General features: G+C 72.1%; 96 protein-coding genes, 4 pseudogenes and 1 riboswitch (2 of these 101 cut by a window edge). Of the genes and pseudogenes, 70 read left to right on the plus strand and 30 right to left on the minus strand.

Features of this window, described 5'->3' with window-relative positions; translation table 11 throughout:
* The 18 genes and pseudogenes from proS to J7F03_RS07540 form a co-directional block, all read left to right on the plus strand.
* A protein-coding gene (gene proS, locus J7F03_RS07455) for a proline--tRNA ligase (protein WP_214947861.1) crosses the window boundary here: on the plus strand, positions 1 to 4 show its end. 1409 nt of this gene lie to the left of the window's left edge; only the last 4 of its 1413 coding nucleotides appear in the window; its start codon lies off the left edge, out of view; the stop codon is at positions 2 to 4.
* 213 nt (positions 5 to 217) lie between these two features.
* The gene (locus tag J7F03_RS07460; RefSeq protein WP_214947862.1) at positions 218 to 817 is read left to right on the plus strand and encodes a hypothetical protein; all 600 of its coding nucleotides are present in this window, start codon (positions 218 to 220) and stop codon (positions 815 to 817) included.
* Positions 818 to 987: 170 nt separating this feature from the next.
* The gene (gene rpsP / locus J7F03_RS07465) at positions 988 to 1431 is read left to right on the plus strand and encodes a 30S ribosomal protein S16 (protein WP_214947863.1); all 444 of its coding nucleotides are present in this window, start codon (positions 988 to 990) and stop codon (positions 1429 to 1431) included.
* 2 nt (positions 1432 to 1433) lie between these two features.
* Complete coding sequence (locus J7F03_RS07470) at positions 1434 to 1673, plus strand: RNA-binding protein (protein WP_030011889.1); 240 nt, start codon at positions 1434 to 1436, stop codon at positions 1671 to 1673.
* Between the two features lie 89 nt (positions 1674 to 1762).
* The gene (gene rimM / locus J7F03_RS07475; protein WP_214947864.1) at positions 1763 to 2332 is read left to right on the plus strand and encodes a ribosome maturation factor RimM; all 570 of its coding nucleotides are present in this window, start codon (positions 1763 to 1765) and stop codon (positions 2330 to 2332) included.
* Positions 2332 to 3153, plus strand: a complete 822-nt coding sequence (trmD, locus tag J7F03_RS07480; RefSeq protein WP_214947865.1) for a tRNA (guanosine(37)-N1)-methyltransferase TrmD — start codon at positions 2332 to 2334, stop codon at positions 3151 to 3153. Before rimM ends, trmD begins: the two co-directional genes overlap by 1 nt.
* Before the next feature lie 133 nt (positions 3154 to 3286).
* Positions 3287 to 3637 (plus strand): 50S ribosomal protein L19, encoded by a 351-nt coding sequence (gene rplS / locus J7F03_RS07485; RefSeq protein WP_214947866.1) that lies wholly within the window; start codon positions 3287 to 3289, stop codon positions 3635 to 3637.
* A 44-nt stretch (positions 3638 to 3681) separates the two neighbouring features.
* Positions 3682 to 4527 (plus strand): signal peptidase I, encoded by an 846-nt coding sequence (lepB, locus tag J7F03_RS07490; RefSeq protein WP_214947867.1) that lies wholly within the window; start codon positions 3682 to 3684, stop codon positions 4525 to 4527.
* Positions 4520 to 5539, plus strand: a pseudogene (lepB, locus tag J7F03_RS07495) (signal peptidase I). The gene lepB (J7F03_RS07490) and the pseudogene lepB (J7F03_RS07495) overlap by 8 nt, the downstream one beginning before the upstream one ends.
* Complete coding sequence (gene lepB, locus J7F03_RS07500; RefSeq protein ID WP_214947869.1) at positions 5508 to 6434, plus strand: signal peptidase I; 927 nt, start codon at positions 5508 to 5510, stop codon at positions 6432 to 6434. The pseudogene lepB (J7F03_RS07495) and the gene lepB (J7F03_RS07500) overlap by 32 nt, the downstream one beginning before the upstream one ends.
* 43 nt (positions 6435 to 6477) lie before the next feature.
* Positions 6478 to 7254 carry a signal peptidase I gene (lepB, locus tag J7F03_RS07505; RefSeq protein WP_214947870.1) on the plus strand — a complete coding sequence of 259 codons (777 nt, stop codon included), beginning with the start codon at positions 6478 to 6480 and terminating at the stop codon, positions 7252 to 7254.
* Positions 7244 to 7765 (plus strand): NUDIX hydrolase, encoded by a 522-nt coding sequence (locus J7F03_RS07510; protein ID WP_214947871.1) that lies wholly within the window; start codon positions 7244 to 7246, stop codon positions 7763 to 7765. The genes lepB (J7F03_RS07505) and J7F03_RS07510 overlap by 11 nt, the downstream gene beginning before the upstream one ends.
* Before the next feature lie 55 nt (positions 7766 to 7820).
* Positions 7821 to 8129 (plus strand): DUF2469 domain-containing protein, encoded by a 309-nt coding sequence (locus J7F03_RS07515; protein WP_214947872.1) that lies wholly within the window; start codon positions 7821 to 7823, stop codon positions 8127 to 8129.
* A gap of 118 nt (positions 8130 to 8247) precedes the next feature.
* Entirely contained in the window at positions 8248 to 8619 is a 372-nt protein-coding gene (locus J7F03_RS07520) for a YraN family protein (RefSeq protein ID WP_214947873.1), read from the plus strand.
* Positions 8619 to 10241, plus strand: coding sequence for a YifB family Mg chelatase-like AAA ATPase (locus J7F03_RS07525; protein WP_214947874.1), 1623 nt, complete (start codon positions 8619 to 8621; stop codon positions 10239 to 10241). Before J7F03_RS07520 ends, J7F03_RS07525 begins: the two co-directional genes overlap by 1 nt.
* Positions 10238 to 11470 (plus strand): DNA-processing protein DprA, encoded by a 1233-nt coding sequence (dprA, locus tag J7F03_RS07530; RefSeq protein ID WP_214947875.1) that lies wholly within the window; start codon positions 10238 to 10240, stop codon positions 11468 to 11470. Before J7F03_RS07525 ends, dprA begins: the two co-directional genes overlap by 4 nt.
* Before the next feature lie 209 nt (positions 11471 to 11679).
* Complete coding sequence (gene whiG / locus J7F03_RS07535; RefSeq protein WP_214947876.1) at positions 11680 to 12516, plus strand: RNA polymerase sigma factor WhiG; 837 nt, start codon at positions 11680 to 11682, stop codon at positions 12514 to 12516.
* Positions 12517 to 12641: 125 nt separating this feature from the next.
* Positions 12642 to 13199 (plus strand): TetR/AcrR family transcriptional regulator, encoded by a 558-nt coding sequence (locus J7F03_RS07540; protein ID WP_214947955.1) that lies wholly within the window; start codon positions 12642 to 12644, stop codon positions 13197 to 13199.
* A 29-nt stretch (positions 13200 to 13228) separates the two neighbouring features.
* On the opposite strand, the gene J7F03_RS07545 is transcribed toward J7F03_RS07540, so the two are convergent.
* Positions 13229 to 13729, minus strand: a complete 501-nt coding sequence (locus tag J7F03_RS07545) for a M23 family metallopeptidase (protein WP_214947877.1) — start codon at positions 13727 to 13729, stop codon at positions 13229 to 13231.
* 254 nt (positions 13730 to 13983) lie between these two features.
* Here J7F03_RS07545 and rpsB point away from each other — a divergent pair, with 254 nt between their 5' ends.
* The 9 genes from rpsB to J7F03_RS07590 all read left to right on the plus strand — a co-directional run bounded on the left by rpsB (position 13984) and on the right by J7F03_RS07590 (position 23919).
* Positions 13984 to 14907 (plus strand): 30S ribosomal protein S2, encoded by a 924-nt coding sequence (rpsB, locus tag J7F03_RS07550; RefSeq protein ID WP_214947878.1) that lies wholly within the window; start codon positions 13984 to 13986, stop codon positions 14905 to 14907.
* Positions 14908 to 15042: 135 nt separating this feature from the next.
* A complete protein-coding gene (gene tsf, locus J7F03_RS07555; RefSeq protein WP_214947879.1) occupies positions 15043 to 15879 on the plus strand; it encodes a translation elongation factor Ts in 837 nt (278 codons plus the stop codon).
* Positions 15880 to 16041: 162 nt separating this feature from the next.
* Positions 16042 to 16821 (plus strand): UMP kinase, encoded by a 780-nt coding sequence (pyrH, locus tag J7F03_RS07560; RefSeq protein WP_214947880.1) that lies wholly within the window; start codon positions 16042 to 16044, stop codon positions 16819 to 16821.
* Between the two features lie 99 nt (positions 16822 to 16920).
* Entirely contained in the window at positions 16921 to 17478 is a 558-nt protein-coding gene (gene frr, locus J7F03_RS07565) for a ribosome recycling factor (protein ID WP_214947881.1), read from the plus strand.
* Positions 17478 to 18557 (plus strand): phosphatidate cytidylyltransferase, encoded by a 1080-nt coding sequence (locus J7F03_RS07570; protein WP_214947882.1) that lies wholly within the window; start codon positions 17478 to 17480, stop codon positions 18555 to 18557. Before frr ends, J7F03_RS07570 begins: the two co-directional genes overlap by 1 nt.
* Positions 18558 to 18743: 186 nt before the next feature.
* Positions 18744 to 19856, plus strand: coding sequence for a 23S rRNA (adenine(2503)-C(2))-methyltransferase RlmN (gene rlmN / locus J7F03_RS07575; protein WP_214947883.1), 1113 nt, complete (start codon positions 18744 to 18746; stop codon positions 19854 to 19856).
* 58 nt (positions 19857 to 19914) lie between these two features.
* A riboswitch (TPP riboswitch) is annotated at positions 19915 to 20023 on the plus strand.
* A gap of 85 nt (positions 20024 to 20108) precedes the next feature.
* Positions 20109 to 21209 (plus strand): thiamine ABC transporter substrate binding subunit, encoded by a 1101-nt coding sequence (locus J7F03_RS07580; RefSeq protein ID WP_214947884.1) that lies wholly within the window; start codon positions 20109 to 20111, stop codon positions 21207 to 21209.
* A gap of 62 nt (positions 21210 to 21271) precedes the next feature.
* Positions 21272 to 22888: an iron ABC transporter permease gene (locus J7F03_RS07585; protein ID WP_214947956.1), complete on the plus strand. Its 1617-nt coding sequence runs from the start codon at positions 21272 to 21274 to the stop codon at positions 22886 to 22888.
* Positions 22888 to 23919, plus strand: coding sequence for an ABC transporter ATP-binding protein (locus J7F03_RS07590; protein WP_214947885.1), 1032 nt, complete (start codon positions 22888 to 22890; stop codon positions 23917 to 23919). Before J7F03_RS07585 ends, J7F03_RS07590 begins: the two co-directional genes overlap by 1 nt.
* Positions 23920 to 23958: 39 nt before the next feature.
* On the opposite strand, the gene J7F03_RS07595 is transcribed toward J7F03_RS07590, so the two are convergent.
* The 6 genes from J7F03_RS07595 to J7F03_RS07620 form a co-directional block, all read right to left on the minus strand.
* Positions 23959 to 24858 carry a hypothetical protein gene (locus J7F03_RS07595; protein ID WP_214947886.1) on the minus strand — a complete coding sequence of 300 codons (900 nt, stop codon included), beginning with the start codon at positions 24856 to 24858 and terminating at the stop codon, positions 23959 to 23961.
* Between the two features lie 87 nt (positions 24859 to 24945).
* The gene (locus J7F03_RS07600) at positions 24946 to 26043 is read right to left on the minus strand and encodes an LOG family protein (RefSeq protein WP_214947887.1); all 1098 of its coding nucleotides are present in this window, start codon (positions 26041 to 26043) and stop codon (positions 24946 to 24948) included.
* Between the two features lie 26 nt (positions 26044 to 26069).
* On the minus strand, positions 26070 to 27143 hold the full coding sequence (locus J7F03_RS07605) for a hypothetical protein (RefSeq protein WP_214947888.1): 1074 nt from the start codon (positions 27141 to 27143) through the stop codon (positions 26070 to 26072).
* Positions 27125 to 27916, minus strand: coding sequence for an ABC transporter ATP-binding protein (locus J7F03_RS07610; RefSeq protein ID WP_374104282.1), 792 nt, complete (start codon positions 27914 to 27916; stop codon positions 27125 to 27127). The genes J7F03_RS07605 and J7F03_RS07610 overlap by 19 nt, the downstream gene beginning before the upstream one ends.
* A 200-nt stretch (positions 27917 to 28116) precedes the next feature.
* Positions 28117 to 29478, minus strand: coding sequence for an aspartate aminotransferase family protein (locus J7F03_RS07615; protein ID WP_214947890.1), 1362 nt, complete (start codon positions 29476 to 29478; stop codon positions 28117 to 28119).
* A 3-nt stretch (positions 29479 to 29481) separates the two neighbouring features.
* The gene (locus J7F03_RS07620) at positions 29482 to 29985 is read right to left on the minus strand and encodes an Lrp/AsnC family transcriptional regulator (RefSeq protein WP_073910973.1); all 504 of its coding nucleotides are present in this window, start codon (positions 29983 to 29985) and stop codon (positions 29482 to 29484) included.
* 169 nt (positions 29986 to 30154) lie between these two features.
* Between J7F03_RS07620 and J7F03_RS07625 the strand changes: the two genes are divergently transcribed.
* Together J7F03_RS07625 and J7F03_RS07630 are read left to right on the plus strand one after the other, a co-directional pair.
* Positions 30155 to 31594: a gamma-aminobutyraldehyde dehydrogenase gene (locus J7F03_RS07625; RefSeq protein ID WP_214947891.1), complete on the plus strand. Its 1440-nt coding sequence runs from the start codon at positions 30155 to 30157 to the stop codon at positions 31592 to 31594.
* A 104-nt stretch (positions 31595 to 31698) separates the two neighbouring features.
* Complete coding sequence (locus J7F03_RS07630; protein WP_214947892.1) at positions 31699 to 32877, plus strand: spermidine/putrescine ABC transporter substrate-binding protein; 1179 nt, start codon at positions 31699 to 31701, stop codon at positions 32875 to 32877.
* Between the two features lie 147 nt (positions 32878 to 33024).
* On the opposite strand, the gene J7F03_RS07635 is transcribed toward J7F03_RS07630, so the two are convergent.
* The 5 genes and pseudogenes from J7F03_RS07635 to J7F03_RS07655 all read right to left on the minus strand — a co-directional run bounded on the left by J7F03_RS07635 (position 33025) and on the right by J7F03_RS07655 (position 38039).
* Positions 33025 to 34245, minus strand: coding sequence for a serine hydrolase (locus J7F03_RS07635; RefSeq protein WP_214947893.1), 1221 nt, complete (start codon positions 34243 to 34245; stop codon positions 33025 to 33027).
* A gap of 144 nt (positions 34246 to 34389) precedes the next feature.
* A complete protein-coding gene (locus tag J7F03_RS07640) occupies positions 34390 to 35133 on the minus strand; it encodes a response regulator transcription factor (RefSeq protein ID WP_214947894.1) in 744 nt (247 codons plus the stop codon).
* A pseudogene (locus J7F03_RS07645) lies at positions 35130 to 36207 on the minus strand (sensor histidine kinase). The gene J7F03_RS07640 and the pseudogene J7F03_RS07645 overlap by 4 nt, the downstream one beginning before the upstream one ends.
* A gap of 95 nt (positions 36208 to 36302) precedes the next feature.
* On the minus strand, positions 36303 to 37001 hold the full coding sequence (locus tag J7F03_RS07650; protein ID WP_214947895.1) for a glycerophosphodiester phosphodiesterase: 699 nt from the start codon (positions 36999 to 37001) through the stop codon (positions 36303 to 36305).
* A 12-nt stretch (positions 37002 to 37013) separates the two neighbouring features.
* Complete coding sequence (locus tag J7F03_RS07655) at positions 37014 to 38039, minus strand: adenosine deaminase (RefSeq protein WP_214947896.1); 1026 nt, start codon at positions 38037 to 38039, stop codon at positions 37014 to 37016.
* 108 nt (positions 38040 to 38147) lie between these two features.
* Here J7F03_RS07655 and J7F03_RS07660 point away from each other — a divergent pair, with 108 nt between their 5' ends.
* Positions 38148 to 38834, plus strand: coding sequence for a DUF4190 domain-containing protein (locus J7F03_RS07660; protein WP_214947897.1), 687 nt, complete (start codon positions 38148 to 38150; stop codon positions 38832 to 38834).
* A 99-nt stretch (positions 38835 to 38933) separates the two neighbouring features.
* On the opposite strand, the gene J7F03_RS07665 is transcribed toward J7F03_RS07660, so the two are convergent.
* Both J7F03_RS07665 and J7F03_RS07670 read right to left on the minus strand, forming a co-directional pair.
* The gene (locus J7F03_RS07665; RefSeq protein WP_214947898.1) at positions 38934 to 40562 is read right to left on the minus strand and encodes a TROVE domain-containing protein; all 1629 of its coding nucleotides are present in this window, start codon (positions 40560 to 40562) and stop codon (positions 38934 to 38936) included.
* Positions 40563 to 41012: 450 nt separating this feature from the next.
* Positions 41013 to 41564, minus strand: coding sequence for an NADAR family protein (locus J7F03_RS07670; RefSeq protein WP_214947899.1), 552 nt, complete (start codon positions 41562 to 41564; stop codon positions 41013 to 41015).
* 194 nt (positions 41565 to 41758) lie between these two features.
* On the opposite strand from J7F03_RS07670, the gene J7F03_RS07675 reads away from it, so the two are divergent.
* From J7F03_RS07675 to J7F03_RS07710, 8 genes are all read left to right on the plus strand, one after another.
* Positions 41759 to 43300 carry a gamma-aminobutyraldehyde dehydrogenase gene (locus J7F03_RS07675; protein ID WP_214947957.1) on the plus strand — a complete coding sequence of 514 codons (1542 nt, stop codon included), beginning with the start codon at positions 41759 to 41761 and terminating at the stop codon, positions 43298 to 43300.
* A gap of 52 nt (positions 43301 to 43352) precedes the next feature.
* A complete protein-coding gene (locus tag J7F03_RS07680) occupies positions 43353 to 44603 on the plus strand; it encodes a spermidine/putrescine ABC transporter substrate-binding protein (RefSeq protein ID WP_214947900.1) in 1251 nt (416 codons plus the stop codon).
* 73 nt (positions 44604 to 44676) lie between these two features.
* A complete protein-coding gene (locus J7F03_RS07685; RefSeq protein ID WP_214947901.1) occupies positions 44677 to 45828 on the plus strand; it encodes an ABC transporter ATP-binding protein in 1152 nt (383 codons plus the stop codon).
* Positions 45825 to 46754: an ABC transporter permease gene (locus tag J7F03_RS07690; protein WP_214947902.1), complete on the plus strand. Its 930-nt coding sequence runs from the start codon at positions 45825 to 45827 to the stop codon at positions 46752 to 46754. The genes J7F03_RS07685 and J7F03_RS07690 overlap by 4 nt, the downstream gene beginning before the upstream one ends.
* Positions 46754 to 47560: an ABC transporter permease gene (locus J7F03_RS07695; RefSeq protein WP_214947903.1), complete on the plus strand. Its 807-nt coding sequence runs from the start codon at positions 46754 to 46756 to the stop codon at positions 47558 to 47560. Before J7F03_RS07690 ends, J7F03_RS07695 begins: the two co-directional genes overlap by 1 nt.
* Before the next feature lie 22 nt (positions 47561 to 47582).
* On the plus strand, positions 47583 to 49001 hold the full coding sequence (locus J7F03_RS07700) for an FAD-binding oxidoreductase (RefSeq protein ID WP_214947904.1): 1419 nt from the start codon (positions 47583 to 47585) through the stop codon (positions 48999 to 49001).
* 200 nt (positions 49002 to 49201) lie between these two features.
* A complete protein-coding gene (locus J7F03_RS07705; protein ID WP_214947905.1) occupies positions 49202 to 49666 on the plus strand; it encodes a hypothetical protein in 465 nt (154 codons plus the stop codon).
* Positions 49667 to 49766: 100 nt separating this feature from the next.
* Positions 49767 to 51611: a chitinase gene (locus J7F03_RS07710; protein ID WP_214947906.1), complete on the plus strand. Its 1845-nt coding sequence runs from the start codon at positions 49767 to 49769 to the stop codon at positions 51609 to 51611.
* 58 nt (positions 51612 to 51669) lie between these two features.
* Here J7F03_RS07710 and J7F03_RS07715 read toward each other — a convergent pair whose 3' ends face one another.
* Positions 51670 to 53715 carry an SUKH-4 family immunity protein gene (locus J7F03_RS07715; protein ID WP_214947907.1) on the minus strand — a complete coding sequence of 682 codons (2046 nt, stop codon included), beginning with the start codon at positions 53713 to 53715 and terminating at the stop codon, positions 51670 to 51672.
* A gap of 154 nt (positions 53716 to 53869) precedes the next feature.
* Between J7F03_RS07715 and J7F03_RS07720 the strand changes: the two genes are divergently transcribed.
* On the plus strand, positions 53870 to 54055 hold the full coding sequence (locus tag J7F03_RS07720) for a hypothetical protein (protein ID WP_214947908.1): 186 nt from the start codon (positions 53870 to 53872) through the stop codon (positions 54053 to 54055).
* Here the strand turns inward: J7F03_RS07720 and J7F03_RS07725 are convergent.
* Entirely contained in the window at positions 54015 to 54527 is a 513-nt protein-coding gene (locus tag J7F03_RS07725; RefSeq protein ID WP_308379201.1) for a phosphatase PAP2 family protein, read from the minus strand. The two genes, J7F03_RS07720 and J7F03_RS07725, sit on opposite strands and share 41 nt — an antisense overlap.
* Positions 54528 to 54959: 432 nt before the next feature.
* Complete coding sequence (gene gabT, locus J7F03_RS07730; protein WP_214947910.1) at positions 54960 to 56294, minus strand: 4-aminobutyrate--2-oxoglutarate transaminase; 1335 nt, start codon at positions 56292 to 56294, stop codon at positions 54960 to 54962.
* 241 nt (positions 56295 to 56535) lie between these two features.
* On the opposite strand from gabT, the gene J7F03_RS07735 reads away from it, so the two are divergent.
* From J7F03_RS07735 to J7F03_RS41950, 4 genes and pseudogenes are all read left to right on the plus strand, one after another.
* Positions 56536 to 58941 (plus strand): ATP/GTP-binding protein, encoded by a 2406-nt coding sequence (locus J7F03_RS07735; RefSeq protein WP_214947911.1) that lies wholly within the window; start codon positions 56536 to 56538, stop codon positions 58939 to 58941.
* Between the two features lie 139 nt (positions 58942 to 59080).
* Complete coding sequence (locus J7F03_RS07740) at positions 59081 to 60661, plus strand: PucR family transcriptional regulator (RefSeq protein WP_214947912.1); 1581 nt, start codon at positions 59081 to 59083, stop codon at positions 60659 to 60661.
* 180 nt (positions 60662 to 60841) lie between these two features.
* A complete protein-coding gene (locus tag J7F03_RS07745) occupies positions 60842 to 62287 on the plus strand; it encodes an aldehyde dehydrogenase family protein (RefSeq protein ID WP_214947913.1) in 1446 nt (481 codons plus the stop codon).
* A 193-nt stretch (positions 62288 to 62480) separates the two neighbouring features.
* Positions 62481 to 62630, plus strand: a pseudogene (locus J7F03_RS41950) (transposase); the annotation flags it as partial.
* 84 nt (positions 62631 to 62714) lie between these two features.
* Here J7F03_RS41950 and J7F03_RS07755 read toward each other — a convergent pair.
* Positions 62715 to 63857 carry a Fic family protein gene (locus tag J7F03_RS07755; protein WP_214947958.1) on the minus strand — a complete coding sequence of 381 codons (1143 nt, stop codon included), beginning with the start codon at positions 63855 to 63857 and terminating at the stop codon, positions 62715 to 62717.
* Positions 63858 to 63923: 66 nt separating this feature from the next.
* Positions 63924 to 64697: pseudogene (locus tag J7F03_RS07760) on the minus strand (glycosyltransferase); the annotation flags it as partial.
* A 602-nt stretch (positions 64698 to 65299) separates the two neighbouring features.
* Between J7F03_RS07760 and J7F03_RS07765 the strand changes: the two are divergent.
* Genes J7F03_RS07765 through J7F03_RS07780 form a run of 4 tightly spaced genes read left to right on the plus strand, consistent with a single transcriptional unit; the run spans position 65300 to position 70753 of the window.
* Positions 65300 to 67414, plus strand: coding sequence for a BTAD domain-containing putative transcriptional regulator (locus J7F03_RS07765; RefSeq protein ID WP_214947914.1), 2115 nt, complete (start codon positions 65300 to 65302; stop codon positions 67412 to 67414).
* 16 nt (positions 67415 to 67430) lie between these two features.
* Positions 67431 to 68519 carry a sulfite oxidase gene (locus J7F03_RS07770; protein ID WP_214947915.1) on the plus strand — a complete coding sequence of 363 codons (1089 nt, stop codon included), beginning with the start codon at positions 67431 to 67433 and terminating at the stop codon, positions 68517 to 68519.
* A gap of 1 nt (position 68520) precedes the next feature.
* Positions 68521 to 69882 carry a rhodanese-like domain-containing protein gene (locus tag J7F03_RS07775; RefSeq protein WP_214947916.1) on the plus strand — a complete coding sequence of 454 codons (1362 nt, stop codon included), beginning with the start codon at positions 68521 to 68523 and terminating at the stop codon, positions 69880 to 69882.
* A gap of 19 nt (positions 69883 to 69901) precedes the next feature.
* A complete protein-coding gene (locus J7F03_RS07780; protein ID WP_214947917.1) occupies positions 69902 to 70753 on the plus strand; it encodes a sulfurtransferase in 852 nt (283 codons plus the stop codon).
* Positions 70754 to 70819: 66 nt separating this feature from the next.
* On the opposite strand, the gene J7F03_RS07785 is transcribed toward J7F03_RS07780, so the two are convergent.
* Both J7F03_RS07785 and J7F03_RS41955 read right to left on the minus strand, forming a co-directional pair.
* Positions 70820 to 71128 (minus strand): antibiotic biosynthesis monooxygenase family protein, encoded by a 309-nt coding sequence (locus J7F03_RS07785; protein WP_214947918.1) that lies wholly within the window; start codon positions 71126 to 71128, stop codon positions 70820 to 70822.
* A gap of 608 nt (positions 71129 to 71736) precedes the next feature.
* The gene (locus J7F03_RS41955) at positions 71737 to 71871 is read right to left on the minus strand and encodes a hypothetical protein (protein WP_285440418.1); all 135 of its coding nucleotides are present in this window, start codon (positions 71869 to 71871) and stop codon (positions 71737 to 71739) included.
* Between the two features lie 298 nt (positions 71872 to 72169).
* Between J7F03_RS41955 and J7F03_RS07790 the strand changes: the two genes are divergently transcribed.
* From J7F03_RS07790 to J7F03_RS07830, 9 genes are all read left to right on the plus strand, one after another.
* Positions 72170 to 73555 (plus strand): FAD-binding oxidoreductase, encoded by a 1386-nt coding sequence (locus J7F03_RS07790; protein WP_308379203.1) that lies wholly within the window; start codon positions 72170 to 72172, stop codon positions 73553 to 73555.
* Between the two features lie 419 nt (positions 73556 to 73974).
* The gene (locus J7F03_RS07795; protein WP_251071560.1) at positions 73975 to 75969 is read left to right on the plus strand and encodes an acyl-CoA dehydrogenase family protein; all 1995 of its coding nucleotides are present in this window, start codon (positions 73975 to 73977) and stop codon (positions 75967 to 75969) included.
* A 75-nt stretch (positions 75970 to 76044) separates the two neighbouring features.
* Positions 76045 to 77379: a hypothetical protein gene (locus tag J7F03_RS07800; protein WP_214947919.1), complete on the plus strand. Its 1335-nt coding sequence runs from the start codon at positions 76045 to 76047 to the stop codon at positions 77377 to 77379.
* Between the two features lie 20 nt (positions 77380 to 77399).
* Positions 77400 to 78653: a 1-deoxy-D-xylulose-5-phosphate reductoisomerase gene (gene dxr, locus J7F03_RS07805; protein WP_214947920.1), complete on the plus strand. Its 1254-nt coding sequence runs from the start codon at positions 77400 to 77402 to the stop codon at positions 78651 to 78653.
* Complete coding sequence (locus tag J7F03_RS07810; RefSeq protein ID WP_214947921.1) at positions 78650 to 79951, plus strand: RIP metalloprotease; 1302 nt, start codon at positions 78650 to 78652, stop codon at positions 79949 to 79951. The genes dxr and J7F03_RS07810 overlap by 4 nt, the downstream gene beginning before the upstream one ends.
* Positions 79952 to 80159: 208 nt before the next feature.
* Positions 80160 to 81317, plus strand: a complete 1158-nt coding sequence (ispG, locus tag J7F03_RS07815) for a flavodoxin-dependent (E)-4-hydroxy-3-methylbut-2-enyl-diphosphate synthase (protein WP_214947922.1) — start codon at positions 80160 to 80162, stop codon at positions 81315 to 81317.
* A 370-nt stretch (positions 81318 to 81687) separates the two neighbouring features.
* Positions 81688 to 82533 carry a GNAT family N-acetyltransferase gene (locus tag J7F03_RS07820; RefSeq protein ID WP_214947923.1) on the plus strand — a complete coding sequence of 282 codons (846 nt, stop codon included), beginning with the start codon at positions 81688 to 81690 and terminating at the stop codon, positions 82531 to 82533.
* A 225-nt stretch (positions 82534 to 82758) separates the two neighbouring features.
* Positions 82759 to 83331 (plus strand): GNAT family N-acetyltransferase, encoded by a 573-nt coding sequence (locus J7F03_RS07825; RefSeq protein WP_214947924.1) that lies wholly within the window; start codon positions 82759 to 82761, stop codon positions 83329 to 83331.
* Between the two features lie 42 nt (positions 83332 to 83373).
* A complete protein-coding gene (locus J7F03_RS07830) occupies positions 83374 to 85071 on the plus strand; it encodes a proline--tRNA ligase (protein ID WP_214947925.1) in 1698 nt (565 codons plus the stop codon).
* A gap of 20 nt (positions 85072 to 85091) precedes the next feature.
* On the opposite strand, the gene J7F03_RS07835 is transcribed toward J7F03_RS07830, so the two are convergent.
* The 4 genes from J7F03_RS07835 to J7F03_RS07850 all read right to left on the minus strand — a co-directional run bounded on the left by J7F03_RS07835 (position 85092) and on the right by J7F03_RS07850 (position 88076).
* Positions 85092 to 86048, minus strand: a complete 957-nt coding sequence (locus J7F03_RS07835; RefSeq protein ID WP_251071561.1) for a slipin family protein — start codon at positions 86046 to 86048, stop codon at positions 85092 to 85094.
* A gap of 42 nt (positions 86049 to 86090) precedes the next feature.
* Positions 86091 to 86993: an aminoglycoside phosphotransferase family protein gene (locus J7F03_RS07840; RefSeq protein ID WP_214947926.1), complete on the minus strand. Its 903-nt coding sequence runs from the start codon at positions 86991 to 86993 to the stop codon at positions 86091 to 86093.
* A gap of 85 nt (positions 86994 to 87078) precedes the next feature.
* The gene (locus J7F03_RS07845) at positions 87079 to 87534 is read right to left on the minus strand and encodes a ferritin-like domain-containing protein (RefSeq protein WP_308379208.1); all 456 of its coding nucleotides are present in this window, start codon (positions 87532 to 87534) and stop codon (positions 87079 to 87081) included.
* Positions 87531 to 88076, minus strand: coding sequence for a hypothetical protein (locus J7F03_RS07850; protein WP_214947927.1), 546 nt, complete (start codon positions 88074 to 88076; stop codon positions 87531 to 87533). Before J7F03_RS07850 ends, J7F03_RS07845 begins: the two co-directional genes overlap by 4 nt.
* Before the next feature lie 155 nt (positions 88077 to 88231).
* Between J7F03_RS07850 and rimP the strand changes: the two genes are divergently transcribed.
* The 9 genes from rimP to J7F03_RS07895 all read left to right on the plus strand — a co-directional run bounded on the left by rimP (position 88232) and on the right by J7F03_RS07895 (position 100282).
* A complete protein-coding gene (gene rimP / locus J7F03_RS07855) occupies positions 88232 to 88729 on the plus strand; it encodes a ribosome maturation factor RimP (protein ID WP_214947928.1) in 498 nt (165 codons plus the stop codon).
* A 2-nt stretch (positions 88730 to 88731) separates the two neighbouring features.
* Positions 88732 to 89808 (plus strand): transcription termination factor NusA, encoded by a 1077-nt coding sequence (gene nusA, locus J7F03_RS07860; RefSeq protein ID WP_214947929.1) that lies wholly within the window; start codon positions 88732 to 88734, stop codon positions 89806 to 89808.
* A gap of 179 nt (positions 89809 to 89987) precedes the next feature.
* Positions 89988 to 90275 carry a YlxR family protein gene (locus J7F03_RS07865; protein WP_214947930.1) on the plus strand — a complete coding sequence of 96 codons (288 nt, stop codon included), beginning with the start codon at positions 89988 to 89990 and terminating at the stop codon, positions 90273 to 90275.
* A 154-nt stretch (positions 90276 to 90429) separates the two neighbouring features.
* Positions 90430 to 93576 carry a translation initiation factor IF-2 gene (gene infB / locus J7F03_RS07870; RefSeq protein ID WP_214947931.1) on the plus strand — a complete coding sequence of 1049 codons (3147 nt, stop codon included), beginning with the start codon at positions 90430 to 90432 and terminating at the stop codon, positions 93574 to 93576.
* A gap of 153 nt (positions 93577 to 93729) precedes the next feature.
* On the plus strand, positions 93730 to 94023 hold the full coding sequence (locus J7F03_RS07875; protein WP_030161467.1) for a DUF503 domain-containing protein: 294 nt from the start codon (positions 93730 to 93732) through the stop codon (positions 94021 to 94023).
* A gap of 28 nt (positions 94024 to 94051) precedes the next feature.
* Positions 94052 to 94504 (plus strand): 30S ribosome-binding factor RbfA, encoded by a 453-nt coding sequence (gene rbfA, locus J7F03_RS07880; RefSeq protein WP_214947932.1) that lies wholly within the window; start codon positions 94052 to 94054, stop codon positions 94502 to 94504.
* Positions 94501 to 95409, plus strand: coding sequence for a tRNA pseudouridine(55) synthase TruB (gene truB / locus J7F03_RS07885; protein ID WP_214947933.1), 909 nt, complete (start codon positions 94501 to 94503; stop codon positions 95407 to 95409). The genes rbfA and truB overlap by 4 nt, the downstream gene beginning before the upstream one ends.
* 282 nt (positions 95410 to 95691) lie before the next feature.
* Complete coding sequence (locus J7F03_RS07890) at positions 95692 to 99255, plus strand: serine protease (protein WP_214947934.1); 3564 nt, start codon at positions 95692 to 95694, stop codon at positions 99253 to 99255.
* A gap of 58 nt (positions 99256 to 99313) precedes the next feature.
* The gene (locus J7F03_RS07895) at positions 99314 to 100282 is read left to right on the plus strand and encodes a bifunctional riboflavin kinase/FAD synthetase (protein ID WP_214947935.1); all 969 of its coding nucleotides are present in this window, start codon (positions 99314 to 99316) and stop codon (positions 100280 to 100282) included.
* 96 nt (positions 100283 to 100378) lie between these two features.
* Here the strand turns inward: J7F03_RS07895 and J7F03_RS41960 are convergent, their stop codons facing one another.
* The 3 genes from J7F03_RS41960 to eccE form a co-directional block, all read right to left on the minus strand.
* Positions 100379 to 103708, minus strand: coding sequence for an SCO5717 family growth-regulating ATPase (locus J7F03_RS41960; RefSeq protein WP_214947936.1), 3330 nt, complete (start codon positions 103706 to 103708; stop codon positions 100379 to 100381).
* 375 nt (positions 103709 to 104083) lie between these two features.
* Positions 104084 to 104794: a hypothetical protein gene (locus tag J7F03_RS07905; RefSeq protein WP_214947937.1), complete on the minus strand. Its 711-nt coding sequence runs from the start codon at positions 104792 to 104794 to the stop codon at positions 104084 to 104086.
* Complete coding sequence (eccE, locus tag J7F03_RS07910; protein WP_214947938.1) at positions 104791 to 106074, minus strand: type VII secretion protein EccE; 1284 nt, start codon at positions 106072 to 106074, stop codon at positions 104791 to 104793. The genes J7F03_RS07905 and eccE overlap by 4 nt, the downstream gene beginning before the upstream one ends.
* A 257-nt stretch (positions 106075 to 106331) precedes the next feature.
* On the opposite strand from eccE, the gene eccB reads away from it, so the two are divergent.
* The 4 genes from eccB (at position 106332) to J7F03_RS07930 (ending at position 110202) form a co-directional block, all read left to right on the plus strand.
* On the plus strand, positions 106332 to 107942 hold the full coding sequence (gene eccB / locus J7F03_RS07915; RefSeq protein ID WP_214947939.1) for a type VII secretion protein EccB: 1611 nt from the start codon (positions 106332 to 106334) through the stop codon (positions 107940 to 107942).
* Positions 107942 to 109351: a type VII secretion-associated serine protease mycosin gene (mycP, locus tag J7F03_RS07920; protein ID WP_374104284.1), complete on the plus strand. Its 1410-nt coding sequence runs from the start codon at positions 107942 to 107944 to the stop codon at positions 109349 to 109351. Before eccB ends, mycP begins: the two co-directional genes overlap by 1 nt.
* 148 nt (positions 109352 to 109499) lie before the next feature.
* The gene (locus J7F03_RS07925; protein WP_214947940.1) at positions 109500 to 109841 is read left to right on the plus strand and encodes a hypothetical protein; all 342 of its coding nucleotides are present in this window, start codon (positions 109500 to 109502) and stop codon (positions 109839 to 109841) included.
* A gap of 52 nt (positions 109842 to 109893) precedes the next feature.
* A complete protein-coding gene (locus J7F03_RS07930) occupies positions 109894 to 110202 on the plus strand; it encodes a WXG100 family type VII secretion target (protein WP_214947941.1) in 309 nt (102 codons plus the stop codon).
* A 127-nt stretch (positions 110203 to 110329) separates the two neighbouring features.
* Here J7F03_RS07930 and J7F03_RS07935 read toward each other — a convergent pair whose 3' ends face one another.
* Entirely contained in the window at positions 110330 to 110575 is a 246-nt protein-coding gene (locus J7F03_RS07935; protein WP_030161442.1) for a DUF397 domain-containing protein, read from the minus strand.
* A 116-nt stretch (positions 110576 to 110691) separates the two neighbouring features.
* Positions 110692 to 114675, minus strand: a complete 3984-nt coding sequence (gene eccCa / locus J7F03_RS07940; protein ID WP_214947942.1) for a type VII secretion protein EccCa — start codon at positions 114673 to 114675, stop codon at positions 110692 to 110694.
* A 294-nt stretch (positions 114676 to 114969) separates the two neighbouring features.
* On the opposite strand from eccCa, the gene eccD reads away from it, so the two are divergent.
* A protein-coding gene (gene eccD, locus J7F03_RS07945; protein ID WP_214947943.1) for a type VII secretion integral membrane protein EccD crosses the window boundary here: on the plus strand, positions 114970 to 115343 show its beginning. It continues 1135 nt past the right edge of the window; the window shows 374 of its 1509 coding nt (coding positions 1-374); its start codon is at positions 114970 to 114972; its stop codon lies beyond the right edge, outside the window.

A 115343-nucleotide genomic window follows, 5' to 3' on the forward strand; every position in this document is an offset into this window, starting at 1 on the left:
CTAGCCGGTCCGGCTGACGGCATCTCACGCCCCGGCGTGCGGCTCGCGCCGCGCGCCGGGGCCGTGTTGTCGATAGCCCTCGTTACGTACCGACTCCTCCTGAGATCTGCGCACCCGTCCTCGTCGGGACGCATCAGACTGAACTGACTGGTACGTGCAAAAAATTTGGAATGGCCCGGAATCGGAACACCGGGGCACCCCGGCTCGTTGTCACGACGTGAGCACGACACCACCTGTCCTCGCCGCAGAGCTGGCGCAGGCGTGGGCCGATATTCAGCGGTACCACTCCGAGCTGCCTGACCTTGCCGCGCCCGAGTCCCTGATCGGAGAGTCCTCGTCCGCCTGCGGCGCCGAGCTCTCCTTCGAGCGACTGCTGCACGAGGCAGTCCACGGCATCGCCGCCGCACGCGGAGTGCGTGACACCTCGCGCGCCGGCCGCTACCACAACCGCAGGTTCCTCGCGATCGCCGAGGAGATGGGCCTGGACCACGCCGACGAGCCGCACGCGAGCAGCGGCTTCTCGCTGGTCTCGCTCAACCCGGAGGCCAAGACGCGCTACCGCCCCACGATGGAGCGCCTCCAGCGAGCGCTGAAGGCCCACACGGTCGCGACGTCCGCCGACACCAAGCGCAGCTTCCGCGGTCCTGCCGCCCGGCACGGATCCTCCGGCGGCGGTGTCCGGGTCAAGGCGGTCTGCGACTGCGGGCGCAACGTGCGGGTGGTCCCCTCCGTGCTGGCCCAGGCCCCGATCGTGTGCGGCGGCTGCATGAAGCCGTTCCGCATTCCCGACATCGCGGTGTCCGCCGCCGCTTCCTGACCGGGGCGGACGGGGTGCCCCGGGCATGTGGCACAATGGCTAGCTGTACTCGACAGTCGCATAGGACCCCTCTCTCCTCCGGCTGACGCGTCCATCGGGCACCCGAGTACCGCAACCCCACGTGGCATCTCATGTGCCCAACCACGTCAAGTTCAGGAGACACCACTCCAGTGGCAGTCAAGATCAAGCTCAAGCGCCTCGGCAAGATTCGCCAGCCGCACTACCGCATCGTCGTCGCCGACTCGCGCACCCGCCGCGATGGTCGCGCGATCGAAGAGATCGGTCTGTACCACCCGACCTACAACCCGTCGCGCATCGAGGTCAACGCCGAGCGTGCGCAGTACTGGCTGTCGGTCGGCGCCCAGCCCACCGAGGCTGTGCTCGCCATCCTGAAGCTCACCGGTGACTGGCAGGCGCACAAGGGCCTCCCGGCCCCCGCGCCGCTGCTCCAGCCGGAGACGAAGGAAAGCAAGCGTCGCACCTTCGACGAGTTCGCCAAGGCCCTCGAGGGCATCGGCGAGGGCAAGGGCGAAGCCATCACCCAGAAGGCGAAGAAGGCCGACAAGAAGGCGGACGAGGCTGAGGCCGAGACCGCCGAGTCGACCGAGGCCTGAGCATGCTCGAGGAGGCTCTTGAGCACCTCGTGAAGGGCATCGTGGACAACCCCGACGAAGTGCAGGTCGCCTCGCGCAACCTGCGTCGCGGGCAGGTGCTCGAGGTTCGGGTTCACCCCGACGACCTCGGCAAGGTGATCGGCCGCAACGGCCGCACCGCACGTGCTCTGCGTACCGTCGTGGGCGCCATCGGCGGCCGGGGGATCCGCGTCGACCTCGTCGACGTGGACCAGGTCCGCTGAGTCCATTGCAGGATTGAATCACCGGCACGGGCCGGGGAGGGCATTGTGCCCGCCCCGGCCCGTCGTCGTCTGAACAGGAGAGACACACAGTGCAGCTGGTAGTCGCGCGGATCGGCCGCGCCCACGGGATCAAGGGTGAGGTCACCGTCGAGGTGCGGACCGACGAGCCCGAGCTGCGGCTCGGGCCCGGTGCCGTGCTCCAGACCGAGCCGGCGTCGGCGGGACCGCTGACCATCGAGACGGGCCGGGTGCACAGCGGAAGGCTGCTCCTGCGCTTCGAGGGCGTCAAGGACCGCACCGGCGCCGAGGCGCTGCGCAACATCCTGCTGATCGCGGAAGTGGACCCGGCGGCGCTGCCGGAGGAGCCCGACGAGTACTACGACCACCAGCTGATGGACCTGGACGTGGTCCTCGCCGACGGCACCGAGATCGGCCGGATCACCGAGATCTCGCACCTGGCCTCGCAGGACCTCTTCATCGTCGAGCGGCCGGACGGCTCCGAGGTGATGATCCCCTTCGTCGAGGAGATCGTCGCCGAGATCGACCTGGAGGAGCAGCGCTGCGTCATCACCCCGCCGCCCGGGCTGATCGACGAGAGCGAAGCGGTCGTCGACTCGACACGAGACGAGGACTCCCAGGGCTCCGGGGACGAAGCCTGATGCGGCTGGACGTCGTCACGATCTTCCCCGAGTACCTGGAGCCGCTCAACGTCTCCCTGGTCGGCAAGGCGCGGGCGCGCGGGCAGCTCGACGTGCACGTCCACGACCTGCGGGACTGGACGTACGACCGGCACAACACGGTGGACGACACCCCGTACGGCGGCGGCCCCGGCATGGTCATGAAGACCGAGCCGTGGGGCGAGGCCCTCGACGCGGCGCTGGCCGACGGCTACGAGGCGGGCGCGCACGGGCCCGTCATGGTCGTACCCACCCCCAGCGGCCGTCCGTTCACCCAGGAACTGGCGGTCGAGCTCTCCGAGCGCCCGTGGCTGATCTTCACCCCGGCCCGCTACGAGGGCATCGACCGCCGGGTCATGGACGAGTACGCCACCCGGATCCCGGTCTACGAGGTCTCCATCGGCGACTACGTGCTGGCCGGCGGCGAGGCGGCCGTCCTGGTCGTGACCGAGGCCGTGGCCCGGCTGCTGCCCGGGGTGCTCGGCAACGCCGAATCGCACCGCGACGACTCCTTCGCGCCCGGCGACATGGCCAACCTGCTGGAAGGGCCCGTCTACACCAAGCCCCCGCAGTGGCGCGGCCACGGCATCCCGGACGTGCTGGTCAGCGGCCACCACGGGAAGATCGCCCGGTGGCGCCGGGACGAGGCCTTCCGCCGCACCGCGAGCAACCGCCCGGATCTGATCGAGCGCTGCGAGGCCTCCGCCTTCGACAAGAAGGACCGTGAGCTGCTGAGCATCCTCGGCTGGAAGCCGACGGCCGACGGCCGATTTTGGCGTAGGCCGCAGGCCGTGGAAGAATAGGCGGCTGCTGTGTGCTCGTGTACGCCCCTGCCACAGGGGGACAGTCGTCCGCGAGTCCCGCAGCTCCCGAATTCTCTACGGAAACCCCGCACCGGCGGCCTGTGGCGTCGTGCGAAGAAAGCAGACGAATCACATGTCTCACCTGCTCGATGGCGTCAACGCCGCCACGCTGCGCTCGGACGTCCCGGCCTTCCGCCCGGGTGACACGGTCAACGTGCACGTCCGCGTGATCGAGGGCAACCGCTCCCGTATCCAGCAGTTCAAGGGTGTCGTCATCCGCCGCCAGGGCGCCGGCGTCTCCGAGACCTTCACGGTCCGCAAGGTTTCCTTCAGCGTCGGCGTGGAGCGTACCTTCCCGGTCCACTCCCCGATCTTCGAGAAGATCGAGCTCGTCACCCGCGGTGACGTGCGTCGCGCCAAGCTGTACTTCCTCCGTGAGCTCCGCGGCAAGGCCGCGAAGATCAAGGAGAAGCGCGACCGCTGATCTGCTCTCGGGGTTCCGGGGCAGGCCGGATAGGCTCGCCCCCGATGGACACCGAAGCACCTCACACGCAGCGCGGCCACTCTTCCCCCGACGAGGGGGAGGGGCGGCCGCGTTTCGCGTTTTCCGACGGCGGCTCCACGGGCGCCGATGACGGGGCGGGCCAGGGCGACGAGGCCGGCCAGGGCGAGGCCGCGGGCCAGGACGAGGGCCAGGGCGAGGGCCAGGACGCGACGGCCGCGGGCGGGGCGGGCGGGTGGCTGACCTGGCGCCGGGCCGGTCTGCTGGGCGTGGCCTGCACCGTCTTCCTGCTGCTGCTCAGCAATTTCGTGCTCCAGCCCTTCCTGATCCCGAGCCGCTCGATGGAGCCGACGCTCGAGGTCGGCGACCGGGTGCTGGTCAACAAGCTGGCGTACCGTTTCGGCGACCAGCCCCGGCGCGGCGACGTCGTGGTCTTCGACGGCACGGGCTCCTTCGTGCCGCAGGGCCCGGACGGCAATCCGGTCGGCGACGCCCTGCACGGCGCGGCCTCCGCGCTCGGGCTCGCCGAGCCCTCGGACACCGACTTCGTGAAGCGGGTCGTGGGCGTGGGCGGAGACGACGTGGTCTGCGACGAGAACGGCCGGATCAAGGTCAACGGCGTCCCGCTGGAGGAGCCGTACCTGTTCCCCGGCGACTCGGGGTCGAGAGTGCCCTTCCGGATCGTCGTACCCCTTGGGACCCTGTGGGTCATGGGTGATCATCGTTCCCAGTCCCGGGACTCCCGGGACCACCTGGGCGAACCGGGCGGGGGGATGGTGCCGGTGGAGAAGGTGATCGGGCGGGCCGACTGGATCGGCTGGCCTGTTTCGCGCTGGGGCGTCGTGGACTCGGCGGGCGGCGGACGTGGGTAGCCGGGGGCGCCCGAGAGGCGACTGGGACGAGGACGCCGGCGCCGACCCGGAGCCCGAGGACGCGGTCGGTGGCGGCCCGGCGGAGGCCGGCGGCCGTGCCGAGCGGCGCCGGCTGGCCCGCCGGGTCCGGCGCAGGCGCCGTACCCGCCGGGTGGGGGAGCTGCCCCTGCTCGTGGTGGTCGCGCTGTGCATCGCGCTGATCCTCAAGACCTTCCTGGTGCAGGCGTTCTTCATCCCGTCGGGCTCCATGGAGCAGACGATCCAGATCGGCGACCGGGTCCTGGTGGACAAGCTGACCCCGTGGTTCGGCGCCAAGGTCGAGCGTGGCGAGGTCGTCGTGTTCAAGGACCCCGGGGACTGGCTCGGCGGCGAGATCGCCCGCCCGGCACCGGATCCGGTGGGGGTCAAGCAGGTCAAGCAGACCCTCACCTTCATCGGCCTGCTGCCCTCGGCCGACGAACAGGACCTGATCAAGCGGGCCATCGGAGTCGGCGGGGACACCGTCAAGTGCTGCGACGCCCGGGGCCGGGTCAGCGTCAACGGATCGCCGCTGGACGAGCCGTACCTGAACCCGGGGAACGTGCCTTCGGAAATCCGCTTCGAGGTGCACGTGCCCGCCGGGCGGCTCTTCGTCATGGGCGACCACCGGGCGAACTCGGCCGATTCCCGCTACCACCTCGACGAGCCCTTCCAGGGCACGATCGACGAGAAGGACGTGGTCGGCCAAGCCGTGGTGATCGCCTGGCCCTTCGGGCACTGGCACCGGCTGGAACAGCCCGCCACCTTCCGCATGGTGCCCGACCAGGCGCGCGCCGGACGCCGCGCGCCCCGTCGGCGCCGACGGGGCGCGTCGTTCGCATAGTGTGTCCTCGGTCTCCCGCGCCTTTGGGAACTCCCGCTCGTTAGGGGAGGGGAGGGCCCGTGCCCGATCCGGCATGGGCGGATTTCCGATTTCCGACTGAGGAGTGGATGTGGGGGATGTGGCGGTAGGCGCACGGTCCGGACGCGATGAAGGTGAAGAGCGGCCGGACGACGCCGTCGAGCGCGATGCCGTCGAGCGCGATGCGAAGGACGGCGACGCGAAGGCCGACGGCGCCGTCAAGCGCCCGCACCGCTCGTTCTGGAAGGAGCTGCCGCTCCTGGTCGGTATCGCCCTGCTGCTCGCTCTGCTGATCAAGACCTTCCTGGTGCAGGCGTTCTCGATCCCCTCCGACTCGATGCAGAACACCCTGCAGCGGGGCGACCGGGTGCTCGTGGACAAGCTGACGCCGTGGTTCGGCTCCGAGCCCGATCGTGGGGAGGTCGTGGTCTTCCACGATCCCGCGAACTGGCTGAGCGGGGAGGCCGCCCCGGAGCCCAACATCGCGCAGAAGGTCCTCTTCTGGATCGGCCTGATGCCGTCCGCCGAGGAGAAGGACCTGATCAAGCGGACGATCGCGATCGGCGGTGACACGGTCGAATGCAAGAAGGGCGGACCGGTCGTCGTCAACGGCAAGGAGCTCGACGAGCCGTACATCTTCCCCGGCAACACCCCTTGCGACGACTTCCCCTTCGGCCCGCTCACGGTGCCCAAGGGCAAGATCTGGGTGATGGGCGACCACCGGCAGAACTCCCAGGACTCCCGCTGGCACCAGCAGGACGAGACCCACGGCTTCGTGCCCGTCGACGAAGTCGTCGGGCGTGCCGTGGTCGTCGCGTGGCCGGTCACCCGCTGGTCCACGCTGCCGGTCCCGGAGACCTTCGACCAGCCGGGCATCGGCACCCAGGCCGCGGCCACCGCGCTCGGTCTCGGGGCCTCCGGACTGGCTCCGGTCGGGCTCGGCCCGGCCGCCCTCGGCTTCGCCGGAGCGGTTCCGGTCGTGCTGTGGCGCAGGCGGAGGCTGACTGCCGGGCGTACCGGCAGGTAGGGTGCCGCCCAGGTCGACGATCTCCGAGGGTGGGGGCGCTCCAATGGGCGGAAAACGAGCAATACGAGCAGGTGACGGCGATGGCCGCGGCGGCTTCGGCAACATGTTGTCGGGAATCGCCGTGGCCATCGGCTTTGTGCTCTTCCTTGGCGGGTTCGTGTGGGGAGCCGTCGTGTACCAGCCCTACACGGTGCCGACCGACTCGATGGTGCCGACGGTGAAGCCCGGGGACCGGGTGCTGGCACAGCGCATCGACGGGGGCGAGGTGCGCCGCGGGGACGTGGTCGTCTTCAAGGACGACCTGTGGAGCGATTCGCCGATGGTCAAGCGGGTCGTGGGCATCGGCGGGGACACCGTCAAGTGCTGCGGCGACGGCGGCCGGCTCACCGTGAACGGCAAGGAGTTGGACGAGCCGTACATCGAGGAGGAGAAGCTCGACGTGGCGGACGCGCCGGGCGGCTCCGCCTCGCGGACCCCGTTCGAGGTGACGGTGCCCGAGGGCAACCTCTTCCTGCTGGGCGACCGGCGCGGCGCCTCGCTGGACTCCCGGGCGCACCTGCAGGAGGCCGGGCAGGGGACGGTGGCACGGTCGGCGGTGAAGGGCCGGGTCGACGCCCTCGCGTGGCCCTCCATGTCGATGCTGGAGCGGCCGGGGACCTACGCCTCCCTGCCCGGCGGGATCTCCGGGGTGGGGCCGCTGCGCCTCCAGGTGGCGGCGGTGGTGGCCGGAGCGGCCCTGGTGCTGTTCGGAGCCGTGTACGGGCCGGTCGTACGGGTTCTCACCCGCGGGCGGAGGAGGGAGCGGGCCGGTGTCCGCTGACGCGACGGGCGGGGCAGGCGCCGGCGCCGGCGTTCCGCGCAAGGTGTCGCGCGTGGTCCTGCTGGACCCCGAGGACCGGATCCTGCTGCTGCACGGCTTCGAGCCGTCGGACGCGGCGGACGACTGGTGGTTCACGCCCGGCGGCGGCCTGGAAGGGTCCGAGACCCGGGAGCAGGCCGCGCTGCGCGAACTCGCCGAGGAGACCGGGATCACCGAGGTGGAGCTGGGGCCGGTGCTGTGGCACCGCTACTGCTCGTTCCCCTTCGACGGGCGCCGCTGGGAACAGGACGAGTGGTACTTCCTGGCCCGGACCACCCAGACGGCGACCGAGATCGGCGGGCTCACCGAGCTGGAGCGGCGCAGTGTCTCCGGGGCCAGGTGGTGGACCTCCGAGGAACTTCTTGCGGCCCATGAGACGGTGTACCCGACCAGACTCGCAGAGCTGCTCCGCACGCTGCTCGACGACGGTCCTCCGGGTGCGCCCGTGAACCTGGCCCCTCAAATCGTTTAGGGGCGCACGGGCCTGGCGCACAATAGGGGGACGCACGGCTGAAGGGGAACATGCCATGAGTGCCGAGGACCTCGAGAAGTACGAGACCGAGATGGAGCTGAAGCTCTATCGCGAGTACCGCGACGTCGTCGGGCTGTTCAAGTATGTGATCGAGACCGAACGTCGCTTCTACCTCACCAACGACTACGAGATGCAGGTGCACTCGGTCCAGGGGGAGGTCTTTTTCGAAGTCTCGATGGCCGACGCATGGGTCTGGGACATGTACAGGCCGGCTCGCTTCGTCAAGCAGGTGCGGGTGCTGACCTTCAAAGACGTGAACATCGAGGAGCTCAACAAGAGCGACCTCGAGCTTCCGGGCGCCTGAGGCGGCGCCGACGGTTCACCCCCAGGGGTGAGCGGGTTATCCACAACGCCCTCGTTGTCCACCAAGATCCACAAGGCGGGCGGGGTTGCGGGACCGTCGGCGGTGGAGGTGGTGCCGGATGAACGCGAAGGGCGTGGCACAGCAGGCATTGGGGCGGTACGGCGAGGAGCTCGCGACGCGGCGGCTCACCGAGGCCGGGCTGACCGTGATCGCACGGAACTGGCGGTGCCGCAGCGGGGAGATCGACATCGTCGCCCGGGACGGGGACGCCCTCGTCGTGTGCGAGGTCAAGACACGGCGGGCGGGGGAGTTCGAGCATCCCATGGCCGCCCTCCGGCCCGGCAAGGCCGAGCGATTGCGCCGGCTCGCCGGGCGCTGGCTCGCCGACCACGGCGGACCGCCCCCGGGCGGCGTGCGCATCGACCTCGTCGGAGTCCTCCTGCCGCGGCGCGGTGCGCCCGTGGTGGAGCACATCAGGGGGGCGGCCTGATGGGCTTCGCGCGTGCCTGCTCGGTCGCCCTGGTCGGCGTCGAGGGCGTAGTGGTGGAGGTCCAGGCCGACCTCGAACCGGGTATCGCGACCTTCGCGCTGGTGGGGCTGCCCGACAAGACCCTGATCGAGAGCCGGGACCGGGTCCGGGCGGCCGTGGTGAATTCCGGAGCCACCTGGCCCCAGAAGAAGCTCACCGTGGGCCTCAGCCCGGCCTCCGTGCCGAAGTCGGGCGCCGGCTTCGATCTGGCGGTGGCCGCCGCGGTCCTGGGCGCTGCCGAGGTGGTCGACCCCGCGGTGATCGCCGATCTCGTCCTCATCGGGGAGCTGGGCCTGGACGGCCGGGTGCGCCCCGTCCGGGGGATCCTGCCTGCCGTGCTCGCCGCCGCCGAGGCCGGATACCGGCAGGTCGTGGTCCCGCAGCAGTGCGCGGCCGAGGCCATGCTCGTCCCCGACGTCTCCGTGCTGGGCGTACGCAGCCTGCGGCAGCTGATCGCGGTGCTGACCGGTGGGGAGGTCCCCGAGGAGGACCCGCCGGATCCTCCGGGGAGGCCCGACCCGATGCTGGCCGGGCTGCTCGTCCCCGGCGCCGGACTCGGCACGGGGGTGGCCCGGGACCGGGACGGGCGGGACTTCCCCGACCTGGCCGACGTCGCCGGACAGCACGCCGCGCGCCGCGCGCTGGAAGTGGCCGCCGCCGGCGGACACCACCTCTTCCTGAGCGGGCCGCCGGGCGCGGGCAAGACGATGCTGGCCGAGCGGCTCCCCTGGATCCTGCCCCCGCTCACCCGACAGGACTCACTGGAGGTCACGGCCGTCCACTCGGTCGCGGGAATCCTGCCGCCGGGTGAACCGCTCGTCGCCCGGCCCCCGTACTGCGCCCCGCACCACTCGGCGACCATGCAGTCCCTCGTCGGGGGCGGGGCCGGTGTGCCCAGGCCGGGGGCGGTGTCCCTGGCACACAAGGGGATCCTCTTCCTCGACGAGGCCGCGGAGTTCAGCACCAAGGCCCTGGACGCCCTCAGACAGCCCCTCGAGGCCGGGCACGTGGTCATCGCACGGGCCGCCGGCGTGGTACGCCTGCCGGCCAGGTTCCTGATGGTGCTCGCGGCCAATCCCTGCCCCTGCGGGCGGCACACCCTGCACGGGACCGGCTGCGAATGCCCGGTCTCGGTGATCCGGCGCTACCAGGCAAGGCTGTCGGGGCCGCTGCTCGACCGGGTGGACCTGCGGGTGGAGGTCGAGCCGGTCACCCGCTCCGATCTGCTGGGGCGCGGCGGCCGCGGCGAAGCCACGGCGGTGGTCGCCGACCGGGTGCGCGAAGCCCGTGACCGGGCGGTGGCCCGGCTGGCGGGCACCCCGTGGCGGATCAACGCCGAGGTGCCCGGGCACGAACTGCGGACCCGCTGGCAGGCCGGCCCCGGGGCGCTGGCCCTGGCGGAGCGGGACCTGGAGCGCGGGCTGCTCACCGCGCGGGGGCTGGACCGGGTGCTCCGGGTCGCCTGGACGGTCGCGGACCTGCGGGGGCGTGAGCGCCCCGACGCGCTGGACGTGGCCGTCGCCCTGGAACTGCGTACCGGAATCGCCCGCGGCGCGGCGGCGGCCATGGGGTCCGGATCGTGACCGGGCCGGAGCGGTCGGAGCGGCCGGAGCAGCCTGACGGGCGGCCGCCCGGAGAGGAGGCGGGCGCGCGGGGCGAGGTGCTCGCGCGGGCCGCGCTGACCCGGGTGCTGGAGCCCGGGGACGCGCACGGCGGGCGCTGGCTGCGCGAGTACGGGGCCGTCGGGCTGATACGGCTGCTGACCGCGCCCGAACCGGCGCCCGGGGTGCCGGCCGGGGTCGGCGCCGAGCGGCTGGCCGGATACCGCAGGCGGGCCGCTCTGGCCGATCCCCGGCGGGATCTGGCGGCCGCCGCCGAGACTGGCGGCCGGTTCGTCTGTCCCGGGTCGGCGGAGTGGCCGACCCAGCTCGACGGGCTCGGCGACGCCCGGCCCCTCGGGCTGTGGGTGCGGGGCCGGCCGAGCCTGAGGACCTGGGCGCTGCGCTCGGTGGCCGTGGTCGGGGCGCGCGCGTGCACCCCGTACGGGGCGCACATGGCACAGTCCCTCGCCGCCGGACTCGCCGAGCGCGGCTGGGTGGTCGTATCGGGCGGCGCCTACGGGATCGACGGCGCGGCCCATCGCGGGGCCCTCGGCGCGGGCGGTGCCACTGCCGCCGTGCTGGCCTGCGGGGTGGACGTCCCCTATCCGCGCGGGCACGCCGGACTGCTCGGCCGGGTCGCCGCCCAAGGGCTGCTGCTCGGGGAGCTGCCGCCCGGCAGCCACCCCACGCCGAGCCGGTTCGTCCTGCGCAACCGCGTCATCGCCGCCCTGACTCGGGGCACGGTCGTCGTGGAGGCCGCCCACCGCAGCGGGTCCCTCGTCACCGCCCGGCGGGCGCAGGCGCTCGGGAGGTGCACCATGGGCGTCCCCGGCCCGGCCACGAGCGGGCTGTTGGCCGGTGTGCACGAGCTGCTGCGCGGGGAGGCCTCTCTGGTCACGGACGCGGCGGAGGTCATCGAGCTGGTCGGAGCCATCGGCGAGCTGGCCCCGGAGCGGCGCGGCCCGGTGATCGCCCGGGACCTGCTGGACCCCGGCACCGTCCGCGTGCTCGAAGCCCTCCCGGCCGGGAGGCTCGCCGATGTGGCGGCGGTAGCCCTCGCGGCGGGCACCGGCACCGATGAAGTCATCGGCAGACTGTACGAACTTCACTCTCTGGGGTTCGTCGAACGGCAGGGCGAGGGCTGGCAGTTGATCCCGCAAGGGCCGGCGGGAGGCATGCAAACCGCAGTCACCCGGCGAGGCGGTCGTTGACCTGGGGAGTTCCGGTGAAAGAGTGAAGCCGATGAGAGACGCGGTCTTCCCGGTGGCAGTCGCCGGGACCGTGCGCCAGGCGCCGGTCCCGGGTCGCCCGCGCGAGTCGGGGCGCCTTTGCGGGCCCGCGCGATCCCGTACTCTTCGCGCACCGCGACACTTCCGTCACGCTACGCTCCCAAGGAATCCGGCTCCGGCAAAGGCGAAGCATGCCCCAGCACACCTCAGGGTCTGACCGCGCTGCGGTGCCCCCCGCTGCGCGCAGCAGCGAGCGGTCCACCGCGCCCTCGTCCCTGGAGGTGCTGTGGCGCTCGTACAAGGACTCGGGTGACGAGCGGTTGCGGGAGCAGCTGATCCTGCACTACTCGCCCCTCGTGAAGTACGTGGCCGGACGGGTCAGCGTCGGCCTGCCGCCCAATGTGGAGCAGGCCGACTTCGTCTCCTCCGGAGTCTTCGGACTCATCGACGCCATCGAGAAGTTCGACATCGAGCGGTCCATCAAGTTCGAGACGTACGCGATCACCCGGATCCGGGGCGCGATGATCGACGAGCTGCGGGCGCTGGACTGGATCCCCCGCTCGGTACGCCAGAAGGCGCGGGCCGTGGAGCGGGCCTACGCCACGCTGGAGGCCCAGCTGCGGCGCACCCCGACCGAGGGTGAGGTCGCCGGTGAGATGGGCATCGGGTTGGAGGAACTCCACGCGGTCTTCAGCCAGTTGTCGCTGGCCAACGTGGTGGCCCTGGAAGAGCTGCTGCACGTCGGCGGAGAGGGCGGCGACCGCCTCTCGCTGATGGACACCCTGGAGGACACCGCCGCGGACAACCCGGTGGAGGTCGCGGAGGACCGCGAGCTGCGTCGGCTGCTGGCGCGGGCCATCAACACACTGCCCGAGCGGGAGAAGACGGTGGTGACCCTCTACTACTACGAGGGCCTCACGCTCGCCGAGATCGGCAACGTGCTCGGCGTGACCGAGAGCCGCGTCAGCCAGATCCACACCAAGTCGGTGCTGCAGCTGCGGGCGAAGCTGGCGGACGTCGGACGCTGAGCCGCGCGTTCGGGGCGGTGGGGCGTCGTGGGCGGGTCGAAGGCGGGTCGAGGGTGCGTCCGGCGCGCGACGGCCTTGTGGTACCTCCGTAGAGTGGACGCGTGCCCAGGATTCGAGCGGCCTCCGTGGCCGAGCACCGGTCGATGCAGCGCGGCGCCCTGTTGGACGCCGCGCGTTCCCTGCTGTCCGAAGGGGGGACGGAAGCGCTGACCTTCCCCGCCCTCGCCGAGAGGACCGGCCTCGCCCGGTCCTCCGTGTACGAGTACTTCCGCTCGCGCGCCGCTGTCGTCGAAGAGCTCTGCGCGGTGGACTTCCCCGTGTGGGCGGCCGAGATCGAGGCGGCGATGTCCGAGGCGCAGACGCCGGAGGCGAAGATCGAGGCGTACGTCCGGAGCCAGCTGGGGCTGGTGGGGGACCGCCGGCACCGGGCCGTGGTGGCGATCTCGGCGAGTGAGCTGGACGCCGGGGCGCGGGAGAAGATCCGTGCCGCGCACGGGGGTCTCATCGCGATGATCGTGGAGGCGCTGGCCGCGCTGGGGCAGGCGGAGCCGCGGCTGGCGGCGATGTTGCTCCAGGGTGTCGTGGACGCGGCGGTGCGGCGGATCGAGGCGGCCTCGGGGGAGGAGCCGTCCGTCGTCACGGATGCGGCCGTGGCGATGGCTCTGCGAGGCGTCGGAGGATAGACGCCGGCCCTGGGCCCCGGGGGCCGGCCTCAGCGCCGGCCGGGGTTCAGAGGGAGCAGGCGGGGCGTCGGGTGGGGGAGGAGGCTCAGGGGGTTGAGGTAGGTCTCGGCCCGCAGGAGGCCCCAGTGGAGGCAGGAGCGGGGGCAGTGGGTGCCGTCCGTGAGGAGGGCCACCACCTGGCCCGTCGTGACTTCGGCGCCCTCCGCGACCAGGGGGCGGACCGGTTCGTAGGTCGTGCGCAGGCCGTTCGGGAGGGTCAGGGAGAGGACTCCCCGCCCCGCGACCAGGCCGGCGTAGTGGACCCGGCCCGGGCCGACCGCGCGTAGCTCCGCGCCCACCGGGGCCGCCAGGTCCACGCCGCGGTGGCCCGCCGCGTACGGCGTCGGGGGCGGGTCCCACCACCGGAGCACGGTCAGGGGAGCGGGCAGGGGGCGGGCCCCCGGTGGTCCCGCGGTCCCGGGAGCGCCCGGCGGCGCCGGCGCGGCGGCCAAGGACAAGGTGAGCAGCAGGGTGAGCAGGAGTGCGGTCATGGCACTCAGGGTCCCGCCCCGGGACGGGACCCCGCTCGGCCTGTGGACGAGCGGGATGCCTGTGGACAAGGACGTCATCCGGCATACCGCCGGGTCCCGTACACTTCTTGTGGCGATCCGGGTCACCGGGTCGACTTCGCACGTCCCAGCACACCGGCCGCTCAGGCCGGGTGACAGCGTCTCTCGGTCCCCTCGTCGGGGGCAGGGCGCGACAGGGGCGTCAGGAACCAAACCGAGAAAACAAGGAGATGGCCATGGCCGTCGTAACGATGCGGGAGCTGCTGGAAAGCGGCGTCCACTTCGGTCACCAGACCCGCCGCTGGAACCCGAAGATGAAGCGCTTCATCTTCACGGAGCGCAACGGCATCTACATCATCGACCTGCTCCAGTCGCTGTCGTACATCGACCGCGCCTACGAGTTCGTGAAGGAGACCGTCGCCCACGGCGGTTCCATCATGTTCGTCGGTACCAAGAAGCAGGCCCAGGAGGCCATCGCCGAGCAGGCGACGCGCGTTGGCATGCCGTACGTCAACCAGCGCTGGCTGGGTGGCATGCTCACCAACTTCTCCACCGTCTACAAGCGCCTTCAGCGTCTGAAGGAGCTTGAGGCGATCGACTTCGACGACGTCGCCGCGTCGGGTCTCACCAAGAAGGAGCTCCTGGTCCTCTCTCGCGAGAAGATCAAGCTGGAGAAGACCCTCGGTGGTATCCGCGAGATGTCGAAGGTCCCCAGCGCCGTCTGGATCGTCGACACCAAGAAGGAGCACATCGCCGTCGGTGAGGCGCGCAAGCTCCACATCCCGGTCGTCGCGATCCTCGACACCAACTGCGACCCCGACGAGGTCGACTACAAGATCCCGGGCAACGACGACGCGATCCGCTCCGTCACCCTGCTCACCCGCGTGATCGCCGACGCCGTCGCCGAGGGCCTCATCGCCCGTTCCGGTGCCGCCACTGGCGACTCGAAGCCGGGCGAGAAGGCCGCTGCCGAGCCGCTCGCCGAGTGGGAGCGCGACCTCCTCGAGGGCGAGAAGAAGGCCGACGACGCTGAGGCCGCTCCGGCCGAGGCCGCTGTCGAGACCCCCGCCGTCGAGGCCGAGGCCGCTCCGGCCGCCGACGCCGAGGTTGTCGCCGAGGCCGTCGTCGAGGCTCCGGCCGCCGACGCCGAGCAGGCCTGACCCACTGAGAGCGCCCGGCGTTCACGCGCCGGGCACTCACAGCACGGACGATGACGGCGGGGGAGCCGCGCCACGAGCGCGTCTCCTCCGCCGTTCACCCGTAGATCCACGACTTCGAGAGAGAATCACAGACTCATGGCGAACTACACCGCCGCTGACGTCAAGAAGCTCCGCGAGCTCACCGGCGTCGGCATGCTTGACTGCAAGAACGCGCTGGTCGAGGCCGACGGTGACGTCGACAAGGCCGTCGAGGCGCTCCGCATCAAGGGTCAGAAGGGCGTCGCCAAGCGCGAGGGCCGTTCTGCCGAGAATGGTGCCGTCGTCTCCGTCATCTCCGACGACAACACCTCCGGTGTCATCGTCGAGCTGAAGTGCGAGACGGACTTCGTCGCCAAGGGCGAGAAGTTCCTGGCCGTCACCAACGAGCTGGCCGCGCACATCGCCGCGACGTCCCCGGCCGACACCGAGGCGCTCCTCGCGTCCGAGATCGCCCCCGGCAAGACCGTCCAGGCGTTCGTGGACGAGGCCAACGCCAACCTCGGCGAGAAGATCGTCCTGGACCGCTTCGCGCAGTTCACCGGCGGTTACGTCTCGGCGTACATGCACCGCACGATGCCCGACCTGCCGTTCCAGATCGGCGTCCTGGTCGAGCTCGACAAGGAGAACGCCGAGGTCGCCCGCGGCGTCGCGCAGCACATCGCCGCGTTCGCGCCGAAGTGGCTCTCCAAGGAGGACGTGCCGGCCGAGGTCGTCGAGTCCGAGCGTCGCGTGGCCGAAGAGGTCACCCGCGCGGAGGGCAAGCCCGAGGCTGCCCTGCCGAAGATCGTCGAGGGTCGTGTCAACGGCTTCTTCCGCGACAACACGCTGCTCGGCCAGGCTTACGCCCTGGACGCCAAGAAGTCCGTCCAGAAGGTTCTGGACGAGGCCGGTGTCACCCTGGTGCGCTTCTCGCGCATCAAGGTCGGCATCTGAGTCCGTCCGTACGCGACGGACACCGGACCCCGGTAGGGTCTGAAGCAGTCGTCCGCGTCCGCGCAGGACGACCGCAGATCTGACGAGGAGGCCATTGCCGTAGAGGGAACCGCGAGGACCCACCGGCAATGGCCTTCTTCGTATGTGCACGAGGAGATCTCCATGAATCAGGGCGTGGACACCCACACCGCTTCCGACGACAAGAGCGACCAGGACAAGAAGGGCCGCCGCTTCATGCTGAAGCTGTCGGGCGAGGCCTTCTCCGGTGGCGGAGGACTGGGCGTCGACCCCGACGTCGTCCACGCCATCGCGCGCGAGATCGCCGCGGTGGTCCGCGACGGCTCGGAGATCGCTGTCGTGATCGGCGGCGGCAACTTCTTCCGCGGCGCCGAACTGCAGCAGCGCGGCATGGACCGGGCCCGGTCCGACTACATGGGCATGCTCGGCACGGTCATGAACTGCCTCGCCCTCCAGGACTTCCTGGAGAAGGAGGGCATCGACTCCCGGGTCCAGACCGCCATCACCATGGGCCAGGTCGCCGAGCCGTACATCCCGCTGCGCGCCGTGCGCCACCTGGAGAAGGGCCGCGTCGTCATCTTCGGCGCCGGCATGGGCATGCCCTACTTCTCCACCGACACCACGGCCGCCCAGCGCGCCCTGGAGATCGACGCGGAAGCCCTGCTCATGGGCAAGAACGGCGTCGACGGGGTCTACGACTCGGACCCCAAGAAGAACCCGGACGCCGTGAAGTTCGACGCGCTGGAATACAGCGAGGTGCTCTCCCGCGACCTCAAGGTCGCCGATGCCACCGCCATCACGCTGTGCCGCGACAACAAGCTGCCGATCCTGGTCTTCGAGCTGCTCGCCGAGGGCAATATCGCGCGCGCCGTCAAGGGTGAGAAGATCGGCACGCTCGTCAGCGACCAGAGCACCCGGGCCTGAGGGCTCGGGCCCGAGCACACCGCTGCCGGTTCGAACCCCGCCGGGCCGAACCGGCTCCGCCCGCCTGAACCATCCATTTCTGACATGCAGGAGCACGTGGTGACCGAAGAGATCCTCCTCGAGGCCGAGGAGAAGATGGAAAAGGCCGTCGTCGTCGCCAAGGAAGACTTCGCCGCGATTCGCACCGGTCGTGCGCACCCGGCGATGTTCAACAAGATCGTGGCGGAGTACTACGGCGCCATCACGCCCATCAACCAGCTCGCCTCCTTCTCGGTGCCCGAGCCGCGCATGGCCATCGTGACCCCGTTCGACAAGAGCGCCCTGCGCAACATCGAGCAGGCCATCCGCGACTCCGACCTGGGCGTCAACCCCAGCAACGACGGCAGCATCATCCGGGTGACCTTCCCCGAGCTGACGCAGGACCGCCGCAAGGAGTACATCAAGGTCGCGCGCACCAAGGCCGAGGACTCCAAGGTCTCGATCCGCGCCATCCGCCGCAAGGCGAAGGACGCCCTCGACAAGCTCGTCAAGGACAAGGAAGCCGGCGAGGACGAGGTGCGCCGCGCCGAGAAGGAGCTCGACGACACCACCGCGAAGTACGTCGCGCAGGTGGACGAGCTGCTCAAGCACAAGGAAGCCGAGCTCCTCGAAGTCTGATGAACGACACTTCCTGGCAGCCGGAGCCGGTTCCGGCGGGTCCCGCATACGATGCGCAGGCGGGCCCGCACACTCGGCCCATGCCCATCGTGCCCGATGCCGCCGGCCGTGACTTCGACGACCGGGAAGCACGCGATCGGGGGGCCGCCGCTGACGGCGGCTCCCTCTTCCGCGCCGAGACGCCGCCGCAGGAGCCCATGCCCAGCCCCCCGCCGCCCCCGCCTTCGTCGGCACCGCAGGACCCCCCGCCACCGCCTCAGAAGAAGCGTGCGGGGCGGGATCTGCGTGCCGCCATAGGGGTCGGCGTCGGCCTCGGCGCGGTGATCTTCGCTTCGCTGTTCATCGTCAAGGCGGTCTTCGTCGGCGTCGTCGTCGTCGCGGTCGTCGTGGGCCTGTGGGAGCTCACTTCCCGGCTCCAGGAGAAGAAGGGCGTCAAGGCCCCGCTGGTCCCGCTCGCTATCGGCGGCGCGGCGATGGTCATCGCCGGGTACGTCCGCGGGGCCGAGGGCGCCTGGGTGGCGATGGCCCTGACGGCCCTCGCGGTCCTGGTCTGGCGGATGACCGAACCGCCCGAGGACTACCTCAAGGACGTCACCGCCGGGGTCTTCGCGGCGTTCTACGTGCCCTTCCTGGCCACGTTCGTCGCGATGCTGCTCACCGCCGAGGACGGGCCGCAGCGCGTGGTCACCTTCCTGGTCCTGACCGTCGTCAGCGATACCGGGGCCTACGCGGTGGGCTGGCGCTTCGGCAAGACCAAGCTCGCCCCGCGCATCAGCCCCGGCAAGACCCGCGAAGGGCTCCTGGGGGCCGTGGCCTTCGCGATGGCGGCCGGCGCGCTGTGCATGGAGTTCCTGATCGACGGGGGCGTCTGGTGGCAGGGCCTGCTGCTGGGCCTGGCCGTCGCGGTCAGCGCCACGCTGGGCGACCTCGGCGAGTCCATGATCAAGAGGGACCTCGGCATCAAGGACATGGGCACGCTGCTGCCGGGTCACGGCGGCATCATGGACCGGCTGGACTCCCTGCTGCCCACCGCCCCGGTGGTGTGGCTGCTGCTGGCGGCGTTCGTGGGTACGGGCTGATCCCTGCTGCCGTCGCCGGCACGGGCTGACACGGCCCGGCGGAGCACCCGGTCGGGGGCTTCTCACCGGGGGACCCCGCCCAGGCGGGCGACGTATCACGAAAAGCCTCGGCGGGGCCGGGGCGGTTACTCTTGGAAGGCGCGCTGCTTCTGCGGCGCGCCTTTCGTCTTACAAGGAGTACCTGCCATGGCCCGCCCTGTCCCGGGAGAGCTCACTTTCGTCGCCCCTCGTGGAGCGAAGAAGCCGCCCCGGCACCTCGCCGACCTCACCCCCGAGGAGCGCCGGGAGGCCGTCGCCGCGATCGGTGAGAAGCCGTTCCGGGCCAAGCAGCTCTCCCAGCACTACTTCGCCCGCTACGCGCACGACCCGGCCGAGTGGACCGACATTCCGGCGGGCTCCCGCGAGAAGCTCCGCGACGAGCTGCTGCCGGACCTGATGAACGTCATCCGCCACATCTCCTGTGACGACGACACCACCCGCAAGACCCTGTGGAAGCTGCACGACGGCACGCTCGTCGAGTCCGTGCTGATGCGCTACCCCGACCGGGTCACCATGTGTATCTCCTCGCAGGCCGGCTGCGGCATGAACTGTCCGTTCTGTGCCACCGGCCAGGCCGGTCTCGACCGGAACCTGTCCACCGCCGAGATCGTCCACCAGATCGTCGACGGCATGCGCGCCCTGCGCGACGGCGAGGTCCCCGGCGGGCCGGCCCGGCTGTCGAACATCGTCTTCATGGGAATGGGCGAGCCGCTCGCCAACTACAACCGCGTCGTCGGCGCCATCCGCCGCCTCACCGACCCGGAGCCCGACGGCCTGGGCCTGTCCCAGCGCGGGATCACCGTCTCCACCGTCGGCCTGGTGCCGGCCATGCTGCGCTTCGCCGACGAGGGCTTCAAGTGCCGCCTCGCCGTCTCGCTGCACGCGCCGGACGACGAGCTGCGCGACACGCTGGTCCCCGTGAACACCCGCTGGAACGTCCGCGAGGTGCTCGGCGCGGCCTGGGAGTACGCGGAGAAGTCCGGCCGCCGGATCTCCATCGAGTACGCCCTGATCCGCGACATCAACGACCAGGCCTGGCGTGGCGACCTGCTCGGCAAGCTGCTCAAGGGCAAGCGCGTACACGTCAACCTGATCCCGCTGAACCCGACGCCGGGCTCGAAGTGGACCGCCTCGCGGCCCGAGGACGAGAAGGCGTTCGTGGAGGCCATCGCCCGCCACGGCGTGCCGGTCACCGTACGTGACACCCGCGGTCAGGAGATCGACGGCGCGTGCGGTCAGCTCGCCGCCTCGGAGCGCTGATTTTCGCCAGTCGAGGTTCACATTCGGCCACGGGGTACCCTGTGGCCGAACCAATTTCATATTCCGACAGGGGAGCGCCACAGCGCTGAGAGTGCGGTAACCGTCACCGCAGACCCTCTGAACCTCGCCCCGGTCATTCGGGGTAGGAAGTTCGGTCATCACTCAAGCTGTTGCGCCCTGCCCGGCGTCCGCTCCCACAGAGCGCCGGGCGGGGCCGCGTCTTCTCCTGGACATCCCAGGAGGAAAATCACAGTGAGCACCACCAAGAAGCTCGCGGGCGTCGCACTCGCGGCCGCGCTCGGCGTCACCACGCTCAGTGCCTGCGGCGGCTCCGACGCCAAGGACAAGTCCGCGGGCGCGAGCGACGCCCCCAAGTCCAAGACGGTCACCCTCGTCTCGCACGACTCCTTCAACGTGACCGACACGGTCCTCAAGGAGTTCGAGCAGCAGAGCGGCTACACCGTCAAGGTCCTGAAGTCGGGAGACGCGGGCGCGGCGCTGAACCAGGAGATCCTGACCAAGGGCTCCCCGCGCGGCGACGTCTTCTTCGGCGTGGACAACACGCTCCTCTCGCGCGCCCTCGACAACGGCATCTTCACGCCGTACGAGGCCAAGGGGCTGGCCGGGGTGAAGCCGGAGTTCGTGCTGGACAAGGAGCACCGGGTCACCCCGATCGACTCCGGCGACATCTGCGTCAACTACGACAAGGCCTACTTCGCCGACAAGAAGATCGCCCCGCCGCAGACGCTGGACGACCTGATCAAGCCGGAGTACAAGAACCTGCTGGTCACCGAGAACGCCGCGACCTCCTCGCCCGGTCTCGGCTTCCTCCTCGCCTCCGTCGGCAAGTACGGCGAGGACGGCTGGAAGGACTACTGGAGCAAGCTGAAGGCCAACGGCGTCGAGGTCGTCGACGGCTGGGAGCAGGCCTACAACGAGCGCTTCTCCGCTTCGGCGGGCGGCAAGAAGGCCAAGGGCGACCGCCCGCTGGTCGTCTCCTACGCCTCCAGCCCGCCGGTCGAGGTGCTCTACGGTGAGCCGCAGCCGGCCGAGGCCCCGACGGGCGTCGCGACCGGTACGTGCTTCCGGCAGACCGAGTTCGCGGGTCTGCTCAAGGGCGCGAAGAACGAAGAGGGCGGCAAGGCGCTCCTGGACTTCCTGATCTCCAAGAAGTTCCAGGAGGACATGCCGCTCCAGATGTTCGTGAACCCCGTGACCAAGGACGCGACGCTGCCCGAGCTCTTCACGAAGCACGGCGTCGTGATCGAGAAGCCCGAGACGGTCGCCCCGGATGCCATCGCGAAGAACCGCGACCAGTGGGTCAAGGCGTGGTCGACGCTCGTCGTGAAGTAGTGGGACGAGTGGATGCCGCCCCGAAGGAGAGCGGGCGGGCCACGGTCGTCAGGCTCGCTCTGATGGCCGTCCCGCTCCTCTTCTTCGGGCTGTTCTTCGCGTATCCCGTCGCCGCGATCGTCGGGCGCGGGCTCAAGACCGACACCGGCTGGCAGTTCGGCCGGATCGGCGAGGTGCTGGCCAGGCCCGACATCGGTGACGTGCTCTGGTTCACCACCTGGCAGGCGCTCGCCTCGACGGTGCTCACGCTCCTGATCGCACTCCCCGGCGCGTACGTCTTCGCGCGCTTCGAGTTCCCCGGCAAGCAACTGCTGCGGGCGCTCGTGACGGTGCCGTTCGTGCTGCCGACCGTCGTGGTCGGCACCGCCTTCCTGGCGCTCGTGGGGCGGGGCGGTCTGCTGGACGAGGTGTGGGGGATCCGCCTCGACACGACCGTGTGGGCGATCCTGCTGGCGCACGTCTTCTTCAACTACGCCGTCGTCATCCGCACCGTCGGCGGCCTGTGGGCGCAGCTGGACCCGCGCCAGGAGGAGGCCGCCCGGGTACTGGGCGCCGGGCGGTTCGCCGCCTGGCGGCGCGTGACGCTGCCCGCGCTGGCTCCGGCGGTGGCCGCCGCTTCGCTGATGGTGTTCCTGTTCACCTTCTCCTCCTTCGGCGTCGTGCAGATCCTGGGCGGGCCCTCGTACTCCACCCTGGAGGTGGAGGTCTACCGGCAGACCGCGCAGCTCCTGGACCTGCCGACGGCCGCCGTACTGACGATGGTGCAGTTCGCCGCCATCGGCGCGATCCTCGGTGTGCACGCCTGGACCGTGCGCAAGCGGGAGACCGCGCTGCGGCTCGTGGACCCGGGGCGGACCACGCACCGGCCGCGCGGCCGGGCGCAGCGGGCCCTGCTCGGCGGGGTGCTCCTGACGGTGGCGCTGCTGATCGTGCTCCCGCTCGGCGTGCTCGTGGAACGGTCCCTCGACGCCCCCGGCGGCTACGGCCTCGGCTTCTACCGGGCGCTCCAGGAAGTCGGCGCCGGCGGCGGGACCTTCCTGGTGCCGCCGCTCGAGGCGATCTGGAACTCCCTGCAGTACGCCCTGGCCGCCACCGCCATCGCGCTGGCCGTCGGCGGGCTCGCGGCCGCCGCCCTGACCCGGCGCGCGGGCCGCTTCGTACGCGGCTTCGACGCGCTGCTGATGCTGCCGCTCGGGGTATCGGCCGTGACGGTCGGCTTCGGCTTCCTCATCACCCTCGACGAGCCGCCGCTGGACCTGCGGACCTCGTGGATCCTGGTGCCGCTGGCCCAGGCGCTGGTGGGCGTGCCGTTCGTCGTACGGACCATGCTGCCCGTGCTGCGCGCGGTGGACGAGCGGCTGCGGGAGGCCGCCGCCGTGCTCGGCGCGTCCCCGCTGCGGGTCTGGCGGGAGGTGGACCTGCCGATGGTGCGGCGGGCCCTGCTGATCGCGGCCGGCTTCGCCTTCGCCGTTTCCCTCGGGGAGTTCGGGGCGACCGTCTTCATCGCGCGGCCGGACCATCCGACGCTGCCGGTCGCCGTGGCGCGGCTGCTGGGCCGGGCGGGGCAGATGAACTACGGGCAGGCGATGGCCCTGAGCACGATCCTGATGCTGGTGTGCGCGGTGTCCCTGCTGGCGCTGGAGCGACTGCGACCCGACAAGACCTCCGGAGAGTTCTGATGGCCCTGCTTCAGCTGGAAGGGGTGTCGGTCCGCTTCGGTGAGCGCGCGGACGCGTACGCCCTGGATCGCGTGGACCTGCGGGTCGCCGAGCACGAGACCGTGTGCGTGCTCGGACCGAGCGGGAGCGGCAAGTCCACCCTGCTGCGGGTCGTGGCCGGGCTCCAGTCCGTCTCGGGCGGACGGGTGCTGCTCGGCGGCGCCGACCAGGCCGCGGTGCCCGTGCACCGGCGGGGGGTGGGCCTGATGTTCCAGGACCACCAGCTGTTCCCGCACCGGGACGTGGGCGGGAACGTGGCGTTCGGGCTGCGGATGCGGGGCTCTTCGAAGACGTCCTCCGAGGGCCGCGTCGCGGAGCTCCTGGAGCTGGTCGGGCTCCCCGGGGCGCAGGGCCGGGCGGTGGCCTCGCTCTCCGGCGGCGAGCAGCAGCGGGTCGCGCTGGCCAGGGCGCTGGCGCCGTCGCCGCGGGTGCTGATGCTGGACGAGCCGCTCGGGCAGCTGGACCGGGGGCTGCGCGAGCGGCTCGTCGTGGAGCTCCGGGGGCTGTTCGCGCGGCTGGGGACCACCGTGCTGGCCGTCACGCACGACCAGGGCGAGGCGTTCGCGCTGGCCGACCGGGTGGTCGTGATGCGGGACGGGCGGATCGCGCAGGCGGGGACGCCGCTGGAGGTGTGGGAGCGGCCGGCGTCGGAGTTCGTGGCGCGGTTCCTGGGCTTCGAGAACGTGATCGAAACCGTGGTCTCGGGCGGGGTCGCCGCCACGGCGTGGGGCGAGGTGCAGGTCCCCGCCGGGGCTCCGGAGGGGGAGCGCCAGGTGCTGATCCGGCCGGCCGGGGTCGTGCTGTCGCCCCAGGGGCTGGGCTGCGAGGTGCTCACCCGGACCTTCCGGGGCACGCACGTCGCGCTCCTGCTGCGGCCGCAGGCCGGGCCGGTTTTGGAGGCGGAATGCGGGCTGGCCGGGGCCCCGGCGGTCGGGGACCGGGTCGCGGTGACGTTCGCCCCGGCCGAGGTGGTCGTCCTGCCGGGGGAGTAGCGCCGCTGCGGCGGGGCTCCGCCTCCGGACCCCCGCGCCTCACACGCCGGCGGGGCTGAGTTCCGCGGGTGCGTCCGCCTCGTCGTGGTTGCCGAACCAGGCGACCGCCACCGCGCCGGTGACCGCCAGGACGAAGCCGAGGACCGCCAGCCAGGCCATGCCGGGGCGGGAGGCGTCGCCGAGCCAGAGGACGCCGATCGCGCCGGGCAGGACGGTCTCGCCGACCACCAGGGCGGCGGTGGCGCCGTTCACCGAGCCGATCTGGAGCGCCACCGTGTGGAGGTACATGCCGCCGACCCCCGCCAGCACGATGGCGTAGAGGGCCGGGTCGGACAGGAGGGCGGGGAACGAGAACGGCTCGACGCCGTTCAGGATGCGGACCCCGACCCCCAGGGCGCCGAAGGCCAGGCCCGAGAGCAGGCCCGCCAGGATCGCGGCCCGGCTGCCGAGGAGGCGTACCGCCACCGTGCCGCCCACGATGATCAGCACGGTCACCGCCAGCAGCCACCAGTGCGTGGCCGCCGGTGCGTGGTGGCCGCCCTCGTGGCCCGCCGCCGTCGCCAGCAGGACCAGCGCCGTGCAGACGACCCCGATCGAGGTCCATTCCTTGCGCGTCAGCCGGATCCCCAGCATCTTCACGCTCAGCACGGCCGTGATCACCAGGTTGGCGCTGATGACGGTCTGCGAGAGGAAGAGGGGAAGGAGGCGCGCGGCCAGGGCGCCGAGGCCGAAGCCCACGAAGTCCAGGATCGTGCCGACGATGAACTCCCAGGTCATCGCGGCCTTCGCGGTGGAGGAGAGGTTCGGGCCGCCGTGCTGTGTGACTCCGGCGGCGGCCGGTGACATGCGGGCCGCCCGCCGGGAGCCCACGGCTTGCAGGACGGATCCCGTGCCGTAGCAGATGGATGCCGCGATGGCGGTCAGCAGGCCTATGAGCACCCGGGGGCTCCGTTCACGTCTGGCAGGTTTTGCGTTGTGCGTACCTCTAGCAGACGTGTGGAAGGGGCGGGAAGTTGCCTGCCGGGGTCAGCTCATTGCGGCGAGTACGGCCGCGACCTCGTCCACGGAGTCGACCAGCGCGATCCGGGACTCCATCGCGCGGCCGCGGGCCAGCGCCTGGAGCAGCGGCCAGGCCGGGAGGTGCTCGGTCCAGTGGGCGCGGCCGACGAGGACCATCGGCGTCGGCTCGCCCCGGGACCCGTAGTAGTTCGGCGTCGCGTTGTCGAAGATCTCCTGGACCGTTCCCGCCGCGCCCGGCAGGAACACCACGCCCGCGTTGGACCGGGCGAGCAGCCCGTCCTCCCGGGTGGCGTTCGCGAAGTACTTCGCGATGTGGCCGGCGAAGGCGTTCGGCGGCTCGTGCCCGTAGAACCACGTCGGGATGCCCACCGAGTCGCCTCCGACGCCGGCCGGCCAGCGTTCGCGTACGGCGAAGGCCGCCTGCGCCCAGTCGGAGACGGACGGGGCGAAGGACGGGGCCCCGGCCAGGATCTTCAGGGCCTCGGGCAGGGCGTCGTCGGGGGCAGGGGCGAGGTACGCGCCGAGGTTGGCCGCCTCCATCGCGCCCGGGCCGCCGCCGGTGGCCACCGTCAGCCCGGAGCGGGTCAGGGACCGGCCGAGCTCGGCCGCGCCCTGGTACTCGCCGCCGCCGCGGGCCATGGCGTGGCCGCCCATCACGCCGACCACGCGTGCGCCGGCGAGGTGTTCGTCGAGGGCGTCGGAGATGGCGTCGTCGTGGATGGAGCGCAGCATCGAGGAGAAGATGTCGCCGTCCGCCTTGGTCTCCTGGAACCAGGCGTAGGACTCGGCGTCCGGGGTGGCCCCGTAGCCGGCGGCCAGTCCCGCGAACAGCTCCTCGGCCGTGTACAGCAGGCCCCGGTAGGGGTTGAAGGGCAGGTCGGGGACGGGCGGGAAGACCAGCGCACCGTCCGCGCGCACCTTCGCCGAGGCGTCGGGCTCCATCGCGCAGCCCAGGAACACGGCCGCCGAGGTGTCGGCGGACAGCAGCGCGAAGGTCCGCTCCAGCAGGTTGACGGACTGGATCCGGTACCCGCTGAGCGAGCCGCGGGCCACGACCCGGTCGAATTCGGCGAGCGTCTCGATCTCGATGTCTGCGTTGACCATTCGGCCCACCCTAAGGGCTGGCCGGGTCAGCGGGTCAATGCCAGCGACGTCAGCTGTGACACACCCCAGCTGAGCGGCAGGCACACCGCCATCAGCGCGGTGGCCCGTACGGTCGCGGCCGTACGCAGGACCCTGCCCGGGGCGCCGAGGCCGGTCAGGGTCTCGCGGGTGGCGGCCCGGGCCTGGCGGACCTCGACCGCGGAAGTGAGAAGAGTCGCGGCCGCGCACAGCGCCACCAGGGCCGCGGCGGGTGCGGTCAGCGGGCCGAGCGGGACCTGCAGGCCTCCGTGTCCGCGCAGGGCCCAGGCGCTGAGGGAGCCCGCGGCGACGGCGCACAGGACCCCGAGGGGCGCGCCGAGCCGGGGGGCCTCCTCCTGGAGCGCCCGTCCGGCGAGCAGCCGGAGCGCGCCCGGGCGGACGGCCTGGACGAGCGTCCCGCAGGCGTAGGCCAGGCCGGGACCGGCGAGGGCGAGCCCGCCGGCGGTCAGGGCCCAGCCCGCGGGCAGGGCGGCGCCGCCGGGTTCGGCGTAGGCCAGGGCGGCGAGTCCGCAGGCGGCGAGGGCGATGCCCCAGGGCAGCACGGTCTGCGGGGCCGGCCGGGTGTGGGGGCGCAGGGCGAGGGCGGTGGCGGCCGAAGCGGCCAGCGGCAGCAGGGCCAGCAGGGTGAGGGCGGCCGCCACGGGCAGCGGCCGGTCCGCGTGCAGCAGCTCCGCCCCGGCGCCGTCGAAGGGCAGCCCGGTGACGTCTCCGCGCAGATGCAGGAAGACGGCCAGGGCCACGGCGCTGCCGAGGGTGCAGGCGACGGCGGTGGAGATCGCCGCGACCAGGGTGAGCCGTACGGGTCCCAGCCCGGCCGCGTCGAGGCCCTCCCGGGGTCGCGTCGCCGGGTCGCTGCGGGCCACGGCGACGGCGAACTGGACGGTGACGGCGAGCGGGACCAGGGCCCACAGCAGGCGAGGGAACGATCCGGCGGGCCGGGCCGTGGCCTCCGCGAGCACGTACAGCAGCAGGAAACCGCTGCCGGCCGAGGCGGCGGCGACCAGCAGCCTGCGCAGCTGGACCAGCGGGCGGGAGCCGCGGGCTAGGCGGAGAGCGAGCACGCGGCCTGGTCCTCCGGGGGCTGGGGGAAGGAGGTCTGTGGTGCGGCGGCGGCCGCGGCTGTGGCCGCGCGGCCGTCGAGCAGGGCGAACCGCCGGTCGGCGACGGCCGCGGTCTCCTCGTCGTGGGTGGCCAGCAGGACCGTGATCTCGTGCGAGCGGGCCGCGGTGGTGAGCGTACGGAGCAACAGCGCGCGCTCGGCGCGGTGCAGGGGGGCCGTGGGCTCGTCGGCGAAGATCACCACGGGCTCGCCGGCGAGGGCTCGGGCGAGGGCGACGCGCTGGGACTCGGCCCGGTTGAGCGCGCTGGGGTGCTTGCGGGCGAAGGCGCCGATGTCGAGGCGGTCCAGCCATTCGCAGGCGGCCCGTTTGGCGCTGCGGTGGGTCGCGCCCGCGATCAGCAGCGGCAGCGCGGCGTTCTCCCAGACCCGGAGCTCGGGCAGCAGCTGCGGCTCGGGGCCGATCCAGCCGAACCGGTCGCGGCGCAGCCGCTCGCGGGCCAGGGCTCCCATGGTGTGCACGGGGACGCTGTTGAACCAGACCTCTCCCTGCTCGGGCCTCAGCTGTCCCGAGAGGCAGCGCAGCAGGGTGGTCTTGCCGCTGCCGCGCGGGCCGGTGACGGCGAGGATCTCGCCCGCGCGGACGCCCATCGAGACCCCGATGAGGCCCGGCGAACCGCTGTGGGAGTAGTGAATGGACCGTGCCCAGAGCAGATCGTCTTGAGGCGGGGCATTGTCTGGCGGAGCGTTGTCCCGTGGAGCCACCATGGCGTACACCTCCGTCCGGGGGAACGAAGCGGAGCCCGCTTGGTCACTGGCGCCGCAATGAGATGTAAAGAGATGAACGTCCTGGATGGGGACAGCACACGGCCCGGACACCCGCGTTCTCACTCGAACGGGGGTGTCCGGGCCGTGTGGTCGGACTATTTACTGCCTGGTGTCGCTGCCCGGCGTTGCTGCCGGGGGACGGCTGCTGGTTAGAGCTTGGTCCAGGCCTCGGTGAGCACGCGGCGCAGGATGCCTTCGATCTCGTCGAAGGTGCCCTGGTCGGCGGTCAGCGGCGGGGCCAGCTGGATGACCGGGTCGCCACGGTCGTCGGCGCGGCAGTACAGGCCGTTCTCGAAGAGCGCCTTGGAGAGGAAGCCGTAGAGCACGCGCTCCGTCTCCTCGTCCGTGAAGGACTCCTTGGTGACCTTGTCCTTGACGAGCTCGATGCCGTAGAAGTAGCCGTTGCCGCGGACGTCGCCGACGATCGGCAGGTCGTGCAGCTTCTCCAGCGTCGAGCGGAAGGCGTCCTCGTTGTCCAGCACGTGCTGGTTGAGGCCTTCCTTGTCGAAGATGTCGAGGTTGGCGAGCGCCACCGCGGAGGACACCGGGTGTCCGCCGAAGGTGTAGCCGTGCAGGAAGGTGTTGTCACCCTTGTAGAACGGCTCGGCGAGCTTGTCCGAGATGATGCAGGCACCGATCGGGGAGTAGCCCGAGGTCATGCCCTTGGCGCAGGTGATCATGTCCGGCACGTAGCCGAACTTGTCACAGGCGAACATCGTGCCCAGACGGCCGAAGGCGCAGATCGTCTCGTCGGAGACGAGCAGCACGTCGTACTCGTCGCAGATCTCGCGGACCCGCTGGAAGTACCCGGGCGGCGGCGGGAAGCAGCCGCCGGCGTTCTGCACCGGCTCGAGGAAGACGGCGGCGACGGTGTCGGCGCCCTCGAAAAGGATCTCCTGCTCGATCTGGTCGGCGCACCAGCGGCCGTAGGCCTCGGGGTCGTCGCCGTAGATCGGGGCACGGTAGATGTTGGTGTTCACTACCTTGTGCGCGCCGGGGACCAGCGGCTCGAAGGGGGCCTTCAGCGCCGGCAGGCCGGTGATGGACAGGGCGCCCTGCGGGGTGCCGTGGTAGGCGACCGCACGCGAGATGACCTTGTACTTGGTGTGCTTGCCCTGCAGCTTGAAGTACTGCTTGGCGAGCTTCCAGGCGGTCTCGACGGCCTCGCCGCCACCGGTGGTGAAGAAGACCTTGTTCAGGTCGCCCGGGGCGTAGTGCGCGAGGCGCTCGGCGAGCTCGACGGCCTTGGGGTGCGCGTACGACCAGATGGGGAAGAACGCGAGTTCCTGCGCCTGCTTGTAGGCGACCTCGGCCAGTTCCTTGCGGCCGTGACCGGCGTTGACCACGAACAGTCCGGCGAGACCGTCCAGGTAGCGCTTGCCCTTGTCGTCGAAGATGTAGGTGCCTTCACCCCGCACGATGGTGGGGACGGGCGAGTTCTCGTACGACGACATGCGGGTGAAGTGCATCCACAGGTGGTCGTAGGCGGTCTTGGAGAGGTCCTGGCTCACGGGCTATCGAGTTCCCCACATGTAGGTCTGCTTCTTCAGCTTCAGGTAAACGAAGCTTTCGGTTGATCGCACGCCGGGGAGCGCGCGGATCTTCTTGTTGATCGTTTCGAGCAGGTGGTCGTCGTCCTCGCAGACGATCTCCACCATCAGGTCGAACGAGCCCGCGGTCATCACCACGTACTCGCACTCGGCCATGGCGGTCAGAGCATCGGCCACCGGGTCGAGGTCTCCCTCGACGTTGATGCCGACCATCGCCTGGCGCCGGAGCCCCACGGTGAGCGGGTCGGTGACCGCGACGATCTGCATGACGCCCTGGTCGAGCAACTTCTGTACGCGCTGGCGCACCGCCGCCTCGGACAGGCCCACGGCCTTGCCGATCGCCGCGTAGGGACGGCGACCGTCCTCTTGCAGTTGCTCGATGATCGCCAGGGATACAGCATCGACCGAAGGGGACGGTTGTCTGTTCCTGGAATCTGCGCTTCGACTGACCACGACCTCACTGTGCACGAGGAGTCGTCTGTTCCGCAAGACGAGACCGATGTAATTCGTTGTTTCGAGCCTCGGATCTCACTAATTCCGTAGTTGATGGTGGGTGGGCCTGTCGAAAACGGCGTCTTACGGGATAGGCTGAGGAGCTGTCTCAACCACTGGACATGTGATCAGGAGTGTGGCTGTAGTGACCACCGAACTGCGTCGTCTGCGCAACTACATCGGCGGGGAGTTCAAGGACGCCGCCGACGGGCGGACCACCGAGGTGGTCAACCCCGCCACGGGCGAGGCATACGCGACCGCCCCGCTCTCCGGCCAGGCGGACGTCGACGCCGCCATGGCCGCCGCCGCTGCCGCCTTCCCGGCCTGGCGCGACGCGACCCCCTCCGAGCGCCAGAAGGCCCTGCTGAAGATCGCGGACGCCTTCGAGGCGCGCGCGGACGAGCTGGTCGCCACCGAGTCGGAGAACACCGGCAAGCCGCTGGGCCTCACGGCCAGCGAGGAAGTACCGCCGATGGTGGACCAGATCCGCTTCTTCGCGGGCGCCGCGCGCCTGCTCGAGGGCCGTTCGGCCGGCGAGTACATGGAAGGCATGACCTCGATCGTCCGCCGTGAGCCGGTCGGCGTCTGCGCCCAGGTCGCGCCGTGGAACTACCCGATGATGATGGCCGTCTGGAAGTTCGCCCCGGCCCTCGCCGCGGGCAACACCGTGGTCCTCAAGCCCTCGGACACCACCCCGGCCTCCACCATCCTGATGGCGGAGATCATCGGCTCGATCCTGCCCAAGGGCGTCTTCAACGTCGTCTGCGGCGACCGCGACACCGGCCGCGCCATGGTCGAGCACCGCACTCCGGCGATGGCCTCCATCACCGGCTCGGTGCGCGCGGGCATGCAGGTCGCCGAGAGCGCCTCCAAGGACGTCAAGCGCGTCCACCTGGAGCTCGGCGGCAAGGCCCCCGTCGTGGTCTTCGAGGACGCCGACATCGCCAAGGCCGCCGAGGACATCGCGGTCGCGGGCTTCTTCAACGCCGGCCAGGACTGCACCGCGGCCTGTCGCGTACTGGTCCACGAGTCGATCCACGACGAGTTCGTCGCGGCGCTGGCCAAGAACGCGGCCGACACCAAGACCGGGCAGCCGGACGACGAGGACGTGCTCTACGGCCCGCTGAACAACCCGAACCAGCTCAAGCAGGTCGCGGGCTTCATCGAGCGCCTCCCCGCCCACGCCAAGGTCGAGGCGGGCGGCCACCAGGTCGGCGAGAAGGGCTACTTCTACGCCCCGACCGTGGTCTCCGGCCTCAAGCAGGACGACGAGATCATCCAGAGCGAGGTCTTCGGCCCCGTCATCACGGTCCAGTCCTTCACGGACGAGGCCCAGGCCCTGGAGTACGCGAACGACGTCGAGTTCGCCCTCGCCTCCTCGGTGTGGACCAAGGACCACGGCCGCGCGATGCGGATGTCCAAGAACCTCGACTTCGGCTGCGTGTGGATCAACACCCACATCCCGCTCGTCGCCGAGATGCCCCACGGCGGATACAAGAAGTCCGGCTACGGCAAGGACCTCTCCGCCTACGGCTTCGAGGACTACACGCGCATCAAGCACGTGATGACCTCGCTGGGCGGCTGACCGGCCACTACGCCGATCGCATTGATCAGGGCAAGGCCTTGAAGGGGCGGGCAGTAGACAACATGTCTATTGCCCGCCCCCTCGCGTTCGCCGAGGCTTTGGCCATGCCTGAACTCCCCTTCTCCCGCCGAGCGGCGCTGCGCGGCCTCGGTGCCGCAGGCCTGCTGGCCGCCCTCGCCGGCTGTGGTGTCCCCGCCGCGTACGTCCCCGAGAGCCGACGCGAGGGGCAGGACCGATCCGCCCGGGAGCAGAGCGTCTCCTTCTCGAACTGGCCGCTCTACATCGACACCGATGACGAGGACGAGAACCGGCGGCCGACGCTGGACGCCTTCTCGGAGAAGACCGGCATCGAGGTCCGGTACACCGAGGAGATCAACGACAACGACGAGTTCTTCGGCAAGATCAGCCCGGCACTGATGAACCACCAGGAGACCGGCCACGACCTGCTCGTGGTCAGTGACTGGATGGCCGCCCGCTTCGTCCACCTGGGCTGGACCCAGAAGATGGACCGCTCGGCACAGGGCAACGTGGCCAAGTACCTGGACCCCCAGCTGCGCTCCCCGGCCTTCGACGAGGGCCGGCTGCACACCGTCCCCTGGCAGTCGGGGATCACCGGCATCGCTTACAACCGCAAGGCGCTCGGCCGGGAGATCAAGTCCGTCCAGGACCTGTGGCACCCGGACCTGGCCGGCAAGGTCACGCTCCTCTCCGGTCTCGACGAGTCCTTCTCCCTGCTGATGCAGGGCAACGGCGTCGACGTCACCCGGTGGACCGAGTCCGACTTCCACCGGATGTGCGACCAGGTGGAGAGCATGGTGAAGAAGCGGCACATCCGCCGCTTCACCGGCAACGACTACACCTCCGATCTCAGCAAGGGCGACGTCCTGGCCTGCCAGGCGTACTCCGGTGACGTGATCCAGCTGCAGGCCGACAACCCCGACATCGAGTTCGTCGTGCCCGAGGAGGGCGCCGAGCTCTGGGCGGAGAGCCTGCTCATCCCCAACCTCGCCCGGCACAAGGCCAACGCGGAGGCCCTGGTCGACTTCTACTACGACCCCGCGGTGGCCGCGGAACTCGCCGCTTCCGTCAACTACGTCTGCCCGGTCCCCGCCGCCCGCGAGGTCCTGGCCGCCTCCGACGACAAGGAGACCGCCGAACTCGCCGAGAACCCGCTGATCTTCCCCGACGAGGAGATGCGCAAGCGGCTCGTCGTGTCCCGCGACATCTCCTCGGCCGAGCGGCCGTCCCTCGCGAAGCGCTGGAACGCCATCGTCGGTCTGTGAGAAATGGGGGATCGACATACGTCCGGAGTCTTCCGGGTGCTCCCCTGCCGATCCCGCGCCGCATGAGCAAGCGACTGGAGGCCATGCCGGCGGACACCGGCGCGGCCGGGGCCGCCGCCACTACCGAGGCCCGGAGCTGAGGCCGGGCTATTTCGCGAAGGCCGCCATCACGATGCCGAGGGCCACCCGGTTCATGTCCTGCCCCTTGGCGTCGGTCGAGTTGACCGAGTACACCAGGGTGCGGGACAGGTCGCGGGTCCCGCCTATCGCCGTGTTGTAGCCGTGCCGGCCACCCGTCTTGCCCCAGGCCAGGGTGCCGTCGGGCAGCACGATCCGCGACATCCCCGCCGTCAGTGCCGCGTCCTTGCCGGTGACGAAGTCCTTCACCCCGGGGACCGTGAACATCTCCTCCAGCTGCGCCTTCGGCACCACCCGCCCGCTGAACAGGGCCACGGTGAACCGCTCCAGATCGGCCGTGGTCGAGATGATGTCGCCCGCGGCCCACCGGTCCGAGGAGTTCCACTCGGTCACGTCCCGCAGCTCGGTCGAACCGTCGGCCCGCGCCACCGCCTGGTAGCCGTGGTTGTGCGGACCCGGTATGCGGGTCTGGAACCGGCCCGGGAACGAGGTGTCCCTCAGCCCCAGCGGCTTCAGGACGCGCGCCCCGACCGCCTTCTCGTACGTCGTGCCCGTCACCTTCTCGATCAGCACACCGAGCACGGTGTAGTTGATGTTCAGGTAGTGCTGGGCCGTGCCCGGAGTGAACTCGGGGGACTTGGCCACCGCTTCCGCGATCTGGTCGCGCGGGTCTGTCACATCGAAACGGTGCTCCCACTGCGCCTCGAAGGAGTCACCCGGACCGTCGGCCGCCGGTATCCCGCTGGTGTGGTCGAGCAACTGCCGGACCGTGACCGCGTCGTAGGCGTCGGGGATGGTCCCGGGCAGGTAATGCCGCACCGGCCGGTCCAGATCCACCCTGCCCTCGGCGGCGAGCTGGAGGACCACCGCCGCGGTGAAGGTCTTGGTCACCGACCCGGCCCGGAACCGTCCGTCCTCGATCGCCCCGCGCCCGCTGCGGATGTCCGCGACGCCGGAACTCCCCTGCCAGCTGCCGCTCGTGCCGCCCACCCGCACCAGCGCGGCCGTCGCGTCCTTGTGCCCCGCGCCCAGCCCGGCGATCGCCTTCTCCAGCGCCGCGGCGTTCGGCGCCGTCGGGACGACCGGGTCGACCGCGCCGGCAGGGCCGACCACGGCCGCCGCGGCGGCCGACGGCGCGGGCGCCGCCGCATGGGCGGCGAGCGCCGCCGGTCCGGCCGCGATGCCCATGACCAGAGCGGCGGCGAGCAGCGTACGAGTGGTCGCGTTCATGGTTTCCCCCTGTGAGATCCGCGGGGCGGTGCTGCCCCGATGACCTCAATGCTGCTGGTCGCAGGGGTGGTTGCGGATCACCACCGAGAGTGGTCTTCACCGGTACGACGACTCACCACCGCGAGGGAGGAGACCTCCTCCGCCTCACTCCCCGGAGGGAGATACCCGAGAGCCAGAAGGGGAGCCGGAACCAGAGCCAGAGCCAGAACCGGAGCCGGACACCGCACCGGCCGCGATCAGACCCGTCTCGTACGCGCAGATGACGGCCTGGATCCGGTCCCGCAGCCCCAGCTTCGACAGCACGTTGCCCACATGCGACTTGACCGTGTGCTCGCTCACCTTCAGCGATACCGCGATCTCCGCGTTCGACAGCCCCCGCCCCAGATGCAGCAGCGTCTCCCGCTCCCGGGCCGTCAGCACCTCCAGCCGCTCGGCGGACAGCGCCGCCCCCGCCGCCGGCCGGGCCGTCGCCGCCGTGTACTCCTCGATCAGCCGCCGCGCCACCGAAGGTGCCAGCAGCGACTCGCCCGCCACCACCACCCGTACCGCGTGCACCAGATCGTCCCGCCGCACGTCCTTCAGCAGGAACCCGCTCGCTCCCGCGTGCAGCGCCTCGTACACGTACTCGTCCGAGTCGAAGGTCGTCAGCATCACCGTCCGGCACGAGCTCTCCGCCGTGATGGTCCGGCACGCCTCGATCCCGTCGAGCACCGGCATCCGCACGTCCAGCAGCGCCACGTCGGGCCGTAGCGAGCGGACCGCCTCCACGGCCGCCGCGCCGTCCCCGACCTCCGCCACCACCTCGATGTCGTCCTGGACGTCCAGGATCATCGCGAAGCCGCTGCGTACCAGCTCCTGGTCGTCGGCCACCACCACACGGATCGTCAATTCCCCACCTCCAGCGGCGAGGTTACAAGGACGGCGCTCACCTCGAAGCCCCGCCCGCCCGGGCCGGGCCCGCAGACCGCCGTGCCCCCGTGGGCCGCCGCCCGCTCCCGGATGCCGATCAGCCCATGGCCGCCGGAGCCGCCCGGCGCGGGCCCCCGCCCGTTGTCCGTCACCGTGATCGACAGTTCCCGGGGCGCGTGGTGGAGCCGTACCGCCACCCGCCGGGCTCCCGCGTGCTTGACCACGTTGGTCAGGGCCTCCTGCACGATCCGGTACGCGGTCGTGTCCACCGCAGGGGCCGGCGCCCGTACCTCACCCGTCTCCTCGTACGAGATCTCCGGGCCGCCCATCCGCACCCGGTCCAGCAGCGCGGGCAGCCCCGCGATCCCCGGCTGGGGCTCGCGCGGGGCCGGACCGTCCTCCCGCAGCACACCCAGCATCGTGCGCAGCTGCGCCATCGCCTCCCGGCCCGTGTCCGCGATCGCGTCGAAGGCGGCCTCGGCCCGCTCCGGGGCCCGCCGTACCGCCACCGGACCGGCCTCCGCCTGCACGATCATGATGCTGACCGCGTGCGAGAGGATGTCGTGCATCTCCCGGGCGATCCGGGCGCGCTCGCGCCGCCGCCTGCTCGGCCTCGATCCGGTTGGCCCGCTCGAGCTGCGCCGCCCGGTCCTCGACGGCCGCCAGATAGGCCTGCCGCGTGTGCTGGAGCCGGCCCAGCGCGTACGCCGCGCCCGAGACGAAGAGCGTGAAGAGCAGTTCGCGCGCGGTCCCGGTGTTCCAGCCCACCGACAGGGCGACCGTGAGGACCGTCAGGACGCCCACCGCCAGCCGTACCCGGGCCGCGCACAGCAGGGCGACCGTGTAGAAGGCGATCAGCCCCGCGTACGGAAGCGGCTGCCCCGGCCCGTCGAGCGCCAGCTTGTACGCGCCGCCCGCCATCAGGATCGCGACGAGCACCGCCACCGGAGCCCGGCGCCGCCAGATCAGCGGGAGCACACCGAGCGTGGTCATCGCGTACGAGGCCCAGTCCGCGGGCGGCGCCCCGGCCGACCGGGGCACCACGAACGGCATCGTGACGGCCAGTTGCACCAGCAGCGTCAGACCCAGGTCCTGCCGGCGCGGCCCGGCCCGGCGGATCCGCGCTCCGAGCTCCCCCCAGACGCGTATCACCGGCCGAGGCCGGCCCGTACGGCCGTGAGCACGTCCACGCGGTTCGTCGTGATCGAGTCGACCCCGGCCGTGACCATCGCGCGCATCGACCGCTTGGTGTCCGGCGTCCAGGCCGACACCCGCAGGCCGTCCCGGTGCAGGGCGTCCACCAGCTCCCGGCCGACCAGCCCGAAACGGTAGTTGAGGAAGCTCGGGGCCACCGCGTCGATCAGCACCCGGCGCGGCGGTGCCAGCGTGGTCCAGGTCAGCGCGATCTCGGCGCCGGGGTCGGCGGCGCGCACCGCCAGCATGGTGTTCGGGCCCGCGCAGTAGTACGTACGGTCACGCGCCCCGCACTCGCGGACCTGCCCGACGACGGTGCGCACGGTCTCGGCCGTCGCACCGGGCAGGTCGAGCATGACCCGGCCCGCGCCGGCGGCCATCAGGGCCTCGCGCAGGGTCGGGATCGCGCCGCCCGCCAGCTCCCTCAACTGCGGGGCCGTGACGGCGTCGAGCCGCACGTCATGGCCCCACAGCCGCTGGAGGTCCTCGTCGTGGAGCAGTACGGGGACCCCGTCGCGGGTCATCCGCACGTCGATCTCGACCGCGTCCGCCCCGCGGTCGAAGGCGGAGCGGATCGAGGCGAGGGTGTTCTCGCGGAAGCGGTAGGGATCCCCGCGGTGGCCTACGGCAGTCAGGGTGCGCATGCACCCCATTCTGCGCAGGCGTCAGGAGGCCAGCCAGGCGGAGGTGTACGTGTCGATCTCGGCGCTGAGCTTCGCCTTGCCGGCCGGGTCCAGGAACGAGGCCTCGACGGCGTTCTTCGCGAGCTGCGCGAGGCCGAGCTCGTCCAGGTCCAGCAGCCGGGCGGCCACCGCGTACTCGTTGTTGAGGTCGGAGCCGAACATCGGCGGGTCGTCGCTGTTGATGGTGACGAGCACGCCGGCCGCCACCATCTCCTTGACCGGGTGGAGGTCGAGGTCGGTGACCGCGCGGGTGGCGATGTTGGAGGTCGGGCAGACCTCCAGCGCGATGCGGTGCTCGGCGAGGTAGGCGAGCAGTTCCGGGTCCTGGGCGGCGCTGGTGCCGTGGCCGATGCGCTCGGCGCCCAGCTCGCGGATGGCGTCCCAGACGGTCTCCGGGCCGGTGGTCTCGCCGGCGTGCGGCACGCTGTGCAGGCCCGCGGCGCGGGCCTGGTCGAAGTACGGCTTGAACTGCGGGCGCGGTACGCCGACCTCGGGACCGCCCAGGCCGAAGGAGACGAGCCCCTCGGGGCGCAGGTCGACGGCGAGGCGGGCGGTCTCGGCGGCGGCCTCCAGGCCGGCTTCGCCCGGGATGTCGAAGCACCAGCGCAGGATGACGCCGAGCTCGGCCTCGGCGGCCTTGCGGGCGTCCTCGATGGCCTCCATGAAGGCGTTCTCGTCGATGCCGCGGCGCGTGGAGGAGTACGGGGTGATGGTCAGTTCGGCGTAGCGGATGTTCTGCCGGGCCATGTCGCGGGCGACCTCGAAGGTGAGGTCGCGTACGTCGGCGGGCGTGCGGACGAGGTCGACGACCGACAGGTAGACCTCGATGAAGTGCGCGAAGTCGGTGAAGGTGAAGTAGTCGGCGAGGGCCTCGGGGTCGGTGGGGACCTTGGAGTCCGGGTGCCGGGAGGCGAGTTCGGCCACGATGCGGGGGGAGGCCGAGCCGACGTGGTGGACGTGCAGTTCGGCCTTGGGCAGCCCCGCGATGAAGGGATGCAGGTCGGGCATGAGGGTGCCTCCGGAGGGACGCGGTGCGGACGGATCGGCTTCATCGTAGGCAGGACCGGGACTGTCCGAGGCAGCGCTTAGCATGGCTGTACGAGAGGGGGGCGCCGTATGACCGACCAGAGCCCTGAGCCGCGAGACCCCTGGGCGCCGCCCGAGAGGCCCGCTGTCGATCTGGGGAAGCAGCAGGGCGCGCCCGGCGCGTCGGGGGTGCACGACCAGCAGACCGTCGCGGGCATGCCCGGCGGCGTGCCGCCGGTCGCGCCGGCGGCCGGGCAGGGGCCCGCGCCCGAGCCCCAGCCCGGTGCGACACCTGCCTACGGATATCCGGCGCAGCCGGATCCGGCCGGGTACGGCTACCCGGGCCAGCCGGCGGCCCCGCAGGCCCCGTACGGCGGCTACCCCGCCCAGCCGGCCCCGTACGGCGGCTATCCGGGCTACCCCGGATACCAGGGGCACGCCGGATACCCGCCCTACCGGCCCATGAGCAACGGCTTCGGGGTCACGGCGCTCGTGCTCGGCATCATCGCCGTGGTCAGCTGCTACCTGGGCCTCCTGTTCGGCATACCGGCCGTCATCTTCGGCGTGCTGGGCCGCGGCAAGGCCAAGCGCGGCGAGGCCGACAACGGCGGCATGGCGCTGGCCGGCATCATCACCGGCTCGGTCGGCATCGTCATCAGCTGCGTGTTCATCGCGTTCGTCGTCGTGGGCGTGCTGCTCGGCGACCCGGATTCCGGCCCCGACTCGGAGTTCGAGTACTCGGGTCCGAGGCACACGCAGGTCCTCTACCGGGGCTGAGCCGCGCGGCGGACACGACGAGCGGGCCGGGCCGGGACACGAAATGTCCCGGCCCGGCCTGTCCCACCCCGTCAGGGGGCCGTCCGCGCGCCCGCGCCGTCAGACGTTCGCGTGCGCGGTCGCGGTCGCGGTCGCCCACGGCCACGCGGCGTCCCGGCCGTCCTCGATCAGGGACACCATGCGGAAGGCGGCGTCGGTGAGCCCGCCGAAGGTGTGCCGGTTCGCGGACCCGGAGGGTGCGTGGCCCACCCGGTATCCGGCCAGGTTCCAGGTGTAGACCGGGACGGTGTCCGCCACCAGGGCGGTCGGGTCCCCGCCGTGGGCGTAGGTGGCCTGCTCGTCGGTGACGATCAGCACCCGGTCGTGCCCCGCGTAGTGCTTGCGCACCGCCTCGGCCGTGTAGGTGCCGCCGAGGTTTTCGAAGCGCTCCAGCACCTTCAGTACCGACTCGCCCCGGCGGTACGCGACCTCCTTGCTGCCGGTGCCGAACTGCACGAGGCTCGCGTCCTCGGCGCGCAGTGCCAGCGCCGTCCCGAAGACGGCAGCCGCGTCCGCCCGGTTCAGCTGCGAGCGGTCCGACAGCGGCGACCACATCGACCCGGAGCGGTCCACCAGGATCAGCGTCCGGCCGGGCAGCGCCGGTACGTTGCCCAGCGAGTGCCCGAGCGCCCGCTCCAGCGGGTACGCCCAGCGCAGCGACGGCGCGTGCTGGTAGGCGGCCAGGTACCGGAAGGGGAACTGCCGGGAGCGGGCGACGGCCTCCGGGTCGGAGATCTTCGCCGCGACCCGCGCGGCGACCTCGTCCGAGACTCCGGCCTGGTCGAAGTTGCGCAGGTTGCGCAGCAGCGCCATCGCGCCCATGGACGGGATGACCGCCTCCCACGCGGCCGCGTCCATCGGCCCCTGCAGCCAGCCGGCCAGCGCCTCCCACGTCATGCCCGCCTCCGCGAGCCGCTCGGCGCCGTCCGTGCTGGTGACCACGGCCCGGCGCTCCGCCACGGGCAGCTCCATCAGGGCCCGGTGCGCGAGGAGGGTGCGGCTTCCCGCCGGGACCTCGGCGGTCTCCGGGTTGTGCCGGCGGTCGAGGGCGTGGCGGAACAGCTCGCCCTGCCAGGGCTTGGCCGGGTCGGGGGAGGCGTGCACGAGGTTCAGGACGTCGCCGAAGCGGTAGGCCTTGGACGCCGTGTCGTACTTCAGGAGGGACGTTTCGCCGTAGAGGCGGCGCACCGCGTCGGCGATGCCTCGCTTGACGGGCTTGGGCACGGCTCGTCCGTACGCGGCCGTCCAGTAGGCGAGCAGCTCACCGGGCTCGTCCGCGCGCAGCAGTACGGAGTCCACGACCTGCCGGTTCGACGGGCCCCCGGTCGCCGCGGCGTCGAGCCGCGCCTTGACGTACTCGGCGGCGCCGACGAGTGAGGCCGTACGCATGTTGCCGTCGCGGCGCAGCCAGCCGAGCAGGCCGGCGGTCCACTCGGGGTCCTCGACGGCGAGGGTGCGTACGAGCGCGGCGAACCGGTCGTCGCGGGCCGGGCCGCCCTCGTAAGCGGTCTGCTGCGTCACGAAGTTGGCGACGGCGAGCAGGAAGAGCTCGGAGCGGGAATCGCGGACGAAGCCGCGGCTGCCGTGGTGGTTGCGGGCCCGGGCCCCGGTCGAGCGGACGGGCGATGCGGGCGCGGCCGTCGCTGCCGCCGTGGCGGCCTTGGACGGGCGCAGGTTGAAACGAGCCATGTGAATCCCCCCGAATCCAGTGCAGACGGGGGAGGCCTGACGTGCGGAATGCCCGAGATCGAAGTCGGCGACGGACTGTGTCGACTGCTCTATCCGACTGAGCTACCGGCCGGAGCCGGGCGGGACTCGAACCCGCGACCCGTTGATCCGGAAGTAACCGCTGCCTGCGCACCGGGCATTCCGCACGCGTGCCTCCCGAGATCAAGAAGTGGCTGCGGCGTGATTTCTGCAAGAAGTAGCCGCTGCCGGGCGCACCGGGAGGTGCGTGACGTAGGTGTCCAGAGATCGAGGTCGGCGAAACCACAAGGTGCTCTACCAGCTGAGCTACACCGGCCTGAAGCCGGTGACGGGACTCGAACCCGCGGCCGCCCGATTATGAGTCGAAGTAGGTCTCGCCTTCGCACCTGGACGAGGATCACGCTAGACGCCCGCCCCGGCGGGCGCGATCGATTAATTCCCCGCCCGCAGCCGCTCGCGCGCCTCCATCAGCGCGAAGCCCAGCAGATTCAGCCCCCGCCAGCGCGCCGGGTCCAGGGCCCGCTCGTCGTCGGCCGCCAGTCCGATGCCCCAGATCCGGTCCATCGGGCTGGCCTCCACCAGGACCCGGTTCCCGGTGGAGAGCAGATACGACTTCAGTGCCGGGTCCGAGCCGAACTTGTGCACGCTGCCCTCCACCACCAGCGCGTACCGCTCCCGCTTCCACACCGCGTCGTCGAAGCCGCGTACGAGCCGTCCGGCCTTCTTCGCGACCGCCGGACTCTTCGCTTCCAGCGCCGCGCGCTCCGCCTGCGGATCTTCGAACAGGCGGGCCTTTCCGGCCATCATCCAGTGCTCGGCGGTGGCGTACCGCACGTCACCCACGGTGAACTCGGACGGCCACCACTGGCTGAGACAGCTCGGTCCGAGGCTTCCGTCGGGCCGCGGACGGTGTCCCCAGAACGGCAGGTACTTCACCCGTTCACCCCGGCTGACCTGCCCGATCAGTTCGTCGATCATCTCCATGCACGCGAGTCTCGCAGGAGCCACGGACACTTCGTACGGGTTTTTGGGCGCGCCTCGACACATGGTCGACCGATTCCGTCGCGTAATCAAAAGGCAACAACGGAATCACTTGGCCGAGGGGTACTCCTCTGTCAGGATCGGCACTCAATTCGAGCTGTAGCTCGAACTGTAGCTACGGAGAGCGTGAGAGCGTGATGGGCAACCGCTTCCAGGTCAAGGTCCAGGTAAAGGACCGTTTCGCCGAAGGCGCGCAGTACATCGACGGGCAGCTGCGGCCCGGAACCTCCGGACGGTCACACACCGTGGTCGACCCGGCGACGGGCGAGGAGGTGCTCACCTACGAGCTGGCCTCCACCGCGGACGTCGACGCGGCCGTCGCCGCCGCCAAGCGGGCCTTCCCCGGCTGGTCCGGCGCCACCCCGGGAGAGCGCTCCGACGCGCTGCACCGGCTGGCCGCCGTACTGGCCGCGCACGCCGAGGACTTCGCGTACGCCGAGTCCCTGCAGTGCGGGAAGCCGGTCAAGCTGTCCACGGAGTTCGACGTGCCGGGGACCATCGACAACACCGCGTTCTTCGCCGGCGCCGCACGCCACCTCCAGGGGCAGGCCGCCGGCGAGTACTCCGGGGACCACACCTCATACGTGCGCCGCGAGGCGATCGGGGTCGTGGGCTCCATCGCGCCGTGGAACTATCCGCTGCAGATGGCCGCCTGGAAGATCCTCCCGGCGATCGCCGCGGGCAACACCATCGTCCTCAAGCCCGCCGAGCTCACCCCGCTGACCTCCCTGATGTTCGCCCAGGCGGCCAAGGAGGCGGGGCTGCCCGACGGCGTGATCAACATCGTCAGCGGCGCCGGCCGGGACGCGGGCGAGCACCTGGTCGGCCACCCGGACGTGGTCATGACCTCCTTCACCGGTTCCACCGCCATCGGCAAGCGGGTCGCCGAGATCGCCACCGCCACCGTCAAGCGGCTCCACCTGGAGCTCGGCGGCAAGGCGCCTTTCCTGGTCTTCGACGACGCCGATCTGGAGGCCGCCGCCAACGGCGCCGTCGCCGCCTCCCTCATCAACACCGGCCAGGACTGCACTGCGGCCACCCGCGCCTACGTCCAGCGCCCCCTCCACGACGCCTTCGTCGCCCGGGTCGCCGAGCTGATGGACACCGTCCGCGTGGGCGACCCCTTCGACCCGTCCACCGACCTCGGCCCGCTGGTGTCGCACGCCCAGCGCGACCGGGTCGCCGGTTTCGTCGAGCGCGCACGCTCGTACGCCACCGTCGTCACCGGCGGCGAGATCCCCGGGGCCAGGGAAGACGAACGCGGTCTCGCGGACGGCGCCTACTACCGGCCCACCCTGATCTCCGGCGCCGCGCAGGACAGCGAGGTGGTCCAGTCCGAGATCTTCGGTCCGGTCCTCGTCGTCCTGCCCTTCGACACCGACGACGAGGGCATCGCGCTGGCCAACGACACCCCCTACGGCCTCGCCGCCTCCGCCTGGAGCCGCGACGTCTACCGGGCGAACCGCGCCACCCGCGAGATCAAGGCGGGCTGCGTCTGGGTCAACGACCACATCCCGATCATCAGCGAGATGCCGCACGGAGGCTACAAGGCGAGCGGCTTCGGAAAGGACATGAGCACGTACTCCTTTGAGGAGTACACGCAGGTGAAGCACGTCATGTACGACAACACGGCGGTGGCCGCGAAGGACTGGCACCGCACGATCTTCGGGGACCGATAACCACGTAGCCGCCTGACCAGCGGCCCGCACCCATCCCGAAAGGGCACCTCCCATGGAGCAGTTCGAGCCCGACCGTCTTTCGGCGGCGCAACTCGCCGCGATGCGACGCAGTATCGACAGCGGGCGCGGCGCCCTGACCCGCCGTTCGCTGCTGCGCGCCTCCGGAGTCGGAGCGCTCACCCTCGGCGGCCTGTCCACGCTCGCGGGCTGTGGCATCCCGCCCGCGAAACGCGCGGGCGACCCGGCCGTGGCCTCCGACGACCACTCGGAGCAGGAGAAGGAGATCAACTTCTCCAACTGGACCGAGTACATGGACACCAGCGAGGACGAGAAGTCCCGTCCCACGCTGGAGGAGTTCACCAAGCGGACCGGGATCAAGGTCAAGTACACCGAGGACATCAACGACAACGTCGAGTTCTTCGGAAAGATCCGTCCGCAGCTCGCCGCCGGCCAGGACACCGGCCGCGACGTGATCGTCGTCACCGACTGGCTCGCCTCGCGCATCATCCGCCTCGGCTGGGCGCAGAAGCTGGACCCCGCACACCTCCCGCACGCCTACGCCAACCTGATCCCGCAGTTCCGCAGCCCCGACTGGGACCCGGGCCGCGCGTACAGCTACCCGTGGACGGGCATCAACACCGTCATCGCCTACAACACCAAGGCCACCGGCGGGAAGAAGGTCGACTCCGTCACCCAGATGCTCGACGACCCCTCCCTCAAGGGCCGCGTCGGCTTCCTCACCGAGATGCGCGACAGCGTCGGGATGACCCTCCTCGACCAGGGCAAGGACCCGGCGAACTTCACGAACTCCGACTACGACGAGGCGATCGGCCGGCTCCAGAAGGGTGTGGACAAGAACCAGATCCGCCGCTTCACCGGCAACGACTACACCTCGGACCTCGACAAGGGCGATCTCGCGGCCTGCCTGGCCTGGGCCGGCGACGTCATCCAGCTCCAGGCCGGCAACCCGGACATCCAGTACGCGATCCCGGCGGCCGGCTACATCACCTCCAGCGACAACCTGCTGGTCCCCGTGAAGGCCCGGCACAAGGCCAACGCGGAGCGGCTCATCGACTACTACTACGAGCCCGCGGTGGCCGCCCAGCTGGCCGCGTTCATCAGCTACGTCTGCCCGGTCGAGGGCGTCCAGGACGAGCTGGCCAAGATCGACCCGGCGCTCGCGGACAACGTCCTGATCGTCCCGGACAAGGCGATGGCAGCCAAGTCGCACGCCTTCCGCTCGCTCACCGGCGAGGAAGAGACGGCGTACGAGGAGAAGTTCGCCAAGCTCATCGGAGCCTGACGGTCCCGCCGCCCCCACGGCACCCGTACCGGCACCTGCCCCTTCCACGACACACCACCGAAGGCCCAGGCCCATGACTGACAAGACCGCGGGCGGCGACGTCCGCCTCGCCGGGATCAGCAAGCACTACGGAACCTTCACCGCCGTGCACCCGCTGGATCTCACCATTCCCCAGGGCTCCTTCTTCGCCCTGCTCGGCGCCTCGGGCTGCGGGAAGACCACCACCCTGCGCATGATCGCCGGCCTGGAGGAGCCCTCCACCGGCACCGTCAGCCTCGGCGACAGCGAGGTCACGCACCTGCCGCCGTACAAGCGCCCGGTCAACACCGTCTTCCAGAGCTACGCCCTCTTCCCGCACCTGGACGTCTCCGAGAACATCGCCTTCGGGCTGCGCCGCCGGGGCATCAAGTCCGTCAAGAAGCAGGTCGACGACATGCTGGAGCTGGTCCAGCTCGGCCAGTTCGCCCAGCGCAAGCCGCACCAGCTCTCCGGCGGCCAGCAGCAGCGCGTGGCCGTCGCCCGCGCGCTCATCAACCACCCGCAGGTGCTGCTCCTCGACGAGCCGCTCGGCGCCCTCGACCTCAAGCTGCGCCGCCAGATGCAGCTGGAGCTGAAGAGGATCCAGACCGAGGTGGGCATCACCTTCGTGCACGTCACGCACGACCAGGAGGAGGCCATGACCATGGCCGACACGGTCGCCGTGATGAACGGCGGCCGCGTCGAGCAGCTGGGCGCCCCGGCCGAGCTGTACGAGAACCCGAAGACGACCTTCGTGGCGAACTTCCTCGGCACCTCCAACCTCATCGAGGCCGAGGTCCTGGAGGCCGGCGCGTCCGACGTCGTGGTCGGCTCGGCGGGTACGAAGCTGCGCGTTCCGGCGGCGCGGTGTTCGACCACGCCCCGCGCGGGCGGAAAGCTGCTGGTCGGGGTGCGGCCGGAGAAGATCTCCCTGGTCCACGCGGACGAGGAGGGCACCATCGCGGCCGGCCGCAACAAGGTCGCGGGCAAGATCGCCGACTCCTCCTTCATCGGCGTCTCCACCCAGTTCGTCATCGACAGCCCGGTCTGCCCCGAGCTGGAGGTGTACGTCCAGAACATCGAGCGTGACGCCCGCCTGGTCCCCGGCGCCGACGTGATCCTGCACTGGAACCCGGACCACACCTTCGGCCTCGACGCGGCCCAGGACATCGACGCGGGCATCGAGACGGTCGAGGAGAGCGCATGACCGCCCCCGCCGCACTGCCCGAGGTCGCCGTCCCGGCGCAGCCTCCGGTCCACAAGCCGTCCCTGAAGAAGCGCCTGGTCCCGTACTGGCTGCTGCTCCCGGGCATCCTGTGGCTGCTCGTCTTCTTCGTGCTGCCGATGATCTACCAGGCCTCGACCTCGGTGCAGACCGGCTCCCTCGAAGAGGGCTTCGAGGTCACCTGGCACTTCCAGACGTACTGGGAGGCCTTCACCGAGTACTACCCGCAGTTCCTGCGCTCCCTGCTCTACGCGGGCACCGCGACGGCGCTGTGCCTGCTCCTCGGGTACCCCCTGGCCTACCTGATCGCCTTCAAGGCGGGACGCTGGCGGAACCTCCTGCTGGTGCTGGTCATCGCGCCGTTCTTCACCAGCTTCCTGATCCGCACCCTCGCCTGGAAGACGATCCTGGCGGACGGCGGCCCGGTGGTCGCCGTCCTCAACAACATCGGCTTCCTGGACGTCACCAGCTGGCTCGGCATGACGCAGGGCGACCGCGTCCTCGCCACGCCCCTCGCGGTCGTCTGCGGTCTGACGTACAACTTCCTCCCCTTCATGATCCTTCCGCTCTACACCTCCCTGGAGCGGATCGACACCCGCCTCCACGAGGCGGCCGGGGACCTGTACGCCCGCCCCGCCACGGTCTTCCGGAAGGTGACCTTTCCGCTCTCCATGCCGGGCGTGGTCTCCGGAACCCTGCTCACCTTCATCCCGGCGAGCGGTGACTACGTCAACGCCGAGCTGCTCGGATCGACGGACACCCGGATGATCGGCAACGTCATCCAGTCGCAGTACCTGCGCATCCTCGACTACCCGACGGCGGCCGCGCTGTCCTTCATCCTCATGGCCATCGTGCTGGTCATGGTCACCATCTACATCCGCCGAGCGGGGACGGAGGACCTGGTCTGATGAAGAGCGCCACCACCTGGCTGCGCCGCAATCTCGTCGTGATCGCGGGGCTCGGCACGCTCGCCTACATGATCCTGCCGAACGTCGTCGTCACGGTCTTCTCCTTCAACAACCCCACCGGGCGGTTCAACTACGCCTGGCAGGAGTTCTCCCTCGACGCGTGGAAGGACCCGTGCGGAGTCGCCGACATGTGCGCCTCCCTGTCCCTCTCGCTCCAGATCGCCGTCTGGGCCACCATCGGCGCGACCCTCCTCGGCAGCGCCATCGCCTTCGCGCTGGTCCGCTACCGCTTCCGGGCGCGCGGCGCGGTCAACTCGCTGATCTTCATGCCGATGGCCATGCCCGAGATCGTGATGGCCGCCTCGCTGCTCGCCCTCTTCCTCAACATGGGCATCCAGCTGGGCTTCTGGACGATCCTGATCGCCCACGTCATGTTCTGCCTGAGCTTCGTCGTCGCCGCCGTCAAGGCCCGCGTGCTCTCCATGGACCCCCGGCTGGAGGAAGCCGCCCGCGACCTCTACGCAGGTCCCGTGCAGACCTTCGTGCGCGTCACCCTGCCGATCGCGGCCCCCGGTATCGCGGCGGGCGCGCTGCTCTCCTTCGCGCTCTCCTTCGACGACTTCATCATCACCAACTTCAACTCGGGCAACACCGTCACCTTCCCCATGTTCGTGTGGGGATCGGCCCAGCGCGGTACGCCTGTACAGATCAACGTCATCGGCACGGCGATGTTCGTCATCGCGGTCCTGGTGGTGCTGGCCGGCCAGATGGTCGGCAACCGCCGCAAGAAAGCACAGCCCAAGTAACACCTGTAGGGAGTTGGAAGACATGGCCCCAGACGCCATGCGCACCGCTGCACGATCCCTTTCCGAAGCCAAGCCGGTCTCGTACTGGCTGGACGACCCCGGCAAGCCCGCCGCCGAGCCCGCCCTCACCGGCGACGAGCACTGCGACCTGCTCGTCATCGGCGGCGGCTACAGCGGCCTGTGGACCGCGCTGCTCGCCAAGGAGCGGGACCCCGCGCGGGACGTCGTTCTCATCGAGGGCCACGAGGCGGGCTGGGCCGCCTCGGGCCGCAACGGCGGATTCTGTGCCGCCTCCCTCACCCACGGCCTCGCCAACGGCATGGCCCGCTGGCCGGACGAGCTGGCGAAGCTGGAGGAGCTCGGCGCGCGGAACCTCGACGCCATCGAGGCCGCCGTCGCCCGCTACGGCATCGACTGCGACTTCGAGCGCAGCGGCGAGATCGACGTGGCCACCGAGCCGCACCAGGTCGAGGAGCTCCGCGAGTTCCACGCGGAGGCCGAGCGCCTCGGCCTCGCGGGCCGCTCCGAATGGCTGGATCGAGACGCCCTGCGCGCCGAGGTCGACTCCCCGACCTTCCTGGGCGGGATCTGGGACCACGACGGCGTCGCCATGCTCAACCCGGCGAAGCTCGCCTGGGGCCTGAAGCGGGCCTGCCTGGAACTGGGCGTGCGGATCTACGAGAACACGCGCGGGCTGGACCTGGCCGGCTCGGGAGCCGGGATGGCCGTGCGGACCCCCTACGGGCGGATCTTCGCCCGCCGGGTGGCGCTGGGCACCAACATCTTCCCGTCGCTGGTCAAGCGGGTGCGCCCGCTCACCGTCCCGGTCTACGACTACGCCCTGATGACGGAGGAGCTGACCGAGGGGCAGCTGGACTCGATCGGCTGGAAGAACCGGCAGGGGCTCGGCGACAGCGCCAACCAGTTCCACTACTTCCGGATCACCCCCGACCGGCGGATCCTGTGGGGCGGCTACGACGCGATCTACCCCTACGGCGGCAACCTCGACTCCGACCACGACCACCGGCCGGAGACGTACCTCAAGCTCGCCGAGCACTTCTTCACCTGCTTCCCGCAGCTGGAAGGGGTGAAATTCAGCCACGCCTGGGGCGGGGCGATCGACACCTGCTCGCGCTTCTCGGCCTTCTTCGGCACCGCGCACGCGGGGAAGGTGGCCTACGCCGCCGGCTTCACCGGGCTGGGCGTCGGAGCCACCCGCTTCGGCGCCGACGCGATGCTCGACCTTCTGGCGGGGGAGCGGACCGAGCGCACGGAGCTGGAGATGGTCCGCTCCAAGCCGATGCCGTTCCCGCCGGAGCCCTTCGCGTGGACCGGGATCACGCTGACCAAGTGGTCGCTGGCCCGGGCGGACCGCCTGGGAGGCCACCGCAACCTGTGGCTGAAGACGCTGGACCGTCTCGGCCTCGGCTTCGACAGCTGACACCGTCGCGGGCGGCACCCCCATCCGCGGCGGTGTGCTGATCGGGTAAGAGACGTCCGCACGCCCGGGGCGCACCCGGACGTCACACTGTGACCCGATTCACTACCACGGAGTAACGAAACCCGCGTCATAGTCGCGCCCGGCCCCGCTCTCACGGGTGAGAACTCCTCACCGCACACACAGAGAGCGGAGGCCGGGCGATGACGATCCCGGGGGACAAGGCGGCAGTGGAATGGCTGGTCTCGGTGGCACCCGATCCGGACGCCTGCCGCTGGGAGTGGGAGCACAACCCCCTCGGGGTCGCCCTGCTGCCGGCCGGCCGGCGGTGGGACGTGCTGATCCTTCCGGGGGAGCTGGGGCAGACCACCCTCGAGGTGCTGGACTCGCTGCCGGCCCGGCCCGGCCCGGTGCTCGCCGATTTCGGCGACACCCGGCTGGGCTTTTTCGTGCCCGCGGGCACGGCCTCCCGCTGGATCGGGACGGGCGTACGGGGAGCCGGGTGCGGGACCTGGATCGCCGTCCCGTATCCCGGCCGGGCGACGGGCGGGGTGCGCTGGCTGGTGGTCCCGGACGGACAGGGCGCGCTCACCGATCCGGCGGTCCTGGAGCTCGCGATGCACGAGGCGGCGGCGCGCGTCGTGGGGCGGGGAGGCGGGAAGCCTTGACAAGGGCATTGGTCTGGACCATCTTGGGCGCCGCTGCGCCTTCCCCCGCCGCACCCCCACTCGCGGCCTGGCTCCATCCCCCCATGTACCGGAGGCAGTTGTGCGCCCCACCAGAAGCACCGCCGGACGCTCGGTCCTGTCCCTCCTTACCGCCGCCGCCCTCGCGGCGGCCGGCCTCCTCGCCGTCGGGCAGCCGGCCGCGGCCGCCGACGCCGACCTCATCCGCAACGGCGGTTTCGAGGCCGGGCTCGACGGCTGGAGCTGCTCGACCGGCAGCGGAGCCACCGTCAGCACCCCTGTCCACGGCGGCGGTTCCGCCCTCAAGGGCACCCCGGCCGGGCAGGACATCGCCCGCTGCTCCCAGACCGTCACCGTCAAACCCGACTCCGCCTACACGCTGACCGCCTGGGTGCAGGGCGCGTACGTCTACCTCGGCGCGACCGGCACCGGGACCACGGACGTGCAGACCTGGACGCAGACCCCAGGTGCCTACAAGCAGCTGAGCACGAGCTTCCGTACCGGCGCGGCCACCACCTCGGTCACCGTGTACACGCAGGGCTGGTACGGCCAGCCGCCGCAGTTCACGGACGACGTCACCCTCGTCGGGCCCGACCCCGGCGGCTCAGGACCCGGCCAACCCCAGATCCCGGCCGCCCCCACCGGCCTGACGGCGTCCGCGTCCTCCTCGACCTCGGTGGGCCTCTCCTGGGCGGCCGCGACCGGCGCCACCTCGTACAAGGTCTACCGCGACGGGGCGAACCCGGCCACTGTCACCGGTACTTCGGCGACGGTCACCGGCCTCACCGCCTCCACGACGTACTCCTTCCAGGTCAGCGCGGTGAACGCGGCCGGCGAATCCCCGAAGAGCGCCGCCGCCGCGGCGACCACGCCGAGCGGAGGCGGCAACCCGGGCAACCCCGGCCTGCCCGCCCACGCGCTCGTCGGCTACCTGCACGCCAGCTTCGCCAACGGCTCCGGCTACGTCCGGATGGCCGACGTGCCCGCCTCATGGGACGTCATCAACCTGGCCTTCGGCGAGCCGACCTCGGTGACCTCGGGTGACATCCGCTTCCGGCTCTGCCCGGTCAGCGAGTGCCCGAACGTCGAACCGGCCGCCGAGTTCAAGGCGGCGATCAAGGCCAAGCAGGCCGCCGGCAAAAAGGTCCTGATCTCGATCGGGGGCCAGAACGGCCAGGTCCAGCTGGGCACCACGGCGGCCCGCGACACCTTCGTCTCCTCCGTCAGCAAGATCATCGACGAGTACGGGCTCAACGGCCTCGACATCGACTTCGAAGGCCACTCCCTCTCCCTGGCGACGGGCGACACCGACTTCCGCGCCCCCACCACCCCGGTGATCGTCAACCTCATATCCGCGGTGAAGACCCTCAAGGCCAAGTACGGCCCGGACTTCGTCCTGACCATGGCCCCCGAGACCTTCTTCGTCCAGCTGGGCTACCAGTACTACGGCTCCGGCCCCTGGGGCGGCCAGGATCCGCGCGCCGGCGCGTACCTCCCGGTCATCCACGCACTGCGCGACGACCTGACCCTGCTGCACGTCCAGGACTACAACTCGGGCTCGATCATGGGCCTCGACAACCAGTACCACTCCATGGGCGGCGCCGACTTCCACATCGCCATGACCGACATGCTGCTCACCGGCTTCCCGGTCGCGGGCAACACCGCCCGCGTCTTCCCGCCGCTGCGCCCGGACCAGATCGCCATCGGCCTCCCGGCGACGACCAACGCGGGCAACGGCCACACCTCCCCGGCGGAGGTGACCAAGGCGCTGGACTGCCTGACGAAGAAGTCCGGTACGACCTGTGGCTCGTACCAGACCCACGGCACCTGGCCCGCCCTGCGCGGCCTGATGACCTGGTCCATCAACTGGGACCGCTTCGGCGCCTGGGAGTTCTCGAAGAACTTCGACGCCTACTTCGGCTCCTGACCGACCACGTCGGCCACGACCGGGCCGGGGCGCCCGCGCGCCCCGGCCCGCCTTGCCCTCACAGCAGCCCGTCCCACATCTGCTCCAGCAGCAGGGACCACCAGTTCTCCGGCGAGGCCGGCGCCGGGGGATCCAGCTGCACCAGGCCCGCCTGGAAGTCGCTGGTCCAGCGGCCCGCCTGCTCCGGGGTGAGGCCGTGGCGCAGCGGCCACATCCTGCCGAGGAGCGCGATGCAGTGTGCGAACTCCGGCAGCCCCGTGTTGACGAACTGCATCGACAACGGCCCCACCGCTTCCAGCGGCACGGCCATGATGTGCAGGGTTCCTTGCTGGACGCACAGCGCCCTGCCGAAGTCGTGGCCCACGACCAGGGAGATGTTCGCGCCCGAGGCCACGAGCGCACTGCCGAGCACCGCCACGTCCGTCGACGTCGGCCAGGGCTGATCCGACCCGGGTAGCGACCAGAAGAACGGGCCCATGTCCCGGGGCAGGCCCGCCTCCATCAGGGTCTGCCGCACGATCGGGGGCGCGCCCGCGCGCAGTGCGTCCGCCAGGCTGAACCGGAGGACGTTCTCCGGGGCGAAGGCCTCCATCACCATCTGTGTGGCCGATTCGACCCGCGGCCCCGAGGGCATGAGCGGGGTGGGCGGCAGCACCGCCCGGACCGGCGCCTGACTCTCGATGTAGCGGGTCAGCAGCTGCCGCATGCCTGCCTGACGCCCCGCGTGGTCGTTGCCGTACGGGAACTCTCGCTTGATGAGGGCCTGAGGCCAGGCCTTCTCGATCATCCGGGCGCAGTAACCGCCGGGCAGGTCGCAGGGCTCCAGCTCGGTGTGGAGCTCCAGCACCCGGTGCGGCGGTACGTTCAGCGCGCGCAGCTCGTACAGGATCTGCCACTCGGGGTGCGGGGTCCCCGGCGCCGAGTGGCGGACGATCTGCCGCACGGAGCCGTCGGGCGTGCGGTAGCGCAGTACCGCCCCATGGCCGGGGCCCACGGTCGGAACCGGCGGCTTCCTCCCAGCGGTGTACCAGTCCGGCGGCGTGTAGTCGATCGTGAACGCTTCCACTTCCTCCTCCGGTTCCGCCGGCGCCCGCACGTCCTGCGTGTACCAGGCCGGTGGCGTGTAGTCGATGGCGAAGTCGTAGGCCGGTTCCTCGTCGCTGTCCACCGGACGCGGCTGGACAACTCCGCGCCGACCAGCGGTTTCGTTGTCCAGGAGCGTTCCCCGGACAATCGGTGGCGGCTCATCGGCGCTCTCGGCCGGCTCGTCGCCCATGCGCCCGCGAAGATCGTCGAGTTCCTCGTCCTGCTCCTCCAGCTGTTCGCGGGAGGCGCGCAGAACGGCCTCGATCTGATCGAGGGGAGCCAGGCCGAGATCCTCGCCGGCCGCGTCGCGCCCGCCGTCCGCCGGCTCCTCGGCCGGCGTGGCAACGGCGGCCTGCCGCTCCACGGCGAAGCGCTCGCGCATCACGTGCTCGTCGGCGGTCAGCGCCAGCCGTTCCGCCGCCGACCGGGCGTGACGGGCGTGCTCCAATTGCTCGCCGGCCTGGCGCCGGTACTCCAACGACAGGTCCAACTCCCGCTGGAGCTTCGCCCGGTCCTCCAGCGCGCGGTCCCGTTCCCGCTCCAGCACCAGGCAGCGGTCCTGGAGGACTTTCACCGTGCTGCCCAGCAGCGTGCACTGCTTCTCGGAGTCGGCGCGCTTGCGCATGGCCTCCATCTGCAGCAGCCGGGCGTCGTCGAGCCTGAGCAGCGCCACCGCGAGCGGCTCCCGGTGTCGCGGGCGCACCACGAGGGCTGCCTGCGGGCCCCCGTCCTTGAACGTCCGGCCCGCCTCCTCCGCCTCTGCGAGCAGCCGCAGGCCCTCGGCGCGCTGCCGCTCGCGCATCGCGGAGTCGGGAATGTAGCGGTCCACGACCTCGGTCAGCAGCTTCTCGGTGATCAGGGTGCTTCCGCTGCGGTAGGCGCCCCAGGAGCTCTTGCCCACGTACAGGGCGGCCTCCAACTCGCGTACCGGAACGTGGCCGATCACCGTGCGGAGCCACTCCGCCAGCGCGTTCGCCTGCGCGGTCCGCCCCCGCAACTCTCCCTGCGGACGCCCCATTTCCCACCCGCCCTCGTCGTTGTCCAGCAGGACATCACCGCATTGTCCGCGATTCCGGCGGTCGAACTGCGGCGTTGCCGAGACTCCGCGGCGGACAACCGCGGTGGTGCCGATCGTGGGTCCTCCCAGCCCAGCCGACTCCGGGAGACCCGCCGTGACCACACCAGACCCGCAGGGAAACAAGCAGGGGAAGAAGCCCCGTTCCTGGCCCTACGCGATCACGGCGATCCTCGTACTCGCGCTCCAGCAGGGCTGGGCACCCCGGGACGTCGCGACGCTCGCCTCCGTCCTGCTGGTGCTCATCGCCCTGGTGCGGTCCGCCGGGAACGGCGGTGAATGACGGCGTGGACCGCCAGCAGGAGCGGTGTGCACATCAGGAGGCTGGCCAGGACGTCCAGGGGCCAGTGGTAGCCGCGCAGGATCAGGCCCGTGGCCGTCAGAGAGGTGAGGGCGGCGGCGACGAGGAGGGGCCAGGGGCGGCGGGTGTGCGGGCGCAGCAGCAGGGCCGCGGCTCCGTAGGCCACGTACGCGGTGGCCGTGTGGCCCGAGGGGTAGTAGCCGGCGGCCCAGGGCTCCAGGGGGCCCGGCCGGCCGGTCCACTCCTTCAGCGGGACGATCAGGGCCGGCACGAGGGCCATGGCCAGCGCCGCGGCCGCCGCGCCGCGGCGATTGCCGCGCCGGGCGGCGTAGACGACCGCGAGGAGCAGGACGGGGACCGCTACCGGGATGTTGCCGAGGTCGGAGAGGCGCTGGGTGACCGCGTCCGGAACGGTGCGCAGGAGTACGCGGCTGAGGTGGGCGTCCGGGGCCAACAGGGGGCCGGATACGAGGACCTGCCAGGTGATCAGGGCGAAGAGCGCGGCGCAGAGCGCGGCGAGGAGAGTGGCCGGCCGTCCCGGAACAGGGGGGGTGGTTCCGGGACGGCCGCCCGGATCGGGTTGCCGAACGCCCCGGGGGGTTTGGGGCGAACGGCCGTCCGATCGGTGAGGAGTGTGCGCGAACGCATGCCCAGTGCGGCGCTGGGGAAGCCCGGTACTGGTGTCGCTCCCGGTTTCCCCGGAGCGGGGTGTCTCACTCATCTGCAGAAACCGTACGGCAGCGGAAGGGGGACCGACAGTCGGAAAACGCTCCCGCCATCGGCCCCCCACACGTTCTTCACAGCGCCCGACCGTTACCCGCGGTAGTGGTCGAGAAGTGATCGAGTGATGTGCCCGTCCGTTCTACCGTGCGTGTCAGACGTTCGATCAGAGAGCCGCGAACGCGGCCTCGATGACGTCCAGGCCCTCGTTCAGCAGGTCCTCGCCGATGACGATCGGCGGGAGGAAGCGGAGCACGTTGCCGTAGGTGCCGCAGGTGAGGACGAGTACGCCCTCCGCGTGGCAGGCCTTGGCGAGGGCGCCGGCCGCCTCCGGGAACGGGGTCTTGGAGACCGGGTCCTTGACGAGCTCGATCGCGATCATGGCGCCGCGGCCGCGGATGTCGCCGATGATGTCGTACTTCTCCTGCATGGTCGTCAGGCGGGCCTTCATGAGGGACTCGATCTTCTTCGCCGCGGCGTTGAGGTCGAGCTCCTTCATGGTCTCGATGGAGCCGAGCGCGCCGGCGCAAGCCACCGGGTTGCCGCCGTAGGTGCCGCCCAGGCCGCCGCCGTGCACGGAGTCCATCATCTCGGCGCGGCCGGTCACGGCGGCGAGCGGCAGACCGCCCGCGATGCCCTTGGCGGTCGTGATGAGGTCCGGGACGATGCCCTCGTCCTCGCACGCGAACCACTGGCCGGTGCGGCAGAAGCCGGACTGGATCTCGTCGGCGACGAAGACGATGCCGTTGTCGTTGGCGAACTTCACGATCGCCGGGAGGAAGCCCTTGGCCGGCTCGATGAAGCCGCCCTCGCCGAGGACCGGCTCGATGATGATCGCGGCGACGTTGTCGGCGCCGATCTGCTTGCTGATCTGGTCGATCGCCTGGGCGGCGGCCTCGGGGCCGCAGTTCTCGGCGCCGGTCGGCCAGCGGTAGCCGTAGGCGACCGGGACGCGGTAGACCTCGGGGGCGAACGGGCCGAAGCCCTGCTTGTACGGCATGTTCTTCGAGGTCAGCGCCATCGTGAGGTTCGTACGGCCGTGGTAGCCGTGGTCGAAGACGACGACGGCCTGGCGCTTGGTGTACACGCGGGCGATCTTGACAGCGTTCTCGACGGCCTCGGCGCCGGAGTTGAACAGCGCCGACTTCTTGGCGTGGTCACCCGGGGTGAGCTCGGCGAGGGCCTCGCAGACCTCCACGTAGCCCTCGTAGGGGGTCACCATGAAGCAGGTGTGGGTGAAGTCGGCGAGCTGCGCGGAGGCGCGGCGCACGACGGCCTCGGCGGAGGCGCCGACCGAGGTCACGGCGATGCCGGAGCCGAAGTCGATCAGGCGGTTGCCGTCGACGTCCTCGATGATGCCGCCGCCCGCGCGGGCCGTGAAGACGGGGAGCACGGAGCCCACGCCGCCGGCCACCGTCGAAAGGCGGCGGGCCTGCAGCTCCTGCGACTTGGGGCCGGGGATCGCGGTGACGATGCGGCGCTCCTGCGGGACAGCGGTCATAGGGGGCTCCTGGGGGGTGTTTTCGGACGCACTTGTGTCTTTGTCCGCAGGCTAGGCCCGGGAGGCGGGGTCCTGCATGCTCCGTTCGGGAGTGGTGTCCGCGTGTCCTTGTCCGTGACGGCCATAGGAGGGAACCGGCACGTGTCTTGTGGATCATCACCGGGTGCGGGCCGCGGGGTGGCGCCGCCCACTAGATTGAGCGCGCAGCACAGTGCGGTAACGGGCAGGGGGCAGGGGTTACATGGACACCGACGGCACGCACGGTACGCACGAGAAGCGGGCACCGCGCGCGACCGGGCACGTTCCCCGCCCGGCGGGACCTCCGGTGCCGTCCGGTCCGCCGGGACCCCCGCCGATGCCCGCGCACGCCCCGGCGGCCCCGGCCCCGGCCCACGCCCTCGCGGCGGCCCCGCCTCTCGCCGACTGGCTGCGCGTCCCCCGCCCGGACGCCGCGCCCGGCATCTGGCGCCACGCCTACACCCCGGCCGCGCCCCGGCCCGAAGCGGCCGCCGCCGCCCTGCTCAAGCGCGTCGGGATCTCGCTCGTGGTCTGCTTCGTGGTCTGGCGCCTCTTCGTGGACGGGGCGCTGCCCCTGGTGGGCGTACCGCTCGACCTCTTCACCCCCGAGGGCTGGTGGACCAACGGACTGCGGCGCGAGCCCGTCGACCACCGGGGCATGGCCGCCACCGAGCTCTACGAACTGCTGGTCACCGGCGGGATGCTCTTCGCGTTCGCCCGGCTCGGCGGCTGGCGGACCGCCTTCGACCGGATCGTCGTGGCCCGCGGCCCCTGGTACCGCGCGCTCGGCGCCCTGATCGGCGCCCTCGTCGTGACCCTGCTCATCGTGAGCGAGACCCTGCCGGTCTACCCGCTCGCCTTCGGCCACTTGCCGTACGCGGAGCTCGGCGGCTCGGCGGGCCCGGCCGTCACCTATCTCCTCTACGCGGCGGTCTACCTCCCCGTCATCCTCTTCTTCGGGCGGCTCGGCGACTGGGCCGGCCTGGTGCAAGGCGCCCTCGCCGGCCCCGCCGACGACACCCCCGCCGCCACCTTCCCCGCCGGGCAGGCCCCCGCGGACGACCCCGCCGGTTGGCCGCAGCTGCGCGCCGCCGGGTTCGCGGAGACCGCCGACCGGCTGGCCGCCGAAGCCGCCGCCGGGCGCATGAACGACGTCGACCACGTCCGGATCCGGCGGGCCTGGGACTCGGTGCTGGCCGACCCCGGGCGGCGCCACGCCTTCGTCCAAGCCGTACGGGACAAGGGCGCCGCCGCCTGCGGACACCCCTCCGGAGCCCGCGACCTGCCCGTCCGCGCGGCCCGGCACGACCTGGTCGTCGCCCAGGTCCGCCTCGGTGACGTCACCGACGCCGAACCCAACCCCTTCGAGCGCCGGGGCACCGGCCTCGCCCTGGACCCGGCCGTCCTCGGGACCTCGATGCTCGCCGTAGGCCCCTCCGGAGCGGGCAAGACCGCCCGGCTGGTCCGTCCGGTCGTCGAATCGCTGATGCTCCAGGCCCTGGCCGGCGAGGCCGCCGTGATCACCGTCGCCGCCGCCGGGACGCCGCTCGGGCACGACGAGGCCTACGACATCGTCGTCCGCCTCGGCGACCCCTCGTCCGTCCACGACCTCGACCTCTACGGCGGCGCCACCGACCCCGACGAAGCGGCCTCGCTCCTCGCCGAGGCCTTCGTCGGCGACCTGCCCGGCATCGACGTACGCCGCTGCGCGACGGCCCTCGCGCAGCTCATCGGCCCCTTCCGGGCCGCGTACGGCCGCTTCCCCACCGTGTCCGAGCTGCGGGAACTGCTCGACGGCCGGCCGGCCGCACTCGACGCGCTGCGCGAGGTGCTGGAGAGGGCCGGCCGCCAGGCCATGCTGCGCGAGCTCGACGCCCGGACCAGGCAGTACGGGGCCCACGGCGACCCCGGCCCCGTCCTCGCCGACCGGGTGGCGCTGCTGGACCGGCCCGCCTTCCACGGCTTCTTCGACACCACCGGCGCCGGCCGGCCCTTCTCCCCGCGCGCCCTCGAACACCCCGTCCGGGTCCGCGTCGACCTGCCCGAGCGAGCCCACGCGGACGCCTCCCGACTGCTGGCCCGGCTGCTGCTCGCCCAGTTCAACGCCTCGGTCGCGGCGCGCACCGACCGCTCCCTCTTCGCCTTCCTCGCCTTCGACGACGCCTCGCGCACCCTCACCCCCGAGACCGTGCGCGGCGTGCAGCGGCTCCGCTCGGCCAACGCGGGAGTCCTGCTGACGCTGCGCACCCTGGACGACGTACCGGAGCCGCTGCGCACCCCGCTGCTCGGGGCGGTCGGCTGCCGCGTGGCCTTCTCCGGGGTCACCACCTGGGACGGCAAGTGGTTCGCCGACGCCTGGGGGACCGAGCTCGTCGAGACGCGGGACGTCACGAGCCGGACGGTCTACGCCGACCGCCCGATGACGCGAGCCCTGCACACGCTGCGCAAGATGATCACCGGCAAGGCCGTCACCACGGACGCCGTCACCGTGCGGCAGGTCGAGCGGGAGCGCTGGTCCGCCTCCGCCCTCGCCAACACCGTGCCCCCCGGCCACGCCGTGCTCTCCCTCACCTCCGTCCGCGGCGAGCGGGCCGCGCCGCTGCTGGTGCGGCTCGGGGGAACGAGCTGAGCCGATCCGTACGGGGTGGCAGAATCAAGGTGAGCCGTTCGTACGACACGGCGAAATCCGGCCTGGCGTTCCACGGCGAGAATCCTGCGTCGGCATCTCGCCGCCGAACCTCCTCCTCCCCTAAGGCGCCCCGGTACCCATGCCGCTCACCCTGGCCTCACTCGTCCAGCACTCGGCGCTCAAACTCAGCGTCCGGGCCGGGGAGGGCCGCCTCGACACCCCCGTGCGCTGGGCCCACGTCAGCGAGCTCGCCGACCCCGTCCCCTACATGGAGGGCGGGGAGCTGCTCCTCATCACCGCGATGAAGCTCGACGCGGAGGACCCCGAGGAGATGCGGCGCTACGTACGGAGGCTCGCGGCGGCCGGGGTCGTCGGCATCGGCTTCGCCGTCGGCGTCAACTACGACGCCGTGCCCGAAGCGCTGGTCGAAGCCGCCCGTGCCGAGGACCTGCCGCTGCTGGAGGTGCCCCGGCGCACCCCCTTCCTCGCCATCAGCAAGGCCGTCTCCGCCGCCCTCGCCGCCGACCAGTACCGGGCCGTGACCGCCGGCTTCGAGGCGCAGCGGGAGCTGACGCGGGCCGCGCTGTCCGTCGACGGCCCCGCCGAGCTGCTGACGAAGCTGGCGGCGCACGTGCACGGCTGGGCCGCCCTGTACGACACCTCGGGCGCCGTCGTCGCGGCCGCGCCCGACTGGGCCGCGCGCCGGGCGGCCCGGCTGACCCCCGACGTGGAGCGGCTGCGGGAGCGCCCGGCGCCGGCCAGCGCCGTGGTGGGCGGCTCGGAGGACCGGGTCGAGCTGCAGTCCCTGGGCACCGGGCGGCGGGCGCGCGGCGCCCTGGCCGTCGGCACCGGGGCCCCGCTCGGCACGGCGGAGCGGTACGCCGTCCACTCGGCGGTGGCGCTCCTGACCCTCACCACGGAACGCTCCCGTTCCCTGCACGACGCGGAGTCCCGGCTCGGCGCGGCCGTGCTGCGCATGCTCCTCGCCGGGCAGGCGGACCACGCGCAGGACGTGGCCGGGGACCTGTACGGGGCCCTGCTCGACGCGCCGTTCCGGATCGTCGTGGCGGAGCCGGCACTGGCGGGGACCGCCCAGCCACAGGGCTTGGCCCAGCTGGCCGACTCCCTGGAGTCGGCGGCGGCGCGCACGGGGGAGACCCTGCTGGTGGTGCCGGAGCCCGGCCGCCTCGTCGTCCTGGCGGCCGACGGGGGCTCGGCGGTACAGGCGTGCGCCGAGTACGCGGAGTCGCTGGAATCGCGGCGCGGGCGGGACGCGGGCGAACCGGAGCCGGACGAACTGGTGATCGGCCTGTCGGCCCCGGCCCTGGCCTCCGCCGTGGCTGCGGCCTTCAAGCAGGCCGACCAGGCCCTTGCCGTGGCCCGGCGGCGCGGCCGCCCGATGGTCGAGCACGAGGAGCTCGCGGCCGGCTCGGTCCTCCCGCTGCTGGCCGACGACGCCGTACGGGCCTTCGCGGACGGCACGCTGCGGGCGCTGCGCGAGCACGACGAGAAGGGCCGCGGCGACCTGGTGGCCTCGCTCCAGGCGTGGCTCTCGCGCCACGGCCAGTGGGACGCGGCGGCGGCCGACCTCGGGGTCCACCGCCACACGCTGCGCTACCGGATGCGGCGGGTGGAGGAGATCCTCGGCCGCTCGCTGGACGACCCGGACGTCCGCATGGAGCTCTGGCTCGCCCTGAAGGCCACCTCGACCCCGGCGTAGCCGAGGCCCCGTACGGACGCCCCGTACGGACCGCGCACGCGCGGCGGCGGCGCCGACACTGACAAAGCGGCGCGCCGCGCCGAGCACGTACTCCACGCCGGACAAACACCGAAACCGCGCCGGAGTCCTACGGTGGAGGGGACAAGGACCCACCGCACACTCCGAAGGGCCGGGATCAGCATGACTTCCACCCACGCCTTCTGGCTCGCCGGCCGCCAGGCCACCGGCGACGACAGCCTCGACGTCCACTCCCCGTGGGACGGCCGTCTCGTCGGTACCGTGAGCGTCCCCACCGACGCCCAGGTCGAAGAGGCCGTGGCCGCGGCCCACGCCGTGACGGCGGAGTTCTCCGCGACCCCGGCCCACGTACGCGCCGAGGCCCTGGCCCACGTCGCGCGCCGGCTCGCCGAGCGCACCGAGGAGATCGCGCTGCTGATCTCCGCCGAGAACGGCAAGCCCATCAAGTGGGCCCGCGGTGAGGTCGGCCGTGCGGTGTCCGTGTTCCGCTTCGCCGCCGAAGAGGCCCGCCGCTTCAACGGCGGAGAGGCCCAGCGCCTGGACACCGACGCCGGCGGCGTCGGTCGCCTCGCCCTGACCCGCCGCTTCGTCAAGGGCCCGGTCCTCGGCATCGCGCCCTTCAACTTCCCGCTGAACCTCTGTGCCCACAAGGTGGCCCCCGCCATCGCCGTCGGCGCGCCGATCATCCTGAAGCCGGCCCCGGCCACCCCGCTCTCCGGTCTGATCATCGGTGAGCTGCTGGCCGAGACCGACCTGCCGGCCGGTTCCTGGTCCGTGCTCCCCGTCGCCAACGACAAGATGCCGGAGCTGGTCAAGGACGAGCGCCTGCCCGTCATCTCCTTCACCGGTTCCGACAAGGTCGGCTACGCCATCCAGCAGGCCGTGCCCCACAAGCACTGCACCCTGGAGCTCGGCGGCAACGCCGCGGCCGTCGTCCTGGAGGACTGGGCCTCGGAGGCAGACCTCGACTGGGCCGCGACCCGTATCGCCACCTTCTCGAACTACCAGGCCGGCCAGTCCTGCATCGGCGTCCAGCGCGTGATCGCCGACGCCGCCGTCTACGACCGCCTGGTCGAGAAGGTCGTCGCCAAGGTCCAGGAGCAGGTCACCGGCGACCCGAACGACTCGGCCACCGACGTCGGCCCCCTCGTCTCCGAGGACGCCGCCAAGCGCGTCGAGTCCTGGGTCGACGAGGCCGTCGCCGCCGGAGCCAAGCTGCTCACGGGCGGTAAGCGCGAGGGTGCCTCGTACGAGCCCACCGTCGTCGCCGAGGTGCCCGAGGGCGTCACGCTGGCCACCGAGGAGGTCTTCGGACCGGTCCTCACCCTGCGCAGGGTCGAGAACACCGACGAGGCCTTCGCCGCCGTCAACGACTCGAAGTTCGGCCTGCAGGCGGGCGTCTTCACCCGGAACATCCAGACCGCGTTCCGTGCCCACCGCGAGCTGGAGGTCGGCGGCGTGATCGTCGGCGACGTCCCGTCCTACCGCGCCGACCAGATGCCGTACGGCGGGGTCAAGCAGTCCGGTGTGGGCCGCGAGGGCGTGCGCTACGCGATGGACGACTACACGTACGAGCGGGTCCTGGTCCTCAGCGGCCTCGACATCTGACCGAACTCGTACGGCGAAGAGCCGACGGCCGGAGCCTACTGTGCGGGGGCTCCGGCCGTCTTCCTTATCCCTGTGTTGACCTGCTGGAATGGCCAGATCTTGGCAGTCTCTGAAGAGTTGTGGGAACACGTGGGGCTAAGCGCCACGCGTGCGAATGCGTAGTTTTGCGTAAGAAGCTGCAGTTCGATCGATCATGCTGTCTGTTGATCGAGTGGGTGTTCCGGTCGGCGCTCCCGGGATCGACGCGATCCGCTACCTGGTGGACAACGGCATCAAATGGCGGGCGATGCCGGTCGGCTTCCCCGCCTGGGACCGGGTCTACGCCTTTTTCCGCAGGTGGCTCCAGGACGGGCTGATCGGCCCCGGAACCGAGTTCGGTTCCGGGGCCGCCACCGCAGATCCGGGTTCTCGGCAGTCCTGGGTTCGGCTACGCGGTGTAGGGGTTGGAGATGGTGTGCGGCCTGCGGGCGGTGGCCAGGACGTTCTGCGGGAACCGGGGGCCGGCGGTGTAGTGGCGGCCCTTGGTCTGTCCGACCGCAGTCAGTACTCCGGCCTTGGTCAGGGCTTGGAGGTCCCGGGTGGCCTGCTGGGTGTTGATGGCCTCGGCCCGCTCGTAGCGTGAGCGCCTGACCCGGCCCACCATCGCCACCTCGTGCAGGGCGGTGACCTGCCTCTCGCTGATGCCGTGAGCCTGGGCGTGGTCCATGAGCTGCATCCAGCAGTCGTTCGAGCGGTTGACCCGGTGCTGCACACGCTGGGCCTGCTGGTGGTAGGCGAGGAGGCTGAACTTGATCCACGGCAGGGTGTCACGCTCGGGCGAGTAGACCGGTCCGCCGACCTCGCGGAGCACCTTGTAGTACTCCCATGTGTTGCCGGGCATACCCAACCATTCCTCGATCGAGGAGAACTCCGGAGCCAGCACCCCGCCTCGGGCGATCAGCAGGGTCTGCAGCGAGCGGGACATCCGGCCGTTGCCGTCTGACCACGGGTGGATCTTCACCAGGTTCAGGTGTGCCATCGCGGCCCGAATCAGGACGTGTTCTTCGAGGTCGCCGTCGTTGAGCCAGTCCACCAGCTCCGCCATGAGGCCGGGTACGAGTTCTTGGTCGGGGCCGTCGTAGTCGGTGGCGAGCTCGTCGCCCGGGGCGGTGATGCGGATGGAGGTCTTGCGCCACTGGCCGGCTGTCCGCAGCGGGTGGTGGTGGTGGCCCTGCAGCATCCAGTGCAGCGCGTTCAGGAGTTCCTTGCTGTACTGGAAGTCGGTGACGTCGTGGAGAGACTGGATGTATGTCATCGCCTGCTGGTAGGCGAGGGTCTCCGCCTTGTTCTCGTCGCTGGCCTCGACTTCGCGCTCGCCGTCCATCAGGTCGGCGACATCCTTCGCGTCGACCTGATAGCCCTCGATCGTGTTCGACGCGGCGATCGCGCTGGCGGTCAGCGCCTTGCGCAGATCGAGGGTCCACTTCATGGGGGCTTGCTGCACCGCATCGCGCAGGCGCTCACGCAGTCCGTCGATCTGTTCCAGCACCAGGTGATCGTCGGAGCCGAGGCGGGGAGTCGAATACAACATGAGCAAATGATACCCGCTGCCTATCATTCCCGCATGAGGGTGGCTTCCATCGCTCCCTCCTGATTCACCCGCGCCGTTCAGCCCGGCCAGCGCCAGCACGTCGGGGAGCTCCGTGCCGACGAACCCGGCGAGGTAGTACCGGCCCGACAGCTCCACAGGCAGAGCCGCCGCGCGCTGCCGCAGCCCTTCGACGTTGGCCGGCCCGCACTGGTGAATCACGTTCGCCCGTTCCAGTAGCCAAGGCAGTGCGTCCCGTACGACGTCGTTGATCTGCTGAGCGCCCTGCGCGCCGCCGGTGACGTACACGGTCGGCAGATGCCGGTCGAAGCCATGCAGGGCAAGAGCCTCAACCGCCTTGTCCGCGTGCCCGGTCAGCACCTCGGGGCGGATCGGATTGCCGGTGACGACCGCAGCGCCCCGAACCGACTCCGGCAGAAGCGGCAGCGACGACTCCGACGACACCGCGATCCTCGTCGCCGAGCTCGCGAGCTTCCGGTTGGCCAGGCCCAGCCGCACGGTCTGCTCGTGGAGGACCAGCGGGCGGCGGCACATGCGGGCGGCCAGGCCAGCCGGGACAGCCACGTATCCGCCCGTGGCGAGCACGACATCCGGCCGGAAGTCGGCGACGATCTTCCGTGCCTGGGCCACGCCGAGCGGCACGCGCGCCATGTCCTTCATGTTCGCAGGGCTCACCATCTTGAGCGGGTTGCTGGAGCGGCGAATCTTGCCCGTGGCCACGGTCTTGAAGGCGATGCCTTCGGCGGGTGCCACCCGAGCCTCCAAGCCGTCCGCTGTGCCGATCCACAGGACCTCGACCGCCCTGCCCTCCGCCAGCGGCAGCGCATCCGGGCCCTGGAGACGTACATCTTCCCGACATTCGCCAACTGCGCCGTTCGATCAGCCGAGCACTTCAGCAAGGCCCTGGCATCGGTCCTGAAAGGGGCCGTGATCGCAGAGCCGCCGCTCCGGGACCGCAACCCCTGCGACCTGACCAGGCTTCCGAGCAACGACGACCGGGGCATCGAGTACGACGAGTCGGGCGACGACATGGAGTTCATGACTCCGGAAGAGGTCGCCGGCCTCGTCGCGTGCTTCCCACGGGCCAGTGACCGGATGCTCGTACGCACGCTATCGGCACGCCGCCAACCCAACTCTTGGACGATCATCCGAGGCGCACCCCACCCGAGCCATGTCTGCCGAGGTGAGAAGGATGATCGAGTATCGGCCATGGAAGCGACTCTGGGGCGAGAGCGACGAGGAGTCGACCTGCCAAAGCGCCATGGATCACCTGGGCCGAGTCCGCCGCGGCGGGCTGGGACGACACCGATCGATCGACAATCGGACTCACTCCGACGGCGCTACGCCGCACTGCACGGCGCTGATCAGGCACTCCCCCACCCCGGGGCGTAGATTCGAGGTATCGGCAGCGAAGGCGGTGTCGCATGGTCGAATTGCGGATCCGGCTGCTCGGCGGCTTCAGGGTGCAGGTTGGCCCACGGGAGATCGCCGACGGGGAGTGGCGGCTTCGAAAGGCGAAGAACCTGGTCAAATTGCTCGCGCTGGCGCCGGGCCACCGGCTCCACCGCGACCAGGCCTTGGACGTGCTGTGGCCGGAGCTCGATGCGGAGGCCGGTGCCAACCAGCTGCGGAAGGTGCTGCACGAGGCCCGGCGCACCCTGGATCCCGATCCGGCGGCGACCTACCGATACCTGGAGTCGGGCGAGTGTCTGGGGTTCTGCCGCGCGGTGGCCTGGTTCGATGTCGAGGCCTTCGAGGACGCGGCACTGCAAGCACGGCGCACCGGGGACCCGGCGGCGTACGAGCGGGCGATCGCGTTGTACGGCGGGGACCTGCTCCCGGAGGACCGGTACGCGGAGTGGGCCATCGAGACGGAGGAGGCACTCCGGGCCGAGTACCTCGCCCTGCTGGTCGAGCTGGGCCGGCTGCTGGAGGCCCGCGCCGACTTCGACGGAGCCGCTGCGGCCCTGCGCACGGCTGTGGGGATCGACCCGCTGCACGAGGACGCCGCAGTGGCGCTGATGCGGGTGTACGCGTTGGCAGGCCGACGGCACGAGGCGCTCGGTGAGTACCGGCGGCTGCGGGCCGCGCTCGAGCGCGAGTCGATCGCGGGTCCCGGCCCGGCGGCCGAGCGGCTGCACGAGCAGATCCGGACCGGTCAGGTCTTCCAGCCGGAGCTCACAGGTGACCTGTGGGAGCAGGTGGGCGATCTTCGGATGCTCTCCGGGGACACCGCCGGCGCGGCCGGCGCCTATACCTCCGCGCTGGACGCGGCGGGGCGCGGTCCGGGCGACGACCTGACCGCCGTCAGACTGCACCGCAAGGTGGCGACGGCGTACCTCGAGCAGCACGACAGTGAGGCCGCGGGGCCGCAGCTACGGGCCGCCGAGGAGCGACTGGCGGCCGATGGGAACCGGGCCGAGGCCGGGCGGGTGCTGGGCGTGCGCGCCAACTGGCTGTGGGAGGTGGGACGCTACGCCGAGGCGCAGGAGGCGGCCGAGGCGAGCCGGAACGCCGCTGAGCGGCATGGCACGCCCGAGGACATGGCTGCGGCCGACGAACAGCTGGCCATCGTCCACCACTGCCGGGGGAGTTGGCGGGAGGGCCTGCAGAGCGAGATCGAGCGGCTCGGAGCGGGCGCGGGCGAGGATACGCGGCTGGCACGAATCTTCGACATCCACTGCTGTATCGGGCAGTACCACCTGTACGGCGACGGCCTGAGCGACAGCGTCGAGGACTACGCCAGACGCACTCTGGATCTGGCGCTGTCGCGGGGCGCGCGACGGGCTGAGGCGTTCGCCTGGTGTCTGCTGGGCGAGTCGCTGCTGCTGCACGGCCGCTGGGACGAAGCCGCAGGCTGCCTGGAGCGCAGCGCGGAGGTCCACGACGAACTCGGCGGCCGGTCCAGCGCGCTGCCCCGGCAGCGGCTCGCCGAACTCGCCGCCGGCCGCGGCGACAGCGAGGCGGTGGCGGTGCAGCTGCGGCGGGGCATGGCCGCCGCGGCGATCTCCCCGCTGGCACAGCACGCCTTCGGTCGGCTCTACGCGACGGCCGCGTTCGACGCGGTCGAGCGCGGCGAGCCCGCCGAGGCGATCCGGGCGGCGCGCTCGGCCTCGGCCGCCGCCGCCAGGTACGGCGAATGCCCCAGCTGTACGGCGCTGCTCTACCCGGTTGCGGCCGAAGCGTTCGCGGCGCTCGGCGACGAGGCCGGAGCGGCCGAGCATGCGCGGGCGGCCGAGCGCGTGGCGGGCCTGTTCCAGAGCTCCGCGTGGAGCGCGATGGCCGAGACCGCCTCCGGTGCGCTGGCAGAGGTGCGGGGCGAGGCGTCCGAGGCACGACGGCAGCACCTGGCGGCGGCGCAGCTGTACGGCCGGGCCCGGCAGCCGTACTGGGCCGCCCGCTCGAAGGCGCGGGCGGTGCTCGCCGGTCCACGGCCGACAGCGGATCGGGGGCTGCTGGCCGAGGCCGCCGCCACCTTCGAGGCACTCGGTGCGGAGCGGCCGCTGCGTGCCGTCGCGGGTAGTACCGCGCGACTCTGACCGAAAGGTGAGCGAGATGACCGCAACCGACCTGCCACGGGCGCCCGAGACCGTGACGGCCGACCCGTACAACGCCCAGACGCCGCCGGCCGCGTTCGCCGAGCGGATGACGCCCGTGGACGCGTTCTTCGTCCGCGACCACTTCGGCATCCCGCGACTGGAGCCGCACCGGTGGCGGCTGAGCCTCGGCGGCCTGGTGGAGGCGCCCTGCGAACTCGGGTACGACGAGCTGCTCGCGCTGGGGCGCCGGGAGCTCGACCTCGTCCTGGAGTGCGCCGGCAACGGACGCAGTCTGATGGCCCCGCGCCCGCCGGGACTGCCCTGGGGCGAGCGGGCGGTAGGCTGCGCCCGGTTCGCGGGCGTGCCGTTCCAGGCAATCGCCGCTCGGGCCGGGGTGGCACCTCGGACGATCGAGTTCGTGTTCACCGGCGCGGACTCCGGCGAGGCACACGGCCGGCGGGTGTCCTTCGAACGCAGCCTGCCGGTGGACGTCGCGCTGCACCCGGACACGCTGCTCGCCACCCACATGAACGGTGTGCCGCTCGCCGCCGAGCACGGGGCTCCGGTGCGGCTGGTGGTGCCCGGCCGGTACGCGGTGGCCGATGTGAAGTGGCTGGTCGGGGCGCGGGCCGTGGCCGAGCCGTTCACCGGGGTCTTTCAGACGGACGAATACGTCTACCGCGCTTCGCGCGGCACCCCTGACGGGCCGGTCACGACCATGCGCGTCAAATCGCTGATCACCGCGCCGGAGCCGGGCGCGGTCGTCGCCCCGGGCGCCGAACTGACCGTCCGCGGCTGGGCCTGGTCCGGTGGCGTACCCGTGCGGCTGGTCGAGGTCCAGGTGGACGGCGGCAACTGGCATGAGGCCGGGCTCGCACGGCCGAGCGGACCGTACGCATGGACGGGGTGGTCGCTGCGCTGGACCCCGCAGCGGCCCGGGCGCCACCGGCTGCTGGCCCGCGCCACCGACGCGCTCGGCGAGACGCAGCCACTGCGGGCGCCGTGGAACGCCCAGGGGTACGGCTGCAACGCGGCGGCGAGCGTGGAGGTGCTGGTCCGCATGCCGGGGAACGCCCAGGGAACGGCGGCCGCACAGGATGGCTGACATGGACGAGTACGAGATCGGGATCATCACCACCGCCCCCCTGGGCGACACCAGCTACCTCCTGGTCAGCGGTGACGAGGCCGCCTTGGTCGACCCCCAGCGGGACTGCTGGGGCCTGCTCGCCGCCTGCGATGCCCGCAGGGTACGCGTCCGGTACGTCCTGGAGACCCATGTGCACAACGACTACATCTCCGGTGCCCTCGAGGTGCGGGCCGCGACGGGCGCCACCGTGGCCGGTCCGGCCCGAGCCGCGTACGCCTTCGACCACCTGCCGATGGCCGAGGACGACGAGATCGCCGTCGGCGACCTGCTGGTCCGGGCGATGGAGACACCCGGCCACACCGCCGAACACACCTCGTACCTGGTCTTCGGCGATGCTCAGCTGGCGCCGGAGGCCGTCTTCACCGGCGGCAGTCTGCTCGTCGGCAGCTCGGGCCGCACCGACCTGTCGGGCGAGGACCGGACCGAGAGCCTCGCCCGCGAACAGTTCCGGTCGCTGCGGCGGCTGGCCCTGCTGCCCGACGGCACCCGCGTGCTGCCCACACACGGCGCCGGCAGCTCCTGCGCCGCCGGCCCGGCCTCGGCCGAGCGGACGACGACGGTGGGCGCCGAGCGGCGCGCCAATCCGGCGCTGGCCGCGGACGAGCAGGGGTTCGTCAGCGAGCGGCTCCTCGGCCTGCCCCCGTACCCGGCGTACTACCGGCACATCGCACCGCTCAACCGCGCCGGGCCCCGCGTGCTCGGCGGTCCGCCGCCCGGTCCCCGGCCGCTCACGTCGGAGACCGTCGCCAGGCTGGTCACGGGCGGGGCGCTGGTGGTCGACGCGCGCGAGCGCAGGGCGTTCGCCGAGGCACACCTGCCCGGGTCGCTCTGCAACGAGCTGGACGACAGCTTCGCCGCCCTCGTCGGCCAGGTCGTGCCCTTCGGCACGCCGCTGGTACTGGTACTCCCGGAGCCGGTCACCGACGCGGCGGCCGAGGCGGTGACCCAGCTGCTGCGGATCGGCTACGAGCGAGTGGAGGGCTATCTCGACGGTGGGATCGAACGGTGGCAGGCCGACGGCCGCCCCGTCAGCTCCTTCCGTGCCGCGGACGCGACCGAACTGGTGCTGCCCGACCCCCGGCTACGGGTCCTCGACGTCCGCTCCCCGACCGAGCGCGGGAGCATCCCGGGAGCGCTGGCCATCCCGATCGGCGAACTTCCCCGGCGGCTGGCCGAGATCCCCCGGGACCGCGAGGTGTGGACGGTCTGCGGACGCGGGCGGCGGGCAGCCGTCGCGGCCAGCCTGCTCGACCGGGCGGGCATCCCGGTGACAGCGGTGGTCAGGGGCGGCGCACGGGACCTGATGACAGACGGGACCTGATGGCAGAAGGGAGAGCACGATGAGTACCAACGGCTACGCACACCCGGAGACATTGGTCAGCACGGAGTGGCTGGCCGGCCACCTGACCGACGGGACACTGCGGATCGTCGACGTGGACGAGGACACAGGCGCCTACGACAAGGGCCACATCCCCGGCTCCGTCGGCTGGAACTGGACGACCGACCTGCACACGAAGGTGGGCCGGGACTACCTGGACCGGGCCGCCCTCGGACAGCTGCTCGGCTTGGCCGGCGTGGAGGAGGACACCACCGTCGTGCTCTACGGCGGCAACAACAACTGGTTCGCCGCGTACGCCTACTGGATTCTGCGGCTGCGCGGCTTCGACGCGGTGAAGCTGCTCGACGGCGGCCGGAAGAAGTGGGAGCTGGAGAGCCGCCCGATGACCCAGGAGGTCATGGACCACCCGCGCACCCACTTCGAGGTGGCGGGGCCGGAACGCCCGCAGATCCGCGCGCTGCGCGACGAGGTGCTGGCGAAGGCCGGAACGGGCATCGGCCTGGTCGACGTACGCTCCCCCGAGGAGTTCCGGGGCGAGAAGCTGGCGCCCCCGCATCTGCCGCAGGAACAGGCGCAGGTGCCTGGCCACATCCCGACCGCGGCGAACGTCCCCTGGGCGCAGGCCGCCAACGACGACGGGACCTTCAAGTCGGCGGCGGAACTGCGGGACCTTTACCAGGCCGAGGGCATCACACCCGACCGCGAGGTCATCGCGTACTGCCGGATCGGCGAGCGCTCGTCGCACACCTGGTTCGCGCTGACCGAGCTGCTCGGCTACCCGGACGTCAAGAACTACGACGGCTCCTGGACCGAGTACGGCTCGCTGGTGGGCGCACCCGTGGAGCTGGGCTGACGGTGGCTCGATGAATGGCCTGACAATGGCCTGGCGGAAGATTTGCCGCCAGGCCATTGCCGCTGATCAGATGGCCTGTACCAGCTGGTAGCCGCCGCCCTGCATGTCCGTGCACAGTGCCCGGCACCCATCGAAGTGCTCGGCGAACTCGGGCTGGTCCTTCCACGCCCCCATCGACTCGGGATCCCGCCAGGACGCGAAGGACACGAAGTGGTCCGGGTCCTGCAGGTCCCGGATCAGCCGGGCCGCCTCGAAGCCGTCGTTGGCGTCCTTGGTCCAGGAGAGGAACTCCGTCCAGCGGTTGATGAACTCCTCGGCCTTGCCATCGGTGACCCGCCAGTTGCCCGAGGCCCAGTACCCGCCCTGCTCCGTCATCGTGACCACCTCGCTCCTCTTCCGTGGTCTGTCCCTCAACCGTAGGTGGCGGGTGTTCCCCACGTGTTCCCTGGTTCGAGGGGGACGCCGACGCGGTCGCCTGGATGGTCGACTGGGCGCACCATGGGCCGAGCGGGGCGAGTGTCGTCCGGGTTCTGGTCCACGGGGAAGAGCCCGACCGGTTCGAGGACTTCGAAATCCGCGGGTGACCGAGCGGCAGCTGTCCTTGCGCCTCGCCGCAACTGCCGAGCGAGCGCGGTGTACAGGTCCCGGACGCCATCCTCATGATCCAGGAGCTTCTGGGAGCCCGTTGCGTTGAGAGGCGCACGGCGGGTTCGGCGATCGAGGCCGTGGCTGTTCCGGCCTCCGGCCAAGGTTGATGTACGCGGTGAGCGCGGAGGACGCGCGGCCCCGCTGGCCAACCCGCCCGCCGAGGTGCAGCGGGCGGGCGCGGAGGAGGTCGTCACCCGCCTCGACGACCGGGCAGGGTCCTGTCTTGATCCGGGTCCCGTATTCCCCTGGCCGGCACCTCTGGATGAGAATGGCGGCACGATCGAACCTGCCCGGACGAACTCCGCTGACTACGGCACACCCGACCTCAGGCGGTGTTACCGCAGAGCGGAAAGGCCCTTCTGCAGGTCATCGAGGTTCATGACCGGCTCGAACGTGACCTCGGCGCCCATCTCCTGAAAGAACGGGTCGGCGATGGAAGGCAGCTGCGAGCTGTCCTGCATGTCGAACACGAGGATCATGGTGCGCCCGCCCTCAGGGGAGCACTACGAGGCCGTTGACATCCATGCGGGCCTTCATCATCATCCGCATCGCAAACTCTCCTCGCGCACCGTGACGTGCGCGGCTCATCCGAGCTCACTGGAGATCCGGTGCCGTCCCGCACACCCTCACCCCGCTGATCGCACACCGCAACATCTCGTACGCCTACGTGACGCAGGGCAACCGCTCCACACGGTCGGATGGGCGGCGGCGTAGCGTTGGACAGAGAGGCCCGACAGACTCCGGGGAGGCGTGGTGGCGTCCCTACAGGTGCAATCGCGAACCGGCGACCTGGTGGTCCTGGATGAATCGGCTGCCGAGCGCTTGGGTGTGGGGCTGCGTGGAGGGCTGCTCCGCCCGGGTGATCATGCGTACGAGCAGGCGCGTGCAGTCTGGAACGGCCTGATCGACCACCGGCCGGCGCTGATCGCCCGCTGCTCCGGAGCGGCCGACGTCGTTCAGGCCGTCGCCTTCGCCCGTGAGCACGACCTGCTGGTGTCGGTGCGAGGAGGCGGGCACAACATCGCGGGCAAAGCGGTGTGCACCGGCGGCCTGATGATCGACCTCTCGCCCATGCGAGGTGTCGCGGTCGATTCGGAGCGCTGCACGGCCCGAGTCGAGGGAGGTGCGACCCTCAAGGAACTGGACCAGGCCACGCAGGCATCAGGCCTGGCCACGACGGCGGGCGTCGTCACGCACACGGGCGTCGCCGGGCTCACCTTGGGCGGCGGCGTGGGCCGGCTGGCCCGGAGGTACGGCCTCTCCTGCGACAATCTGCGGGCCGCGGAGGTCGTCACCGCCGACGGCCGGGTGGTGAGAGCAGACGCGTCGAACAACGCCGACCTCTTTTGGGGTCTGCGGGGCGCCGGAGCCAACTTCGGGGTCACGACCTCCTTGGAGTTCCAGCTCCACCGTGTGGGCCCCGAAGTGCTCGGAGGCGTCGTCGTCCACCCCCTGAAGAAGGCGAAGGCCGCGCTGAGGTTCTACGGCGAGTACTCCCTGTCGGCTCCCGACGAGCTGTCGGCCGACGCGATCTTCCTGACTTCGCCCGATGGCGACCCAATGCTCGCCATCTCCGCGTGTTACATCGGGTCGCTGGAGGAGGGCGAGCGTGTGCTGCGACCACTCCGGCGGTTCGGCCCGCCGCTTGTCGACGGGATCGGCCCGGTGGCATATACGGAACTGCAGGCCGCGGCCGACGCCTTCTTCCCCGCCGGCCTCCGCTACTACTGGAAGTCCCATTTCCTGGAACGGATCGCCGACGACGCTGTGGAGGCCACGGTGGACCACTTCGCCCGCGCCCCGTCCCCCAGGTCCCTCATCGTCTTCCAGCAATACGGCGGTGCCGTCAGCCGCGTCGACCCATCCGCCACGGCCTTCCGCCCCCGGAACGCGCAGTATGACAACTTCGCTGCGTCCATCTGGACCGACCCCGGGGAACTCCAGACGCAGAGGCAGTGGGTCCGGCGGTGGTGGGACGTGGTGAGCCCCTTCTCTCTGGGAGCCGAATACGTGAACAACCTGGGAGAAGAGGGGGAGGAGCGCGTGCGGGCGGCCTACGGCGGGAACTATGAGCGGCTCGTGTCTCTCAAGAACACGTACGATCCCGACAACCTTTTCCGCCTGAACGCGAACATCCGGCCGAGCCGGCGGTGATACCCAATAGATGCGTCCTCTCCGGGTCACAGCACGAGGGGGCGTCTTGCCGATCACAATGCGCGTCAGATGAGCACCGGCCCGTCGATGCGTTCCGGTCGGCGCCATGGTGGAGCGACGAGTTCCGCCGGGCGCGGCGGCGCCATGACGCGTGTTGCCGGGGTGTTCCCACGGGAACACGGATGGCCGATCATGCGGGTGGATGCGGCCAGATGCGTGAAGATGCGGGCCGAAGCGCCGAGCATTGGCGCAGGTGAGAGAGAAGCCGCAAGGTCAGGGGCGTTGTAGAGAGCCCACTGTGCGGGGGCTCCGGCCGTCCCCTTTTTACCGCCGCTTCCCCGCCGCCCGAAACGGGTACGACTCACTGGTAGCACCCACCGGTAAGCACTCCCACTCTCGGCGGCGAGGTGAGTCCCCTCATGTCGGCAGCACAGCCCGGCGGCACGCAGCCAGCACAGCCCGTACAGCCCGTACAGCCCGCAGAGCCCGTACAGCCCAAGGTGACCGAGCGCGAGGCACGGCAGGTCGCGGAAGCGGCCCGGGAACAGAACTGGCAGCGACCGAGCTTCGCCAAGGAGCTCTTCCTCGGCAGGTTCCGGCTCGACCTGATCCACCCCCACCCGCTCCCCGCCGACGAGGACGTCCGGCGCGGGGAGGCCTTCCTGGCCCGGCTGCGGGAGTTCTGCGAGAGCTCGATCGACGGAGCGCGCATCGAGCGCGAGGCGAAGATCCCCGACGAGACCGTGCGCGGGCTGAAAGAGCTCGGCGCGCTCGGAATGAAGATCGACCCGAAGTACGGGGGCCTCGGCCTCACCCAGGTGTACTACAACAAGGCGCTCGCCCTCGTCGGCTCGGTCAGCCCGGCGATCGGGGCCCTGCTCTCCGCCCATCAGTCGATCGGCGTACCCCAGCCGCTGAAGATGTTCGGCACGCAGGAGCAGAAGGACGCCTATCTGCCCCGCTGCGCGACCACCGCCATCAGCGCCTTCCTCCTCACCGAGCCGGACGTCGGCTCCGACCCGGCGCGGCTGGCCACCACGGCGGTCCCGGACGGGGAGGACGCCTACGTCCTGGACGGCGTGAAGCTCTGGACCACCAACGGGGTCGTCGCGGACCTGCTCGTCGTCATGGCCCGCGTACCCAAGAGCGAGAACCACCGGGGCGGGATCACCGCCTTCGTCGTCGAGGCCGACTCGCCGGGCATCACCGTCGAGCACCGCAACGCCTTCATGGGCCTGCGCGGCCTGGAGAACGGCGTCACCCGCTTCCACCGGGTACGGGTACCGGCCGCCCAGCGCATCGGCGCCGAGGGCGCCGGGCTGAAGATCGCCCTGACCACGCTGAACACCGGCCGGCTGTCGCTGCCCGCCATGTGCGTCGGCGCCGGGAAGTGGTGCCTGAAGATCGCCCGCGAGTGGTCCGGCGTACGCGAGCAGTGGGGGCGGCCGGTCGCGAAGCACGAGGCCGTCGGCGCCAAGATCTCCTTCATCGCCGCCACCACCTTCGCCCTGGAGGCCGTGGTCGACCTGGCCTCCCAGATGGCCGACGACGACCGCAACGACATCCGGATCGAGGCCGCCCTCGCCAAGCTCTACGGCTCCGAGATGGCCTGCCTGATGGCCGACGAGCTGGTCCAGATCCGCGGCGGACGGGGCTTCGAGACCGCCGAGTCGCTCGCGGCGCGCGGAGAGCGGGCCGTCCCCGCCGAGCAGATGCTCCGCGACCTGCGCATCAACCGGATCTTCGAGGGCTCCACCGAGATCATGCACCTGCTGATCGCCCGCGAGGCCGTGGACGCCCACCTGTCGGTCGCCGGGGACCTCATCGACCCCGACAAGGCGCTGGGAGACAAGGCGAAGGCGGGCGCCCGCGCCGCCGGGTTCTACGCCCGCTGGCTGCCCAAGCTGGCCACCGGAGCCGGCCAGGTCCCCGGCACCTACCGGGCCTTCCACCCCGCCGGCCACCCCGACCTCGCCACGCACCTGCGGTATGTCGAGCGCGGGTCGCGCAAACTCGCCCGGTCCACGTTCTACGCCATGTCCCGCTGGCAGGGCCGCATGGAGACCAAGCAGGGGTTCCTCGGCCGGATCGTCGACATCGGCGCCGAGCTCTTCGCGATGAGCGCGGCCTGCGTGCGCGCCGAGCACCTGAGGGAAGCGGGCGAGCACGGCCGGGAGGCCTACCAGCTCGCCGACGCCTTCTGCCGGCAGTCCCGGCTGCGGGTGGAGGAGCTCTTCGGCCGGCTCTGGGACAACACCGACGACCTGGACCGCAAGGTCGTCGACGGCGTCCTGTCCGGTACCTACACCTGGCTGGAGGAGGGCATCCTCGACCCGTCCGGCGACGGCCCGTGGATCGCCGACGCCGCCCCCGGCCCCTCCACACAGAAGAACGTGCACCGCCCGATCCGCTGACCTGCGATCATCGCCGGACACCGGACGGGTGTACGACCCTGGTGGCAGGCAGTGGACACGGCGAGGAACAGAGCGATGGACCAGCACAGGGACAACAGAAGGCTCGCCTGGTGCGTGGCGCTCGTGCTGCGCCACGCGCCACAGCACGTCGCCACCGCCCTGATCGGGCGCCTCGACTCCGCCACCCGCAACTACCTCACCCGGGACGAGTGGCTGCCCGCCTCCGCGGTCAGCCTGCTGCTCCGCGACGGCAGCGACCAGGACCGCCGGTCCGTGGCCCGCAACCCCCACGTCCTCGGCCGCCCGCTGCCCGGCCTGCCCGGACCCGCCCGGTACGCCGCCCGCCGGACCCCGCCCGCCCTCCTGCCCGTCCTCGGCGCCGAACTCGGCCGGGATCCCGCCGAGGCGCCCCTGACCTCCGAGGCGTCCCTGACCTCCGAAGACCTGCTCCTGCTGCTGCGCCGGCACGGCACGCACCGGCCGGGGGTCCCGCTCGACATCCTGGCGCTCCCGCACGAGGCGGACCCCGAGCTGCTCTGGTTCGCGCACGCCCGGGAGCCGCTGCCGCCCGGCTCGGTCGAGGCCCTGCTGCTGCGCGGCGGCCTGCCCCCGAGAGCCGCCCGCGGACTGCTCGACCTCCACGCCGCCCGGTCCTACGGCCGCTCCTGGTACCGGCCCGCCGTCCGCGCCGTCCGGATGGGCCTGATCACCCAATCCGAGCTCGTCGACGACGTCCGCCCCGCCGGCCTCGCGCTGCTGCTCGCCGACCTTCCCGCGACCCGCGGACTGCGCTGGAGCCTGCCCGAACTGGCCGGGATGCACACGGCGCTGCGGCGCACCCTGGCCCCGCTGGGGGACGATCCCCGCCTGTGGGCCGAGCTGCTCCGCCACGCCCACACCTTCCCCGGCCCGCTCACCGAACTCGCCTCGCGGACGGCCGCCGGCACCCTGCCCGAGCCCCCGGACGGCCCGTCCCTGCCCGGACTGGCCCGCGCCGTGGCCCGCCTCGCCCCGACGGCCGTGGAACCCACCGGGGGAGTGGAGCGCGAACTCGCCCTGGCCAGCCTCGCCGTGCCCATGGACACCGTCGAGGAGGACATCCGCTGGGTCCGCGACTGCCTGGACCGGCAGCTGCTCACCGGCGTCGACGTCATCCGCCACAAGCTCCCGGCCGTCTGGGCGCTGGACGAGGACCACTGGCTGGGCGCCGTGGACCACCCCGACCGGTACGACCGGCCCGAGGCCGTGCTCGCCGCCCGTGCAGAGGCCGACCGGCTGTTCGCCGTGGCCCTCGGCGACGACCCGGACGCCTGGTGGCGGGCCGCCAGCACGCTCCCGGACTTCGCCGGAACCCTCCCGCACCTCCTCCTGCGGGTCACCGAAGGGGGCTCCGTGTCCGGCCGCCCCTGACTTGCGGCAACAATGGGGGCATGAGCGACCGTCCAGCCCCCCTCGCCGATCCGCACCTCCTCTTCGACCCCGCGGCCGGCCGCCGGGACATCGTCATCCTCGGCTCCACCGGTTCCATCGGGACCCAGGCCATCGACCTGGCCCTGCGCAACCCGGACCGGTTCCGGGTCACCGCGCTGTCCGCCGCCGGCGGGCGGGTCGCCCTGCTGGCCGAGCAGGCCCGGCTGCTGCGCGTGAAGACCGTGGCCGTCGCGCGTGAAGACGTCGTACCGGCCCTGAAGGAAGCGCTGGACGCCCAGTACGGTGCCGGCGAGCCGCTGCCCGAGATCCTCGCGGGGCCCGAGGCCGCGACCGAGCTCGCCGCCTCCGAGTGCCACACCGTCCTCAACGGCATCACCGGCTCCATCGGCCTCGCGCCCACCCTCGCCGCGCTGCGAGCCGGCCGGACCCTGGCCCTCGCCAACAAGGAGTCGCTGATCGTCGGCGGCCCGCTGGTGAAGGCCCTCGCGAAGCCCGGCCAGATCATCCCGGTCGACTCCGAGCACGCGGCGCTCTTCCAGGCGCTCGCCGCCGGCACCCGCGCCGATGTGCGCAAGCTCGTGGTCACCGCCTCCGGCGGGCCCTTCCGCGGCCGGACCCGCGCCGAGCTGGCCTCGGTCACCGTCAAGGACGCCCTGGCCCACCCCACTTGGGCGATGGGCCCGGTGATCACCATCAACTCGGCGACCCTGGTCAACAAGGGCCTGGAAGTCATCGAGGCGCACCTGCTCTACGACATCCCCTTCGAGCGCATCGCGGTCGTGGTCCATCCGCAGTCCTACGTCCACTCGATGGTGGAGTTCACGGACGGCTCCACGCTCGCCCAGGCCACCCCGCCGGACATGCGCGGCCCGATCGCCATCGGCCTCGGCTGGCCCCAGCGGATCCCCGACGCGGCCCCCGCCTTCGACTGGACCAAGGCGTCGACGTGGGAGTTCTTCCCGCTGGACACCGAGGCCTTCCCGTCGGTGGGCCTGGCCCGGCACGTGGGCACCCTGGGCGGTACCGCGCCCGCCGTGTTCAATGCGGCGAACGAGGAGTGCGTAGAGGCGTTCCTGGCCGGTCGGCTGCCGTTCACAGCAATCATGGATACGGTCTCTGCCGTGGTCGATGAGCACGGGACCCCGGACACGGGAACTTCTCTCACGGTCGCGGACGTCCTTGAAGCGGAGACCTGGGCCAGGGCCCGGGCACAGGAGATGGCGGCTCGGGCCGCCGTGGAGGCGCGCGCATGACCGTACTGCTGATGGTGATCGGTGTGCTCGTCTTCGTGGTGGGGCTGCTCCTCTCCATCGCCTGGCACGAGCTCGGCCACCTCTCGACGGCCAAGCTCTTCGGCATCCGCGTGCCCCAGTACATGGTCGGCTTCGGGCCGACCCTGTGGTCGCGCAAGAAGGGCGACACCGAGTACGGGCTCAAGGCCATTCCGATGGGCGGCTACATCCGCATGATCGGGATGTTCCCGCCCGGTGAGGACGGCAAGGTCACCGCCCGCTCGACGTCCCCGTTCCGCTCGATGATCGAGGACGCGCGCTCGGCGGCGTACGAGGAGCTGCAGCCGGGCGACGAGACGCGGCTCTTCTACACGCGCAAGCCGTGGAAGCGCGTGATCGTGATGTTCGCGGGACCGTTCATGAACCTGGTCCTGGCGATGGCGATCTTCTTCGGCGGATGGATGACCTTCGGGGTGCAGCAGACGACCACCCAGGTCGCGACGGTCACCGACTGCGTCCTCATGCAGAGCGACAAGCGCAAGGTCTGCAAGGACGGCGACCCGGTGGCCCCGGGCAAGGCCGCGGGCCTGCAGGTCGGCGACAAGATCGTGGCGTTCGACGGCAAGCCGATCGAGGACTGGGACGCCCTTCAGCAGAACATCCGCAAGACCATCGGACCCGCCACCCTCACCGTCCTGCGCGACGGGCAGAAGATCGAGCTCCGCCCGAAGCTCGTGGAGAACCGCGTCGGCAAGACCGACGGCCACGGCGGCTTCGTCAACGGCGAGTACGTGTCGGCCGGCTATCTGGGCGTCAGCGCGAAGTCCGTGGTCGCCCCGCTCACCTTCAGCCAGTCCGTGGACCGCGTGGGCGAGGTCGTCCAGGGCAGCGTGGAGTCCCTGGCCAAGCTCCCGGGCAAGATCCCGGCACTGTGGAACGCCGCCTTCAACGGCGGCGAGCGCGAGCTCGACTCCCCGATGGGCATCGTCGGCGCGGCCCGTATCAACAGCGACATCGCGCAACTGTCCATCCCGGCCGAGCAGAAGGTGGCCGGCTGGCTGCAGGTGCTCGGCATGTTCAACCTCGCACTTTTCCTCTTCAACATGCTGCCGCTGCTGCCGCTGGACGGCGGGCACATCGCGGGGGCCCTGTGGGAGTCGGTGCGCCGCGGTTTCGCACGGATCTTCCGGCGGGGCGACCCGGGCCCGTTCGACGTGGCGAAGCTGATGCCCGCCGCGTACGTGGTGGCCGGCGTCTTCCTCTGCTTCACGCTGCTGGTGCTCGTCGCCGACGTGGTGAACCCGATCAGGATCACCTGATCGAACGTTCGGTGGACGGCCGTGCGAACGCCGGTACCTCAGCCGTAACGGAGCCGGGCACGCATCGTGCCCGGCTCCCTACGTTCGGGTGGCGCGCCCCCTGCGATGCGCGGGGCGCTCGCTGCTTGGCGTAATCTCGAAGGCTGGAGCCCGCCGATCTCGGGACCTTGATCCACACCTTGATCCACACCTTGGGGTTGCACAGCAGATGACTGCCATCTCTCTCGGAATGCCGGCCGTGCCGACGAAGCTTGCCGACCGCAGGGTCAGCCGCAAGATCCAGGTCGGCTCCGTGGCCGTCGGCGGCGACGCACAGATCTCGGTGCAGTCGATGACCACCACCCGGACCTCCGACATCGGCGCCACGCTCCAGCAGATCGCGGAGCTGACCGCCTCCGGCTGCGACATCGTGCGCGTGGCCTGCCCGACGCAGGACGACGCCGACGCGCTCGCCGTGATCGCGAAGAAGTCCAACATCCCGGTCATCGCCGACATCCACTTCCAGCCGAAGTACGTGTTCGCCGCGATCGACGCCGGCTGCGCCGCCGTCCGCGTGAACCCGGGCAACATCAAGCAGTTCGACGACAAGGTCAAGGAGATCGCGCGGGCCGCCAAGGACGCGGGCACCCCGATCCGGATCGGCGTCAACGCGGGCTCGCTCGACGCCCGACTGCTGAAGAAGTACGGCAAGGCCACCCCCGAGGCGCTGGTCGAGTCCGCGCTGTGGGAGGCCTCCCTCTTCGAGGAGCACGGCTTCAGCGACATCAAGATCTCGGTCAAGCACAACGACCCGGTCGTCATGGTCAACGCCTACCGCCAGCTGGCCGCCCAGTGCGAGTACCCGCTGCACCTCGGCGTCACCGAGGCCGGCCCCGCCTTCCAGGGCACCATCAAGTCCGCCGTCGCCTTCGGCGCGCTGCTCTCCGAGGGCATCGGCGACACCATCCGCGTCTCGCTGTCGGCCCCGCCGGTGGAGGAGATCAAGGTCGGCAGGCAGATCCTGGAGTCGCTGAACCTCAAGCAGCGCCGCCTGGAGATCGTGTCCTGCCCGTCGTGCGGGCGCGCGCAGGTGGACGTGTACAAGCTGGCCGAGGAGGTCACGGCGGGCCTGGAGGGCATGGAGGTCCCGCTGCGCGTCGCGGTCATGGGCTGCGTCGTGAACGGTCCGGGCGAGGCCCGCGAGGCCGACCTCGGTGTCGCCTCCGGCAACGGCAAGGGCCAGATCTTCGTGAAGGGCGAGGTCATCAAGACCGTGCCGGAGTCGAAGATCGTGGAGACCCTGATCGAGGAAGCGATGAAGATCGCCGAGCAGATGGAGAAGGACGGCGTGATGTCGGGCGAACCGACGGTAGCGATCGGCGTGTAGCTCCGCGGTCTGCTCCTCCGCCCACACCCCCCAACGGGCCCGGCGCCGCCCCAGGCGGCCCCGGGCCCGTTGCGCTGCTCGGGCCTGCGGCTGCTCGGGCCTGCGGCCGGGCCGGTGGCCCGTTGGGCCGGGGGGCTGGGGCGGCACGGCTGCTGCGCGAGGCCCGCCCGTGGCGGCCTGACGCCGGGCCCTGCGGGGCTGCCCCCTCCCCACCCTTCGACCGTTCCCTGGAGCTCCGCACCGGCACCCGGATGCCCCGCCGAGGCCACCCGGCGAGCCGGCCGCCAAGGCCCCCGCAGGGGCCGCGCGGCATCCCCAAGCCGCTCCGGGTACAGTGCGGAGATCAGCAGACTTGCATGGTGAGGCCCCAGTGTTGACGCAGACCACCACCCGGGTCCTAGAGCCCAGTGATCTTGACGCCGCGCTCGAGATCCTCGGACGCGAGCCGGTCGAGAACGCCTTCATCACCTCCCGGGTCCAGGTCGCCGGGCTCGATCCGTGGCGCCTGGGCGGCGAGATGTGGGGCTGGTACGCCGACGGGGAACTCCGCTCGCTCTGCTACGCCGGCGCCAATCTGGTGCCCGCCTGCGCCGGCCCCGAGGCCATCCGCGCCTTCGCCGACCGGGCCCGCCGCACCGGCCGCCGCTGTTCCTCCATCGTCGGTCCGGCCGACGCCACCCGACTGCTGTGGCAGCTTCTGGAGCCCAGCTGGGGGCCGGCCCGCGACGTCCGCTCCCATCAGCCGCTCATGGTCACCGACCAGCCGTCCACCGAGGTCGCCGCCGACCCGCGGGTCCGCCGGGTCGGCAAGGACGAGATGGACCTGATCATGCCCGCCTGCGTCGCCATGTTCACGGAGGAGGTCGGCATCTCCCCGATGGCCGGCGACGGGGGCCTGCTCTACCAGGCCCGGGTCGCCGAGCTGGTCGCCAGCGGCCGTTCCTTCGCCCGGGTCGAGGACGGCAAGGTCGTCTTCAAGGCGGAGATCGGCGCCGCCACCCCGCGCGCCTGCCAGATCCAGGGCGTGTGGGTGGCCCCCGAGTTCCGCGGCCGCGGACACTCCGAGACCGGGATGGCCGCCGTCGTCGAGTACGCGCTCAGGGACGTGGCCCCCGTGGTGAGCCTCTACGTCAACGACTACAACACCGCCGCGCGCGCCTCCTACCGCCGGGTCGGCTTCCGCGAGGTCGGCGCGTTCATGAGCGTCCTGTTCTGAGCGTCCTGTTCTGAGCGCCCTGTTCTGAGCGCCCTGTTCTGAGCCTCCCGTTCTGAGCCTCCCGTTCTGAGCGTCCCGTTCCGAGGGGCCCGTCCGAGCTCCCTGCTCCGAGGGCGTCCCGCGTCCCGATCCGGGCGTTCTGTTCCGGACGCACCGCCCGCCCCCGCCCCCGCGAGCCCGCCGGTGGCATACCCGCAGGCCGGGGCGGCCCAGTAAGGTCGCCGCATGCTGCCAACCCCCGGGGGAGAAGACCCCGCCCGGCCCGCCGGACTACGGATCGGGCACCTCGACCTCGCCGACCGGGTCGACGAGGCCCTGCGCGTGCAGGCCGTGGCCTTCGGGCTCAGCGAGGAAGAGGTCGGCATCCGGCGCTACATCGTCCAGCGCCACATGACCTGCCGCGGCGCCCGCGCGCTCGGCGCCTTCACCGAGGACGGGGCGCTCGCCGGGTTCGTCTACGGCATGCCCAACGACCGCGCGCACTGGTGGTCCGGGGTCGTGGAGCCGTACCTGCGGGCCGGCGGCCACGACGGCTGGCTCGACGGCTCCTTCGTGATCACCGAGCTCCACGTTCACCCCGGTTTCCAGGGCCACGGCGTCGGTCGCGCCCTCATCACCACGATCACCGACACCGCCGAAGAGCCGCGCTCGATCCTCTCCGCGATCGACATCGACAGCCCCGCCAGGGGGCTCTACCGGACCCTCGGCTACCGCGACCTCGCCCGCCCGGTCCACTTCCCGAGCGCGAGCCTCCCGTACGCCGTCATGGGCGCCCCCCTGCCCCTGCGCAGGCCCTGAAAGCGTTTCCGCCGCCCCGGGTGGCCCCGGTAGCCTCCCGTCATGTCAACGCAACACGTGCAGCGCATGTCCCGCCTCATGGCCAAGACCCTCCGCGAGGATCCGGCCGACGCCGAGACCCTCAGCCACCGCCTCCTCGTCCGGGCCGGCTACGTCCGGCGCACCTCCGCCGGGGTGTGGAGCTGGCTGCCGCTCGGCAAGCGGGTCCTGGACAACGTCTCGCGCGTCGTCCGCGAGGAGATGGACGCGATCGGGGCGCAGGAAGTGCTGCTCCCCGCGCTGCTGCCGAAGGAGCCGTACGAGGTCAGCGGGCGCTGGTCGGAGTACGGGGACCTGCTGTTCCGGCTCAAGGACCGCAAGGGCGCGGACTATCTGCTCGGCCCCACCCACGAGGAGATCTTCACCCTGCTGGTCAAGGACCAGTGCACGTCCTACAAGGACCTGCCGGTCATGCTGTACCAGATCCAGATCAAGTACCGGGACGAGGCGCGGCCCCGGTCGGGCGTCCTGCGCGGCCGCGAGTTCCACATGAAGGACTCGTACTCCTTCGACGTGTCCGACGAGGGCCTGGCGCAGTCGTACGCCCTCCACCGCGCGGCCTACCAGCGGATCTTCGAGCGGCTCGGCCTCGACCACCGGATCGTGTCGGCGGTGTCGGGCGCGATGGGCGGCTCGGCGTCCGAGGAGTTCCTCGCGCCGGCGGCGGCGGGCGAGGACACCTTCGTGGACTGCCCCTCCTGCGACTACGCGGCCAACACGGAGGCGGTGACCTTCGCCCTGACACCGGCCGAGGGTGAGCACGGCCCGCTGGAGGAGATCCCCACCCCCGACACCCCCACCATCGAGACCCTGGCGGCGCACCTGGGCGTCCCCGCGTCGACGACGCTGAAGAACCTCCTCGTCAAGGTGGACGGCGAGATCACGGCCGTCGGCGTACCGGGGGACCGGGAGGTCGACCTGGGCAAGCTCGGCGAGCATCTGGCCCCGGCGGTGGTGGAGTTGGTGACGGCGGAGGACTTCGCCGGCCGGCCCGATCTGGTACGCGGCTACGTGGGCCCGCAGGGTCTGGGGAAGGTCCCCTACCTCGCCGATCCCCGTATCGCGCCCGGCACTTCATGGGTGACCGGGGCCAACAAGCCCGGTACGCACGCCCGGAACGTGGTCTGCGGGCGGGACTTCGAGGTGGACCGGTACCTGGACGTGGTGGTCGTCGAAGCGGGCGACCCCTGCCCTTCGTGCGGCGCGGGGCTGCGGCTGGACCGGGCGATCGAGATCGGGCACATCTTCCAGCTGGGCCGGAAGTACACGGACGCGTTCGGCCTCGACGTCCTCGGCAAGGAGGGCAAGCCCGTCCGGGTCACGATGGGCTCCTACGGCATCGGCGTCTCCCGCGCGGTGGCCGCGCTGGCCGAACAGACGGCGGACGAGCGGGGGCTGTGCTGGCCCGCGGCGGTGGCGCCGGCCGATGTCCACGTGGTGGCGGCGGGCAAGGCGGTGCCGCTGGCGCTCGCCGAGTCGGCTGCCGAGGCCCTGGCGGAGGCGGGCCTGCGCGTACTCCTGGACGACCGCGCGGGCCTGTCCCCGGGCGTGAAGCTCACCGACGCGGAGCTGATCGGTGTGCCGTGGATCCTGGTGGCGGGGCGCCGCTCGGCGGAGTCGGTGGTCGAGCTCCAGAACCGCGCGACGGGCACCCGCGAGGAGCTCCCGCTCACGGAGGCCCTGGCCCGTCTGACGCCGTAACCGGACGTGGCGCCGCTCGGCTACCCGGGTTCCGACGGGGGCGGCGGCGAGCCGTCCGGGGACCGGCCGACCCCCGACGCGTCGTCGACCGCGGTCGGCCAGGGGCCTTCGCCGCCCGGGCCGACCGCGGCGGGGCCTTCGGGCGCCGGGCCGACCGCGGCGGGGTCCTCGGGCGCCGGGCCGGCCGGCGGCGGGCCTTGCGCCGGGGCCGTCGCCGGAGGCGCCGCGCGTTCCAGGAAGCGCAGCAGCTCCACCGGGAACGGCAGCACCAGGGTGGAGTTCTTCTCGGCGGCCACGGCGACGACCGTCTGCAGCAGGCGCAGTTGCAGCGCCGCCGGCTGGTCCGACATCACCGCCGCCGCCTGGGCCAGCTTGTGCGAGGCCTGCAGCTCGGCGTCCGCGTTGATCACCCGGGCCCGGCGCTCACGGTCGGCCTCCGCCTGCCGGGCCATCGACCGCTTCATCGTCTCCGGCAGGGACACGTCCTTGATCTCCACCCGGTCGATCTGGACGCCCCAGCCCACCGCCGGGCTGTCGATCATCAGCTCCAGGCCCTGGTTGAGCATCTCCCGGTTGGACAGCAGATCGTCCAGGTCCGACTTTCCGATGATCGACCTGAGCGAGGTCTGTGCCATCTGCGAGACGGCGAAGCGGTAGTCCTCCACCGCCACGATCGCGTTCGCCGGGTCGACGACCTTGAAGTACACGACCGCGTCCACCCGCACCGTGACGTTGTCCCGGGTGATGCCCTCCTGGGCCGGTACCGGCAGCGTCACGATCTGCATGTTCACTTTCCGCATCCGGTCCATCCCGGGCACGATCACGGTGAAGCCCGGCGCCCGGATCTCGTCCCGCAGCCGACCGAAGCGGAAGACGAGGCCCCGCTCGTACTGTTTCACCACACGGGCCGCGGCGCCCACGTAGACCGCGATGCCCACGCCCGCGGCGATTCCCGCTGTCAGCAGTTCTTCGATCATGACGGCCCCTTGCCGGACATACCCCTTTCCTTACGGTATGCCCTACAGCCAGCCCGCGAACTCCAGCAGCTGCTCCGCGTCCCGCCGCCGTCCGGCGGCCAGCGCCCGGTTGCCGGACTCGACCGCCCGGAACAGCGTCCAGCCCCGCAGCCGGTCACGGTCCACCTCGAGCGCGTCGGCCAGCTTGTTCACCCGGCGGCGGGCGCCCGCGGCCCCCGCCGAGGAGGCCACCTGGTCCTCCAGGCGGTCCCGTACCAGCCGTGCCAGGTCGTACGCCCGCTCGCCGACCATCGGGTCCGGGCCCACCGCCAGCCACGGCGCTCGCTCGCCGGCGAGGACCTTGCCCTGCCGGAAGTTCCCGTGAAGCAGCAGTTCCTCGGCCGGCGCGGCCGTGAGCTCCTCGCGGGCCGCGAGCGCCGCCGAAGCCAGCTCCGCCGCCTCCGCGGGGGCCTTCCGCAAGGCCTCGGCCTGCGCGGACGTCCGCTCGGCGACCGTCTCCCAGCCGTGCCCGGGCGTCGGGGCGACCCACAGCCTGCGCAGCGTGCCGCAGGCCTCCAGCAGCGCCTTCGCCTCAGGCAGCGAGCGCAGCGAGACCTCGGCGTGCAGCCGCTCCAGCAGCAGCGCCCCGTCCTCGTCGTGGTGGCGCGTGTCGAGGACCCGTACGGCCCCGAATCCGCCCCAGTGGGCCAGCGCGGCCAGTTCCCGGTCGGGCCGCAGGGCCGGCGGGGCCAGCTTCAGCGCGGCCGGGGTGCCGTCGGGGTACCGGACGAGGACGACCAGGCTGCTGCGGCCGCCGGGGGCCTGCACCCGCTGGGCCTCTACCCCACGCCGGGCCAGCGCGGTCTCCGTCAGCCGGGGCAACTGCTCCAGCCAGTCAGCGATCCGAGCAGGTTCCGGCAGCTCGCCGAGCGCCCGTACGAGCCGCTGCGGCGGTTCGAAAGCCATGCGTGAGTGGTCCCTTTCAGCTGTGCGCGGGCTCGTCGCGCATGCTTGCGCGCTGGTTCCGCACGGGGTCTGCGCCGGTTCCGCGCTAGTTCTGCGCCGCGGACGCGCGTTCCGTGAGCCCAGGGAAGGCTACGCCGACACCGCGCCAGCGTGCCGCGCGCACGGCCGCGGCGCTCAGCGCGTCGGCCGCCTCGCGGCGCAGCCGGCCCTCGGCGGCGCGCACCAGATCGGAGTACGCGCCCGCCACCCGGTCCTCGATCACGGCGGCCAGCCGCTCGGCGTCGGCGGGCGTGCGCACGGTGAACGGCAGCGTGTACGCGGCCTCCGACGGGCGGGGGGAACCACCCAGCTCACGCACGGTGCGGGCGAGCGCGTCGCGACGCGCGAGGTGGCCGCCGTGGGCCTCGCGGGCCTCGGCGCCGCGGGCGCCCGAGGTCCGGGCGCCGATCACGCCGTAGCCGTACGCGGCGGCGTGCTCGGCGGCGAGCGCGGACTGCGCGGCCTGGAGGACCTGGTCGGCGGGGGAGGGTTCGGGGGTCACGAGGAGGCTCCCGGGGTCGAGGTCAGCAGGTAGGCGTGTACGTGGCCGCAGGCGGCCAGCGAGGCCAGCATCCGGGCCAGCTCCCCGGGGGCGCCGGCCAGCGAGATCGTCCGTGCCTCGGCCAGGCTCCGCTCGGCGTCCGAGAGCGCGGTCAGCGCGTCGGCGGGCTTCGGGGGCACCGGTTCGGCGCCGGGGCCCGGCGCCGCGGCGGCCGCCGTGGCGGAGGCGGAAGGCGAGGGCGGGGCGGACCGGGAGGGAGCGGGCGACGGGGCGTCGGCGAGGGCCGCGGTGTGCGCCGCGACCGAGGCGCGCAGCGGAGCCAGCCGCGGAGCCAGGGCCGGATGGGCGGCGACCGTGGCGTCGTAACGTTCCAGCAGTCGCCCACTGTCACCTGCGGCGCTCTCTCGCATCCGCCGTTCGAGTGGAATCTCGGGCTCCGCGCCGGGCGCGTCCCCGTCGGAGCAACCGCTGAGCAGCGCGGCGCCGGCGATGCCCGCGGCACCGGCGAGCAGGCTTCTTCGCGACGGCAGGATCGAGGGCACGGGGACGTCCTTGGGGTGAGGGCGGGGCAGGGTGTGATCACGGTACCCGGGGCCCCGTCCACAGGGCGGACGGCAACACCCTCCGCGACCGGATACCCTTTGACCTGACACACGACGGAAATAACAACAGCACACGCGGCCGAGGAGTCACCCGGATGAGCACCACCCAGAGCGACAGGCTGCGCGGATTGCTGGAGCCGCTCGTCGCCGCCAAGGGCCTGGACCTCGAGGAGATCGAGATGTCCAAGGCCGGCAAGCGCCGGATGCTGCGCATCATCGTGGATTCCGACGAAGGCGTGGAGCTGGACGCGTGTGCCGAGCTGAGCCGCGAGGTCTCGGACCTGCTGGACGCGACCGAAGCGATGGGTGAGGACGAGTACGTCCTCGAGGTGAGCTCTCCGGGCGCGGACCGCCCGCTGACCGAGCACCGTCACTACATCCGGGCGACCGGCCGTCTCGTGAAGTTCCAGACGTCTGACGGCGGGGAACTGATCGCCCGCATTCTCGAAGTCGACGACGAGGGCATGGACCTCGAAGTCCCGGGCGTGAAGGGCCGCAAGGCGACCGCCCGGCGCATCGCATTCACCGACATCGCCAAGGCGCGTGTCGAGATCGAGTTCAACCGCAAGGACAAGAAGGAAGAGGAGGCGTAGCCGTGGACATCGACATGAGTGCCCTGCGGGGTCTGGTCAGGGAGAAGGAGATCTCCTTCGACCTGCTCGTCGAGGCGATCGAGTCGGCCCTCCTCATCGCGTACCACCGCACCGAGGGAAGCTTCCGGCGCGCACGCGTCGTGCTCGACCGCACCAACGGTCACGTGATCGTGTGGGCGACCGAGGACCCGAGGGACCTGGAAGAGGGCCAGGAGGCCAAGGAGTTCGACGACACCCCGTCGGACTTCGGCCGCATCGCCGCGACGACCGCCAAGCAGGTGATCCTGCAGCGTCTGCGCGACGCCGAGGACGACCTGACCTTCGGCGAGTTCCTGGGCCGCGAGGGTGATGTCATCACCGGCGTGGTGCAGCAGGGCAAGGACCCGAAGAACGTCCTCGTCGACATCGGCAAGATGGAGGCCATGCTGCCGGTGCAGGAGCAGGTCCCCGGCGAGGAGTACACGCACGGGCTGCGCCTGAAGTCGTACGTCGTGCGGGTGGCGAAGGGTGTCCGAGGTCCCTCCGTGACCCTGTCGCGCACCCACCCGAACCTGGTGAAGAAGCTGTTCGCGCTGGAGGTCCCGGAGATCGCCGACGGCAGCGTCGAGATCTGCGCGATCGCCCGTGAGGCCGGTCACCGCAGCAAGATCGCCGTCCGGTCCATGCGCTCCGGCCTCAACCCGAAGGGCGCCTGCATCGGCCCGATGGGCAGCCGCGTGCGCAACGTGATGGCCGAGCTGCACGGCGAGAAGATCGACATCGTCGACTGGTCGGACGACCCGGCGGAGATGGTCGCGAACGCCCTGTCACCCGCCCGGGTGAGCAAGGTCGAGGTCGTCGACTGGGACACCCGCTCCGCGCGGGTGACCGTGCCCGACTACCAGCTGTCGCTGGCCATCGGCAAGGAGGGCCAGAACGCCCGCCTCGCCGCCCGCCTCACCGGCTGGCGCATCGACATCCGTCCCGACACCGAGCAGCCCTCGGACGGTGACGGCCGCGGCGAGCGCCGGGAAGAGCGTCGGGAAGAGCGCCGCGACGACCGGCGTGACGACCGTCGCGATGACCACCGCGGGGAATAAATCCGGTACCGCCCGGGGCTGACCGGGCGGTAGAACAAGAACAAAGAGACTTGGTCCGGGGTACGCGGCCGGCCGCCGCCGAGGTTTCGGCGGCGGGGCCCGACCCGGTGGATCACGACAACGTCCGTTCGATTTTTCGCCCGAAGGGGTGAGGTCGGTGCGGGGAGGTAGACTTAAGCGTGTCTGGCCGGACGCAAGCCCGCGCATGCCCCGAACGCACCTGTGTGGGGTGTCGGGAGCGAGCGGCCAAGAGCGATCTGCTGCGCATCGTGGCGGTCGGTGACGAATGCGTCTCCGATGCACGCGGTACGCTGCCCGGCCGGGGTGCCTACGTGCACCCGGTCGTGGTCTGCCTCGACCAGGCGGTCCGCCGCAGAGCATTCCCCCGGGCCCTACGGTCCGCAGGAGCGCTCGACACGGCAGGACTGCGCAATGCCGTGGCCGGTGAGGCCGAGGCGACACCGTAAGAAGAACGTAGTACGGCACGGATCACCGTGCGGTCAGGTACCTCGCGAGTTGGAAGTAGGTCGAGATTGCGATGAGCACCACTCGATGAGTACGCGATGAGTACGCCCATGAAGTAGCGACGGTCCGGCGTAACCCGGACCTAAAAGGAGCGAAGTGGCTAAGGTCCGGGTATACGAACTCGCTAAGGAGTTCGGAGTTGAGAGCAAGGTCGTCATGGCCAAGCTCCAGGAACTCGGTGAGTTCGTCCGTTCGGCGTCCTCGACCATCGAGGCGCCGGTCGTTCGCAAGTTGACCGACGCACTGCAGGGTCCCGGCGGCAACGCCGGCAAGGCCCCTGCGAAGCCGGGCGCGCCCCGTAGCGCCGCGCCGGCCAAGCCCGGGGCCCCGACCCCGGGTCCCGCACGTCCCGCTGCGCCGAAGCCCGGCGCACCGGCCCCCAAGCCGGTCGTCGCAGAGGCTCCGGCCGCCGCGGCGCCCGCCCCGGTGACTCCGGCCGCCTCCGGCCCGCGTCCCGGCCCGAAGGCTCCGGCCGCCCCGAAGCCCGCTCCGGCGGCTCCCGTGGTGACCGAGTTCTCCGCGCCTCCGGCGGCTCCGGCCGCCCCGGCGCGCACCGAGCGTCCCGCCGCCGCGGCTCCCGGCCCCCGTCCGGCGCAGCAGCGTCCGGCCCAGGGTCAGGGTGGCCAGGCCGGCGCCCGTCCCGGCGCCCCGCGTCCGGCCGGTGCCGCTCCGGCGCGCGCCGAGCGTCCCGCCGGTCCCGGTGTCCAGGCTCCGCGTCCGCAGGGCGCCCGTCCGGCCGGTCCCCGTCCGGGCAACAACCCCTTCACCTCTGGTGGCTCCACCGGCATGGCGCGCCCGCAGGCGCCCCGTCCGGCCGGCGCTCCCCGTCCCGGCGCCCCCGGCGCCGACCGCGGCCAGGGTGGCGCTCCGCGTCCGCAGGGCGGCCCCGGCGGCGCTCCGCGTCCGCAGGGTGCCGGCGCTGGTCGTCCGACCCCGGGCGGCATGCCGCGTCCGCAGGGCGGCGCACGCCCCGCTGGTGGCCCTGGCGGTGCTCCCGGTGGTAACCGTCCGAACCCGGGCATGATGCCGCAGCGTCCCGCTGCCGGTAGTCCCGGTCCCCGTCCCGGTGGCGGCCCCGGTGGCCGTGGTCCTGGTGCGGGCGGTGCCCGTCCCGGCGGCGCCGGTGGCGCCGGTCGTCCCGCGGGCGGCGGCTTCGCCGGTCGTCCGGCCGGTCCGGGCTCGCGTCCCGGCGGCGGTGGCGGCTTCGGCGGTCCCCGTCCCGGTGGCGGCGGCTTCGGCGGCGGTCCGGCTGGTGCCGGCGGCGGCGGTCGTCCCGGCTTCGGCGGGCGTCCCGGTGGTCCCGGTGCCCGTGGTGGCACGCAGGGTGCCTTCGGCCGTCCCGGTGGTCCGGCGCGTCGTGGTCGCAAGTCCAAGCGTCAGAGGCGCCAGGAGTACGAGGCCATGCAGGCCCCGTCCGTCGGCGGCGTGATGCTGCCCCGCGGCCACGGCGAGACCGTTCGCCTGTCGCGCGGTGCGTCCCTCACCGACTTCGCGGAGAAGATCAACGCCAACCCGGCGTCGCTCGTCGCCGTGATGATGAACCTCGGCGAGATGGTCACTGCCACGCAGTCCGTCTCCGACGAGACCCTCGAAATGCTGGCCGGCGAGATGAACTACACCGTTCAGATCGTCAGCCCGGAGGAAGAGGACCGCGAGCTCCTTGAGGGCTTCGACATCGAGTTCGGCGAGGACGAGGGCGGCGAGGAATTCCTCATGCCGCGTCCGCCGGTCGTGACCGTCATGGGTCACGTCGACCACGGTAAGACCCGACTGCTCGACGCCATCCGCAAGACGAACGTCGTTGCGGGCGAGGCCGGCGGCATCACGCAGCACATCGGTGCCTACCAGGTCGGTACCGAGGTCAACGGTGAAGAGCGCAAGATCACCTTCATCGACACCCCGGGTCACGAGGCGTTCACCGCCATGCGTGCACGTGGTGCCAAGTCGACCGACATCGCGATCCTCGTGGTCGCGGCCAACGACGGCGTCATGCCGCAGACGATCGAGGCGCTCAACCACGCCAAGGCCGCCGGCGTCCCGATCGTCGTCGCGGTCAACAAGATCGACGTCGAGGGTGCCGACCCGGTCAAGGTGCGCGGTCAGCTCACCGAGTTCGGTCTGGTCGCCGAGGAGTACGGCGGCGACACGATGTTCGTCGACATCTCCGCCAAGCAGGGTCTGCACATCGACTCCCTGCTCGAGGCCGTCGTCCTCACCGCCGACGCCTCGCTCGACCTGCGCGCCAACCCGGAGCAGGACGCTCAGGGTATTGCGATCGAGTCCCACCTCGACCGCGGCCGCGGTGCCGTTGCCACCGTCCTCGTCCAGCGCGGTACCCTCCGCGTCGGCGACACGATGGTCGTGGGCGACGCCCACGGCCGAGTGCGCGCCATGCTCGACGACAAGGGCAACAACGTCGAGGAAGCGGGTCCGTCGACCCCCGTCCTGGTCCTGGGTCTCACCAACGTCCCCGGCGCCGGCGACAACTTCCTCGTCGTGGACGAGGACCGTACGGCCCGTCAGATCGCCGAGAAGCGTGCTGCGCGTGAGCGCAACGCCAACTTCGCCAAGCGCGTGCGTCGTGTGTCCCTCGAGGACCTCGACTCCGTGCTCAAGGCCGGTCTGGTCCAGGAACTCAACCTCATCATCAAGGGCGACGCGTCCGGTGCGGTCGAGGCTCTCGAGTCCTCGCTGCTCCAGCTCGACGTCGGTGAAGAGGTCGACATCCGGGTCCTGCACCGCGGTGTGGGTGCGGTCACCGAGTCCGACATCTCGCTGGCGATGGGCTCCGACGCCATCGTCATCGGTTACAACGTCCGTGCGGCCGGCCGTGCCGCGCAGATGGCGGACCGCGAGGGTGTCGACGTCCGCTACTACTCGGTGATCTACCAGGCCATCGAGGAGATCGAGGCGGCCCTCAAGGGTCTGCTCAAGCCGGAGTACGAAGAGGTCGAGCTCGGTACGGCGGAGGTCCGCGAGGTCTTCCGCTCGTCCAAGCTGGGCAACATCGCGGGTGTTCTCATCCGCTCCGGCGAGGTCAAGCGCAACACCAAGGCGCGGCTCCTGCGCGATGGCAAGGTCATCGCCGAGAGCCTCACCATCTCCGGTCTGCGCCGCTTCAAGGACGATGTCACCGAGATCCGTGAAGGCTTCGAGGGCGGTATCAACCTCGGTAGCTACAACGACATCAAGATCGACGACGTCATCGCGACGTACGAGATGCGCGAGAAGCCCCGCGCGTAAGCGCGTGGCGGTTCGTACCGTGTCGTAACACCGGGGCCGGTCGGCGGAATATCCGTCGATCGGCCCCGGCCGTTGCGTGTACGGTTCTGGTGACCCTGCCGCGCGACGGCCGGCAGGTCACCGAACCCGCACCGGCGGGATATCCGGAACTGCATGTACGTGGGGACTCTGTCCTTCGATCTGCTCCTCGGCGACGTTCACTCGCTGAAGGAGAAACGCTCCGTCGTCCGGCCCATCGTCGCCGAGCTCCAGCGCAAGTTCTCCGTGAGCGCGGCCGAAGTGGGCGACCAGGACCTGCACCGAAGGGCCCGTATAGGGGTCGCTCTGGTGAGTGGGGACACGGGGTTCCTCTCGGATGTACTGGACCGCTGCGAGCGGCTGGTCGCGGCACGTCCGGAAGTGGAGCTGCTGTCGGTGCGCCGACGACTCCACGGTGATGAAGACTGAACGCAAGACTTGAGAAGGAGACGGACCAGTGGCCGACAATGCGCGGGCGAAGAAGCTGGCGGACCTTATCCGGGAGGTGGTGGCCGAGAAGCTGCAGCGTGGTGTCAAGGACCCCCGCCTCGGTACGCACGTGACCATCACGGACAGCAGGGTCACCGGCGATCTGCGGGAGGCCACGGTCTTCTACACGGTCTACGGCGACGACGAGGCCAGGACCAATGCGGCAGCGGGCCTGGAGAGCGCGAAGGGCGTACTGCGCTCCGCGGTCGGCCGGGCGGCGCAGACCAAGTTCACGCCGACCCTGACCTTCGTGGCGGACGCCCTCCCGGAGACCGCCAAGGGCATCGAGGAGCTCCTCGACAAGGCGCGTGCCTCCGACGCGCAGGTGCGGGAGGTGTCCTCCGGCGCTCAGTACGCCGGTGACGCCGACCCGTACAAGAAGCCGGACGAGGACGAGGACGAGGGCGCAACCGCCGAATGAGCAGCAACGCAGGGAAGACTCCGGACGGCTTGGTCATCGTCGACAAGCCGTCCGGCTTCACTTCGCACGACGTGGTCGCCAAGATGCGCGGGATCGCCAAGACCCGCCGCGTCGGCCACGCCGGCACGCTCGACCCGATGGCGACGGGCGTGCTGGTCCTGGGCATCGAGAAGGCCACCAAGCTCCTCGGCCACCTCGCGCTCACGGAGAAGGAGTACCTCGGCACCATCCGGCTGGGCCAGAACACCCTGACGGACGACGCCGAGGGCGAGATCATCTCCTCGATCGACGCCGCCGGGGTCACCCGCGAGGCCGTGGACGAGGGCATCGCGAAGCTGACCGGCGAGATCATGCAGGTCCCGTCCAAGGTGAGCGCCATCAAGATCAAGGGCGTGCGCTCCTACAAGCGTGCCCGCGACGGCGAGGACTTCGAGATCCCGGCCCGGCCGGTGACCGTCTCGTCGTTCCAGGTGTACGACATGCGCGAGGCGCAGGCGGAGGACGGCACCAAGGTCGTCGACCTCATCGTCTCCGTCGTCTGCTCCAGCGGTACGTACATCCGCGCACTCGCCCGTGACCTGGGCGCCGACCTCGGCGTCGGCGGACACCTCACGGCGCTGCGGCGCACCCGGGTGGGCCCGTACAAGATCGACCGGGCGCGCACGCTCGACCAGCTCCAGGAGGAGCTGACCGTCATGCCGATCGGTGACGCGGCCGCCGCGGCGTTCCCGCGCTGGGACCTGGACGCCCGGCGGGCGTCCCTGCTGGCGAACGGCGTGCGCATCGAGATGCCGCAGGAGTACGAGGCCGGCAAGGCGATCGCGGTCTACGGACCGGACGGGCAGCTGCTCGGGCTCGTGGAGAGCAAGGGCGGCAAGGCGAAGTCGCTGGCGGTCTTCGTCTGAACCGGCTCCGGCCGGCGCGATCCGGCCGGGTGCACTGCCTCGACGAAGGCCCGAAGGCCTTCGACGTGGAGCGGTGAGCGCACATGGACTGCCGCTCACCGCTCCACGACCCCCCTCGGGTAGGTCTCTATCCACCCGGACCCCGATATTCACCCGTCCGAGCAGGCGCTCGGAGTGAATGGAGGGAGTGCAAGGGGGCGCTTTCGCCTCGCGTGCTTTTCCCGCTGATCTTCATCTGCCTACCGTCGTGGATACGGCGCGCGCGGGGCGGGGAGTGGTGCGGTGACGGCGGAACTGGTCAGGATCTGCGATCTAGCCGGTCGCCCGCGGGGCACCGGCTTCGTCGCCGACGACCGCGGGACGGTGGTGACCGGCCACGAGACCGTGGACGGCATGGCCCGGATGGTCCTGCACGGCCCGGGCCCCGGGGAGCGGACGTGCCCGGTGGGCGCCTCGGACGTGACGGCCCTGCCCGAGCTCGGGCTGGCGCTCGTACGCAGTGACGGGCTCGGGGTGCGGCCGCTGCCGATCGCGCTGCGGGAGGAGGTCGCTCCCGGGACGTACGTACGGGTCGCCGCGCGGGGCTGGCGGCAGGCGCGGGTACTGGGCGGGGCGAATGTCACCTACCCGGCGACGGACCGCTCCCACGTGCTGCCGGCGGCGCTGGAACTGGCGATCGGGACCGACGGGCGCGACGCGCTGACGCGGGGCGGGGAGGTCCGCGGGGGCCCGGTGCTGGACTCCGGCACCGGAGCGGTGCTCGCGGTACTGGGCACCGCTCTGCGCGCGGACCACCGCTCCGGAGGCTTCGCGGTGCCCCTCTCGGCAGCGGCCGCCGCCGACCCCGGCGGGCCCCTCGCCGCGCTGCTGCGGACCAATGCCGCCACCGTGCCCGGCCACGGCGGCGACCTGAACCTCGCCGGAGCCCTCCAGCTCACCGGAACCACCCTCGGCGGGGCCTTCGCCGCACTGGGGCCGGAACTCGTGGACCGCCCCGCGATCGCGGCCGAGCTGGACGCCTTCACCGCCGCGGACCGCCCGGTCCTCGCCCTCGTGGGCCTGCCCGGCACCGGCCGCACCACGGCCCTCGCGGCCCTGGCCGTACGCCGCGCCCACGGCCCGATCCCCGCCCCGACCCTCTGGCTCCGGGGCGCCGACCTGTGGGCCCAGGACACCTCGCTGGCCGACGCGGTGACCCGTGCGCTGGCCGGGGCGTCGCGCATCCTGGCGGCTCCGGGGCCCGCGACGACGGCCTCGGCCGCCGCCTCGCTGGTGGCCCGCGCCGGCCGGCCCCTGCTCGTGGTCCTGGACGCGCCGGAGGAGATGCCGCCCGGGCTCGCGCACGCCCTCGGCCCGTGGACCGACGCCACCGCCGCCTGGCTGCGCGCCACCGGGACCCGGCTGGTGATCGCCGCCCGGCCCGAACACTGGGAGCCGGCCGGGAGGTTGTACCCGCCCGGGCTGCTCCACACCCCGGCCCGGCCGGCCCGGCGGCTGCCGCCCGCGCTCCCGATCGGGGATTTCACCCCGGACGAGGCGGAACCGGCCCGGACCCGCCTGGGGATCCCGGCCGACGCGGTCGGGGAAGCCGACGCCCGGCACCCGCTCACGCTGCGACTGCTCGCGCAAGTGCGCGCGGCCGGGGTCACCGCCGGGCGCCCGAGCCGTGACGAGGTCTTCGACGCGCACCTGGACCTGCTGTGCCTGCGGGTGGCCGTCCGCGTGTGCGCCGCGGTCCCGCAGCCCCGTAGACCCGCGGAGCAGCCCGCGGACCAGGCTGTCGGCCTCGGCGGCCTCGGCGGGTCCGGCGGGTCCGGCGGGGACGCGGACGCGGGGACGGGCGTCGACGCCGCACCGGGTCCGGGCCCCGGTGCGGGCGGCGCCGGGGCCGGACCGGCGGACCCGGGCGGGATGCACGGCCCCGGGGTGGCGCGGCTGGCCGCGCGGGTGGCCGGGCGGGCGCACGAGGCCGCGCGGCGATGTCTGGGCCCCGGGCAGGGGCAGCTGGACCGGGCCTCCTTCGAGGAGCTGTTCCCCTGGCGCACCGGCTGGGCCTCCGCCGCGCTCGCCGAGGGGCTGCTGGTGCCCGCCGGCGACGGCTACCGCTTCGCGCACGAGGAACTCTCCGACTGGTTCCAGGCCGCACACCTGGACCTCCCCGCCGCCCTCGACGCCCTGGGCCGCGGCGTCCCCCGCCACCGCATCGGGCCGGTGCTGGAGGCCCTGCTGCGGCTGCCCCCGGGCGAGAGCGGCACGGCGCTGACGCGGCTCCTGGCGGTGCTCGGCGCGGCCACCGACCCCGAGACCCTCTGGTGGGCCGGCCGGCTCCTGCGCGAGACCCTGCTCCGCGCCCCCGACGCCACCCCCCACCTCCCCCTCCTGCACGCCCTCGCCGCACACGTGGCGGACAGCGTCCGGGCGGAGCCGCCCGACGGCCCGGTCGCGGAGCAGCTGGCCGCCACGGAGGCGGCCGCGCATCCGCTCGCGCATCCGCTCGCGCATCCGCTCGCCGGGGAATTCGGAGGATGGTTCTGGAACCGGCTGCGGCTGGCCGAGGAGGATCGCTTCGATCTGCTGCGACGGCTCGTCCCCTGCGACCACCGCTACCTCGACGCCGCCGCCCGGCGGCTCGTCCGGGCACCGCGCCTCGTGCAGCCGCTGCTCTGCGCCTGGTTCCGCGACGAGCGGCGGCTGCTCGGACGGCCCGGGGCCACCGTCGCCACCGCCGCGCAGGCGCTGCTGCACACCCACCGGCGGCTCGCCGTCGACGACCTCGCCGAGGCGCTCGTCACCGCCGCGCACCCCCGGGCCGACGAACTGCTCGCCGTACTCGCCGAGGACGAGCCCTCCGCGCTCTGCCGGGCCGTGGACCGCTGGGCCCACGACCCGCGGCCCGGCCGCCGGGTCGCGGCCGCCGCCCACGGGCCGGCCACCGCCGCGCACGTGCGGACCCCCGCCGACCGCGAGCTGCTGCGCTACGCCGCGCAGGCCCTGCTCGCCCGCCCCGACGACGCCCCCCTGCACGGCAGCGCGCTGGGGATCCTGCTCCGCGACCCCCAGGTCCGGGCCCGCTACCTGCCCGACGCCCTCGCCTGCTTCCGCGACCCCGGGTGCGGGACGCGGCTGCCCGCCTCCGCGCTGGTCGCGGCCCTGCCCGTGCTGCCCGACCCGGACGCGGTGTTCGCCGCCCTGCGGGACCGGGCCGACGGGGAGGTGGTGCGTGCGCTGGCCGCGCTGACGACGCCGGGTCTGGCGCGGCGCGCGGGCGACCTCGTACGGGAGCACCTCGCGCGCCACCCGCAGGACGCCGCGCACGCCGCCGAGTTCGTGGATCGCAGGCTCGAACAGGGGCTGGCCGCCGCCCCCGTGCTCCGCCCGTTCGTACTGGACCTGCTGCGCTGCGGCCCGCCGCGGGTACGGGCCGCGCTGGCATCCGTACTGGCCGCGCCGGGCACGGAGCCCTCGTACACGCTCCGAGGCGAGCTGGCCGACGTACTGCTGGGCGAGGAGCCCGACCCGGAGGTGCTCGACGCGTTCCTCGGCGCGCTGGCGGCGGGGGCCGGCGCGCGCGCCGAGGACCGTACGCGGCAGATGTTGCTGCGCGCCGGCCGCCGGCTGCTGCGGGTACCGGGCGGACCGGCGGTCTTCGAGCGCCGCACGGTCGAGCTGGCCCGGGCCGAGCCGGCCTTCGGAGCGGTCGTGGTCCGCTGGCTGGAGGGGGCCCCGGACGAGGCATCGGCGCTGTTGGGGCCGAGTGCGCGCCGGACCGTGGAGACCCTCGTTCACAGCGCGTCCCGCCCGGCCGACGCCGATGATGGGCACCGGCCACCGGCATGGCAGTCTTAGACCTGCAATCGGCAATCAGTACAGGGCCTACACGGTTCGGGCGAGGAGAGCGGTCACAGTGCAGCGCTGGCGTGGCTTGGAGGACATCCCCCAGGACTGGGGACGCAGCGTCGTCACCATCGGCTCCTACGACGGCGTCCACCGGGGCCATCAGCTGATCATCGGGCGGGCCGTGGCCAAGGCGCGCGAGCTCGGCGTCCCCTCGGTCGTCGTCACCTTCAGCCCGCACCCGAGCGAGGTCGTCCGCCCCGGCAGCCACCCGCCGATCCTGGCCCCGTACGACCGGCGCGCCGAGCTGATGGCCGGACTGGGCGTCGACGCGCTGCTGATCCTGCCCTTCACGGCGGAGTTCTCGCAGCTGTCCCCGGCCGACTTCATCGTCAAGGTGCTCGCCGACAAGCTGCACGCGTGCGCGGTCATCGAGGGGCCGAACTTCCGCTTCGGCCACAAGGCCGCCGGCAACGTCGACTTCCTGCGAGAGCTGGGTGCCACCTACGACTACGAGGTCGAGGTCGTCGACCTGGTGGAGCGCGGCGAGGCGGGCGGCGGAGTGCCGTTCTCCTCGACGCTCGCGCGGGCGCTCGTGGCGCAGGGCGACATGGACGGCGCGGCCGAGATCCTGGGACGGCCGCACCGGGTCGAGGGCGTCGTGGTGCGCGGTGCGCAGCGCGGGCGCGAGCTCGGCTACCCGACGGCGAACGTCGAGACGCAGCCGCACACCGCGATCCCGGCGGACGGGGTGTACGCGGGCTGGCTGACGGCGGACGGCGAGCGGATGCCGGCGGCGATCTCGGTGGGGACGAACCTGCAGTTCGACGCGACCGAGCGGACCGTGGAGGCGTACGCGATCGACCGCGTCGGGCTGGACCTGTACGGCATGCACGTGACCGTCGACTTCCTCGCGTACGTGCGGGGGATGGCGAAGTTCGAGTCGCTCGACGGGCTGTTGGAGGCGATCGCGGACGACGTGAAGCGGGCGCGGGTGCTGACGGAGTCGTATGACGCGGAGGCGCGCGAAGCGCACTAGTACGGGCACCGGCGTGCTGGGCACGCCGGACGGGCGAGGGCCCGTACCGGTCTGGAATGCAGACCGGTACGGGCCCTCGCGCGTTCTTCGGCTGCGTCAGCCCAGGCGCGGGTCGCGCGGGGGCTGGCCCGGCTGCTGCTGCGGCGGCTGGGACTGGGACTGGGACTGGGGCTGGGACTGGGGCTGCGGTTGCTGCTGCCAGGGCTGGCCGGGCGTGGGGTAGGGCTGCTGGGGCTGGTTGTACGGCTGCTGGGGCTGCTGGGGCTGTGGCGGCTGGTTGTACGGCTGGCCGGGCTGGGGGTGCTGCTGCGGCGGCTGCTGGCCCCAGTGGTTCTGCGCCGCCTGCTGCTGCGCGCGCGGGAAGTCCTCGGCGACCAGGGCGGAGAGGTTGAAGTACGCCTCGCGCGTCTTGGGCTTCATGAGGTCGAGGTCGACCTCGGCGCCGGCCGCGAGGTGGTCGTCGAACGGCACCACGACGACCCCGCGGCAGCGGGTCTCGAAGTGCCGCACGATGTCCTCGACCTTGATCATCTTGGCGGTCTCGCGGACCCCGGAGATCACGGTGAGGGAGCGCGAGACGAGATCGGCGTACCCGTGCGCGGAGAGCCAGTCCAGGGTGGTGCTGGCGCTGCTCGCGCCGTCGACGGACGGCGTGGAGATGATGATCAGCTGATCGGCCAGGTCCAGGACGCCGCGCATCGCGGAGTAGAGGAGGCCGGTGCCCGAGTCCGTGAGGATGATCGGGTACTGGCGGCCGACCGTCTCGATGACGCGGCGGTAGTCCTCGTCGTTGAAGGTCGTCGAGACGGCCGGGTCGACGTCGTTGGCGATGATCTCCAGCCCGGAGGGGGCCTGGGAGGTGAACCGCCGGATGTCCATGTACGAGTTCAGGTACGGGATCGCCTGGACCAGGTCCCGGATCGTGGCCCCGGTCTCGCGGCGCACGCGGCGGCCGAGGGTGCCGGCGTCGGGGTTCGCGTCGATGGCCAGGATCTTGTCCTGGCGCTCGGTGGCGAGGGTGGCGCCCAGAGCGGTGGTGGTCGTGGTCTTGCCGACGCCGCCCTTGAGGCTGATGACGGCGATGCGGTAGCAGGACATGACCGGCGTGCGGATCAGCTCCAGCTTGCGGCGCCGCTCCGCTTCGGCCGCCTTGCCGCCGAAGCGGAAGAGGCTGCCGCCGGGGGCGTTGCTGCCGCTCTTGGCCTTCTGCTTGCCGCGCAGCAGGCGGTCGGACGACAGCTCGACGGCGGCGGTGTAACCGAGCGGGGCGCCGCCGGCGGGCTGGGCGGCGGCATAGCGGGGGTCTTGCCCCGGCTGGGGGCCCTGGGGGCCCTGGCCGGGCTGCGGGCCTTGCTGCCACTGGCCGGCGGCGCGGGGGTCGGTGTACGGGGCGTTCGGCGCCTGCGGGGCCTGCGGCGGCTGGGACTGGGCGTACTGCTGCGTGGGCGGCGGGAATCCGTATCCGGCGGGCTGCGGCTGCGGCTGCGCCTGCTGCGGTGCGGGCAAGGGGATCTCGTAACCGGCCTGCGGCGCGGCGGCCGCGGCGGGCGGGAGCTCCCAACCGGCCTGCGGCGGGGTGGATGAGGCGAACTCCGGCGGCAAAGGCGGGAGTTCGGCGGAGGGCGGCACGTCCTCGGGCTCCGAGACAGCCCCGGCGGGGGAGTCCTGGAGCGGGTGTTCCGCCAGGGCTGCCGGAACGACCGTCCCATGGGCGGGAGTCGGCGTCCGCACGGGTACGGGTACGGGCGCGATCGCCGGGGCCGGCTCCGCGGGTGCGTCAGCGTCGGCCCGAGGGGCCTCCGGGGCCCAAGGCGCGGGCACGGCATCGGCCGGGGCCGAGCTCCTGTCCGCGGCCCCTTCGGGAGACACGCTCCCCGGCTCCGCACTCGCGTAGGACACGGCCGAGGCCGCCGGCGCGGCCGGGCTCGAGTACACCGAGGGCGCGCGGCCCCCGTCGGCCGGAGCGGCGTACGGGTCGGCCGTCGGGGTCGGGGCGGCCGGGTACGCCGAGGGCGTCACGTCGGCCGGGGTCGTGAAGGGCGCGCGGCCCCCGTCGGCCGGAGCGGCGTACGGGTCGGCCGTCGAGGCCGGTGCCGTGTGGCCTGCGGAGGGGTACGCCGAGGGCGCCACGTCGGCCGGGGCCGACTGCGCGGCCTGGAACGGGGAGGGCGAGGGGGCCGCGTCGGCCGGGGCCGATGGTGCGGCCGGGCTGGGGAGCGGCGGGGGCGTCGCGTCGGAGGGTGCCGTGTAGGGGTCGGCCGACGGGGTCGGTGCGGCGGGGTACGCCGGGGGTGCCGACTGCGGGGCCGGGATCGAGAACGCCGAGGGGCTCGTGCCGGCCGGAGCTGAGTACGGGTCAGTCGACGGGGCTGGTGCCGTGGGGCCTGCGGCGGGGTATGCGGGGGGCGTTGCGTCCGACGGTGCGGCCGGGGTCGGAAGCGGCGGGGGCGTTGCGTCGGCGGGGGCCGATGGTGCGGCCGGGATCGAGAACGCCGAGGGGTCCGCGCTGGCCCGGGCCCTGTACGGGTCGGCCGACGGGGCTGGTGCCGTGGGGCCTGCGGCGGGGTATGCGGGGGGCGTTGCGTCCGACGGTGCGGCCGGGGTCGGAAGCGGCGGGGGCGTTGCGTCGGCGGGGGCCGATGGTGCGGCCGGGATCGAGAACGCCGAGGGGTCCGCGCTGGCCCGGGCCCTGTACGGGTCGGCCGACGGGGTCGGTGCCACCGGGCCTGCGGCCTGGTAGGCCGAGGGGGTTGCGTCGGTGGTGGCCGACGGTGCGGCCGGGTGCGGGAAGGGCGAGGGCGCCGCGTCCGCCGGGGCCGACGGTGCGGCCGGGATGGAGAACGCCGCGGGGCTCGTGCCGGCCGGTTCCGACGACGGGGTCGCCGAGGGCGTTGCGTCCGACGGTGCGGCAGGGATCGGAAGCGGCGGGGGCGTCACGTCGGCCGGGGCCGACGGTGCGGCCGGGATGGAGAACGCCGAAGGGCTCGTGCCGGCCGGGGCCGACCGCGCGGCCGGGATCGAGAACGCCGCCGGGTCCGTGCCGGCCGGGCTCGCGTACCCGGTCAGGCCAGGGAGCGGCGAAGGCGCTGCCGGGGCCGGGGTTGCGTACGGGGCCGGCGGCGACGGGTACGCCGGCGGGGCGGAGTCCTCCGCGTCGGTCGGAGCCGCCGCGTGCGGAGCGTCGGTCGCGGGGCGCAGGGCCGGCGGGGTGGTCGGCGCGGGCTCCGCCGGGCGGTGGGGCTCGAAGCCGCTGCCCTCGGGCAGGCCGGGGACCGGCGCGGTGGCCGGGGTCGCGCCCTGCGTGTACCAGGCCGGCGGGGTGTAGTCGATGGTGAACTCGCCCGTCAGCTCGGGCTCCGCGTCGGACTGATCGTCCGTCGGGACGTCCCACGTCCCGCCGCGCCTCTCGTTCCGATCGCCGCTCACTGATCCTCCTGGTCTGTCGAACACTGGTCCGGCGTCCGGCACCACGCCACGCCGACGTTCAGCCTAATCGCGCCCGGTAGCCAGTATCCGCCCCCGCCGCTCCGTCCCCGTCGGCCCGTCCCCGTAGGCCACCCGAAGTCAGCCCACCGGACGGGGACCGTCCGCACCCCGCCCCCGAGACTCCGTCACCCGGCTTGGGGGGAGCAGCCGTACCGCACCCACCCCGACGGCCGGCCGCTCGCGGCGTCCCCCGTGCGGCTGAACCTCCCTCACCCCCGAGGCCAGGGGTGTCGCGCGCCCCGGCAAGCCCTCCCGGCCACAGCACCAGGCCGTCTCTTTCGGATCTCGCCGGGCGACAAGATCGGAAAGAGACGCCTAGTCGATCCGCCGCGCCGGACCCAGCAGGCCCGTCTCCGTGTCCGTCGGCCGCGTCATCACGAACTGCCGGTCCCGCCGCGTGCACCACAGCGTCACCCCGTCGCCCAGCGTCGGCAGCGACTCCACCGTCGCCTGAGGCAGCCGCATCAGCCGGCCGATCTGCTCCGCCTCGTCCGGGGAGACCCGCTGGACGCCCACCAGCGAGGCGTTGCGCAGCAGCCGGGGGGCCGTCGGGCTCAGGTACGGCAGCAGGGTCAGCACCGACTGCCAGGGGCCCGCCGCGACGCGGCCGCGCGGCGGGCGCATTCCGCAGTCGCGGATCACCAGGACCGGACTGCCCGCCGACGCGCCCTGCGGCGGCACCCGGCCCACGTCGTGCAGGGTCACGCACTGCCGGCCGCCGCCCGCCGCTTGGGCGAGGCCGGACCACACCTGGCCGCGCCCGGTCTCCACCGCCACCCGCGCACCCGTGGCCACCGCCCGCAGGGCCAGGACCTGGGCCGTCCACAGGCCGCCGATCAGCGTGACCTCGTACGGGGTGGGCCGGTTGACGCCGAGGACCGCCGGCCGGCCCTGCGCGTCCTCGCCGATGACGACCCCGTCGTCCCCGACCGGCAGCGCCAGCGCGTCCAGGTCCGCGGCCTGGACCACGTGCCGCTCCCCGCGCGGTCCGACCAGACCGAGGCCGCCTCTCGTCCTGATCCTCATCGCGCTCCTCCCAGCGGCAGCGAGGCCAGCAGCCCCGGCACCTGCTCCCGGTCCAGGCGCACCAGCCCTGCCTTGACGCCCCGCGCCGAACGCTCCAGCGCCCGCCGGGCGGCGACCAGTTCCTCGTCGCTGCACCCGGTGACGCGGACGTGCCCGGTCAGGGCGACCTCGTGCCGGGCGGCCGGGGCCATCGTCAGGCTGAAGTTGGTGGCCAGCGCGGGCAGCGAGGTCAGCAGCGCCACGAACTGCGGCAGCCCCGCCCCGGCGCCGCCCAGTTGCGGCCACCGGCCGATCCAGTACGTGGTGTGCCGCCGGTCGTCGCAGCGCCAGGTCCGCGGGGTCTCCTCCGTGCGCCGTTCCGTGGCGGCCGAGCGCCCCGCCCGGGTGATCGCCATCGGGTTCGCGCACGAGGAGGTGGCCAGCGCGCCCGTGAGCTCCTGCTCCGTGAGCACGGTCGCCCGGAACCCGGCGCCCCAGAGCCGGCTCGCCAACTGGTCCGCCACCCGCACCAGGCAGCGCTGCGCGCCCGCGAGCCCGCCGCCGCGCGCGGTGACCGCCTCGGGGCACAGCTCCGGATCGAGCTTGAGCGCGATCCAGGTGAGGCGCACCGCCGGACTTCCCGTCAGGGCCTGGAGCGGGGCGTAGTTGCGCGTCGCCATCGACTGGGCCGGCAGGTGCGGCGCCGGCGCCGGCTGGGTGTGCTGCACCAGTTGCGCCGACTCCAGCCGGATGCCGTCCACTTCGAGGACGTCCCGTACGAGGGCCAGCGGCAGCGGCCGGGCCCCCCGGTCGGGCCGCAGGGCGGTGGCGTCCATGTCGACCTGGACGACCGCCGTCAGGAAGGTGCCGTCGCCGACCATCCCGACGGGGCGCCGGTCACGGTCGCGCTCCCGCCCGCTGAACGTGAGGGTCCGCAGTGCCGGATCGGCCTCGACGAGCGGGGCCAGCCCCGGCTCGGTGCCGGCCGGCACGGCGCCGGCGGCGGCCCGGCGCCGACGCGTGCGCAGCGCCAGCGCGCCGCCGATCCAGTCGGGCAGCGAGCGCCGGTGGCGCCGTACGACCGCGAGCGGCACGAGGACCAGGGCGAGCACTCCGGCCGGGGCGAGCAGCAGCGGTTCCACCACCCAGGCCACCAGGAGTGCGGCCGCGGCGACTTGGAGGAGTACGAGTTGTTGCAATCGGAACGGGCCGAGCCGCCGCGGGCTGGACATCGGATGCGGTGTCACCCCGGCTCGCGCGGGTGCGGCGGCCCCGGCCCGCGGCCTTGCGGCAGTGGCCATCACTCGCGCACCTCCCCTTTCGAGTGCTCGGAACGGTGAATTCCGACGTCACGCACGACCGTCCGCCACGCGCCACCGGAGCCTTCCCCCTCCGCCCAACACCCCTTGTTTCCCCGGCCGGAGGGCGTGGAGCGGCTGCCTCACCCTACTCGGCCCACGCCTGCCCCGCCGTCAAGGCATAGTGGGTGGCCGGTCGGACAATCGGGGCCCGGCGACCGCATCCACCGACCGGGCCGCGCGGGGAGGAACAGGCGGCCATGGCGTCACGACGCGACGAGCTCAATGCGTACACATTTGCGAAGCGACGCACGGTGGCCGCGTTCCTTCGGCCTTCCGCGACCGGGACCGAGGAGGGTGCGCCGCGGCCGCTGCGCGCGGTCGTACCCGGTGTGGTGACGGCGGCGCTGGTCCTCGCGGCCTTCGGCGCCTGGGGCATGTTCCGGCCGACGGCCCCCAGGGGGTGGGACACCCCGGGAGCCCGGGTCATCGTCGGCAAGCAGTCGACGACCCGGTACGTCGTCCTGACGACCAAGGTCGACGGCAAGGACCAGGCCCGGCTGCACCCGGTGCTGAACCTCGCCTCCGCCCGGCTCCTGCTCGATCCCGCGCAGGTCAAGGTCGTCCAGGTCGAGGACAAGGTGCTGGACGCGGGCAAGCTGCCGCGCGGCCCCGTCGTCGGCATCCCGTACGCCCCCGACCGGCTGCCCGCACCCGAGGACGCGGCGAAGGCCAAGCGGTGGGCCGTCTGTCAGCAGCCCGGAGGCAACGGCCGGGGCGTGCAGAGCGCCACTTTCGTCCTCGCCGACCGCGAGGCGGAGCTGACGGACGACGACCGCCGGCTCTCCGACTCCCAGGCCCTGTACGTCCAGAGCACCGGCGCGGCCAAGGGCCGCTACCTCGTCGACGCGGCGGGCACGAAGTACCGCTTCCCCGAGGGCACGGCCGAGGCGGGGACGATGACCAACGCCCTCGTCGGCGGCAGCGCCACCCCGCAGCCGGTCACCGAGGAGTGGCTGGCCACCCTGAACTCCGGCGACGACCTGGCCTTCCCGCAGCTGCCCGGCGCGAAGGCCGGGACCCCCGCCGGGGTCGAGGGCCTGGCCGGCGCCGACGACAAGGTCGGCATGGTGCTCAAGGCCGAGACCGGCTCCGGAGCGCAGCACTACCTCGTCCTGCCCGGCAAGGTGGTCCCCGTCTCCGAGTTCGTCGCCTGGCTGGTGATCTCCTCGCCCGCGACCGACGGCCTCGACATGCACGGCAAGCCCCGCGAGGTCGACCTGCAGTCCATCGACCCGGACCCCGTCCCCTTCGAGGGCGACGCGCTGTGGCCGGCGAAGAAGGCCGACCGGATCAACGAGGTCCGCCCCGCGGGCGCTCCCGCCACCGGCGCCGAAGGCGACCGCGACACCGTCTGCTCCGTCCTGCGCTCGGTCGACGGCCACGGCGACCGGACGCTGAGCACCTGGGCCGGCACCGGCTTCCCCGCCGACATCACCGCCGGCGGTACGAGCGCCTACGTCACCCCGGGCACGGGCCTGCTCTACACGCAGGCGCAGGGCCGCCAGACCACCGCCGGCGGATCCCTCTTCCTGCTCACCGACACCGGTCTGCGCTACGCCGTCCAGGCCAACGGCGACAGCGACTCCGCCCAGCCCCCGCCCGCGGTGTCCGGGGCCGCCGGCGCACCCGCGGCGCCCGGCGCGCCTGGGCAGCCCGCCTCCGACGGCCGTCCCGCACCGAGCCAGGCCCAGTCCCGCCTCGGCTACGGGGACGTGGTCCCGGTGACGGTGCCCGTCGCGTGGTCGGAGTTCCTCTCCAAGGGCCCGCGCCTCGACAGCAACGCCGCCCGCCAGCCCCAGGGATCGTGATGCGGAGCACCCCGGAACCGGTCCGCGGGCCGGTCGCCGGGCCGGTCCCCCTGTCGATCCCGGGGCCGGCCCCCGAGCAGGCTCCCGAGCCGGCCCCCGAGCAGGCTCCCGAGCAGGCTCCCGAGCAGGCGCGCGAGCAGGCGCGCGAGCAGGCTCCGGAGCCTGCCGCGAGGGCCGTCTCGAAGCCCGCCCTCGCGGGCCTGCTGGCGGCCGCCGCCCTCGCGCTGGCCGCCGCGCCGCAGTCCTCGTACGCGAGCGCGCGCGAGGCCCCGTACACCCCGCGGCCGGCCGGCGCCGGCGAGTGCGCCTTCCCCATGAGGAAGCAGATGGCGGACCGCCCCTGGGCGCTCCGGAGGCTGCTGCTCGACGAGCTCTGGGCGCAGACCAAGGGCCGCTCCGAGGACGGCAAGAGCGTCCGCGTCGCCGTCATCGACACAGGCGTCGACCGCGTCAACCCCCAGCTCGGCGACGCCCTCGACATCGGGGCCGGCCGGGACTACCTCGACCCCGGGGGCGACGGCACCCATGACACCGTCGGCCACGGCACCAAGGTCGCCGGGCTGATCGCGGCCCGCCCCAAGCCCGGTACCGGCTTCGTCGGCCTGGCCCCCGAGGCCACGGTCATCCCGATCCGGCAGAACGACGGCCAGGGCAGCGGCAACGCCGAGACCCTCGGCGAGGCCATCGGCCACGCGGTGGCCAAGGGCGCCCAGGTCATCAACATCTCCCAGGACACCGACGCGCGGCTCGCCCCGGACTCCGAGCTCGGCCGGGCGGTCGAGAAAGCGGTCGAGGCGGACGTCGTCGTCATCGCCTCCGCGGGCAACGACGGGCTGAGCGGCCGGAAGCGCCCCACCTACCCGGCGGCCTTCCCCGGCGTCCTGGCCGTCGGCTCCTCCGACCGCAACAACGAGCGTGCCGCCTTCTCCCAGCCGGGCTCCTTCATCGGGATCGCGGCCCCCGGCGTCGACATGGTCTCCACCGTCCCCGGCTTCGGCCAGTGCGTCGACAACGGCACCAGCTTCTCCGCGCCCTACGTCGCCGGGGTCGCCGCCCTGGTGCGCGCCGAGCACCCGCGGTGGAGCGCGCAGGAGGTGGTCTGGCAGCTCCAGAACACCGCCGAGCGCTCCGTCAACGGCCGCGACGACTACGTGGGCTGGGGCGTCGTCGACCCGGTCCGCGCCCTCACCCAGGACCACGAGACCCCGAGGCCCCCCGTGCCGGACCCGGGACCGCCCCCGGCGGCCGCTCCGGAGCCGGCCGCGATGCGCACGGGCGAGACGGCGCGGGAACGGGACGAGCGGCTCGGAACCTACGCGCTGGGCATCGGCGGCGTGCTCATCGCCGTGATCTCCGGGACCGCGACGGTGGTCCGGGACGCCCGGACCCGGCGTGGTCGTTTGCAGTGAACGGTCACGGTTCGTCAACTCCTCCCCAAAGGCCTTGTTGGGCAAGGTCGATGAACTGACTACAGTGCTCGCATGCTTCGCGACTGCGATCGGGGAACCGCCGGTTCCGCCGGTTCCGCCGGGCGAATCGAGAAATGAGGAGCTTCGGATGACCGACAATTTCGGACTCGCTGATACCCCGGTACGCCGGGCGATGGACCGGATCGCGCAGACCGCCGACAGCGTCACCCGGCAGTCCCGCGAACTGGCGGACATCCTCTCCACGGTGAGCGCCGGCTGGACCGGTGTGGGTGCCTCCGGGTTCACCTCCGCCCAGGTGGTCGTCAACGAGGACCACGACGAGATCCGCAGGCTGCTCGGCGTCCTGCACCACGCCGTGTCGCAGACCAAGAACCTGAGCAACGCGCAGGACGACGACGTGGTCGCGGCGTTCCGGTCGGTCAGGGCCGCCGCCGGCGGGGGCAACACCTCCGGCCTCAACGGCATCTGAGCCGGCCCCGCTTCCCCCACCACCCGCCCCGCCCCGTGCGAAGGAGAAGAGCATGACCGCGAACGACGGGCACACCAAGGTCCGGTACGAGAGCGTCCAGCTCATGGCGGACCGCATCCGCACCGTCTCGGACAAGATCAAGCAGGACCTGGAGGACATGGACCAGGCCCTGACGGTCGTCACCGACACCTGGGACGGCCAGGCGCACGTCCAGTACATCGAGCTGCAGCGCAAGTACAAGGGCAAGGCCGACCACATGCGCGCCCAGCTGCGCCTGGTCGCCGACCTCATCGAGCGCGGCAAGAACGACTATCGCGCCACCGACGTGAAGGCCTCGCGCCTGTTCACCGAGGCCTACTGAGCCCGGCGGACACGTCACGCGGCACGGGGAAGGGGCGCGCCCGCACCGGGCGCGCCCGGTGCGGGCGCGCCCCTTCCCCGTGCGCGAGCTGCGCGGACCACGCGCTACGCGAAGGCCGGTACGGGCCTCAGCGCGGGCCCCGGTCCAAGTCGAACTCCCCGTCCCTGGCCCCGAGTACGAACGCCTCCCACTCGGCCGCGGTGTAGCGCAGCACGGTGTCCCGGTCCAGCGAGGACCGCATCGCCACAGCGCCCTCGGGCAGCCGCGCGATCTCGACCCGCTCCTCGTCCGGGCTGGACCCGGGCGGGCCCTCCCATTCGACGCCGCTGATGTCGAGCGCGTACAGCTCGTCCTTCTCCTGCTGAGTGCCCATGTGCGGCCTCTCCTTCGGTGGTGCGGTCCCTGCCGATTATCGGTGCCGGCCGGCCGCGTGCGGGAGGCTTTGCGGAACCTTCCCGAACCTCGCCGCCCCCGCCCTCCCGCCCCCGCCTACATCGCCGGCGTCCGGCCGATCTGCACCAGCGAGGTCCCGCGCTTGCGCGAGACGAAGGACGCCCGGCCCGGCGGCATCGGACGCGGCCGGACACTGCCGACCAGGTCGCCCTCGGACGGATCGCCCGACAGCACCAGGCCCTGCGCGCCCAGCTCCTTGATCCGCTGCATGAACGGCTCGTACAGCGCGCGCGAGGCACCCGCCGAGCCGCGCGCGATGACGAAGCGGACGCCCGTGTCCCGCGCGAACGGCAGGAACTCCACCAGCTGCGCCAGCGGATTGCCCTGACTCGTGGCCACCAGGTCGAAGTCGTCGATGATGACGAACAGGTCCGGGCCCGTCCACCAGCTGCGGTCCCGCAACTGCTGCGGAGTGACGTCCTGCGGGGGCCGGCGCCGCGCGAACACCCCGCTCAGCGCCTCCATGTGCATCTGCAGGGAGCTCGCCACCGGCGCGTACTCCAACAGGTGCTCCTGCGGCAGCGCCCCGAGCAGGCTCCGCCGGTAGTCCCCGACCACGAGCCGCGCCTGGTGCGGGCCGTAGCGATCCGCGATCTGCCGGGCGATGAGCCGCAGCAGGTTCGTCTTGCCCGACTCGCTCTCGCCGAACACGAGGAGGAACGGGTCGGTCTCGAAGTCGACGAACACCGGCTCCAGGTCGGTCTCGTCGATGCCGATCGCGATCCCGCGCTCCGGGCACTCCCCGCCCCTGGGCAGCCGGTCGGCGTGGAGCAGCCGCGGCAGCAGCCGGACGCCGGGGGCGGCCTCGCCCGCCCATTCCTGCTTGACGCAGGCCACGAAGGCGGCCGTGGCCTGCGAGAGGTCCTCCGCCGCGTGCGAGCCGTCGATCCGCGGCAGCGCGCCGAGGAAGTGCAGCTTCTCCGCGACCTGGCCCCGGCCCGGCATGCCCGTCGGGACGTTCGCCGCGACCTTGCGGTCGAACTCGGAGTCCATGACGTCGCCGAGGCGCAGCTCCAGCCGGCTGAGCATCTGGTCCTTCAGCGCCGCCCGGACCTCCATGTACCGGGAGACCGTGACCACCACGTGGATGCCGTACCCCAGGCCCCGGGCCGCGATGTCCGTGACGATCTGCTCCAGGGCCTCGTACTCGCCCCGGAAGCCGCCCCAGCCGTCGATGATCAGGAAGACGTCGCCCCAGGCCTCCCCGGGCAGCTCGCCCGCGGCCCGCCGGCGCCGGTAGGTGCCGATCGAGTCGATGCCGTTCGCGCGGAAGGACTCCTCGCGCCGGCGCAGCACGCCGCCGACCTCCGCGACCGTACGCCGCACCCGCTCCGGGTCCAGCCGGGAGGCGATCCCGCCCACGTGCGGCAGGCCGGCGACCGACGACAGACCACCGCCGCCGAAGTCCAGTCCGTAGAACTGCACCTCGCGCGGGGTGTGCGTCAGCGCGAACGAGGAGATCAGCGTCCGCATCAGCGTCGACTTGCCCGACTGCGGGCCGCCGACCACCATCATGTGGCCCGCCGCACCCGAGAAGTCCCGGTACAGCACCTCGCGCCGCTGCTCGAACGGCTTGTCGACGAGCCCGAGCGGTACGACCAGCCCGCCCGGCCGCGTGTACCCCCGCGCGTGCAGCCCGCGCTCCGCCGAGGGCGCCAGCGCCGGCAGCAGCTGGTCGAGCGGCGGAGCCTGGTCGAGCGGCGGCAGCCACACCTGGTGCGCCGGCACCCCCTGCCCCTCCAGCCGTCCCACGATCACGTCCAGGACCGTGTCCGCCGGCGCGTCGCCCCCCTGCCCGGCCCGCTCGGCCTGCGCCGCCCGCGCCGACAGGTGGGCCGGGTCCGGAGCCGCGTGGACCACCGGCACCGGCGCCGCCGTGAACAGCACCGGCCGCCGCTCCACCGGGAACGGCCCGGCCGACAGGTCAGGGCCGCCCGTCCGGTAGGTGCCCGAGACGTACGCCGCCTTGAAGCGGGTCATCTCGTCCGTGCCGAACTTCAGATAGCCCGAACCGGGCACCGACGGCAGGTGGTAGGCGTCCGGCACCCCGATCGCGGTCCGCGACTCCGCGGCCGAGAAGGTCCGCAGACCGATCCGGTACGACAGGTAGGTGTCCAGCCCGCGCAGCCTGCCCTCCTCCAGCCGCTGCGAGGCCAGCAGCAGGTGCACGCCCAGCGACCGGCCGATGCGGCCGATCTGGAGGAACATGTCGATGAAGTCCGGCTTGGCCGTGAGCAGTTCCGAGAACTCGTCGATGACGAGCACCAGCGAGGCCAGCGGCTCCAGCGGAGCACCGGCCGCGCGGGCCTTCTCGTAGTCGTGGATGTTCGCGTAAGTGCCCGCCGAGCGCAGCAGCTCCTGCCGGCGCTGCAGCTCGCCGCGGATCGAGTCGCCCATGCGGTCCACGAGCGTGAGGTCGTCCGCCAGGTTGGTGATGACCGCCGCGACGTGCGGCATCTTTCCCATCCCGGTGAAGGTCGCCCCGCCCTTGAAGTCGGCGAGCACGAAGTTCAGCGTCTGCGAGGTGTGCGTGACCGCCAGCCCCAGCACCAGCGTGCGCAGCAGCTCCGACTTGCCCGAACCGGTCGCGCCCACGCACAGCCCGTGCGGGCCCATGCCCTCCTGCGCGGCCTCCTTCAGGTCCAGCATCACCGCGGAGCCGTCCTCGCCGACGCCGATCGGCACGCGCAGCCGCTCACCGGCGGACCGCGGCCGCCAGGTCCGGGCCACGTCGACGGAAGCGGCGTCGCCCAGGTTCAGCAGGTCCGTGAAGTCCAGATCGGCCAGCAGCGGCTCGTCGTCGTCCCCGCCGCCCGTCCGCAGCGGCGCCAGCTGCCGGGCCAGCGCCTCGGCCGCCGGCAGCGACAAGGTGTCCGGCACGCCCTCGTAGGCGACGCCCGCGCCCGACTCCAGCCGCAGCCTGCCCGGCCGCACCACGACCGACAGTCCGCCGCGCGCCTCGTCCAGGTCGCCCGTCACCACCTCGACGACGGTGACGCCCTGCAGCCCCTCGTCCGCCGCGAACACCGAGTCCGCCGGCACCAGGCCCCCGCGCGAACCGGCGTCCAGTACGAGGACCACGTGCGGCTGGTCCAGCACCGGCGACCCCTCCCGGCCGAACCGGGGCCGCCCCTCCAGCCGGGAGCCCAACAGCCCCTCCAGTTCACCGAGGTCGTCGCCGAACAGCCGCTTCGTACCGGCCCCGTCGATCTGCCCCGGCACCTGGGTGTGCGGCAGCCACTTCACCCAGTCCCAGTCCGGGACCGCGCCCGGCGCGGCCACCACCGCCACCACCAGGTCCTCGGGGGAGTGCAGCGTCGCCAGCTGCGCCACCAGCGCGCGCGCCGTCCCGCGCGCCGACTCCGGCTCCCCGGACACCGTCACGTGGTAGAAGGCCCGCAGCGACACCGCCACCGGCAGCCCTTCCAGCGAGGAGTGCACGTTCAGGAACCGCTGCATCGCGCCCGCCGTGAGCGGCTCCAGCTCGTCCACCGGAGCCGTGTCCGGAGCCACCAGCGGGGTCGCCAGGCGCTGCGCGCCCAGCCCCAGCCGGGCCTGCCCGAAGTCCGCGTCGCCGACCCGCCGTTCCCACAGCCGCGAGCCCCCGGCCACCACCGACCACAGCTGCTCCGGAGCCGGGTGCAGGTACAGCTGGGCGTCACGCTGGGCCCGCGCGGTCCCGCGCACCTGACGGCGCGTCTGCGCCAGGTACCTCAGATAGTCCCGGCGCGCATCGGCCATTTGCCCTTGCGTACCGCGCCGGTGGCGCACCAGCTGGGCCACCAGCATGGCCGCCGTCGACACCATCATCAGCATGCCCATGATCCGCATGAACGACGGGATGCCCGGCAGGAAGAAGAAGACGGCGGAGGAGCCCATCCCGAGCATCGGGAGGACCTGCATCAGCACGCCCTCCTGCTGCCCGCGCGCAAGCTCCGGCGGGGCCTCCAGCCGCAGTTCCCCCGAAGGGACTTCGGGCGGCAGCGACCGGGGCGGACGCTTGACGACGATCTGGCTCACCGGAGCATCAAATCCCTAGAAAACAGAGGGGACATCGCAACCGCCGCCCTCAAGTCCCGGGCGCGGAGGGAGTCTCCTCCGCAAGGAGGCGATGCTACTGGCCGACCGGCACCCGCACGCCCGCTACGCTGGCGCGCGCACCTTGCGCATCCGCGAATCGGCTGCGACCGGCGTGCGTACCGGCCCGCCGGGGCCGGACGCGGCACCGACGCGGACACCACCACACCGACGCACGCACGAACGAACGCACCAACGCACCAACGCACCAACGCACACACCAACCGGGGGCACCAGGTGAACACCGCCGAGGCGACCGGCTTCCGCAGGGTCACCGTCGTGGCTCCGGACAGCCGCGTGGACGTCGCCCTCCCCGAGGACATCGCCGTCGCCGACATCTACCCCGAGCTGCTGCGCCTCACCGGCCAGACCCAGCCCGTCGGCGCCCCCACCGGCTTCCACCTCGTCCTGCGCTCCGGCACCGTCCTCGACGGCGCCCGCACACTCGCCGCCCAGCAGGTCCTCGACGGCGAGGTGCTGAGCCTGCGCCCCTTCGCCGACTCCCTGCCGCCCGCCGTCTTCGACGACGTCTCCGACGCCGTCGCCTCCGCCGTGGTGCGGGGCCGCCACCGCTGGAGCGACGACATGCTGCGCGGCGCGGGCCTGGCCGG

It is taken from the genome of Streptomyces sp. ISL-43, from assembly GCF_018614195.1.
Classification (GTDB): Bacteria; Actinomycetota; Actinomycetes; order Streptomycetales; family Streptomycetaceae; genus Streptomyces.

Excerpts from the sequence above, each read along its gene's own strand:
- J7F03_RS07830 (WP_214947925.1), top strand. The coding sequence starts at position 83,374 with ATGTCAACGCAACACGTGCAGCGCATGTCCCGCCTCATGGCCAAGACC.
- J7F03_RS07470 (WP_030011889.1), top strand. The coding sequence starts at position 1,434 with ATGCTCGAGGAGGCTCTTGAGCACCTCGTGAAGGGCATCGTGGACAAC.
- J7F03_RS07740 (WP_214947912.1), top strand. The coding sequence starts at position 59,081 with ATGCCGCTCACCCTGGCCTCACTCGTCCAGCACTCGGCGCTCAAACTC.
- J7F03_RS07800 (WP_214947919.1), top strand. The coding sequence starts at position 76,045 with ATGGACCAGCACAGGGACAACAGAAGGCTCGCCTGGTGCGTGGCGCTC.
- J7F03_RS07785 (WP_214947918.1), bottom strand. The coding sequence starts at position 71,128 with ATGACGGAGCAGGGCGGGTACTGGGCCTCGGGCAACTGGCGGGTCACC.
- J7F03_RS07590 (WP_214947885.1), top strand. The coding sequence starts at position 22,888 with ATGGCCCTGCTTCAGCTGGAAGGGGTGTCGGTCCGCTTCGGTGAGCGC.
- J7F03_RS07840 (WP_214947926.1), bottom strand. The coding sequence starts at position 86,993 with ATGGCTTTCGAACCGCCGCAGCGGCTCGTACGGGCGCTCGGCGAGCTG.
- lepB (WP_214947867.1), top strand. The coding sequence starts at position 3,682 with ATGGACACCGAAGCACCTCACACGCAGCGCGGCCACTCTTCCCCCGAC.
- trmD (WP_214947865.1), top strand. The coding sequence starts at position 2,332 with ATGCGGCTGGACGTCGTCACGATCTTCCCCGAGTACCTGGAGCCGCTC.
- mycP (WP_374104284.1), top strand. The coding sequence starts at position 107,942 with ATGCGGAGCACCCCGGAACCGGTCCGCGGGCCGGTCGCCGGGCCGGTC.
- J7F03_RS07600 (WP_214947887.1), bottom strand. The coding sequence starts at position 26,043 with ATGGTCAACGCAGACATCGAGATCGAGACGCTCGCCGAATTCGACCGG.
- tsf (WP_214947879.1), top strand. The coding sequence starts at position 15,043 with ATGGCGAACTACACCGCCGCTGACGTCAAGAAGCTCCGCGAGCTCACC.
- J7F03_RS07925 (WP_214947940.1), top strand. The coding sequence starts at position 109,500 with ATGACCGACAATTTCGGACTCGCTGATACCCCGGTACGCCGGGCGATG.
- J7F03_RS07825 (WP_214947924.1), top strand. The coding sequence starts at position 82,759 with ATGCTGCCAACCCCCGGGGGAGAAGACCCCGCCCGGCCCGCCGGACTA.
- J7F03_RS07635 (WP_214947893.1), bottom strand. The coding sequence starts at position 34,245 with ATGAACGCGACCACTCGTACGCTGCTCGCCGCCGCTCTGGTCATGGGC.
- J7F03_RS07795 (WP_251071560.1), top strand. The coding sequence starts at position 73,975 with ATGTCGGCAGCACAGCCCGGCGGCACGCAGCCAGCACAGCCCGTACAG.
- J7F03_RS07700 (WP_214947904.1), top strand. The coding sequence starts at position 47,583 with ATGGCCCCAGACGCCATGCGCACCGCTGCACGATCCCTTTCCGAAGCC.
- ispG (WP_214947922.1), top strand. The coding sequence starts at position 80,160 with ATGACTGCCATCTCTCTCGGAATGCCGGCCGTGCCGACGAAGCTTGCC.
- J7F03_RS07675 (WP_214947957.1), top strand. The coding sequence starts at position 41,759 with ATGGGCAACCGCTTCCAGGTCAAGGTCCAGGTAAAGGACCGTTTCGCC.
- J7F03_RS07780 (WP_214947917.1), top strand. The coding sequence starts at position 69,902 with ATGAGTACCAACGGCTACGCACACCCGGAGACATTGGTCAGCACGGAG.
- J7F03_RS07810 (WP_214947921.1), top strand. The coding sequence starts at position 78,650 with ATGACCGTACTGCTGATGGTGATCGGTGTGCTCGTCTTCGTGGTGGGG.
- J7F03_RS07935 (WP_030161442.1), bottom strand. The coding sequence starts at position 110,575 with ATGGGCACTCAGCAGGAGAAGGACGAGCTGTACGCGCTCGACATCAGC.
- rpsB (WP_214947878.1), top strand. The coding sequence starts at position 13,984 with ATGGCCGTCGTAACGATGCGGGAGCTGCTGGAAAGCGGCGTCCACTTC.
- J7F03_RS07585 (WP_214947956.1), top strand. The coding sequence starts at position 21,272 with ATGGCCGTCCCGCTCCTCTTCTTCGGGCTGTTCTTCGCGTATCCCGTC.
- J7F03_RS07770 (WP_214947915.1), top strand. The coding sequence starts at position 67,431 with ATGACCGCAACCGACCTGCCACGGGCGCCCGAGACCGTGACGGCCGAC.
- J7F03_RS07525 (WP_214947874.1), top strand. The coding sequence starts at position 8,619 with ATGGGCTTCGCGCGTGCCTGCTCGGTCGCCCTGGTCGGCGTCGAGGGC.
- J7F03_RS07755 (WP_214947958.1), bottom strand. The coding sequence starts at position 63,857 with ATGTTGTATTCGACTCCCCGCCTCGGCTCCGACGATCACCTGGTGCTG.
- J7F03_RS07835 (WP_251071561.1), bottom strand. The coding sequence starts at position 86,048 with ATGATCGAAGAACTGCTGACAGCGGGAATCGCCGCGGGCGTGGGCATC.
- J7F03_RS07905 (WP_214947937.1), bottom strand. The coding sequence starts at position 104,794 with ATGAGGATCAGGACGAGAGGCGGCCTCGGTCTGGTCGGACCGCGCGGG.
- J7F03_RS07515 (WP_214947872.1), top strand. The coding sequence starts at position 7,821 with ATGAGTGCCGAGGACCTCGAGAAGTACGAGACCGAGATGGAGCTGAAG.
- rplS (WP_214947866.1), top strand. The coding sequence starts at position 3,287 with ATGTCTCACCTGCTCGATGGCGTCAACGCCGCCACGCTGCGCTCGGAC.
- J7F03_RS07930 (WP_214947941.1), top strand. The coding sequence starts at position 109,894 with ATGACCGCGAACGACGGGCACACCAAGGTCCGGTACGAGAGCGTCCAG.
- J7F03_RS07630 (WP_214947892.1), top strand. The coding sequence starts at position 31,699 with ATGCCTGAACTCCCCTTCTCCCGCCGAGCGGCGCTGCGCGGCCTCGGT.
- J7F03_RS07670 (WP_214947899.1), bottom strand. The coding sequence starts at position 41,564 with ATGGAGATGATCGACGAACTGATCGGGCAGGTCAGCCGGGGTGAACGG.
- J7F03_RS07745 (WP_214947913.1), top strand. The coding sequence starts at position 60,842 with ATGACTTCCACCCACGCCTTCTGGCTCGCCGGCCGCCAGGCCACCGGC.
- J7F03_RS07690 (WP_214947902.1), top strand. The coding sequence starts at position 45,825 with ATGACCGCCCCCGCCGCACTGCCCGAGGTCGCCGTCCCGGCGCAGCCT.
- lepB (WP_214947870.1), top strand. The coding sequence starts at position 6,478 with ATGGGCGGAAAACGAGCAATACGAGCAGGTGACGGCGATGGCCGCGGC.
- eccB (WP_214947939.1), top strand. The coding sequence starts at position 106,332 with ATGGCGTCACGACGCGACGAGCTCAATGCGTACACATTTGCGAAGCGA.
- J7F03_RS07875 (WP_030161467.1), top strand. The coding sequence starts at position 93,730 with ATGTACGTGGGGACTCTGTCCTTCGATCTGCTCCTCGGCGACGTTCAC.
- J7F03_RS07765 (WP_214947914.1), top strand. The coding sequence starts at position 65,300 with ATGGTCGAATTGCGGATCCGGCTGCTCGGCGGCTTCAGGGTGCAGGTT.
- J7F03_RS07715 (WP_214947907.1), bottom strand. The coding sequence starts at position 53,715 with ATGGGGCGTCCGCAGGGAGAGTTGCGGGGGCGGACCGCGCAGGCGAAC.
- rimP (WP_214947928.1), top strand. The coding sequence starts at position 88,232 with ATGAGCACCACCCAGAGCGACAGGCTGCGCGGATTGCTGGAGCCGCTC.
- J7F03_RS07735 (WP_214947911.1), top strand. The coding sequence starts at position 56,536 with ATGGACACCGACGGCACGCACGGTACGCACGAGAAGCGGGCACCGCGC.
- J7F03_RS07775 (WP_214947916.1), top strand. The coding sequence starts at position 68,521 with ATGGACGAGTACGAGATCGGGATCATCACCACCGCCCCCCTGGGCGAC.
- pyrH (WP_214947880.1), top strand. The coding sequence starts at position 16,042 with ATGAATCAGGGCGTGGACACCCACACCGCTTCCGACGACAAGAGCGAC.
- whiG (WP_214947876.1), top strand. The coding sequence starts at position 11,680 with ATGCCCCAGCACACCTCAGGGTCTGACCGCGCTGCGGTGCCCCCCGCT.
- J7F03_RS07680 (WP_214947900.1), top strand. The coding sequence starts at position 43,353 with ATGGAGCAGTTCGAGCCCGACCGTCTTTCGGCGGCGCAACTCGCCGCG.
- eccE (WP_214947938.1), bottom strand. The coding sequence starts at position 106,074 with ATGGCCACTGCCGCAAGGCCGCGGGCCGGGGCCGCCGCACCCGCGCGA.
- J7F03_RS07660 (WP_214947897.1), top strand. The coding sequence starts at position 38,148 with ATGACCGACCAGAGCCCTGAGCCGCGAGACCCCTGGGCGCCGCCCGAG.
- gabT (WP_214947910.1), bottom strand. The coding sequence starts at position 56,294 with ATGACCGCTGTCCCGCAGGAGCGCCGCATCGTCACCGCGATCCCCGGC.
- J7F03_RS07685 (WP_214947901.1), top strand. The coding sequence starts at position 44,677 with ATGACTGACAAGACCGCGGGCGGCGACGTCCGCCTCGCCGGGATCAGC.
- rlmN (WP_214947883.1), top strand. The coding sequence starts at position 18,744 with ATGGCCCGCCCTGTCCCGGGAGAGCTCACTTTCGTCGCCCCTCGTGGA.
- J7F03_RS07665 (WP_214947898.1), bottom strand. The coding sequence starts at position 40,562 with ATGGCTCGTTTCAACCTGCGCCCGTCCAAGGCCGCCACGGCGGCAGCG.
- truB (WP_214947933.1), top strand. The coding sequence starts at position 94,501 with ATGAGCAGCAACGCAGGGAAGACTCCGGACGGCTTGGTCATCGTCGAC.
- J7F03_RS07570 (WP_214947882.1), top strand. The coding sequence starts at position 17,478 with ATGAACGACACTTCCTGGCAGCCGGAGCCGGTTCCGGCGGGTCCCGCA.
- J7F03_RS07520 (WP_214947873.1), top strand. The coding sequence starts at position 8,248 with ATGAACGCGAAGGGCGTGGCACAGCAGGCATTGGGGCGGTACGGCGAG.
- J7F03_RS07545 (WP_214947877.1), bottom strand. The coding sequence starts at position 13,729 with ATGACCGCACTCCTGCTCACCCTGCTGCTCACCTTGTCCTTGGCCGCC.
- J7F03_RS07695 (WP_214947903.1), top strand. The coding sequence starts at position 46,754 with ATGAAGAGCGCCACCACCTGGCTGCGCCGCAATCTCGTCGTGATCGCG.
- J7F03_RS07705 (WP_214947905.1), top strand. The coding sequence starts at position 49,202 with ATGACGATCCCGGGGGACAAGGCGGCAGTGGAATGGCTGGTCTCGGTG.
- J7F03_RS07650 (WP_214947895.1), bottom strand. The coding sequence starts at position 37,001 with ATGGGGTGCATGCGCACCCTGACTGCCGTAGGCCACCGCGGGGATCCC.
- dxr (WP_214947920.1), top strand. The coding sequence starts at position 77,400 with ATGAGCGACCGTCCAGCCCCCCTCGCCGATCCGCACCTCCTCTTCGAC.
- J7F03_RS07655 (WP_214947896.1), bottom strand. The coding sequence starts at position 38,039 with ATGCCCGACCTGCATCCCTTCATCGCGGGGCTGCCCAAGGCCGAACTG.